The organism is Cupriavidus pampae (genome assembly GCF_914271485.1).
Lineage (GTDB): Bacteria > Pseudomonadota > Gammaproteobacteria > Burkholderiales > Burkholderiaceae > Cupriavidus > Cupriavidus pampae.
Window position 1 is genome coordinate 57,672 of sequence record NZ_CAJZAG010000010.1, and the last position, 113,390, is coordinate 171,061.

General features: G+C 64.9%; 109 protein-coding genes (2 of these 109 cut by a window edge). 37 read left to right on the plus strand and 72 right to left on the minus strand.

Annotation, left to right across the window (positions count from 1 at the left end; all coding sequences use genetic code 11):
- The 5 genes from LDO41_RS24260 to LDO41_RS24280 all read left to right on the plus strand — a co-directional run.
- Positions 1–975 carry the 3' portion of a thiolase gene (locus tag LDO41_RS24260; protein WP_223992951.1) on the plus strand. It extends 195 nt beyond the left edge of the window, so 975 of the gene's 1,170 nt are visible here — the last part of the coding sequence; its start codon lies beyond the left edge, outside the window; the stop codon is at positions 973–975.
- A gap of 21 nt (positions 976–996) precedes the next feature.
- Complete coding sequence (locus LDO41_RS24265) at positions 997–1,668, plus strand: 3-oxoacid CoA-transferase subunit A (protein ID WP_223992953.1); 672 nt, start codon at positions 997–999, stop codon at positions 1,666–1,668.
- Positions 1,665–2,333 carry a 3-oxoacid CoA-transferase subunit B gene (locus tag LDO41_RS24270; RefSeq protein WP_223992955.1) on the plus strand — a complete coding sequence of 223 codons (669 nt, stop codon included), beginning with the start codon at positions 1,665–1,667 and terminating at the stop codon, positions 2,331–2,333. Before LDO41_RS24265 ends, LDO41_RS24270 begins: the two co-directional genes overlap by 4 nt.
- 81 nt (positions 2,334–2,414) lie before the next feature.
- Positions 2,415–3,377, plus strand: a complete 963-nt coding sequence (locus LDO41_RS24275; RefSeq protein WP_223992957.1) for a tripartite tricarboxylate transporter substrate binding protein — start codon at positions 2,415–2,417, stop codon at positions 3,375–3,377.
- Between the two features lie 63 nt (positions 3,378–3,440).
- Entirely contained in the window at positions 3,441–4,175 is a 735-nt protein-coding gene (locus LDO41_RS24280) for a GntR family transcriptional regulator (RefSeq protein WP_223992959.1), read from the plus strand.
- A 26-nt stretch (positions 4,176–4,201) separates the two neighbouring features.
- Here LDO41_RS24280 and LDO41_RS24285 read toward each other — a convergent pair whose 3' ends face one another.
- Complete coding sequence (locus tag LDO41_RS24285; protein ID WP_223992961.1) at positions 4,202–4,528, minus strand: NIPSNAP family protein; 327 nt, start codon at positions 4,526–4,528, stop codon at positions 4,202–4,204.
- Between the two features lie 117 nt (positions 4,529–4,645).
- Between LDO41_RS24285 and LDO41_RS24290 the strand changes: the two genes are divergently transcribed.
- Positions 4,646–5,362 (plus strand): SDR family oxidoreductase, encoded by a 717-nt coding sequence (locus LDO41_RS24290; RefSeq protein WP_223992963.1) that lies wholly within the window; start codon positions 4,646–4,648, stop codon positions 5,360–5,362.
- A gap of 14 nt (positions 5,363–5,376) precedes the next feature.
- On the opposite strand, the gene LDO41_RS24295 is transcribed toward LDO41_RS24290, so the two are convergent.
- From LDO41_RS24295 to LDO41_RS24305, 3 genes are all read right to left on the minus strand, one after another.
- Positions 5,377–6,471 (minus strand): phytoene/squalene synthase family protein, encoded by a 1,095-nt coding sequence (locus tag LDO41_RS24295; protein WP_223992964.1) that lies wholly within the window; start codon positions 6,469–6,471, stop codon positions 5,377–5,379.
- Positions 6,472–6,578: 107 nt separating this feature from the next.
- Positions 6,579–7,241: a DsbA family oxidoreductase gene (locus LDO41_RS24300; RefSeq protein WP_223992966.1), complete on the minus strand. Its 663-nt coding sequence runs from the start codon at positions 7,239–7,241 to the stop codon at positions 6,579–6,581.
- A 71-nt stretch (positions 7,242–7,312) separates the two neighbouring features.
- Complete coding sequence (locus LDO41_RS24305) at positions 7,313–8,362, minus strand: aldo/keto reductase (protein WP_223992968.1); 1,050 nt, start codon at positions 8,360–8,362, stop codon at positions 7,313–7,315.
- Between the two features lie 286 nt (positions 8,363–8,648).
- Between LDO41_RS24305 and LDO41_RS24310 the strand changes: the two genes are divergently transcribed.
- Positions 8,649–9,587, plus strand: a complete 939-nt coding sequence (locus tag LDO41_RS24310) for an AraC family transcriptional regulator (protein WP_223992970.1) — start codon at positions 8,649–8,651, stop codon at positions 9,585–9,587.
- Positions 9,588–9,626: 39 nt separating this feature from the next.
- On the opposite strand, the gene mdcH is transcribed toward LDO41_RS24310, so the two are convergent.
- From mdcH to LDO41_RS24435, 25 genes are all read right to left on the minus strand, one after another.
- Entirely contained in the window at positions 9,627–10,550 is a 924-nt protein-coding gene (gene mdcH, locus LDO41_RS24315; RefSeq protein WP_223992972.1) for a malonate decarboxylase subunit epsilon, read from the minus strand.
- Positions 10,547–11,245, minus strand: a complete 699-nt coding sequence (locus LDO41_RS24320) for a malonate decarboxylase holo-ACP synthase (protein ID WP_223992973.1) — start codon at positions 11,243–11,245, stop codon at positions 10,547–10,549. The genes mdcH and LDO41_RS24320 overlap by 4 nt, the downstream gene beginning before the upstream one ends.
- A gap of 4 nt (positions 11,246–11,249) precedes the next feature.
- Positions 11,250–12,071 carry a biotin-independent malonate decarboxylase subunit gamma gene (mdcE, locus tag LDO41_RS24325; protein ID WP_223992975.1) on the minus strand — a complete coding sequence of 274 codons (822 nt, stop codon included), beginning with the start codon at positions 12,069–12,071 and terminating at the stop codon, positions 11,250–11,252.
- Complete coding sequence (locus LDO41_RS24330; protein WP_223992977.1) at positions 12,068–12,928, minus strand: biotin-independent malonate decarboxylase subunit beta; 861 nt, start codon at positions 12,926–12,928, stop codon at positions 12,068–12,070. Before LDO41_RS24330 ends, mdcE begins: the two co-directional genes overlap by 4 nt.
- Positions 12,925–13,251, minus strand: a complete 327-nt coding sequence (locus tag LDO41_RS24335) for a malonate decarboxylase subunit delta (RefSeq protein WP_223993416.1) — start codon at positions 13,249–13,251, stop codon at positions 12,925–12,927. Before LDO41_RS24335 ends, LDO41_RS24330 begins: the two co-directional genes overlap by 4 nt.
- A gap of 2 nt (positions 13,252–13,253) precedes the next feature.
- Positions 13,254–14,162: a triphosphoribosyl-dephospho-CoA synthase gene (locus LDO41_RS24340; RefSeq protein ID WP_223992979.1), complete on the minus strand. Its 909-nt coding sequence runs from the start codon at positions 14,160–14,162 to the stop codon at positions 13,254–13,256.
- An 11-nt stretch (positions 14,163–14,173) separates the two neighbouring features.
- Positions 14,174–15,844 (minus strand): malonate decarboxylase subunit alpha, encoded by a 1,671-nt coding sequence (gene mdcA / locus LDO41_RS24345; protein ID WP_223992981.1) that lies wholly within the window; start codon positions 15,842–15,844, stop codon positions 14,174–14,176.
- A gap of 118 nt (positions 15,845–15,962) precedes the next feature.
- Complete coding sequence (locus LDO41_RS24350) at positions 15,963–16,877, minus strand: LysR family transcriptional regulator (RefSeq protein WP_223992983.1); 915 nt, start codon at positions 16,875–16,877, stop codon at positions 15,963–15,965.
- A 119-nt stretch (positions 16,878–16,996) separates the two neighbouring features.
- The gene (locus LDO41_RS24355; RefSeq protein ID WP_223992984.1) at positions 16,997–19,210 is read right to left on the minus strand and encodes a gamma-glutamyltransferase family protein; all 2,214 of its coding nucleotides are present in this window, start codon (positions 19,208–19,210) and stop codon (positions 16,997–16,999) included.
- 159 nt (positions 19,211–19,369) lie between these two features.
- Positions 19,370–20,128, minus strand: coding sequence for a DUF4410 domain-containing protein (locus LDO41_RS24360; RefSeq protein ID WP_223992986.1), 759 nt, complete (start codon positions 20,126–20,128; stop codon positions 19,370–19,372).
- Between the two features lie 146 nt (positions 20,129–20,274).
- Positions 20,275–21,588, minus strand: a complete 1,314-nt coding sequence (locus LDO41_RS24365) for an ATP-binding protein (protein ID WP_223992988.1) — start codon at positions 21,586–21,588, stop codon at positions 20,275–20,277.
- On the minus strand, positions 21,588–22,301 hold the full coding sequence (locus LDO41_RS24370) for a response regulator (RefSeq protein WP_223992990.1): 714 nt from the start codon (positions 22,299–22,301) through the stop codon (positions 21,588–21,590). The genes LDO41_RS24365 and LDO41_RS24370 overlap by 1 nt, the downstream gene beginning before the upstream one ends.
- Before the next feature lie 35 nt (positions 22,302–22,336).
- Positions 22,337–22,660, minus strand: a complete 324-nt coding sequence (locus tag LDO41_RS24375) for an EF-hand domain-containing protein (RefSeq protein ID WP_223992992.1) — start codon at positions 22,658–22,660, stop codon at positions 22,337–22,339.
- A gap of 71 nt (positions 22,661–22,731) precedes the next feature.
- Positions 22,732–23,658 (minus strand): hypothetical protein, encoded by a 927-nt coding sequence (locus tag LDO41_RS24380; RefSeq protein ID WP_223992994.1) that lies wholly within the window; start codon positions 23,656–23,658, stop codon positions 22,732–22,734.
- Between the two features lie 151 nt (positions 23,659–23,809).
- Positions 23,810–24,907 carry an oxamate carbamoyltransferase subunit AllG family protein gene (locus LDO41_RS24385; RefSeq protein WP_223992995.1) on the minus strand — a complete coding sequence of 366 codons (1,098 nt, stop codon included), beginning with the start codon at positions 24,905–24,907 and terminating at the stop codon, positions 23,810–23,812.
- A 12-nt stretch (positions 24,908–24,919) separates the two neighbouring features.
- Complete coding sequence (locus tag LDO41_RS24390; protein WP_223992996.1) at positions 24,920–26,185, minus strand: amidohydrolase/deacetylase family metallohydrolase; 1,266 nt, start codon at positions 26,183–26,185, stop codon at positions 24,920–24,922.
- Positions 26,186–26,264: 79 nt separating this feature from the next.
- The gene (locus LDO41_RS24395) at positions 26,265–26,969 is read right to left on the minus strand and encodes an ABC transporter ATP-binding protein (protein ID WP_223992998.1); all 705 of its coding nucleotides are present in this window, start codon (positions 26,967–26,969) and stop codon (positions 26,265–26,267) included.
- The gene (locus LDO41_RS24400; protein WP_223993004.1) at positions 26,956–27,738 is read right to left on the minus strand and encodes an ABC transporter ATP-binding protein; all 783 of its coding nucleotides are present in this window, start codon (positions 27,736–27,738) and stop codon (positions 26,956–26,958) included. The genes LDO41_RS24395 and LDO41_RS24400 overlap by 14 nt, the downstream gene beginning before the upstream one ends.
- Positions 27,735–28,790, minus strand: coding sequence for a branched-chain amino acid ABC transporter permease (locus LDO41_RS24405; RefSeq protein WP_223993005.1), 1,056 nt, complete (start codon positions 28,788–28,790; stop codon positions 27,735–27,737). Before LDO41_RS24405 ends, LDO41_RS24400 begins: the two co-directional genes overlap by 4 nt.
- A complete protein-coding gene (locus LDO41_RS24410) occupies positions 28,787–29,659 on the minus strand; it encodes a branched-chain amino acid ABC transporter permease (RefSeq protein WP_223993006.1) in 873 nt (290 codons plus the stop codon). The genes LDO41_RS24405 and LDO41_RS24410 overlap by 4 nt, the downstream gene beginning before the upstream one ends.
- Before the next feature lie 27 nt (positions 29,660–29,686).
- Entirely contained in the window at positions 29,687–30,850 is a 1,164-nt protein-coding gene (locus LDO41_RS24415) for an ABC transporter substrate-binding protein (RefSeq protein WP_223993007.1), read from the minus strand.
- A 58-nt stretch (positions 30,851–30,908) separates the two neighbouring features.
- Complete coding sequence (locus tag LDO41_RS24420; RefSeq protein WP_223993009.1) at positions 30,909–31,523, minus strand: SRPBCC family protein; 615 nt, start codon at positions 31,521–31,523, stop codon at positions 30,909–30,911.
- A complete protein-coding gene (locus LDO41_RS24425; RefSeq protein ID WP_223993011.1) occupies positions 31,513–32,034 on the minus strand; it encodes a (2Fe-2S)-binding protein in 522 nt (173 codons plus the stop codon). The genes LDO41_RS24420 and LDO41_RS24425 overlap by 11 nt, the downstream gene beginning before the upstream one ends.
- Entirely contained in the window at positions 32,031–32,858 is an 828-nt protein-coding gene (locus tag LDO41_RS24430) for an FAD binding domain-containing protein (RefSeq protein WP_223993013.1), read from the minus strand. Before LDO41_RS24430 ends, LDO41_RS24425 begins: the two co-directional genes overlap by 4 nt.
- A complete protein-coding gene (locus LDO41_RS24435; protein ID WP_223993015.1) occupies positions 32,855–35,254 on the minus strand; it encodes a xanthine dehydrogenase family protein molybdopterin-binding subunit in 2,400 nt (799 codons plus the stop codon). The genes LDO41_RS24430 and LDO41_RS24435 overlap by 4 nt, the downstream gene beginning before the upstream one ends.
- 361 nt (positions 35,255–35,615) lie before the next feature.
- Between LDO41_RS24435 and LDO41_RS24440 the strand changes: the two genes are divergently transcribed.
- The gene (locus tag LDO41_RS24440) at positions 35,616–36,125 is read left to right on the plus strand and encodes a MarR family winged helix-turn-helix transcriptional regulator (RefSeq protein WP_223993016.1); all 510 of its coding nucleotides are present in this window, start codon (positions 35,616–35,618) and stop codon (positions 36,123–36,125) included.
- A gap of 32 nt (positions 36,126–36,157) precedes the next feature.
- Here the strand turns inward: LDO41_RS24440 and LDO41_RS24445 are convergent, their stop codons facing one another.
- Positions 36,158–37,252: an FUSC family protein gene (locus LDO41_RS24445; protein WP_223993025.1), complete on the minus strand. Its 1,095-nt coding sequence runs from the start codon at positions 37,250–37,252 to the stop codon at positions 36,158–36,160.
- Positions 37,253–37,406: 154 nt separating this feature from the next.
- On the opposite strand from LDO41_RS24445, the gene pcaD reads away from it, so the two are divergent.
- The 11 genes from pcaD to LDO41_RS24500 all read left to right on the plus strand — a co-directional run bounded on the left by pcaD (position 37,407) and on the right by LDO41_RS24500 (position 48,696).
- Positions 37,407–38,183: a 3-oxoadipate enol-lactonase gene (gene pcaD / locus LDO41_RS24450; protein WP_223993027.1), complete on the plus strand. Its 777-nt coding sequence runs from the start codon at positions 37,407–37,409 to the stop codon at positions 38,181–38,183.
- 377 nt (positions 38,184–38,560) lie between these two features.
- Positions 38,561–39,760: an urea ABC transporter substrate-binding protein gene (urtA, locus tag LDO41_RS24455; protein WP_223993029.1), complete on the plus strand. Its 1,200-nt coding sequence runs from the start codon at positions 38,561–38,563 to the stop codon at positions 39,758–39,760.
- A gap of 26 nt (positions 39,761–39,786) precedes the next feature.
- Positions 39,787–40,689, plus strand: coding sequence for an urea ABC transporter permease subunit UrtB (gene urtB / locus LDO41_RS24460; protein WP_223993030.1), 903 nt, complete (start codon positions 39,787–39,789; stop codon positions 40,687–40,689).
- A 4-nt stretch (positions 40,690–40,693) separates the two neighbouring features.
- Positions 40,694–41,755 carry an urea ABC transporter permease subunit UrtC gene (gene urtC, locus LDO41_RS24465; RefSeq protein WP_223993031.1) on the plus strand — a complete coding sequence of 354 codons (1,062 nt, stop codon included), beginning with the start codon at positions 40,694–40,696 and terminating at the stop codon, positions 41,753–41,755.
- Complete coding sequence (gene urtD / locus LDO41_RS24470; RefSeq protein ID WP_223993032.1) at positions 41,752–42,582, plus strand: urea ABC transporter ATP-binding protein UrtD; 831 nt, start codon at positions 41,752–41,754, stop codon at positions 42,580–42,582. The genes urtC and urtD overlap by 4 nt, the downstream gene beginning before the upstream one ends.
- A gap of 9 nt (positions 42,583–42,591) precedes the next feature.
- The gene (gene urtE, locus LDO41_RS24475) at positions 42,592–43,281 is read left to right on the plus strand and encodes an urea ABC transporter ATP-binding subunit UrtE (RefSeq protein WP_223993033.1); all 690 of its coding nucleotides are present in this window, start codon (positions 42,592–42,594) and stop codon (positions 43,279–43,281) included.
- Positions 43,282–43,302: 21 nt separating this feature from the next.
- The gene (locus LDO41_RS24480) at positions 43,303–44,340 is read left to right on the plus strand and encodes an aliphatic amidase (protein WP_223993034.1); all 1,038 of its coding nucleotides are present in this window, start codon (positions 43,303–43,305) and stop codon (positions 44,338–44,340) included.
- Between the two features lie 64 nt (positions 44,341–44,404).
- Positions 44,405–45,211 (plus strand): CbbQ/NirQ/NorQ/GpvN family protein, encoded by an 807-nt coding sequence (locus LDO41_RS24485; RefSeq protein WP_223993035.1) that lies wholly within the window; start codon positions 44,405–44,407, stop codon positions 45,209–45,211.
- Entirely contained in the window at positions 45,208–46,839 is a 1,632-nt protein-coding gene (locus tag LDO41_RS24490) for a nitric oxide reductase activation protein NorD (protein ID WP_223993036.1), read from the plus strand. Before LDO41_RS24485 ends, LDO41_RS24490 begins: the two co-directional genes overlap by 4 nt.
- A gap of 74 nt (positions 46,840–46,913) precedes the next feature.
- Positions 46,914–48,065 carry a transporter substrate-binding domain-containing protein gene (locus tag LDO41_RS24495; RefSeq protein ID WP_223993037.1) on the plus strand — a complete coding sequence of 384 codons (1,152 nt, stop codon included), beginning with the start codon at positions 46,914–46,916 and terminating at the stop codon, positions 48,063–48,065.
- A 1-nt stretch (position 48,066) separates the two neighbouring features.
- Positions 48,067–48,696 carry an ANTAR domain-containing response regulator gene (locus LDO41_RS24500; RefSeq protein ID WP_223993040.1) on the plus strand — a complete coding sequence of 210 codons (630 nt, stop codon included), beginning with the start codon at positions 48,067–48,069 and terminating at the stop codon, positions 48,694–48,696.
- Between the two features lie 14 nt (positions 48,697–48,710).
- On the opposite strand, the gene LDO41_RS24505 is transcribed toward LDO41_RS24500, so the two are convergent.
- The 11 genes from LDO41_RS24505 to LDO41_RS24555 all read right to left on the minus strand — a co-directional run bounded on the left by LDO41_RS24505 (position 48,711) and on the right by LDO41_RS24555 (position 57,261).
- Positions 48,711–49,274 (minus strand): hypothetical protein, encoded by a 564-nt coding sequence (locus LDO41_RS24505; RefSeq protein WP_223993042.1) that lies wholly within the window; start codon positions 49,272–49,274, stop codon positions 48,711–48,713.
- 115 nt (positions 49,275–49,389) lie between these two features.
- The gene (locus LDO41_RS24510; RefSeq protein WP_223993044.1) at positions 49,390–49,932 is read right to left on the minus strand and encodes a cupin domain-containing protein; all 543 of its coding nucleotides are present in this window, start codon (positions 49,930–49,932) and stop codon (positions 49,390–49,392) included.
- Positions 49,933–50,035: 103 nt separating this feature from the next.
- Entirely contained in the window at positions 50,036–50,926 is an 891-nt protein-coding gene (locus tag LDO41_RS24515; RefSeq protein WP_223993045.1) for a LysR family transcriptional regulator, read from the minus strand.
- A gap of 11 nt (positions 50,927–50,937) precedes the next feature.
- Positions 50,938–51,708 carry a type I methionyl aminopeptidase gene (gene map, locus LDO41_RS24520; protein ID WP_223993046.1) on the minus strand — a complete coding sequence of 257 codons (771 nt, stop codon included), beginning with the start codon at positions 51,706–51,708 and terminating at the stop codon, positions 50,938–50,940.
- Positions 51,705–51,917 (minus strand): ParD-like family protein, encoded by a 213-nt coding sequence (locus tag LDO41_RS24525; RefSeq protein ID WP_223993418.1) that lies wholly within the window; start codon positions 51,915–51,917, stop codon positions 51,705–51,707. Before LDO41_RS24525 ends, map begins: the two co-directional genes overlap by 4 nt.
- Positions 51,918–51,980: 63 nt before the next feature.
- Positions 51,981–52,766 (minus strand): enoyl-CoA hydratase, encoded by a 786-nt coding sequence (locus tag LDO41_RS24530; protein ID WP_223993047.1) that lies wholly within the window; start codon positions 52,764–52,766, stop codon positions 51,981–51,983.
- An 8-nt stretch (positions 52,767–52,774) separates the two neighbouring features.
- Positions 52,775–53,914, minus strand: coding sequence for a CaiB/BaiF CoA transferase family protein (locus tag LDO41_RS24535; RefSeq protein WP_223993048.1), 1,140 nt, complete (start codon positions 53,912–53,914; stop codon positions 52,775–52,777).
- Entirely contained in the window at positions 53,911–54,867 is a 957-nt protein-coding gene (locus tag LDO41_RS24540; RefSeq protein WP_223993049.1) for a Bug family tripartite tricarboxylate transporter substrate binding protein, read from the minus strand. Before LDO41_RS24540 ends, LDO41_RS24535 begins: the two co-directional genes overlap by 4 nt.
- Before the next feature lie 359 nt (positions 54,868–55,226).
- Entirely contained in the window at positions 55,227–55,925 is a 699-nt protein-coding gene (locus tag LDO41_RS24545) for a hydrolase (protein ID WP_223993050.1), read from the minus strand.
- Positions 55,926–56,121: 196 nt separating this feature from the next.
- A complete protein-coding gene (locus LDO41_RS24550; RefSeq protein ID WP_223993054.1) occupies positions 56,122–56,784 on the minus strand; it encodes an SDR family NAD(P)-dependent oxidoreductase in 663 nt (220 codons plus the stop codon).
- A 15-nt stretch (positions 56,785–56,799) separates the two neighbouring features.
- Positions 56,800–57,261 (minus strand): VOC family protein, encoded by a 462-nt coding sequence (locus LDO41_RS24555; RefSeq protein WP_223993056.1) that lies wholly within the window; start codon positions 57,259–57,261, stop codon positions 56,800–56,802.
- 159 nt (positions 57,262–57,420) lie between these two features.
- Here LDO41_RS24555 and LDO41_RS24560 point away from each other — a divergent pair, with 159 nt between their 5' ends.
- The gene (locus LDO41_RS24560; RefSeq protein WP_223993058.1) at positions 57,421–58,359 is read left to right on the plus strand and encodes a LysR family transcriptional regulator; all 939 of its coding nucleotides are present in this window, start codon (positions 57,421–57,423) and stop codon (positions 58,357–58,359) included.
- 2 nt (positions 58,360–58,361) lie between these two features.
- Here the strand turns inward: LDO41_RS24560 and LDO41_RS24565 are convergent, their stop codons facing one another.
- From LDO41_RS24565 to LDO41_RS24600, 8 genes are all read right to left on the minus strand, one after another.
- Positions 58,362–59,282 (minus strand): tripartite tricarboxylate transporter substrate binding protein, encoded by a 921-nt coding sequence (locus tag LDO41_RS24565; RefSeq protein WP_223993420.1) that lies wholly within the window; start codon positions 59,280–59,282, stop codon positions 58,362–58,364.
- 218 nt (positions 59,283–59,500) lie between these two features.
- Positions 59,501–60,568, minus strand: coding sequence for a 2-aminoethylphosphonate aminotransferase (locus LDO41_RS24570; protein WP_223993059.1), 1,068 nt, complete (start codon positions 60,566–60,568; stop codon positions 59,501–59,503).
- Positions 60,568–61,761, minus strand: a complete 1,194-nt coding sequence (gene aepY / locus LDO41_RS24575) for a phosphonopyruvate decarboxylase (RefSeq protein ID WP_223993060.1) — start codon at positions 61,759–61,761, stop codon at positions 60,568–60,570. Before aepY ends, LDO41_RS24570 begins: the two co-directional genes overlap by 1 nt.
- A complete protein-coding gene (gene aepX / locus LDO41_RS24580; RefSeq protein ID WP_223993061.1) occupies positions 61,758–63,458 on the minus strand; it encodes a phosphoenolpyruvate mutase in 1,701 nt (566 codons plus the stop codon). Before aepX ends, aepY begins: the two co-directional genes overlap by 4 nt.
- On the minus strand, positions 63,455–64,219 hold the full coding sequence (locus LDO41_RS24585) for a phosphocholine cytidylyltransferase family protein (RefSeq protein WP_223993062.1): 765 nt from the start codon (positions 64,217–64,219) through the stop codon (positions 63,455–63,457). The genes aepX and LDO41_RS24585 overlap by 4 nt, the downstream gene beginning before the upstream one ends.
- A gap of 84 nt (positions 64,220–64,303) precedes the next feature.
- Positions 64,304–65,293, minus strand: a complete 990-nt coding sequence (locus tag LDO41_RS24590) for a flippase-like domain-containing protein (protein WP_223993063.1) — start codon at positions 65,291–65,293, stop codon at positions 64,304–64,306.
- Complete coding sequence (locus tag LDO41_RS24595; protein ID WP_223993064.1) at positions 65,290–66,114, minus strand: HalD/BesD family halogenase; 825 nt, start codon at positions 66,112–66,114, stop codon at positions 65,290–65,292. Before LDO41_RS24595 ends, LDO41_RS24590 begins: the two co-directional genes overlap by 4 nt.
- A 7-nt stretch (positions 66,115–66,121) precedes the next feature.
- Positions 66,122–66,805 carry a CDP-alcohol phosphatidyltransferase family protein gene (locus tag LDO41_RS24600; protein WP_223993065.1) on the minus strand — a complete coding sequence of 228 codons (684 nt, stop codon included), beginning with the start codon at positions 66,803–66,805 and terminating at the stop codon, positions 66,122–66,124.
- A 259-nt stretch (positions 66,806–67,064) separates the two neighbouring features.
- Between LDO41_RS24600 and LDO41_RS24605 the strand changes: the two genes are divergently transcribed.
- Complete coding sequence (locus LDO41_RS24605; protein ID WP_223993067.1) at positions 67,065–67,631, plus strand: TetR/AcrR family transcriptional regulator; 567 nt, start codon at positions 67,065–67,067, stop codon at positions 67,629–67,631.
- Between the two features lie 46 nt (positions 67,632–67,677).
- Positions 67,678–68,646 carry a quinone oxidoreductase family protein gene (locus LDO41_RS24610; RefSeq protein ID WP_223993069.1) on the plus strand — a complete coding sequence of 323 codons (969 nt, stop codon included), beginning with the start codon at positions 67,678–67,680 and terminating at the stop codon, positions 68,644–68,646.
- On the opposite strand, the gene cynS is transcribed toward LDO41_RS24610, so the two are convergent.
- Both cynS and LDO41_RS24620 read right to left on the minus strand, forming a co-directional pair.
- Positions 68,647–69,117 (minus strand): cyanase, encoded by a 471-nt coding sequence (cynS, locus tag LDO41_RS24615; RefSeq protein WP_223993071.1) that lies wholly within the window; start codon positions 69,115–69,117, stop codon positions 68,647–68,649.
- Positions 69,118–69,156: 39 nt separating this feature from the next.
- Entirely contained in the window at positions 69,157–69,816 is a 660-nt protein-coding gene (locus LDO41_RS24620) for a carbonic anhydrase (RefSeq protein ID WP_223993072.1), read from the minus strand.
- A gap of 149 nt (positions 69,817–69,965) precedes the next feature.
- On the opposite strand from LDO41_RS24620, the gene cynR reads away from it, so the two are divergent.
- A complete protein-coding gene (gene cynR, locus LDO41_RS24625; protein WP_223993073.1) occupies positions 69,966–70,910 on the plus strand; it encodes a transcriptional regulator CynR in 945 nt (314 codons plus the stop codon).
- Here cynR and LDO41_RS24630 read toward each other — a convergent pair.
- Positions 70,813–71,400, minus strand: coding sequence for a hypothetical protein (locus LDO41_RS24630; RefSeq protein WP_223993074.1), 588 nt, complete (start codon positions 71,398–71,400; stop codon positions 70,813–70,815). The genes cynR and LDO41_RS24630 overlap by 98 nt on opposite strands.
- Before the next feature lie 216 nt (positions 71,401–71,616).
- Here LDO41_RS24630 and LDO41_RS24635 point away from each other — a divergent pair, with 216 nt between their 5' ends.
- Positions 71,617–71,763: a DUF3563 family protein gene (locus tag LDO41_RS24635; protein ID WP_223993075.1), complete on the plus strand. Its 147-nt coding sequence runs from the start codon at positions 71,617–71,619 to the stop codon at positions 71,761–71,763.
- 25 nt (positions 71,764–71,788) lie between these two features.
- Here LDO41_RS24635 and LDO41_RS24640 read toward each other — a convergent pair whose 3' ends face one another.
- On the minus strand, positions 71,789–73,108 hold the full coding sequence (locus tag LDO41_RS24640; RefSeq protein ID WP_223993076.1) for an MFS transporter: 1,320 nt from the start codon (positions 73,106–73,108) through the stop codon (positions 71,789–71,791).
- Between the two features lie 138 nt (positions 73,109–73,246).
- On the opposite strand from LDO41_RS24640, the gene cyoA reads away from it, so the two are divergent.
- From cyoA to cyoD, 4 genes are read left to right on the plus strand one after another with little or no spacing between them, the layout of a single operon-like run.
- Positions 73,247–74,317, plus strand: coding sequence for a ubiquinol oxidase subunit II (gene cyoA, locus LDO41_RS24645; protein WP_223993077.1), 1,071 nt, complete (start codon positions 73,247–73,249; stop codon positions 74,315–74,317).
- Between the two features lie 49 nt (positions 74,318–74,366).
- Positions 74,367–76,370 carry a cytochrome o ubiquinol oxidase subunit I gene (gene cyoB, locus LDO41_RS24650; protein WP_223993079.1) on the plus strand — a complete coding sequence of 668 codons (2,004 nt, stop codon included), beginning with the start codon at positions 74,367–74,369 and terminating at the stop codon, positions 76,368–76,370.
- Positions 76,363–77,019, plus strand: a complete 657-nt coding sequence (cyoC, locus tag LDO41_RS24655; protein ID WP_223993081.1) for a cytochrome o ubiquinol oxidase subunit III — start codon at positions 76,363–76,365, stop codon at positions 77,017–77,019. Before cyoB ends, cyoC begins: the two co-directional genes overlap by 8 nt.
- Positions 77,016–77,444, plus strand: a complete 429-nt coding sequence (gene cyoD, locus LDO41_RS24660) for a cytochrome o ubiquinol oxidase subunit IV (RefSeq protein WP_223993082.1) — start codon at positions 77,016–77,018, stop codon at positions 77,442–77,444. Before cyoC ends, cyoD begins: the two co-directional genes overlap by 4 nt.
- Positions 77,445–77,571: 127 nt before the next feature.
- On the opposite strand, the gene LDO41_RS24665 is transcribed toward cyoD, so the two are convergent.
- The 6 genes from LDO41_RS24665 to LDO41_RS24690 form a co-directional block, all read right to left on the minus strand.
- Positions 77,572–79,113: a methyl-accepting chemotaxis protein gene (locus LDO41_RS24665; protein WP_223993083.1), complete on the minus strand. Its 1,542-nt coding sequence runs from the start codon at positions 79,111–79,113 to the stop codon at positions 77,572–77,574.
- Positions 79,114–79,176: 63 nt separating this feature from the next.
- Positions 79,177–79,749, minus strand: coding sequence for a histidine phosphatase family protein (locus tag LDO41_RS24670; RefSeq protein ID WP_223993084.1), 573 nt, complete (start codon positions 79,747–79,749; stop codon positions 79,177–79,179).
- A gap of 53 nt (positions 79,750–79,802) precedes the next feature.
- A complete protein-coding gene (locus LDO41_RS24675; RefSeq protein WP_377743192.1) occupies positions 79,803–81,074 on the minus strand; it encodes an MFS transporter in 1,272 nt (423 codons plus the stop codon).
- 539 nt (positions 81,075–81,613) lie between these two features.
- Positions 81,614–82,018: an FKBP-type peptidyl-prolyl cis-trans isomerase gene (locus LDO41_RS24680; RefSeq protein WP_223993086.1), complete on the minus strand. Its 405-nt coding sequence runs from the start codon at positions 82,016–82,018 to the stop codon at positions 81,614–81,616.
- A gap of 105 nt (positions 82,019–82,123) precedes the next feature.
- Positions 82,124–83,110 (minus strand): Bug family tripartite tricarboxylate transporter substrate binding protein, encoded by a 987-nt coding sequence (locus LDO41_RS24685; protein WP_377743017.1) that lies wholly within the window; start codon positions 83,108–83,110, stop codon positions 82,124–82,126.
- A gap of 43 nt (positions 83,111–83,153) precedes the next feature.
- Positions 83,154–84,512, minus strand: coding sequence for a class-II fumarase/aspartase family protein (locus LDO41_RS24690; RefSeq protein WP_223993088.1), 1,359 nt, complete (start codon positions 84,510–84,512; stop codon positions 83,154–83,156).
- A 222-nt stretch (positions 84,513–84,734) separates the two neighbouring features.
- On the opposite strand from LDO41_RS24690, the gene LDO41_RS24695 reads away from it, so the two are divergent.
- Together LDO41_RS24695 and LDO41_RS24700 are read left to right on the plus strand one after the other, a co-directional pair.
- Entirely contained in the window at positions 84,735–85,466 is a 732-nt protein-coding gene (locus LDO41_RS24695; protein WP_223993090.1) for a GntR family transcriptional regulator, read from the plus strand.
- A gap of 98 nt (positions 85,467–85,564) precedes the next feature.
- Entirely contained in the window at positions 85,565–87,061 is a 1,497-nt protein-coding gene (locus LDO41_RS24700; protein WP_223993092.1) for a fumarate hydratase, read from the plus strand.
- Positions 87,062–87,082: 21 nt separating this feature from the next.
- Here the strand turns inward: LDO41_RS24700 and LDO41_RS24705 are convergent, their stop codons facing one another.
- A complete protein-coding gene (locus tag LDO41_RS24705) occupies positions 87,083–88,015 on the minus strand; it encodes a dihydrodipicolinate synthase family protein (RefSeq protein ID WP_223993093.1) in 933 nt (310 codons plus the stop codon).
- A gap of 65 nt (positions 88,016–88,080) precedes the next feature.
- Between LDO41_RS24705 and LDO41_RS24710 the strand changes: the two genes are divergently transcribed.
- A complete protein-coding gene (locus tag LDO41_RS24710; protein WP_223993094.1) occupies positions 88,081–89,040 on the plus strand; it encodes a LysR family transcriptional regulator in 960 nt (319 codons plus the stop codon).
- Here LDO41_RS24710 and LDO41_RS24715 read toward each other — a convergent pair.
- Together LDO41_RS24715 and LDO41_RS24720 are read right to left on the minus strand one after the other, a co-directional pair.
- Complete coding sequence (locus tag LDO41_RS24715; protein WP_223993095.1) at positions 88,980–90,764, minus strand: IlvD/Edd family dehydratase; 1,785 nt, start codon at positions 90,762–90,764, stop codon at positions 88,980–88,982. The genes LDO41_RS24710 and LDO41_RS24715 overlap by 61 nt on opposite strands.
- A gap of 49 nt (positions 90,765–90,813) precedes the next feature.
- Positions 90,814–91,809: a Bug family tripartite tricarboxylate transporter substrate binding protein gene (locus LDO41_RS24720; protein WP_223993096.1), complete on the minus strand. Its 996-nt coding sequence runs from the start codon at positions 91,807–91,809 to the stop codon at positions 90,814–90,816.
- A 225-nt stretch (positions 91,810–92,034) separates the two neighbouring features.
- Between LDO41_RS24720 and LDO41_RS24725 the strand changes: the two genes are divergently transcribed.
- Together LDO41_RS24725 and LDO41_RS24730 are read left to right on the plus strand one after the other, a co-directional pair.
- Positions 92,035–92,490: a hypothetical protein gene (locus LDO41_RS24725; protein WP_223993097.1), complete on the plus strand. Its 456-nt coding sequence runs from the start codon at positions 92,035–92,037 to the stop codon at positions 92,488–92,490.
- A 38-nt stretch (positions 92,491–92,528) separates the two neighbouring features.
- Complete coding sequence (locus LDO41_RS24730) at positions 92,529–93,224, plus strand: dienelactone hydrolase family protein (protein ID WP_223993098.1); 696 nt, start codon at positions 92,529–92,531, stop codon at positions 93,222–93,224.
- An 18-nt stretch (positions 93,225–93,242) separates the two neighbouring features.
- Here the strand turns inward: LDO41_RS24730 and LDO41_RS24735 are convergent, their stop codons facing one another.
- The 4 genes from LDO41_RS24735 to LDO41_RS24750 all read right to left on the minus strand — a co-directional run bounded on the left by LDO41_RS24735 (position 93,243) and on the right by LDO41_RS24750 (position 97,704).
- The gene (locus LDO41_RS24735) at positions 93,243–94,766 is read right to left on the minus strand and encodes a tripartite tricarboxylate transporter permease (RefSeq protein ID WP_223993099.1); all 1,524 of its coding nucleotides are present in this window, start codon (positions 94,764–94,766) and stop codon (positions 93,243–93,245) included.
- Between the two features lie 10 nt (positions 94,767–94,776).
- Positions 94,777–95,283, minus strand: a complete 507-nt coding sequence (locus tag LDO41_RS24740; protein WP_223993101.1) for a tripartite tricarboxylate transporter TctB family protein — start codon at positions 95,281–95,283, stop codon at positions 94,777–94,779.
- Between the two features lie 70 nt (positions 95,284–95,353).
- Entirely contained in the window at positions 95,354–96,379 is a 1,026-nt protein-coding gene (locus LDO41_RS24745; RefSeq protein ID WP_223993103.1) for a Bug family tripartite tricarboxylate transporter substrate binding protein, read from the minus strand.
- Between the two features lie 119 nt (positions 96,380–96,498).
- Positions 96,499–97,704 carry a pyridoxal-phosphate-dependent aminotransferase family protein gene (locus LDO41_RS24750; protein WP_223993105.1) on the minus strand — a complete coding sequence of 402 codons (1,206 nt, stop codon included), beginning with the start codon at positions 97,702–97,704 and terminating at the stop codon, positions 96,499–96,501.
- 249 nt (positions 97,705–97,953) lie between these two features.
- Between LDO41_RS24750 and LDO41_RS24755 the strand changes: the two genes are divergently transcribed.
- Both LDO41_RS24755 and LDO41_RS24760 read left to right on the plus strand, forming a co-directional pair.
- Positions 97,954–98,646 (plus strand): GntR family transcriptional regulator, encoded by a 693-nt coding sequence (locus LDO41_RS24755; protein ID WP_223993107.1) that lies wholly within the window; start codon positions 97,954–97,956, stop codon positions 98,644–98,646.
- 55 nt (positions 98,647–98,701) lie between these two features.
- Complete coding sequence (locus tag LDO41_RS24760; RefSeq protein WP_223993109.1) at positions 98,702–101,737, plus strand: FAD-binding and (Fe-S)-binding domain-containing protein; 3,036 nt, start codon at positions 98,702–98,704, stop codon at positions 101,735–101,737.
- A gap of 9 nt (positions 101,738–101,746) precedes the next feature.
- Here the strand turns inward: LDO41_RS24760 and LDO41_RS24765 are convergent, their stop codons facing one another.
- Together LDO41_RS24765 and LDO41_RS24770 are read right to left on the minus strand one after the other, a co-directional pair.
- A complete protein-coding gene (locus LDO41_RS24765; protein ID WP_223993115.1) occupies positions 101,747–104,230 on the minus strand; it encodes a penicillin acylase family protein in 2,484 nt (827 codons plus the stop codon).
- A 113-nt stretch (positions 104,231–104,343) separates the two neighbouring features.
- Positions 104,344–105,840, minus strand: coding sequence for a sulfite reductase subunit alpha (locus tag LDO41_RS24770; protein WP_223993117.1), 1,497 nt, complete (start codon positions 105,838–105,840; stop codon positions 104,344–104,346).
- A gap of 216 nt (positions 105,841–106,056) precedes the next feature.
- Here LDO41_RS24770 and LDO41_RS24775 point away from each other — a divergent pair, with 216 nt between their 5' ends.
- On the plus strand, positions 106,057–107,247 hold the full coding sequence (locus LDO41_RS24775; RefSeq protein ID WP_223993119.1) for a mechanosensitive ion channel family protein: 1,191 nt from the start codon (positions 106,057–106,059) through the stop codon (positions 107,245–107,247).
- Positions 107,248–107,267: 20 nt separating this feature from the next.
- On the opposite strand, the gene LDO41_RS24780 is transcribed toward LDO41_RS24775, so the two are convergent.
- The 4 genes from LDO41_RS24780 to LDO41_RS24795 form a co-directional block, all read right to left on the minus strand.
- A complete protein-coding gene (locus tag LDO41_RS24780) occupies positions 107,268–107,999 on the minus strand; it encodes a DUF4198 domain-containing protein (RefSeq protein WP_223993121.1) in 732 nt (243 codons plus the stop codon).
- 26 nt (positions 108,000–108,025) lie between these two features.
- Positions 108,026–110,464, minus strand: a complete 2,439-nt coding sequence (locus LDO41_RS24785) for a TonB-dependent receptor (RefSeq protein WP_223993123.1) — start codon at positions 110,462–110,464, stop codon at positions 108,026–108,028.
- Positions 110,465–110,580: 116 nt separating this feature from the next.
- A complete protein-coding gene (locus LDO41_RS24790) occupies positions 110,581–111,621 on the minus strand; it encodes a FecR domain-containing protein (protein WP_223993125.1) in 1,041 nt (346 codons plus the stop codon).
- A complete protein-coding gene (locus LDO41_RS24795) occupies positions 111,618–112,154 on the minus strand; it encodes a sigma-70 family RNA polymerase sigma factor (protein ID WP_223993128.1) in 537 nt (178 codons plus the stop codon). The genes LDO41_RS24790 and LDO41_RS24795 overlap by 4 nt, the downstream gene beginning before the upstream one ends.
- Positions 112,155–112,365: 211 nt before the next feature.
- Here LDO41_RS24795 and hisD point away from each other — a divergent pair, with 211 nt between their 5' ends.
- A protein-coding gene (gene hisD / locus LDO41_RS24800; RefSeq protein WP_223993137.1) for a histidinol dehydrogenase crosses the window boundary here: on the plus strand, positions 112,366–113,390 show its 5' portion. Its footprint extends 298 nt past the window's final position; the window shows 1,025 of its 1,323 coding nt (coding positions 1–1,025); it begins with the start codon at positions 112,366–112,368; its stop codon lies off the right edge, out of view.

Consider the following 113,390-nt stretch of genomic DNA (forward strand, 5'->3'; position numbering starts at 1 on the left):
CCGGTCGCCGAGTATCTCGGCATCCGTCCGACCTTCCTCGACAGCACGATGCTCGGCGGCTCCAGCTTCGTCGCGCAGTTACTGCCGGCGATGCATGCACTGGCCTCGGGCGAATGCAATGCCGTGCTGGTCTGCTACGGCAGCACGCAACGCACGGGTGCCGTCGATCGCGCGGCCGTGACCAAGATGCGTCAGGTCCTCGACCCCCAGCCCTATGAGACCCCCTACCAGCCCATGCAGCCGATCAGCGCCTACGCGCTGGCCACCGCGCGGCATATGGCGCAATACGGCACCACACGCGAACAATTGGCCGAAGTCGCCGTAGCCGCGCGTGGCTGGGCGCAATTGAATCCGGAGGCGTTCTCGCGCGATCCGCTGACCATCGACGACGTGCTGTCCTCGCGCATGATCTGCGACCCGCTGACCATCCGCGACTGCTGCCTGCTGACCGACGGCGCCGGCGCCTTCGTGCTGGTGCGTGCCGATCGCGCACGCGACACACCACATAAGCCCGCCTATGTGCTTGGCAACGCGAGCGCGATCTGGCATCGCCAGATCTCGTCGATGCCAGACCTGACGGTCACCGCGGCACAGGAGTCCGGCGCACGTGCCTATCGCATGGCTGGTGTCAGCAAGGACGATATCGACCTGCTGTGCCTGTACGACGCGTTCACGATCAACACGATCCTCTTCCTCGAGGATCTTGGCTTCTGCCCGAAGGGCGAAGGCGGGAATTTCGTCAGCGGCGGCAATATCGCGCCGGGCGGCTCGCTACCGGTCAACACCAACGGCGGCGGCCTCTCGTTCGGGCATCCGGGCATGTACGGCGTATTCCTCGTCATCGAGGCGGTGCGGCAGTTGCGCGGCGAAGCCGGTGCGCGCCAGCAACACGCCGAGATCGCGCTGGTGCACGGCAACGGCGCCACGCTGTCCAGCCAGTCCACTGCAATTCTCGGCACCGCGGCCGCGCTGTAACACATCGCCACAGGGAACGACATGATCAACAAGATTGCACCCACGCTGCGCGACGCGGTGGCCGGCATTCACGACGGCGCCACGGTCATGGTGACCGGCTTCGGCGATGCCGGCCTGCCGGTCGAACTACTGCACGCGCTGATCGAGCAGGGCGCGAAGGACCTCACGGTCATCAGCAACAACGCCGGCACCGGCACCACGGGCCTGGCCGCGCTGCTCGCCGCCGGTCGCGTACGCAAGATGATCTGCACCTATCCGAAGTCCTCGGGCGGCGACGTGTTCCGCGCGCTGTACAAGGAGAAGAAGATCGCGCTGGAGCTCGTGCCGCAGGGCACGCTGATCGAGCGCATGCGCGCCGCCGGCGCGGGCCTCGGCCCGTTCTATACGCCGACCGGCTTCGGCACGCCGATCGCCGACGGCAAGCCGCAAACCGTCTACAACGGCCGCGGCTACGTCCTCGAGGAACCGCTGCACGCGGACTTCGCGCTCGTAAAGGGGCACCACGCCGATCGCTGGGGCAACCTGACCTATCGACTGGCCGCGCGTGGTTTCGGGCCGGTGATGTGCACCGCGGCCAAATGCGCGATCGTGCAGGTCGATGAGGTCGTGCCGCTCGGCACGCTACCGCCCGAGCAGATCGTGACGCCGGGCATTTTTGTGAGCCGGGTCGTGCGAAAGGACAGCCAGCAATGAACACTATCCAGAAGCTGAGCCGCGACGCGGTCGCGCAACGCGTGGCCGACGACATCGCGCCGGGCAGCTACGTGAACATCGGCCTCGGCCTGCCAACGCTGGTGGCCAAATACCTCGATCCGAAGAAGGAGATCATCCTCCATAGCGAGAACGGCATCCTCGGTATCGGCGACCTGTCGCCCGGCGATGAAGGCGATGAGGACCTGATCAACGCCAGCAAAGCGCGCGTGCAGCTGATTCTCGGCTCGTCGATCTGCGACCAGTCGTTGTCGTTCGCGATGATGCGTGGCGGGCATCTCGACGCCACCATCCTCGGCGCGTTCCAGGTGTCCTGCGACGGCGATATCGCCAGCTGGGCCACTGACGATACCGAGGGCGTGCCAGGCATAGGCGGCGCCATGGACCTCGTGGCCGGCGCGCGCAAGGTCATCGTCGTGATGGAACACACCACGCGCGAAGGCAAGCCGCGGCTGCTGGAGCGTTGCACGTTCCCGCTCACGGGCAAGGGATCGGTCGATATCGTCTACACCGACCTCGCGATCATCGCGGTGGAGCCTGGCCAGGGCTTCGTCGTGAAGGCCATGGTGGAAGGCATGACGCAGCAGGCTTTGCAGGCCGTGACCGAAGCGCGGCTGACCTTCGCGGAGCCGATGATCAGACTCTGAGCCCACGGGCAAATCGGAGCAACCGACATCGGAGCAACCGACATTAAAAAATCAGATGGCCAGACAGATGGAGCGAGACAAATGAACCAGAAGATCAAACAGTTTATCGGCGGCGTGCTGTTCTCTGCCGCCACGGCCGCCAGCGCGGCCACATTCCCCGATCGGCCGATCGAGCTCGTGATTCCCTATCCGCCGGGCGGTACCGCGGATGTGGTCGCGCGCCCGTTATCGGCGGGTCTGCAGAAGGCGCTCGGCGTGCCGGTGGTCGTGCAGTACAAGGCCGGCGCCAGCGGTTCGATTGCCACGCAGTACGTGGCGCGTGCCAATCCCGATGGTTACACGCTGGTGATGGTGCTGGCCGCGCACGCGATCAACCCAAGCCTGTATCCGAATCTGCCGTACGACTCGGTCAAGGATTTCGCGCCGGTGTCGATGGTGGCCAAGCTGCCCCTCGTGCTCTACACGAATCCGAAGTTCGGGCCGAAGACCGTGCAGGAGTTCCTCAGCTACGCAAAGGCCCATCCGGGTCAGGTCTCCGTGGGCTCTGCCGGCAACGGCAACACTAGCCACCTTGCACTCGAACTGTTCTCGACCATGGCCGGCGTAAAGCTGCTGCACGTCCCGTACAAGGGCGGCGGTCCCTCGATCGCGGCCGCGATGGGTGGCGAGGTGAACGCGGTATTCGCGGGCCCCGACAGTCTCAACCAGGCCCAGGCCGGTCGGCTGCGCGTGATCGGCGTGACCAGCACGCAGAGACTGTCGCTGACACCCGATACGCCGACGATTCAGGAGGCGGGCCTGAAGGGCTACGAGGTGGAAGGCTGGTACGGCTTGCTCGCCCCGGCTGGCACACCCACGCCGGTGATCAACACGCTCAACAAGGCCGTCGCACAGGTGCTGGCCGACCCGCAGTTCCGCAAGACGGTTGGCGATCTGGGCTATGTGCCAACCGGCTCCACGCCGGGGGCATTCATGGACTACGTCAAACAGGAAATGACGCGCTGGTCAAAGGTTGTCAAGGACGCGAATATCAAGCTTGAATGACGCGGTCCCGGTTATATAATCCGCAGGCCCCCACCCTGGCCTGCGAATGGCCGTGACGACGTCATGACCCCGCGTTACCAAGAGCTGACGGGGCAGTTGCTGGAAGAGATCGCTTCCGGAACCTACCCTGTCGGCACCAGCCTCCCCGGCGAACTCGATCTTGCAAAGAGATACGGAGTCAGCCGCGGCACGATCCGCTCCGCACTGGATCAGATTCAGACCCTTGGATTGATCTCGCGCCGCAAGCGCGTGGGTACGCGCGTGGAATCGCTGACGCCACGGCCGCCTGAGTACATGCCCAGCATCTCGACCATCGACGAGCTGATGCAGTACAGCGCGAACACCGAGCGCGCGATTCACAGCGTGCGGCATCTGGTCGCCGATATCGCGTTGGCACAGTACCTCGGATGCGAGCCCGGTACGCGCTGGATGGAAATTCAGGCGGGGCGCTTTCATGCCACGAATCCCGAACGCGCGGTAACGTGGTACCACGTGTACGTGCGCAGTGCCGATGGCGAGAAGATTCGCCGCAAGCTTCGGCAAACCCAGCAACTGATCTGTGACCTGATCTGCGAGGTCAACAACGGCTATGTGGGGGAAATTCGCCAGACCGTGCGCGCGGTTGGCATTCCTGAGTCGCTCGCGCATCGGCTCGCGGCCGAACCGAATGCGCATGCCCTGCAGTTCGTGCGGCAGTACTTCGATCAAAACGGTGCGCTGATCGAAGTGTCGGTGAGCCTGCAACCTGCCGACCGGTTTGCGTACACCACGGTGCTGCACCGCCGGCCGCAGGGTTAGGCGCTACCGCATACTCCCCGGCCCGCTCAGCGCAACACCGAGAATGCAGTCGGCGTGAGGAAGTGGTTCTCGATGCGTTCAACGATCGGCCGTTCGGCTTCGCTGGCCGCGCGTGCGGCAATCCAATCCTTGTCGCCCTGGAACGCGTTCCACTTCTGCTCACGCTCGGCAAGGCTTTCCCACTTGATCATGTAGGTCAGCGCATGATTGCTCGGGCCCGCCAGCGTGGTCCAGAAGCCGATCTGGTGGATGCCGTACTTCTCGAAAAAGCCGAGCGTGATGTTGTTGAATCGGTCGAGCAGTGCCGGCAGGCGCGTCGGGGCACAGTGGTAGATACGCATCTCCACGATCATTCTTTGTTCTCCGTTCGATTTGGTCTGGTTCAGGATCTGGCGTCGGCCGGAAAGCGGGATCGGCGCCAAGCTGGCATTATCGCGGTTACTGCAGAGACATCGACGGGAGATTACCGCATGAGCGATACCGCAGTGCTGATCACCGGTGCCTCCAAGGGCATCGGACTCGCCGTGGCACGCCAGCTGGCCGCGCAGGGACACGAGGTCGTCGGGCTGGCCCGCAATGTGGCTGGCGTGGCGTTTCCGGGCCGGCTATTCGCCTGTGACCTCGCGGACATCGAAGAGACCCAGCAGGTATTGGCGTGCCTGTCCGAGACATATGACGTGGACCGCATCGTCAATAATGTCGGCGTGGCCAGCCCGCAGCCTCTCGGCGCGATCGACCTTGCCACGCTGCAGCAGGTACTTGACCTCAACGTACGCGCGGCCATCCAGGTCACGCAGTTCTTTGTGGAAAGCCTCAGACAGCGGCGCGCGGGCCGTATCGTCAATATCGTCAGCCGGGCCATTCATGGCGGCTACGACCGCACGGCGTATTCGGCGGCCAAGAGCGCACTGGTCGGGTGCACGCGCACCTGGGCGCTCGAGCTGGCGGAGTACGGCATCACTTCCAACGCGGTCGCACCGGGCCCGATCGAAACCGAGCTGTTCCGCAAATCGCGACCGGTGGGCAGCGAGGGTGAACGCAAGGTGCTGTCATCGATCCCGATGGGCCGTCTGGGCACGCCCGACGAGGTCGCCGCGGCGGTGTGTTTCCTGCTTTCGGACGCGGCCGGCTTTATTACGGGCCAGGTGTTGGGCGTCGATGGTGGTGGAAGCATTGGCGGCCGCTGAGCGGCCCTGACCACTCAGTGACGGAGGCTGGCCTCGATCTGCGCGATCAGCCGCTCCGCCCAGTTGCGAATACGGCCGTCCCAGCTGACCGTGGTCAACGAGTACACAAGCATCCGGTAGACGTCGTTGCGCTGGACCTTCGAGGCCTGTCGCGGCTCGAGCCACGCGGGATTGCGCGCGAGCAGCACCAGCGTTTCCAATCCAATGAAGATCGGCCACAGGCAGGCTAGCCGCAGGCGCACCGCGCCACGCGGGATGGCGAGCGTATAGGCCAGTGCCTCGCGGTAGTGATCGAGCGTCTTGCGCAGCAGTGCGTCCAGCAACGGGCGCGCGCGCCGCGAGGCGTCGGGGCCGAGCAGATCCTGTGGCGTCAGCCCGAGCGGGGTCAACAGTTCGAGCGGCAGATAGCAGCGCCCGATCCGCAGGTCTTTGCCGCAGTCGCGCAGCACGTTGGTCATCTGCAGCGCCTTGCCGAAGCGCACGCCGCGCGCGAGCATCACCTCGGGCGCCTCGCGCAGCGTGCCCGGCTGATGCGCGTAGGTCATCGTGGTCCAGAATTCCCCGACGCAGCCGGCGACCAGGTAGGTATAGCGATCGAGCGCCTCGGCCTCGCGCAACGCGACGATCTCGCCCGCGTTCTCGTCCGGAAACGTGCGCAGGTCGAATTCCATGCCGCTGGTCAATGTGGCCAGGATCTCGCGCACCGCCTGACGATCGGGGCTGCTGAGCTGCTGCAGCACGTCGAGCGCCGGGCCCAGCGATTCGAGCAGGGTCCGCTCATCCGACTGGATCTCCCCGCTGCCAACTTCCGCCTGCAGCTGCCGCAGCAGCTGGTCGCGGCTCGCACCCTGCCCCGCGACCGGTTCGAGCGGCGCGTCGGCGGGAGTCTCACCGAGGATCTCGTCGCGAAACGCCATCAACAGCGCCAGTCGTCGTGTGGGCGAAACCAGCGTGGTATCGGCAATGGTGTCAGCCGCGCGCGCAAGCAGATAGGCGAGTCCGACCGGATCGCGCATGCCGGCAGGCAGCACACGCATGGTCAGGTAGAAGGAGCGCGAGACGCCCTTCAGCAGGGGACCGAGCAGAAAGGCCCGGGTAGTGTCGGACATGGAGACTGCGTGGGTGGGGAATGTGGTCCGGGATTGTATACGGCAACCGCATCCCCACCTGAAATCGCCCACGCAGGAATATAGCGAAGCGCGACGGGATCGTGCGTTCAGTCCGGCGTACCGGACTTCGCGACAATTTCGCGGATGGCGCGCTCGAAGGCTTCGGGCGGCTGACCCCCGGTGATCAGGTACTTGTCGTTGAAGATGATCGACGGCACCGACTGGATGCCCATGCGCTGGTATGTCGACTCTTCGTCGCGCACCTCATCGGCATAGGTGCCCTCGTCGAGCACCTTGCGCGCCTGCGCGCGATCGAGGCCCGCCGCGTCCACCGCATCCAGCAGCACGGCGTGGTTCGACATGTCCTTGTTGTCGCCGAAGTAGGCGCTCAGCAACGCCATCTTGAGCGCCAGCTGCGCGCCTTCCGGCCCTTCCTCACGCGCCCATTGCAGCAGGCGGTGCGCATCGAACGTGTTGTAGATATGCGTGCGCGCGCCAAACCGGAAGCCAACGCTCGCACCCCGTTCGCGAATCTCCGCCTGCGCGCTGAGCACCTGCGCTTCGGTGCGACCGTATTTGCGGCCGATATGCTCGACGATCGGCTCACCTTCCGGCGGCATCTGCGGATTGAGCTCGAACGGATGGAGCACGATTTCCGCGGATACCTCGTCGCCGATCTGCTCGAGCGCCCGCTGCAACGAGGCCAGGCCGACGGCGCACCATGGGCACGCCACATCGGAGACAACGTCGATCTTCAGGGATTGGGACATGATGTGTAACCTGTAAAACTACAAGTTGCCCATCTTAGCGACTTTCCAATAACCCTGCCGAGCCACGGTCTTCAGCGTGCGTGGGCCGCGGCAAGCTGCTGCAGACGGCGCTCGCCCTGACGTTCGAGCATCCAGCCCGGATATTCGGACGGCATCGTGCTGACCTTGTCCAGCGCCTCCAGCTCCGCTGGGGTCAGGCGCACGCGCGTGGCCGCGATATTGTCTTCGAGCTGGTCGGTACGGCGCGCGCCGATGATCACCGACGTGACTACCGTCTGATGCAGCAGCCAGGCCAGAGCGATCTGCGCCACCGACACCCGGCGCGTGTCCGCGATCGCGCGCATCGTGTCGATCGCGTTGTAGGCGCGTTCGACATTGACCGGAGGAAAGTCGAACGTGGTACGGCGGCTGCCGGCCTGCGCATCGCGGTCGCGCCCGTACTTGCCGCTGAGCAGTCCACCCGCCAGCGGGCTCCACACCATCAGGCCCATGCCTTCGCTCTGGAGCATCGGCGCGATCTCACGCTCGAGGTCGCGGCCGGCGATCGTGTAGTACGCCTGCAGCGAGGCGAAGCGCGGCAGATCGCGGCGTTCCGAGATGCCAAGCGCCTTCATGATCTGCCATGCGGCCCAGTTGGAAACGCCGACATACCGTACATGCCCCTGTCGCACCAGCAGATCCAGCGCCTGGAGCGTCTCCTCGATGGGTGTGGCCGGATCGAACCCGTGCAACTGGTAAAGGTCGATATGGTCGAGCTGCATGCGCGCAAGGCTGGCCTTGGCCGCATCGAGCAGGTGATGGCGCGACAGGCCGCGCGAGTTGATGCCGCGCGTGCCGGACTCGCCGAAGCCCTTGGTCGCGATGATCACGTTCTCGCGCGGAATGTTGAGGTTGCGCAGGGATTGGCCAAGGATGACCTCCGAGCCGCCGTCCGAATAGACGTTGGCGGTGTCGATGAAATTGATGCCGGCCTCGATCGCGCTCGCCACGATCTGGTCCGCCTCCGCCTGCTGCACGGTGCCGATCTGGCTCCACAGCGCGCCATCGCCACCGAATGTCATGGTGCCGAGGCAGAGTTCCGAGACGAACAGGCCTGTATTGCCGAGAGTGTTGTAACGCATGGATTCGACTCCTTTCCTGCAAGGTTGCGCAGCCTGACAGTTCCCCGCACTCGCAGGGCACCCGTCGGCCGGTGGCGAATTATGCGAACAGTGCCCCCTTGCTGAGGTGCCGGATCCTATTGTCTTTTTGCACGATTCTCCAGACCTGCATTTGGAGGATTCGGCAGTAATGGATTCCGGTATAAGCTGCATGCAGTTGCTGTTGCCGGCTGTTTTCCTGACTTTTCCGCGCCCCTGCCCCCTACTGTCCATGCCTTCGACCGCCCAGCTTTCGCCGCCCTCGCTTATGACGACCTTGCCCGTCTCGGTGCCTGCCGCGCCGTCCCGGGAGGATCCGGCACGTGCCGAGCTGGTGACGCTGCTGACGCGGCTGACGGGCGAACTCGAGGGTTCGACCGACACGGCGGTGCCGGGGCTGTCGATTCACCGCATCTGCCATCCGGGCACGCCCAAGCACGTGCTGCAGCAGTCCGCGTTCGCGGTCATTGCGCAGGGATCCAAACGGCTGCTGATTGGCGACGAGGTGTACGAGTACGATCCGATGCATTACCTCGTGTCATCGGTCGATCTGCCGGTGCTGTCGAAGGTCTCGGTCTTCAGCCCGACGCAGCCGTATCTCGGCATGCGGCTGGCGATCGATCCGGAGGAAATTGGCGCGCTGATCGGCGACGAACATCTGCCGCCACCGGCGCCGGCCGACGCCTCGCGCGGCATGTATGTGCAGCGGCTCGATGCCACCTTGCTCGATGTGGTGTTGCGGCTGCTGAGGCTGCTGGAAACGCCGCGCGATATCCCGATTCTCGCGCCGCTCGTGCGCCGCGAACTGCTGTATCGGTTGCTGATGAACGGCCAGGGCACGCTGTTGCGACAGAGCGCACTCAAGGACAGCCAGCTGCATCGTGTGGCGCGCGCGATCCGACTATTGCGCGAACGCTATGCGCAGCCGCTGCGCGTGGAGTCGCTCGCGCGCGATCTGCATATGAGCGCGTCGTCGCTGCATTTCCACTTCAAGGAGGTCACCGCGATGTCGCCGCTGCAGTATCAGAAGCAGTTGCGCCTGCAGGAGGCGCGGCGGTTGATGATCGCTGGCGACGTTACGGTGGCCATGGCCGCGCATGCGGTCGGTTACGAGAGTACGTCGCAGTTCAGCCGCGAATACAGCCGGCTGTTCGGCGCGCCGCCATTGCGCGACAAGAAACGCTGGATCGAGGAAGGGATGGTGTAAAGGCTACTGGTCGCGCTATGTGTAGCGCTATGTGTCGCGCTACTGGTCGCGATATCGCGCGGCCAGCACGAGCACGCTGTCCATGCGCGTATCGGCACAGGCCACCGCCACTTCGAACTCGCCTGTGGCGAGCCGCGTCAGCACGTTGCCGGGCGGCATTTCGACCGCGAGCCGCATGCCGGATTCACGCGCGAGCTGCATCGTGTCGTGCCAGCGCACTGGCATGGCCATGTTCGCGGCCAGATCTTCCGCGATACGCGCTGGATCGCGCAACTGCCGTGCGGCGCTCGCGCTGAAGTAGCGTAGCGCGGGCCGACGCAGGGTCACCTCGGCAAACGCCCGCGCGAGCGTCGCTGCCTGCGGCGCGAGCAGCGCGCAATGCGAAGGCACGGCGATCGCCACCGGCTTGGCCGCGTGTGCGCCGGCCTCTAACGCCAGTGCTGCGACCCGCGCCATCGCCGCCGCCTCACCGGCGATCACCAACTGCGCCGGCGCATTGAGGTTTGCCAGAAACACGGGCGTTTGCGCGCCATGCACTGCCGCGATGATGCGCTCTAGCGCTGACTGCTCGAGCCCAAGGATCGCGGTCATGCCATAGCCGTGCGGATACGCGTCCTCCATGAGCTTGCCGCGCAATGCAACCAGCCGCACCGCATCGGCGTAGTCGAGCACGCCAGCGATCACAGCCGCCGGGTACGCGCCGACCGACAGCCCGGCCACGGCATCCACCTGTGCGCCCGCGTCCGTCAGGACGCGCGCCGTCGCCACCCCCGCGGCGAGTAGACACAGTTGCACCGATACCGTCGAAGCGAGTTCTTCAGCGGTATCCAGCGCCAGGATGTCGTGGCCGAGCACCTCGCTCGCCTCGTCAAGCGTACGCGCGACGCGCGGATGATCGGGTAGTACGTGGAGCATGCCCGCGCGTTGCGCGCCCTGCCCCGGAAATGTCAGCAACGTGCTCATGGTGCGCTCGTCGCGTTGGTCGCGTTGGTCGCGTTGGTCGGAACCACGGGTCGCCACGGGTCTTCGCACAGTACCGGACCGCGATCGGTCTTGAGCAACACCCGGCCGCCTGTACGCAGGCGTTCCGCGAGCGCAAACCCACCATATGGCGTGGCAATCTGGATATCGAGCCGGACGCCGTGCGCACTCAGCGCCAGATCCGCGAGCCACTGCGCGTCGTCATGCGAGAGCGGCATGGGCGCGGTGATCAGCAGGTCGATATCGCTGCCCGCATGCAGCACGTCAATGCCAGAAGCAAGACTGAAACCCGCCGCCCCTGTCAGCCCCCAATGCCAGTGCCCCGCCGCAGCATGTGCATCAAGGCTGCGCGAGATCTGCGCCAGTGCATGCAGCGCCGGGATCTCGTCGCGGCGCGGATGGTCGCGCCAGCGCGCCTGCCGCGCGACCTCGCCCGGCGTGACCACGCGCGCGCACTGCTCGGCAGGCAACCACGCGCCATACCGCTGCGCGCGCGTGACGCCGCGCAGTCCAACCGGAATGCGACCCGCGTCGTCATGATCGCGCCGCACGACCACCGGCGCGCGCGCCAGCCACGCGGCATCGGCCCACTCCGGCCAGGACTCTGCCGCGGCTTCCGCCACGAACGCCTGCGGATCGCGTAGCCAGATCAGGTCATGCGGCCGCGGCATACGCATCGGACTATCCGCGCCACTGCGCGGCCAGGCATTCGCGCACGCGCGACGAGGCCTGACGATTCTTGCCACCGAGCCGGCTGCGCAGGTCGCGCTGCGGATCGGCCGCGATATCGGCCAGGGCCGCGTCGATGGTGCCGCGCACCGTCGCCAGATCGTCGGCCGTGGGCGCCGTAGCCTGTGCCACCGCAATCGTCTTCCATAGCAGCCCCAGCGATGCGTAGTTGTCGATGTCGTAGGCCATTGGCGGCACCGTGGCAGCCAGCGTCTCGAGCGCCTCCACGGACCGCATCGTGATGCGCGCGGCCGCTTCCTTGCCCATCGCGTGCACCTGCACGCCGCTATCCGCAAGCGCAAGCAGACGATTGGCCTGATAGCCGTGCGCGAGGAACGCGCCCGACATTGCCTTGCCCACCAGCAGCGCCACCACCGGATGGCCGTTCAGGCGCGCGGTGGCATAGGCATCCGCCGCGCTCGCCAGCGACTGATGAATGCCGAATGCTTCCTCGCGCCGGCCATACGCCTGGCTGGGCGTATCGACGATCGCGATGATCGGTCGCTTGACCGGTACATCGCGATCGGCCGCGATCACTTCCTGCACCGCACGCGCCAGCGACCAGCCTTCGAGCAGGCCGACTTCACCGTGCCGCGCGCGCGGGAATGGACTTTCGGCATCTGGCACGACCGCAATGAAACGCGCCGGCGCACCGGCAATCTGTGCATCGACCACCTGCACCGAGCGCGGATAGCCCGACAAGCGCGGCGCACCGACCGTCAGTGCCGCCAGCCACGCCTCTCCGCGCTGGCTACCTGCTGCATCGTTGCTCATGATTTGCCTCCTTGCGTGCCCTGCGCGTAAAGCTTGCGCACGGTCTTCGGTTCCGGTTGCGACGACGGCTCGTAATCGGCCAGCCGACGCAGGTAATCGTCCTGCCTGCGGCTGCGCGCATCTTCGCTCGGCGCCTCGGCCACCAACGCCGCTATCGCCGCGCGGATCGCCGCCGAGTCATCGTCGACATGCACGTCGGCCAGCCCCGTGGCCAGCCGTTGCTCGCCACCGGTAAAGCTCCAGATAAACGGCCGGTCGCGCGAATCGTATTCGGCAATCCCTGCTTCCTGCTCGATCACGGCCGGACCATTCAAACCCAGCCGCCCCTCGCGCGTCATCACGAGCTTGCTGCACAGCCCCGCGGCAATCGACATGCCGCCGAAGCAACCGACCGTGCCCGCGATCACACCGATCACTGGCTGATAACGCCGCAGATCGACGATCGCGGCATGGATCTCCGCAATGGCGGCGAGGCCAAGGTTCGCTTCCTGCAACCGCACCCCGCCGGTCTCGAACAGAATCACCGCGCGCGTACCAATGCCCTGCCGGTTGTCCTCGGCCGCAAGTTCGAGCGCGCCGGCAAGCTTGGCACCGCCGACCTCGCCGAGACTGCCGCCCTGAAACGCGCCTTCGATCGCGAGCACAACAGTCGGATGACCGCCGATCGTGCCCTTGACGACGATCACACCATCGTCGCCCTGCGGCACCACGCCCTGCCGTTCCAGCCATGGCGACACCAGCCCGTCGAACGGCCCCGCGAGTTCGCGGAACGAGCCCGGATCGAGCAGTGCCTGGGCGCGCGCGCGCGCGCCGAGTTCGACAAAGCTCTCGCGCGATAGCAATGTGCCTTGCGTCATGATGCCTCCTTGCCAGTACCGCCCGACGTGGCATCGAGCTGCTCGAACGCTTCGGCCAGTCGCATACCCACCACGCCCGGCGTAGCGCCGAAGTCGTGGATGCGGATTCGCATCGCCACGCGTGGCTCGGCGCGGAACACGCGCGATAGCTGCGCATCCCACACCTTGCCGTAGCCATCGACGGACGTCGTGACGTCGATCGCGGTCTTGCCGGCTTCGCCCGGTTCGATCAGCACCTCGAGATCGCCGGAGCCCACTACACCCACGAGCACGCGCTGTGTCGTCGGCTCGCCGGCGGGATATTCGAACTGGAGTCGTTCCATCATCAATCTCCGTGTATGTCTGTGCACCGCGGCAGGCGGTCCAGGAATAGGGTAGCGGCCAGCAGATCGGCAGCGCCGCCGGGCGATGCCCGGCGCGCGAGCATGCCGGCCTCCAGCGCACGCAACTGACGGCGGCCGCACAGCGTGCCCACGCCGCCGGCTTCGAGCACGGCGGTCGCACCGGCCTGCATATACGCAAGTCCTTCGCGACCCGCGCGGGCCAGCACGCAGGTATCGTCGAGCGTGGCCATGATCGCGAGCAATGCGTTGACGCGCGCGCTCGGTTCCGCATCGCCACACGCGCGGCTGGCGTGCAACGTCGGCAGACCATGGCGCATCACGTGCGGGAACCCCGCCTCCGCCTGACCGCGCGCCCCGCTCACGCCATACACGCGGCAGGCGAGCTCACCCTTGTTGCCGGTGTGCGCGGGGCGTTGACGATCGGCATGGCTGGCGATGGCTGCGGCAATATCGGCCACGGCGCGCGCATCGACGCTGCCGTCTTCCATGCGCGGTCCTCGCTGCGACGCCAGCGCCGCAGCCCCCACCAGCAGCCCGAGGCACCAGATGGCGCCACGATGTGTATTGATGCCACCGGTGGCCGCCATCATCGTGGCCTCGGCCTCGCGGCCCAGCGCGCCGAGCTGCTCGCGCAGGCACCGATCGGGCACGCCCGCTTCCAGCGCGGCCGTGGCCATCGCCGCAAACCCTGGGCGCAAGCTATAGGCGGAGGTGCGCATCAACGCGAGCGTAAGGTCCGCGTGCGCACCGTTGCCCCGTGCATCGACGAGTCCGGGCTTGGGCGCAAGCTCGGCTTCATCGAGCAACGCGCCGACCGCCAGGCCGGCCAGCAGCGTGGCCCGCAGCGGCGACGCCAGCGCGTCGGCATCGAGCCGGGTATGACTCAGCATGGCCCGTGTCATTACCAGCTCCTGAAGCGTGCGGGCGGTTCGTACAGGCCACCCGACCATTCAACGAGGTCAGCCATGCTCTTCGCCGCCAACAGCGAGCGCGTGGCCTCGCCGCGATGCACGCCGAGATCTTCGGGCAGCGCGATCAGCCCGTCGCTACGCATCTTGCGCGTGGTCGCCGGATCGTGCCGCAGACCAATCGGCGTGACGCCCGCTACCGCGGCAATCATCGCGCGACGCTCCTCGAGCGAACGCGCCTTGTACAGGTACGCGATGCCTTCCTCGGTCAGTACGTGCGTGACGTCGTCACCGTAGATCATCACGGGCGCGAGCGGCATGCCGCTATCCTTGGCCACCTGCACCGCATCCATGGATTCGACGAAGGTCGGCTTGCCGCCGGCCTGGAATGTTTCCACCATCTGCACCACGAGCTTGCGGCCACGCGCGAGCGGGTCATCGGTCTGGATCAGGTCCAGCCATGCGGGCGTGGCATGACGGCGGCCGCCGGGGTTATGGCCCATGTTCGGCGCGCCGCCAAAGCCCGAGAGCCGGCCCCGCGTCACCGTCGATGAATGTCCGTCGCCATCGATCTGCAGCGTGGAACCGATAAACAGATCCACCGCATATTGCCCCGCCAGCTGGCAGAACGCGCGATTGGAACGCATCGAACCATCGGCACCGGTGAAGAACACATCGGGCCGCGCGGCCACGTAGTTCTCCATGCCGAGTTCGCTGCCGAAACTGTGCACGCTCTCGACCCAGCCGCTCTCGATGGCGGGGATCAGCGTCGGATGCGGATTGAGCGTCCAGTACTTGCAGATCTTGCCCTTGAGACCGAGCTTCTCGCCGTAGGTCGGCAGGATCAGCTCGATCGCCGCGGTGTTGAAGCCGATACCGTGGTTCAACGACTGCACGTTGTGCCGTTCGTAGATGCCGCGAATGGCCATCATCGCCATCAGCACGTGCACCGGCTTGATCAGGCGCGGATCGCGCGTGAACAGCGGCTCGCAGAAGAACGGCTTGTCGGCCTGCACCACATAGTCGATCCAGGAACCGGGGATATCGACGCGCGGCATGTCGCCCGGATCGTCCACGATCTCGTTGACCTGCGCGATCACGATGCCGTCGCGGAACGCGGCGGCTTCCACCAGCGCCGGCGTGTCCTCGGTACTGGCCCCCGTGTACAGGTTCCCTTCCCGGTCGGCCTTGTAGCCCGCGATCAGCACGACCTGCGGGGTCAGATCGACATAGAGACGCGCGTACAACTCGATATAGGTGTGAATCGCGCCCACTTCGAGCTGCCCGTCGGCGAGAAACTGGGAAATCCGCAGGCTCTGGGCCCCGGCGTACGCGAAATCCAGCTTGCGCGCGATGCCGCGTTCGAACAGATCCAGGTGCTCGACCCGGCTCACGCTCGGAATGATCATATGCAGGTCGTGGATCTTGCCGGGATCCACTTCCGCCAGCGAGCGCGACAGGAAGTCGGCCTGTTTCTGGTTGTTGCCCTCGAGCACCACGCGGTCGCCTGAGGCCGTCACGGCCTCCAGAAACGGCACGGTGTCGTCGGTCGGGACGAGCTTGCCATCGGCAAAGCGGGCACCGAGGGCCTGCCGGCGGCGTTTCTCCGCGCGGCGGGTGTCCCACTGCCGGCCTGATTGCTGGTCTGAATTGAGCGTTGGCATCGCGTCTCCGTCACTGCATGTGCTGTCGATGCATTCAAGATACGCAACCGCCGCCGAGCGAACAATGACGCACTGCGTCGAATCGTTACGCTCGGTGAAACCCCGCGCGACGGAACCGCTAGCGGGCGATCCGGGTCATGCGGCAGACCGCCGCCAGCGCCAGCAGGTTCGGATCGCGCTCGCGCCGGCGCAGGAAACTGAGCCCGATAGTCTGCTTCATGTCGAACTCGGCGGTCAGCGGGATGAGCGCGATATTGCCCGCGGCCATGTCGCGCACGCGGCCCGGCAGCAGCGTGTAGCCAATGCCGCCACCGACGAGGTTCATCAGCGAGAAGATGTCGCCCACCTTCATGACGATGTTCGGCGTGAAATCCGCAATGCGGAACGCTTCCATAAAGCCGCTCGACGTCACAAAGCCTTCGCCAAGCGAGACGAATGGCTCGTCGCGGCACAGCCGAAGGTCTATCGCCTCCATCCGCGCAAAACGCGAATCGGCTGGTGCGGCAAAAAAGATGTCGTCTTCGAACAACGGAATCGATTCGATTTCGGGGTCGGGCTCGGGCATGCCGGTCAGCGCCGCGTCGATCGCGCCCTGCTTGAGCTTGTACAGCAGGTCCGCATTGGAGCCGAGCACGAGCTCGGCCTGCAGGTCCGGACGGCGGGTCTTGATGCCGATGACCACCTGCGGCACCGTGCGAATCGTCAACGAATACAACGAACCGATCTTGAGCTGGTCGGCCGAGTAGCCTGCGGCCTCACGCGTCTCGCGGATGCCTTCGGCCATGGACTTGAGCACGTCGCGCGCCACATCGGCCAGCACGTGAGCCGCCTCGGTGGGCAGCAGGTTGCGGCCTTCGTGCCGAAACAGCGCGCAGCGCATGCCCTCCTCGAGCGAATGCAGTGCACGGTGCACGCTCACGGTGCTCACTTCCAGCGCCTCGGCGGCCTTGGCGAGGTTGCCGGTCTCCATGAACGCGAGCAGCGCCTCGAGCTTGCGGAACGTGATTTCTTCACTGATGCGGCTGGATGGCATGGGCGGCGGAAGGGTGAATGTTCGCCCAATGATAACGGACCCGTAACCGCATTGACCGCAATCCTGACGATAGTGCTGCGCCCCTCCCCTGCGGAGAGAGGGGCGCACGGCGCGACCGGTCAATAACCGTTGGCGGCCCCGTTGCGACGATTGTCGGCGGCACCGCTGTACACCGGGAACCCATCGGCGTCATAACTGACCGAGATGCCGCTCAGCCCACTGGTCAGCCCCGTCACCTGTGCGGTGCTGGTGGTGTTGCCATACGTCGAGATCAGGTTGGCCACTTCGCTCGTGATCGGCTTGCCACCCTCCAGCTGCGCGATGCCGTTCTGGCCCGTGAAGTTGTCCGCATTGATCGCGGCCTGCAGGTCCATGCCGTAGATCTCGTGGCCAAGGAAGGTCTTGACGATGTAGTCGGGGATCGGACCGCCACCCGCCGAACCCCAGACCAGACGGACGCGACCCTGGGCATCGAATGCGATCGACGGCGAGATCGAGCTGCGCGGACGCTTGTTTGGCGCGTAACCGTTCACATCGAGACCTGGCGTGCTGGCCGAGAAGTTCGACATCGCGTTGTTGATCATGATGCCGGCCGCCTCGATATGAGCACCCCAGTGCGTGTTGATCGTCGTGGTCATCGACAACGCGTTGCCGAAACCGTCCACGATCGCCACGTTGCTGGTGGTGTTCCAGTCCTCGGCGTGCGCGGGCGCCTCGTTTTTCGCCAGCATCGTGGTCCGCACCGCCTTGGGCAGCTTGATGGCCTTGCCACTAAGCGAGGCCATCGTGTCGTAACCGGTCGGATCGGTCGCGGCGAACGCGGCAACACCGTCGGCGGTGCCGCCGGTCGGCACGGTGCCGAGCGCCGTGGCGGTAATCAGCGCGGCGCGCGAATCGAGGTAGGCCGACGACAGCAGCGTGTTCACTCGCGCGTTGACATTGGAGAATGCCGGATCGCCCACGATATTGCGACGGTCGGCATTCGCCAGCCGGCTGCCTTCGGTCGCCAGATGCAGATAGGCGGTGCTGTTGAACGTCGTGGTGGCCACGTTCTTGCGCTCGAGCAAGCCGAGGTTATATAGCTGAACTACCCCACCGAACGACGGCGACGGTTGCGTGTAGATGGTGAAGCCGAAGCGCGTACCGACCAGCGGCTTGCGTTCCACCGCGCGATACGCGGAGAAGTCGGTCGCTGTCATCAGGCTCGGGATCTTGGCGACGGTACCCGCCACCGATGGCGACCCGGCGCTTCCGGCGGCTGGCAGCAGCGAATAGCACGGCAGCTGGCCGGTGGTCAGCTTGCTGATGATCGCCGGCGCGATGGTGCCGGCCGGATCGTAGAACGCGGCAGCACCGCCATCACGCACCGTGGTCATCGACGCCGCAAGCTCGGGGTTCTTGATGATCGTGCCGATCGGCAACGGCTTCTGCCTGGCCGCATCGCTCGGGTCACAGTAGCGCGCATTGATATCAGGGTACTTGCAGCGCGCGGCGCCCTTGGCCGTGCCTGCCGAGTTCACCCACGCCGACACCGCCGAACCGGCCGTAACCGGATTGCCGTCGTCGTCAAATTCGCCGGAGTCCGAGTACAGCGTCTCGTACATATATGGCGTCATGGGGAAACCATCCGTGGCGAGCTTGATTGCGTCGTCCCACAGCTGGTTCCACGCGGTCTTGCCGTAGAGGTTGTGCACCATGTCGAGCACCGACAGCGTGCCTGGCACGCCCACTGCACGTGCCGAGATATTGGTGTTGCCCTGCTGCGAGGAGATGCTCGCGTTGGCGACCAGACCGGTCTTGCACAGGTTGTAAGGTGCGGTGGTCGAGATGTCCTGCGCCGTGGCGCGATAGATATCGGCCACGCCGCCGGTGGCAGCCGGCGACGACGAAAAGCCATCGAACGTGCGCACCTGCTTGCTTGCCGCATCGTAGTACGTGATTACCGTGCCGCCACCCATGCCCGAGGCAAACGGCTCGGCCACGCCCAGCACGGCCTGCACCGCGATGGCCGCGTCGATCGCGGTGCCGCCGTTGGCGAGCACCTTGCAACCGGAAGCGGAGGCGTTCACATCGGCGGACGTCACCATCATGTTGGTCCCCGCGATGCCAACTGTCTGACCGTACGGGGCACCTGCCTGCTGCGTGCACAGCGAGGGATCGAACTTGACGCTGCGCACCGGTGTGATGGGCGTGGTGGGGTCGGCGGGGTTGGTGGGGTTAGTGGTGGTACCGCCGGTGCTGCTGGTCTGCGGTGCATCGGCGTCGCCGCCGCAGCCCGCGACGGCCATCGCCAATACGGTCCCTATCACCAGACCTTTCTTCGTGGATGTCATTGCTTGTTCCCGTTGTGTATGTGAAAGAATTTTTTATTTCTTTTCTACGGGAAGAGTAAGCAACGTCTGTGCCGTTTGAAAATGCCCCTTGCTTACAGAGTATTTCAAGGGGCTTGCGGACGTATCGTATCCATGAGGGGGCTAACCGAGGACCATTTATCACATCGTGACGTTGTGGCTCCAGCCATTGGCGGTGTTATCGGTGACGACCTGCTTGGCGATCGCATCGGCCAGGCGCTTGGCATCGGCCGAGATGGTGTCGTGCTTGCCTTCGGAGACACCATGTACCGCCCCGCCTGCCGCGGCCGACATCGCTACATGGCCGGCGACCGCACCGACGCCCGCGGTTTCCGCGACACCGGGCATATGGCCGCTGTCGGCATTCGAGTTGAAATGTTCGAGCGAGACCGGTGCGCCGTCGGCCGGCTTGTACAGGACCTGCACCGAGGCACCGACGTCGCTCTTGCCGGCGCCCAGGCCGATCAGCAGACGGCGGCGTGCCTTGCCTTCGTCGATCTTGTCGAAGTCGCCCGTCACGATCAGCGCGTTGACACCGGCCGGTACCGGACCGTCGAGGCGCTCGGCGTTCAGGCCCTTCGCACGGAGGTCGCTGACGATCTCGTTGGCCACCGCTTCACGCGCTTCCATCACAGCCTGATATTGTTGGTCGCCCGACGATGCGCCGGTGGCCATGCTGGTCACCTTTTTCATCATGCCGCTGTCCAGGCGCACCATGTCGGTGGTGGCGACGAACGGCGTGACGTAGATGATGTCGGCGTGCACCGGGGCGGCGAACGGGGTGCGATTCATATCGGCCGTCTGCGCGCTGGCGCAACCGGTCATCAACATCGTGGCTGCGGCGGCAGCGGTCAGTACGACGATCTTGGCTTGCTTGAAGAGGCGGGTGGTGGTTTGCATGATGTGCTCCTGGTATTAGTCCGTGTCTGGGTTTTTTCGCTTGCCGGCGTCTCGGTGGTCGTGACGTCGTTTGCTTGAGACCCAGTATGGAAAACACCGGCGCAACACGCCAGGCATCAGTTATGTCGACAAATGTCACGCAGATTTCAGGGACACGGCAGGGCCACCACGGCTTCCATGCCGCCACCTTCGCGCGCGCGAAACTGCAGCGTGCCGCCGTGCAGGCGCGCGATGCGATCGACGATCGCCAGGCCCAGTCCGGTACCCTTGGTGTGCGTGCGCGCGTTGTCGCCGCGGCTGAACGGCTCCTTCAGCCGCTCGAGCGCCTCCGGTGAAATGCCATTGCCGCGATCGCCGACCGCGACATACGCGATACCGTCCGCACGCCACGTGCGTACCGCAAATCCGGTCTTGCCGTAGACGATGGCGTTCTGCATCAGGTTCATCAGCAGCCGCATCATGCTGATCGGACGGAATCGCACCGGTGGCAAATCTCCGAGCGTGAGCGCGAAATCGTGGCCCAGCCCCGCAAAGTCCGAGGCAAGCTGGTCGATCAGCGCGTTGAGATCGCCCGGCTCCGGCGCCTCGCGTTCGCCACTCCCCGCGTAGTCCATAAACTGCTGCAGGATCGTGTCGATCTGCTCGAGATAGCCCTCCGCCGATGCGACGAAGGCATCGCTCCCGTCACCGCGTGGCAACGACATCGCCATGGCGAGGCGCAGCTTGGTGAGGGGTGTGCGAATGTCGTGCGAGATGCCCGCGAGCATCAGCGCGCGCGTCGCTTCGGCCTGTTGCAGCGACTGCAGCATCTGGTTGAATGCGTGGCTCACCTGCGCGATTTCGGTGGGACCATCGGTCGGCTGCGGCGGTGGCGTCTGCCCGGCACTGACCTCGCGCGCGGCGCTGGCGAGTGTCTGCAGCGGGCGGCTTAGGTAGCGTTGCAGCAGCAAACCCGTCAATGCGGCCAGCAGTGCGAGACCGAGCGAAAGAAATAGCGTGGTGGTGATGCCACTAGCCTGCGCATCGGCCGTCATCGGTAACGCGATCCAGCGCGGCTCGCCAGCCACATGGACGCGGATCCAGAGGCGTTCGATCTCGCCGCTCTGCCACCGCACGGGCATGTCGGGCGGCAGTTGCGCGCGCAGCGACGTGACAAAGGTCTCGCGCTGCCAGATGCCGAAAAAGTGGGACAGGCCGTGGTCTTGGTGCGGAGACTCTTCCGGCGTCTGCGTTCGCGCGCCAAGTTTCGCCGCCACCTCCAGCCCCGCATCCTGGGGCATCGATACCAGCACGGTGTCGAGCGTCCTGACGTAGTCGGCAAAGATCGTGGCCGCGCGCTCGATGCGCGGCCGCTGCACGAAATGCAGCAGCACCGTGAGCGAGCACGCCTGCGTGAAAGCCACCAGCGCGACCAGCAGCGCGATATTGCGCGCGAGCAGCGAACGCGGCAGCAACCGCATCACGCCTCCACGCCGGCCACCAGCATGTATCCGACGCCCCACACCGTCTTGACGAAGCGGGGCTTGGACGGATCCTCCTCGAGGATCTGTCGCAGACGCAGGATCTGTACGTCGATGCTGCGGTCGAGCGCGTTATGGTCACGTCCGCGTGCGCGCGCCAGCAAGTTGTCGCGGCTGACCGCCCGATTCGGCGAGGAGCCGAGCGCGTGCAGCAACAGCATCTGCGCGGAATGCATTTCCACCGGCTCCCCCGCGCGGCGCAACGTCTGCTTGCCGACGTCGAACTCGAAGTCGCCGAAGCGCAGGGTCTGGGAAGTCACAGTGGGATCGCCTGCCGCCATTTTCTGCCGCCGCAGCAGCGCGCGGATGCGCGCCACCAGCTCATCGGGCAGGAAGGGCTTGGCCAGGTAGTCGTCGGCGCCGGTCTCGAGGCCCAGCACCCGATCGACGGGATCGCCCTTGGCGGTCAGCATCAGGATCGGCATCGTCTGCCCTTCCGCGCGCAGGCGTCGGCACACCGAGAGGCCATCCTCGGGCTCCATCATCAGATCGAGCACGAGCAGGTCGTACGGTTCGCGCTGCAGATAGCGGTCCAGCTGCTTGCCATCCGCCACGGTGCGCACGTGAAAGCCGTGTCCGGTAAGGAACCGCTGCAGCATGTTGCGCAGCTCGGCCTCATCGTCGAGCACCATGATCCTGTTCGTCTGCTCCATGCGCACCTCCGTTGGGCGAAACCGGTGGGCAAAACTCAACGACTCTTCATCTGCGTCGCCATAAACGCTTCGATCTGCGGCAGCGTGATAAAGCCGGCGCGCTGCGTATCGATCTCGTCGAAGTGCCGCGCGACCATCGGCATCCCGGCCGCGGCCTGCTCTCGCGTGAGCTTGCCGTCGCGCGTCGTGTTCGCACTGGCGAAGCGCGACTGGAGCTGCTGCTCGGCTCGCTCCATACGCGCGTTCGGCGCAATGGGTGCATTCGGCGCAATGGGCGCGGCGGCCGGCTGCGGGCTGGCCTGTGCGTAGGCACCTGCCGAAACGATACACAAAAAAAGTGCTGCAATCATCCGGTTCATGATGGACTCCGTTGGGTAGCCGACTCTCCTCGGCCAGGGTTGAAAGTAGGGTAGTCAAGACTGACGCGGGTTCACGCGTAGTGCGCGGGAATCCAGACGCGTCCGACCCAGTGGCCGGGCACGAAGACGGCCACGCGTGCCGGCGGTGCCACATAGACCACGTGCGGGGGCGGGGGCGGTGCCACGTACACCACGCGCGGGGCAGGCGCGACGTAGACCGGGGGCCGCGGCGGTGCCGGGGCGTACACGGTGACCGGCGGCGCCACGTAAGGTGTCACCGGCGGCGGCGGAGGCGGCACGATGACTGCCGGCGCGGGGGCGACGGCAACCGTTGCGCCGACCGTCGTGACGCCACCGGTGGCAACGACGGCGGTAGTGGTACTGCCGGTTGTCACGACACCACCGTGCACGACGGTCGTGCCGCCGCCAGTGGTGACCACACCACCCGAGACCTGCGTTGCGCTCCCACCGTGGACGACGGTGCCGCCATTGCTACCGTTGACCGTGCCACCGCGGTAGCACGTATTGCCGGAGCAGCTGGTCGCTGCCGAATGGTTATAGGTATTGCCGTTGCCGGTGGTGACGGTGCCGTTCGAGCTGTACTGCCCCGGCGCATCGCGCGTCACGCTGCCCGAGGTGGTGGCCGAGTGGCCGTCGGAGCCGGTCAGGTCACCCGTATGTGAACACGTACCGCCGGCACAGCTGGTGCTGCCATCGTGCTGGACCTGGCGGCCATTGGGGCCGGTGGCAGTGCCACTGTTCGAGAACTGGCCGGGCGAGGTCCGCGTGACAGATCCCGTGTTGGTCCCGATGCCACCGTAGGGGCCGATCGCGCCGCCGGCGTGGTTGCAGGTGCCGCCGCCGCACGAGGCGGTGTGCGCGCCGTTGTAGGTGCCATGCGGCGTGTAGGCAGTGCCATGGCCGCTCCAGCTGGCGAAGGCGGGCGTGCTGGCGATGATAAGCGTCGCGGCGGCGGAGATGAGCGTAAGGGATTTCATGTGAGCTCCTTTCGGTTCGGATCTGCGGCCTCGCCAGAGAGCGGTGCCGGTAACGGGACGAACTATAGAAGTCGGTCCACGCGATCCAAACCCGAAAGACATGTCACGGTGTTACACGTCGCCAGTCACGACATGGGGCGAAACAATTCCCTTATGCGAACAGCGCGAGCGGCGCTTCGTAGAAGCCGCGTCCGATCAGACCCGCCTCGCCGGCGAGATCGAGGATCGCAAGATTGACGATGGGCATGCACGCTGCCTCGCGTGCGCAAACCGGGTCAACGATGCCCGAGACGGCATCGGTCACGCGCGCGCGGCGCGTATCCAGATCGGCGGGCAACCATCGCTGCCAATCCGCGCGCAACGCGGGCGCGAACATCAGAGCCTGGCCGCCGAGTCCTCCGAAATCGATCACCGCGCTATCGCCGATCGCGCCAAGCGCGACGGTCGCGTCATGGCTGGGCAGGCGGATGCCAACCGGTGGCGCGGCCGAGACGGTATGCCACGTGTCCGCACCATGCAGGCGCACACCGAACTCCACGCCATTGCCGCCCGCCGCCGCGACGCCGGATGCCTGACGACGCAGATGCCAGCATGCGGTAGCCATCAGGATCGGCAGGACAAAGCCCGCGTTCGCGCGCACCATGTCGAGGGCGTTTGCGGACAAGCCCGCGAGCGCCGCAACAAGCGCGGCGTTCGCCGCGACAGTGCGGCCGTGGCAATCATCGCCATTGGCGAGCGCGTCCGCGATCAGCGGCATCATTGCCACCGGCTGCGTGTGCAGTCGGCCATCGATCAGTTCCACGCCACACGCTGCCACCGTAGCCATGCGCGTGCGCGCGGCAGCGTCGCGGGTGCCAAAACGCAGCGCGGGTGGCGGCCCCTCGATCAGGGGTGCATAGGCGTACGACTTGCCGTCGCCGACCATGGCCAGCGGCATTGAGGCCGACACCACCTGCGCGAGCGGCGTGGCCACTCCGTAGTCCTGTGCCGGGGCGAGTGTCACGTCGCCGGTCGCCAGCAGGCGCGCGGCGGCGGCGGCGTCGGAGGCCAGTCCCTCATACAGCAGGGCCTGGATCGCCGCGTTGCGGACGGCCACCGGCACCGCGTCCGGGCTCGCGAACGGCGGCCCCGCATGCAGCAGCACACTGGCGGAAAGGTCGGGTAGCACCGCATCGCGGCGCCGCACACCTAGCCACATCGCACCGTCGTAGGGGCGTGCAAGCGCGGCCGGATCGTCAGTCGTCGTCATCGTGCAGGCTCCTCAGGCGGCCTGCGCCAGCGGCAGGATCGGCGACTGCGCATCGAAACGTTGTCCCGCGCGCAGGCAGAAGCTCGGTGAGAGCCAGCGGTCGGTAACGACCTCGGTGCCCTCGTTGTCGCGCATCACCCAGCGTCCGCGCGCGTCCTCAAGCACGCTGACATCCGCGACGCCGCCAACCTTGAGCACGCCAAGCTCGCCTTCCATGCCGATCATCTGGGCCGCGTTGCGCGTGACCATCGCCACCACGTGCTCGAGCGGCAAGCCCAGCGCGAGCATGCTAGTCATCGCCGACACCAGGCCGAAGCGTGACTTGCCCTTGAACATGTGGTCTTCTTCGTCGGGATGAAAGTCCGGCGTGCCCGGCGGCGGCGGCACCGAAGTGTTGTAGCCATGCATGTCGGCGCCGAGCGTATCTGGCATGACGCCCGCGTCGAGCACGATGCGCGCGGTCTGGAAACTGAAGTGCGAGCCGTGGCCGACGTCGATCTTGAGACCGCGCGCAATGGCTTCCGGCACCAGCGGATGCAACTTGCCGTCGAGCTCGACGAAACCACCCGGATGCCGGCTGAACGGGTGGGCGAGGATATCGCCGGGCTTCAGCATCTCCACCACCTGATTGAAGATCGAGTCAGGATTCACTGCGAGGGCGCCGTCCTCGGGCTTGGGCCACAGCTGTCCAAAGTGGATATAGACGGGCAGTTGCGCTTCGCGCCCGATGCGCGTGGCAATGCGCATCACGTCTACGCCCCAGCGCGCAAAGCCGCCGATCTCCGCATGGGCCTTGAGGCCCCGCACGAGGTCGAGATTGCTGCGCGCCGACTTGACCGTGGCGTCCACGTCGAGGCATTCGGGCCGATAGAGCTCCGGGTAGTAATGCCCCTCTAGCCCACCCACCAGATAGGCCGACAGGAACGCCAGCACGCGCGTATGCGAGGGCTGGGCCACGTACTGGCGAAAACCCGGCAACGTGATGCAGCTCGGTCCGCCCTGATCGACGAGCGTGGTCACGCCCGAATGCACGCCGCACATGTCGGCGTTCAGCCCGAAGCGGCCAGTCACACCTTCATAGACGTGCGCATGCGTGTCGATCAGGCCGGGCAGCACCAGCTTGCCGCGGCAGTCGATGATCTCCGCGGTGCCAGCCGTCGCGGACAGATCGTCACCAATGGCGGCGATGGTGCCCCCATCGATCAGCACATCGAACACACCATCGCGTTGGCTGGAGGGATCGATCACCCGTCCGCCCTTCAGAAGCTTCCTTGTCATGTGGGTATCCGTTATTTCGTGATTTATGTGGCATACCTCATATATGGCGCGAGATAGCCCCTTGAGTGTCGTGCGGACGCTATCCGCCCAGATAGGCGCGGCGAATGTTCGGATCCGCGAGCATCTTCTCGGCCGGGCCTTCGTTGACCACGCGCCCGTTCTCGAGCAGGTATGCGCGATCGCACATCTCGAGCGCCGCATACGCGTTTTGTTCCACCATCAGCACCGTGGTGCCTTCACGTCGTACCTCGAGGATCAGGTCGAAGATCATCTCGACGAAATTCGGTGCCAGGCCCAGCGACGGCTCGTCGAACATCACGAGGCGCGGCCGCGCCATCAGCGCGCGCGCAATCGCAAGCATCTGCTGCTCGCCGCCCGACAGCGTGCCCGCCGCCTGCTTCAGGCGCTCGCGCAGACGCGGAAAGCGGTCCAGCATGCGTTCACGATCCTGCCGTACGCGATTGCGGTCGAGCCGCCGATAGGCGCCCATCTCGAGGTTCTCGGACACCGTCAGCTGCGGAAATACGCGCCGGCCTTCCGGGCAATGCGCCACGCCGCGCTCGATCACCGCCGCCGCCGATGCCCCCGAAATCTGATGACCGTCGAATGTGATGCGGCCATGCGCAAGCGGTTCGAGACCGCTGATCGCGCGGAGCGTGGTCGACTTGCCCGCACCGTTGGCGCCGATCAGCGTCACCAGCTCGCCTTCGCGCACCTCGATCGACACGCGCTCGACGCCGACGGCCGGGCCGTACCGTACTGAAATCTGTTCAACCTTGAGCACGTTTGAGCCCCGATCCGAGATAGGCCCGGATGACTTCCGGGTCCTGCTGAATGTCCGCCGGCTTGCCGGTTGCAATGCGCTTGCCGTGATTGAGCACTACGATATGGTCGGAGATCGACATCACCATATGCATGTCGTGCTCGACCAGCAGCACCGTGACGCCGCTGTCGCGAATGCGGCGCACCATCGTCTTGAACGCGTCGGTCTCGGACGGATTGAGACCCGCCGCGGGTTCGTCGAGCAGCAGGATGCGCGGCCGCGCCGCCAGCGCGATCGCCACGCCGAGCAGGCGTTGCTCGCCATAGGCGAGGCTCGATGCACGTTCCTCCGCGCGAGACTCGAGCCCGACAAAGTCCAGCAGTTCTTCAGCACGGGCCCGCAGCGCGCGCTCTTCCTCGCGCATGCGGCGGCCGCGCGTGAGCGCCTGCCAAAGCCCTGCACGACCCTGCAGATGCAGCGCGGTCAGTACGTTGTCGAACACCGTGCAACCCGGGAACACGTTGGTGCGCTGGAAACTACGGACCAGCCCGAGTTCGGCGATCTTCTCGGGCGACAAGCCCACCACATTGCGACCGAACACACGGATCTCCCCCGCCGTGGGACGCATGTAGCCCGAGATCGCGTTGAACGTGGTAGTCTTGCCCGCGCCGTTGGGGCCGATCAGGCTGACGATCTGTCCTTCCTGCACCGCGAAGCTCACGGTGTCCATCGCCTTGAGCCCGGCGATGTCCATGGTCACGCCGCCCAGTGTCAATACTGGCTCGCTCATGCTTCGTCTCCCTTTGCCGGCAGCGGGATGCCTATCGGCGCGGCGACGGCAGCTTTGCGCCGACGCAGCGTACCGAGTGCGGCGAAGGCGGGCACGATGCCACGCGGCAGCACGATCAGGATCACGATCATCAGCGTGCCGTACAGCATCCATTGCATCTCCGGTGCCATCACACCGCGCAATGCCTCGGGCATCAACCCGAAGATCAACCCGCCGACCACCGGGCCGGCCAGCGTGCCCTTGCCACCTGCGATCACCATGATCACCATCGTGATCGTGAACATAAACATGAAGACATCCGGGTCGATAATCTGCACGGTATGCGCATAGAGGCCGCCAGCCGCTCCGGCGATGCCCGCGGAGACCAGCGTGGCGATGCGCAGATAGCGCGAAGCCTCGATGCCGATCGAGCGCGCCAGCGTCTCGTTCTCGCGCAGCGCCACCATCGCGCGGCCCACGCGGCTGCGCACGATCGCCGCCACCGTGAACCAGGCGATCGTGCCAGCCGCCAGCACCAGCCAATAGCGCGCGGCCTTCGAGGTCAGATCGAGCACGCCGTGCCCCGGCACCCACATGGTCAGTGCCGGAATATTGTTGAGCGCCATCGGACCTTCGGTCAGATCGACCCAGTTCAGCGCGACCATGCGCATCACCTGGGCAAAGCTGATGGTGACGATCACGAAGTACGCGCCACGTACGCGGAACGCAAGCTTGCCCACCAGCCAGCCGGACAGGCTTGCCATGGCGATGCCCGCGAGAAAGGCCACCCACACCGGCTTGGGCGCGACCACAAATGGCGCATCGAAGCCAAGGAACGTCACGTCGAAGCCGAGCGACAGCAGCGCACTGGTGTAGGCGCCGATGCCGAAGAACGCCACATGGCCGAGGCTCAACTGCCCCGTGTAACCCAGCAGCAGGTTGAGGCTGATGGCCGCGACGATAAAGATGCCGCACGAGGCCATCACCGACAGCACGTACGGATCGGGCCAGACGACCGGCAACAATGCGAAGGCCGCGACGCAGGCCAGCGGCGTGAATCTTGCGATGGTCATCCCACTCGCTCCTTGGTGGAAAACAGACCCTGCGGCCGCACGATCATCACGATCAGAATCACGAGGAAGCCGATCGCATCGCGGTACGCGGTAGAGACGTAGCCCGCGCCAAATTCCTCGACCAGGCCCAGCGTAAAGCCGCCGAGCGCAGCGCCCGGCAGATTGCCGAGACCGCCCAGGATCACGATCGCGAACGCCTTGAGGCTGGCAAGGTCGCCCATGGTCGGATTGACCACGAACACCGGCGCCAGCAACGCGCCCGCTACCGCGGCCAGCGACGAGCCGAGCGCGAATGTCAGCGTGTACATGTACGGCACCTTGACGCCGACGATCTCGGCCGCGTCGCGGTCCTGGAACGTGGCGCGCATGGCCAGCCCCAGTCGCGTGCGTTCGATCAGCAGATAGAACAGGCCAAGCAGCACCACTGCCGTGCACAGTACGAACAGGCGGATCGGCGACACCGACACCAGCCCGAACACAAGCGGTTCCTGCGAGAACGGCGACGGCACCGCCTTGGCGACCCCGCCCCAGAGCAGCAGCTCCCCGTTCTGCATCACGATCATCACGCCGATCATGATCAGCATGACCTCGTCCATGGCCGCGAGGTTGCGCCGCCGCAGGAGCACGTACTCGATCAGCGCGCCGACGGCAAAGCCGCCGACGGCCGCGAGGATCAGCGAGCCGAAGAAATTGAGGCCGAGCACCGACACCACCGCGTAGGCGATATAGGCACCCAGCGCATAGAGCTCGCCGTGCGCGAAGTTGACGACCCGCATGATGCCGAAGATCAGCGTCAGGCCGATCCCCAGCAAGGCGTAAGTCGCCCCGAGCACGAGTCCGTTCAGCGCATGCTGCAGGAACGATTCCACTGTGATTCCCCTGTCCGTAGCGCGTGCTTATTTGACTGCGACCGCGCCGTCCTTGAGCTCGACCACGTAGATGTTCGGCTCGGCCTGACCGCTTTCCTTGCCGGCCGGACCTTCCTTGATAAACGCGATATCGCCGTTGACGCCCTTGAGCTTGACCTTCCACAGCGCATCGCGAATGGCGGCGGGCTCGGCCTTGCCGGCCACGCGGATCGCTTCGGCGATGGTCAGGATCGCGTCATAGCCACGGAAGCCTTCGGTCTGGCCGGCGAAGTCGAGCTTGCGCGCATTCCAGCCCGCGACGAAGTCCTTGGCCACCTCGGGGTACTGCGCGCGTTCCACTGCCCACGGTGCGAAGAACAGCAGATGCTGGCTCGCGTAGCCCTTCGGCCCCGGGGTCTTCAGCAGCGGCTCGGGAAACGAGCCGCCGGTGGTGATCACGCGTTGCGGCAGGCGCTGCTCGGCGGCCTGGCGGATCGCCAGCGTCAGTTGCTCGATACCCGAGGTGACGATCAGCGTGTCGGCGCCGGTGCTCTTGAGCGATGCCAGTTGCGCCGACAGGTCGGTGGCGTCCGGCGCCATGGTTTCGGTGCGGCCCACGGTGATGCCCTTGCCCTCGAGTGCCTTGCGGAATTCGGCGGCGGCACCAAGACCCCAGTCGTTGTTCACCGACAGGAAGTCCACCTTCTTGATGGCCGGGCTGAACGACGCCAGATGCTTGGCGAACGCGGCCGCTTCCATCGCCGACGTCGGGCTGGTACGGAAGATCCACGGATTGCCCGCCGTCGTGATCTTGGTCGACGACGCGGTCTCCACGACCATCGGCACGCCGTACTCGACCAGCTTCGGCATGACGGCGAGCGTGAACGTCGAGCTCCATGCGCCCATCAGCACCGGTACCTTGTCCTTGAGGATCAGCTTCTCGGCCGAGTTAACCGCCTCGCGTGGATTGGACTTGTTGTCCTCGATCACCAGTTCGAGCTTGCGGCCCAGCACGCCGCCGCGGCTATTGATGACGTCCGCCGCGATGCGCGCGCCGTTGGTCACATACGTGCCCGACGCGGCCACCGCGCCGGTCAGCGGCTCGGTCACGCCGATCTTGATGGTCTCCTGTGCCTGGGCGAAGGGTGCGCTGCAGGCGAGCACCGAACTGACGGCGATGAGGGCGACGCGGGTCTTGCTGCGGATCCACATGGGGATCTCCTTGTTCGAGATGAGACAGGACGATGGGAACTGCGAAAAACTAGGCAACTCAGGCGTTCTTGCGGGCGCGCCACCACTGGCGCAGCCAGGCCTTGAACACACTCCACAGATCGATGGAGGCGGCTGGCGCGGCCTCGGCCGGCCGCGGTGAACTGACGAGGGTGGGCTGGACCGCTGGGCCGGCGTCAACCGCTACGCCGTCGGCGACAGGCTCGGCGGGCAGTGCCGCCTGCAGATTCGCGGCGAACTCGCGCGTCAGTTGCTCGGCCAGTGCGCGCACAATGCCTTCGCGGCTGAACTGCGCGAGCGCTCCGGTTACCGCGTAATCGACCGCCACCACGACCTCGGTACCGCTCTCCACGGGCTGCAACGCAAACCGTGCGACACCCTTGACGCGGCTCTGCGTCTTGGCATCGACGGCGGTGCCGCTGAATGTGCCGGTGCGCGCCACATCGTCCTGTGCGAGTTCGCCCTGCCCCTTGAAACGCGCGGCGATCGGGCCCAGCTTTACCTGGAACAACAGCGGTACCTTGTTGCCCTCCACCACGGCGTCGTCGGGAATCGATGCGCCGGGCAGGCAGTTGATCAGCAGCCTCACATCCTGAAACGCCTGCCACACGGTCGCTGGCGCCGTGCTCAGCGCGAAACGTTGTTCAATTTCCATGACATGCTCCTTCGCGGCGTTCGCGCAGCACGCGCTGGATTGCGCGCACGATGCCGATATAGCCGGTGCAGCGGCAGAGATTGCCAGCCAGTTCTTCCTGAATGCGAGCCTCATCGGCGTCGGGCAGACGCAGCACGATGTCGCGCGCGGTCATCAACATGCCGGGCGTGCAATAGCCGCATTGCAGCGCGTGCTCGGCCGTGAATGCGGCGCGCAGCTGCGCCATCACCGCGTCCTCGTCGAACGCCTCTAGCGTGCGCACAGCCTTGCCGACGAAACGCACGGCGGATTGCAGGCACGAGCGCTGCGGCATGCCATCGACTTCAACCGTGCACGCGCCGCACACGCCGTGTTCGCACCCGATATGCGTGGCGGTCAGGCCGCAGTGATCGCGCAAGGCATCGGCCAGGTGCGTGCGATCCTCCAGCTGCAGCGCGTACTTGCGGCCATTCACATCGAGATCGATGCGCTGGGCATGGACCTCCGGGAATATCAGTTCAGGCGCGCTCATCGCGGCGTCTCCTTATCGTCCATATCGTTGACGACCAGTCGCAGCATCTCGGCGAGCTGGGCAGTGCGGGCGGGATCGACATCGATGCCGGCCTCGGCCAGCCATGCCGCGCGTTGGGGCGCGGTAGCGAGCGATGCGATCAAGCCCGGGCCTTCGAACACGCGCGGCGCGCCGTCGAGCGCGCCTACGACCAGTCGCTCGACGCCGAGCGCCGGGTCGCGCAGGGCGCAGACCAGCGCGTGCGCGAACTCGCCGGTCTTGCGACAGAATTTGCGATACGACCAGCGCGCCTGCGCCGACAGTCGCGGCACGCTGATAGCGGTCAGCAGTTCGCCTTCGCCGAGTTGCGTCTCGAACGCGGCCAGCATGAAATCCGCGGCGCGCACGGTGCGCACGCCGTCGGGGCCTTCGAGGCGCAGCGTCGCGCCCAGTAGAGGCATCGTGCTGACCCAGTCCGCAGCCGGATCGGCATGGCACAGGCTGCCGCCGAGCGTGCCGCGATTACGCACCGCGCGGTAGGCGATGCCGCGCGCGACCGCCGGCATCAGGCCGCGGCTCGGATCGGGCAGCCTGCCGTCCTCGAACGCGGCATGCGTGCACATCGCGCCGAACGTAATGGCGTCAGCACCCTCCTGCACCGCGCGCAGGGCATCGATGCCATCGAGGTCGGCCAGCAGCTCCGGTTGTGCAAGACGCAGGTTCAGCATCGCGCCGAGCGACTGTCCACCGGCGATGGCCTTGCCACCCCAGCCGGCGTCGCGCAGCGTGCGGGTGGTAGCGTCGATCGAGACGCCCGGTTCGATGCGGTAGGCAACGGCCTTCATTGCGCGTCCTCCTTGTTGCCCGCCGCGGCCAGCGCCGCCAGTACGCGCTCCGGGCTGGCCGGGCATTGCGTCAGCTCCGCACCTAGCGCATGCAGCGCGTCGTTGACCGCGTTGATGATGGCCGCCGGTGGCGCGATCGCACCGCCCTCCCCCAGCCCTTTCTGGCCATACTTGCTGTGCGGGCTCGGCGTTTCCATATGCAGCAGCGTCAACGGCGGCATTTCGCCGGCACCGGGCAGCAGGTAGTCGGCCATGGTGGAGGCCAGCGGCTGGCCTTCCGTGTCAAAGGGCATCTCTTCGTACAACGCGGTGCCGATGCCTTGCGCCAGGCCACCAATGATCTGACCATCGACGATCAGCGGATTCAGCAGCACGCCGCCGTCCTCGCAGATCGCATAGTCGAGCAACGTGACCTTGCCGGTGGCGGTGTCCACTTCCACCGCACAAGCGTGGCAGGCATAGCTGAAGGTGCCCGTGTCGGGCTGCGTCTTGTAGCCGGTGACCACCTCGAGGCCACCCGGATCGATACCCGCTGGCACCTTCTGCGGCGCGCGGTACCACGTGTGCGCGATCTCCGCGAGGGACATGCTCTCGAGCTGGCCGGGCGCCTTCACTACGCCGTCGATTAGTTGCATCGATGCGGCCGGCTTGCCAAGCACGCCCGCCGCGATGCTGATCAGCCGTTGCGCCAGTACGTCGCAAGCCGCGCCGACGGCGCCGCCGGCCATCACCGCACAACGCGAGCCCCAGGTGCCAGTCGAGTAAGGAGAGACCGCAGTGTCGCCATGCACCACGCGTACGCGGTCGATATCGATGCCGAGTACCGTGTGTGCGACCTGCGCCATCGACGTTTCCATGCCCTGTCCGTGCGAATGCACGCCAAGGCGTAGTTCGAGCACGCCATCGGGCGTGATGCGCGCCGAGCATTGCTCATGACCGGGCACCATCGGAATGCCCCAGCCGTGATAGACCGAAGTGCCGTGAGCACCCTGCTCGCAATACACGGAGAGGCCGAGACCGATTCGCTTGTTGCCGGCCGTTGCATTGACCTCGTGCTGCCGCGCACGCCAGCGCTTCCAGTCAAGCGCGGCCACCGCGCGCGTCATGCTCTCGGCGTAGTCGCCCGAGTCGAACAGCTTGCCAGTGATATTGACGAACGGCATCGCGCTAGCCGGCACGAGGCTGCGCGCGCGCAGGTCGTACGGCTCAATGCCGAGATCGCGCGCGGCCGCATCCATCATCAGTTCGATCGCGAAGCACACGCCAGTGCGTGCTACACCGCGATACGGCAGGATGCCGGGCTTGTTGGTGGCTATCGCGCGCGAGCGGCAGACGTAGCGATCCATCGTGTACGGGCCCGGCAGGATCGACGCCACCTGCGAGGCCTCCAGGCACGCGCTGAACGGATAGAGCGAGTAAGCACCCGAGTCCACCATCGCGTCGCACTCGATGCTCACGAGGCGGCCGTCCGGCTCGACCTCGATAGCGATGTCATACGCGTGCTCGCGGCAGTTCGCATTGGCGCTGAGCTGCTCGCGGCGATCCTCGAGCCAGCGCACGGGGCGGCCGAGATGGCGCGCCAGCCAGGCGCAGCAAATCTCCTCGGGCAGCAGCAGGCCCTTGTAACCGAAGCCGCCACCGACGTCGGGCGAGATCACGCGGACCTGGCCTTCGTCGAGGCCGAGGCATTCGGCCAGGCCGGTGCGGTTGATATGCGGCACCTGCGCCGCGGTGTACATCACGAGCTGATCGAGCCGATGATCCCACCAGCACAGCACGGCACGACCTTCCATCGGCATCATGCACTGGCGCGCGGTGCGCAGCATGCGGTGATAGCGACGGGTTTCGCTACTGTTGCCATCAGCCTTGTCACCGCCTTTCTCGATACGTGTTTCCACGAATACGTTGTCGCTCCACGCGTCATGCACGCGGGCCGCGGACGTGTTGGCGGTGTCCATGTCGGCCAGCACTGGCAGCTCGTCGTAATCGACCTCTACCTGAGCGGCAATATCCTCGGCGCGTGCGCGCGTCGGCGCCACGCACGCCGCCACCAGCTCGCCCACATGGCGCACCTTGTCGCTCGCAAGCGGATGCTGCACGGACCGTTTGAAGCCCGGCAGCCCGGCGGCGGCAAGGATCGGCGCCACATCGGGCAGGTCCGCCATCGTGAATACCAGCGACTCGAGGCCGGCCGGCTTGTGGATCGTGCCAAGCCGTGCGTGAGCGACCGGACTGCGCACAAAGGCGACGTCCAGCATGTCCGGCATGCGGATATCGCCCACGAACTGACCGCGGCCAAGCAGTAGCCGCTGGTCTTCCTTGCGCGGTACGCGATCACCGATGCCCTGGGCACGTACGGCAGGCGCGAGGTCTTCCCTGGAGGTTGGAGCGTTCATACGGCGGGGGCGTCTTCTTGTGTGTCCCGGCATTCACCGGCTGTGCACTGCATAAAGCAACGCGTGTGCCACCGCGCATGGGCCGACCAGCCCTGCTTACGCCAAGCCTTTGATCCGATTGGGAAAAACTTCTTTGAAAAATATGTGCCATACCCCATATCTACGTGCGCGCCGCGGGCGATGACGCGACGCACGCACCAGCATGCGTCGTATCCCCACCCATAAATGGGGCATACCCCATTTCTTGAATGCACGAAATGTGGGAACCGTTTGTAGCACTCTGCAATACTTCGACATAATCGACACGGGGATACGTGGCATACTTCCTAAATCGCCCACGGGCTATTCAGTACCACTTCTCATGATTCGCGAAGACAGCCTTCCCCTGCTCGAGGCGGAGCTTGCGGAGGTCCAGCAACACTCGGTGCTCTACTCCCGCCCGGGCTTTCTGATCCGCCGCCTGCATCAGATCCACGGCGGTCTGTTTCTTGAAGAGACCAGCGAGTTCAATATCACGCCAGTGCAGTACAGCCTGATGTCGGCGCTGCTCGAACAGGGCGAACTCGATCAGAATTCGCTGGCCATGGCGATTGGCCTCGAACGCACAACGGTTGCCGAAGTGCTGCCGCGGCTCGAAGCGCGCGGGTTGATCGAGCGTAGACAGTCGCCGCTCGATGGCCGCGTCAAGCTGGTGCGGCTCGCGCGCAAGGGGCGTACGCTGGTGCAGCGCATGCAGGACGCAGTGGAACGCGCGCATGCACGCACGATCGAACATCTGACGCCTGCCGAGCGCGATCTGTTCATGCTCATGATGATTCGCATCGTCGAGGCCAGCGACGTACCTGGCGTGGCGCCGCTACGCAATCGCTAAGGTCGTCCCCTCAGTCCTGTCGGTCCTGCCGGTTAAGGTCGCGTCACGTCCGCTTTGGCTTCGCGCAACGGAAACATCAGCAACGCCGCCGCGATGCCCAGCGCGCCGCCGAGCAGCGTCTCCCACGCCCGCGCTACCAGCACCGCCAGCGAATGCTCGCCGGCGACGGCCAGCGTAACCACGAGCGTGAACGCAAACGCGCCGCAAGCCACGTCATAGCGCTCGGGCAGCGCCATCGCGTACACGATCATCGCCACCGATGCGGCGCACCAGATCAATAGCGGAGCGTGTGCCGCGAGCGGCAGGCAGATCAGCCCGAGCGGCACGCCGACGAGCGTACCGATAATGCGCCGCCGCCCCCGCTCGATGGTGGCCGCGGCAGTACCGGTCACCACGTAGACACACGCGGTGACGCCCCATGCCGATTCGATCAACCCGAGCGCACTGGTCAACGCCACCACGATCAGCGCGGCAGTCGCCGCCTGCAGCCCCATGACGAGCTCCGGCGAGCCAAAGCGCGGGCGTACGACTGGCGCGAGCGGTGGGGCGGGAATCGGTTGCTCGGCGGGGCCGGTCAGCAGCCGTGGCACTACCGCGGACACGATCGCGATCAGCATCGCCACACCGATGGCTATCAGGTCGTTCGGCCCGAGGTCGGTGGTATAGCCGAGCAGTTGTCCGATATAGAGCTGCGATCCCACACCCGCCCCCAGCACGCCATAGCGCCGCAGAAAGCCAACGACGAATGCACCGCTGATAAGAATCCACTCGCCACCGGCGCGCAGATGCACATCCAGCCACGGCGCCACCAGCGCATAGACTGCGGCACCTACCGCCGCGGCGACGCACAGCACCACCAGATCCCGGCTCGACGTCCAACGTGTAGTCCGCGCTTCCGAGACACTGGCCCACAGCGCGAAGCCCGCCGCCAGCGTCACCAGCGGCGCCGCATCGGGCAGCCCCAGCGAGACATCTCGCAACGCCCCGAGCGCGGCCGCAATGCCATAAGCCGTCACCAGCCGCAGCCCCTTGATGCGACGATGCGTGCCCGGATCGATACGATCCAGCCATTGCTCGACCCGCTCGGCGATAGCAAGAAAGGCCTGACGCAAGATGTCCCCCAGCAAGAAGGCATGACTGCGCTCTATTTAACGCCGGCCGGGCAAGCCATGCAACGGGCACACCATATACGTTGACGCGCTCTGCCCCGCCCGCACTCCCTTCCGCCCCACGCGCTATCATTCCGGCTTGCGTTCCACACTCGCTTTCAAGGAGACTCTCTTGCCATACCTCGATCACGCCGGCGCCCGGCTGTTCTATACCGTCGATGGTCCCGATCAGGCACCCGCCATCGTGTTCTCGAACTCGCTCGGCACCGATCACACCATGTGGCAGCCGCAGGCGGATGCGCTGGCCGGGGACTTCCGCGTGGTTCGCTATGACACGCGCGGTCATGGACGTTCGACGTACGACGGCAAGCCGTTCGGTGTCGACACGCTCGGTCGCGATGTGGTCGCGATTCTCGACGCGCTCGGCATCGAACAGGCGACGTTCTGCGGGCTGTCGATGGGCGGCTCCACAGGACAGTGGCTCGGCATTCATGCGCCGCAGCGTTTCTCGCGCATCGTGTTGGCCAACACCGCGGCAAAGATCGGCGGCGCCGATGGCTGGAACGCGCGCATTGGCACCGTGCAGCAAGAGGGCATGGCACCGCTGGTTGATGCCTCGGTGCAGCGATGGTTCACGCCCGCGTTCGTTGCGCGCGAGGCGGCCGCGATCGCCCCGCTGCGCGCGGTGCTCGCCGCACTCGATCCGCAGGGCTATGCCGCCAACTGTGCCGCGGTACGCGACGCGGACTTCCGTGACACCGCGTCGACGATTGGCGTGCCGGTGCTAGTCATTGCAGGGAGCGACGATCCGTCGACCACCGCCGCCGAAGGTCGCGCGCTAGCCGATGCGATCCCGGGCGCGCGCTATCTCGAACTGCCTGCCGCACATATCTCGAGCTTCGAGTTGCCCCAACGCTTCACGCAGGCACTGCGCGAATTTATCGGCTGACGTGGCACTGCTTCCGCGCATGCCGCACCGCAATAACGAGCGGCGTGCGCCAATAATATGCAGCAACGCCCCGCGTTGGGGAAGGCACAAGGAATGCACGTGGGTTAGTAAAAATCCCTACACCCGGCGCAGATCCTTATGCTATAAATCCCTGCAAGACGAGATGTCGTCTCACAACATGTCGCGCTAGCTGCCAATACTGCCAGCGGAGCGCAAGGCAACAGAGCCCGAACCGGTGAACACCGGTTCGGGCTTTTTTCGTTTGTACGTTTCAGAAGTCAACCAGTCGAATGGATGCCCCGGCAACCAGGGCGGAGCTTTGTCCAAAACAATCGACGCCCATAAAAACGCCGCACCACATGGCCTAGGAGAAACCCATGAGCACGTTCAATCGCCGCCGCTTCGTCAAGACTGCTGGTTCCATGCTCGCGCTCGGCGCGACTTCGGGCACGCTGCTACATCCGCTTGCCGCGCGAGCCCAGGCGCAGGAGCCCGTCAAGCTTGGCCTGCTGCATTCGCTGTCCGGCACCATCGCGATCGCGGAGGCTTCGCTCGTCGATGCCGAGAAGATGGCCGTGGACGAGATCAATGCCTCGGGCGGCGTGATGGGCCGCAAGATCGAGGTCGTGGTGGAGGACGGTGCGAGCGAGAACCCGATCTTCGCCGAGAAGGCACGCAAGCTGCTCGAGCGCGACAAGTGCGCGGCGATCATCGGTTGCTATACATCCGCCTCGCGCAAGGCCGTGCTGCCCGCGCTCGCGCGCGCCAATGGACTGCTGTTCTATCCGACTTACTACGAAGGCCAGGAGCAGGACAAGCACGTTATCTACCCGTCGCAGGAGGCTACGCAGTCCGTCATCGCGGCCATTGACTGGATGGCGCGCGAAAAGGGCAAGACCATCTTCCTGGTCGGCTCCGACTATATCTATCCACGCACCTGCAACAAGATCGCCAAGGCCACGATCACCAAGCTCGGCGGCAAGCTCGCGGGCGAGGAATACGCACCGCTCGGCCACACCGAGTTCTCGTCGATCATCAACAAGATCAAGGCCGCCAAGCCCGATTGCATCTACAGCACCGTGGTCGGTGGCTCCAACGTGGCGTTCTACAAGCAGCTACGTGCGGCCGGGCTCGACGGCAGCAAGATCACCCTGCTCTCCACCGTGGTGTCGGAGAACGAGATCGAGGGCATCGGCAAGGACAACGCGGTCGGCTACTACGCCTGCATGGGCTACTTCCAGAGCCTCAAGAATCCGGTCAACGAGCGCTTCGTCAAAGCCTTCAAGACACGCTACGGGCAGGAGCGCGTGATCGGTGACCCGATGGAGGTGGCCTACAACAGCGTCTACCTGTGGAAGCTCGCGGTGGAGAAGGCCAAAACCTTCGATCCCGAGAAGGTGGCCGCCGCCGCCGGCGGCGTCACGCTCGATGCGCCTGAGGGAACCGTGCGCGTGCATGCCACCAACCATCACGTCTGGAAAAAGGTACGCGTGGGCCGTGCGCGCCCCGATGGCCAGTTCGACATCGTGTGGGAGTCGGCCGATCTGATCGAACCGAACCCATTCCCCAAGGTGTAAGGCCACGCGCGTAACGGAGCTCCGAGATGGATATCGACATCGTCGCGATGCAGGTCTTCAATGGCATCAGTCTGTTCACCATCCTGTTCCTGATGGCGATCGGACTGGCCATCGTGTTTGGACTGATGGGCGTCATCAACATGGCGCACGGGGAGTTGATGGCCCTTGGCGCGTACATGACGTACCTGACCGCGCGCGCGTTCGAGCATTGGGCGCCGCAGTGGATGGACGGCTACCTGTTCGCGGCGATTCCGGTGGCATTCGCCACCACCTTCGCGGCGGGCTACGTGCTCGAGCGTGGCTTTATCCGCTTCTTCTACGATCGTCCGCTCGACACGTTGCTGGCCACCTGGGGCCTGAGCCTGATCCTGCAGCAGACCTATCGCTCGGTGTTTGGCCCGCAGGAAGTCAGCGTGCCTCTCGCCTCCTGGCTATCGGGTGCATGGGAGCCCGTCAGCGGCATCCAGCTACCGCTCACGCGCATCTTCGTGATCGGCCTGACCGCGGTGGTGGCGCTCGCCGTGTATCTGCTGCTCTACCGTACGCGCTGGGGCCTGCGCGTGCGCGCCGTCACCCAGAACCGCGCGATGAGCGATGCGGTCGGCATCAACACCGATCGCGTCGACGCGGCCACCTTTGCGCTTGGCTCAGGCCTCGCGGGTATCGCCGGATGCGTATTCACGATGATCGGCTCGACCAACCCCGGCACAGGCCAGCTGTATATCGTCGATTCGTTCATCGTGGTCGTATTCGGCGGCGTGCAGAGCCTGATCGGCACCGCCCTTTCGGGCTTCACCATCGCGCAGTCGCAGACCACGCTCGAGTACCTGATGAGCGGCTCGATGGCCAAGGTGGCGATCCTGCTGCTGGTTATCACGACGCTGTACTTCCGGCCCAATGGGCTATTCGCGCGCAAGGCCCGGAGGTGATGCCATGAAGCTCGTATATCGAAGAAGCGATCTGCTGGCGCTGGCATCCGTCGCCGTGCTGCTGCTCGCGATCCTGCCGCTGACGCTCGATGCGTTCCGTCTGAATCTGGTCGGCAAGTACCTGGCGTTCTCGTTCGTCGCCATCGGCATCGTCATCACGTGGGGCTACGGGGGCATCCTGAGTCTGGGACAGGGCATCTTCTTCGGCCTCGGCGGCTACATGATGGCGATGTTCCTGAAGCTGGAAGCCTCGGCTCCGGAGCTGCCCGACTTCATGGTCTGGAGCAGCGTGGAGAAGCTGCCATTCTGGTGGGAGCCGTTCCACAGCTTTACCGCGACGTTGGTGCTGATCCTCGTGCTGCCCGCGCTGCTTGCCTACGGGCTCTCCTATGCGGTGTTCAAGCGGCGCGTGAGCGGTGTGTACTTCGCCATCGTCACGCTTTGCCTCGCCACGACGCTGACGGTGCTGATCATCGGCCAGCAGGGCGACACCGGTGGCGCCAACGGCATTACGGACTTCCGCACGTTGCTCGGCATGGACGTGGTCGGCGACGCGGCGCGGCAGGTCATCTACTACGTGCAGGCCGCCACCATTCTCGTGCTGATGGCGTTAGCCGTGGCATTGCTGCGCACTCGCTTCGGCAAGGTGCTGATCGCGATCCGCGACAGCGAGGACCGTGTGCGCTTCAGCGGCTACAACACCGCGCACTTCAAGGCGTTCGTGTTCATGCTCGCGGCCATCCTGAGCGCCATTGGCGGTGCGTTCTACACGTTGCAGGTGGGCCTGGTATCGCCGGGTGTGGTCGGCGTGGTCACCTCGGTGGAAATGGTGATTTTCGCGGCAGTGGGAGGGCGGCTGTCGGTGCCCGGCGCGGTGGTGGGCGCGCTGCTGGTGGGCTTCCTCAAGTCGTGGTTATCGGAAACCTTCCCGCAGATCTGGCTGTATTTCCTCGGTGCGATTTTCATCGTGGTGGTGGTAGCCATGCCCAACGGACTGGCTGGCCTGTTCAGCACCTTCAGCAGCACCTTCGGCATGCGCGACGCACGTGCGAAGGAGAGCAAATGAACGCGGAACTCGATATGGACGACATGATGCCCGCTTCCGCGATGGCCAATACGCAGAATGCGCAGAATACGCAGGCGGCCCCGGCGACTCCGACCGCTGGCTGCCTGGAGATCGACGCGCTCACGGTCTCGTTCGACGGCTTTCGCGCCGTCGATGGCCTGAGCCTGCGCGTCGACCCGTGCGAGCTGCGCGTGATCATTGGCCCCAACGGCGCGGGCAAGACCACGCTGCTCGACATGATCTGCGGCAAGACGCGTCCGTCCTCGGGACGCGTGCTGTTTGAAGGCAGGGACCTCGCGCAGATGCCCGAGCACGAAATCGTGCGCGCCGGGGTGGGTCGCAAGTTCCAGACGCCTTCGGTCTACGAGGACCTGACCGTGTTCGAGAACTTCGAGATCTCGCTACCCAACGCGCACGGCGTGCTGCGCTCGGTGTTCTTTCATCGTCGCGCCGATGTCATCGCCCGCATCGAGGCGATCGCCGACATGGTGTTTCTGCGCGACCGCCTCGCTGGCAAGGCTGGACGTCTGAGCCACGGCCAGAAACAGTGGCTCGAGATCGGCATGTTGCTGCTGCAGGAGCCACGGCTGCTGCTGCTCGATGAGCCCGTGGCCGGCATGAGCCCGCGCGAGCGCGAGCTTACCGCGGCGCTGCTCGCGCGCATCGCGCAGGGCAAATCGGTCATCGTGATCGAGCACGACATGGACTTCGTGCGGCAGATCGCCAGCAAGGTGACCGTCCTGCATCAAGGCCGCGTGCTCAGCGAAGGTACGGTCGCCGAAGTGCAGGCGGACCCGCGCGTGGTCGACGTCTACCTCGGCCACTAGGAGAACGCGATGCTGGAAGTGCAGGGACTCAATGTGGCGTATCGCGAATCGCATGTGATCAAGGACGTGTCGTTCTCGGTCAGGGAGCGCGAATCGGTGGCGATCATGGGCCGCAATGGCATGGGCAAGACCACGCTGCTGAAATCGCTGATCGGCATGCTGCCCGCGCGCAGCGGCAGCATTCGTCTGCGCGGCACGGAGCTCGCCGGATTGCGTGGCCACGCGCGTGTGAAGCACGGCCTCGCTTTCGTGCCGCAGGGCCGCATGATCTTTGCGGGGCTTACGGTGGAGCAGAACATCCTGACCGGCACCGAGTACTCGCGCTATCGCGCGGTGCCTGACTACATCTACCAATGCTTTCCGGTGCTGCACGAGATGCGCAACCGACGCGGCGGCAACCTCAGCGGCGGCCAGCAGCAGATGCTGGCGATTGCACGCGCGCTGGTGTCCGATCCGCAGGTGCTGATTCTCGACGAGCCAACCGAGGGCATCCAGCCTTCGATCATCAAGGACATCGCGCGCACGCTCAACGCGCTGCGCCAGGAACGCGGTTTTGCCATCGTGGTGTCCGAGCAGATGCTCAGCTTCGCGCTCGATCTGGCCGACCGTTTTCTGGTCATCGACGGCGGGCGCATCGTGCACGAAGAAGCGCGCGACACGCTCGACCAGCAGAAAGTGCGGTCATTCCTGACCGTCTGACGTTTATCAAGGAGAAATGAAATGCGACACGGTGATATCGGCAGCTCGAAGGATACGGTCGGTGTGGCGGTAGTGAACTACAAGATGCCGCGGCTGCATACCAAGGCGGAGGTGCTCGACAACGCGCGCAAGATCGGCGAGATGCTGGTCGGGATGAAGCAGGGCCTGCCAGGGATGGATCTGGTCGTGTTTCCCGAGTACTCGACCCACGGCATCATGTACGACGCGAAGGAAATGTACGAGACGGCTTCACAGATCCCGGGTGAAGAAACCGAGATCTTCGCGGCGGCCTGTCGCAAAGCCAACGTGTGGGGCGTGTTCTCGCTGACCGGCGAACGTCACGAGGAGCACCCGAACAAGGCGCCGTACAACACGCTGATCCTCATGAACAACCAGGGCGAGATCGTGCAGAAGTACCGCAAGATCATGCCGTGGGCCCCGATCGAGGGCTGGTATCCGGGCGACTGCACGTATGTGTCGGAGGGACCCAAGGGGCTCAAGGTCAGCCTGATCATTTGCGACGACGGCAACTATCCCGAGATCTGGCGTGACTGCGCGATGCGTGGCGCGGAACTGATCGTCCGCTGCCAGGGCTATATGTATCCCGCGCGCGACCAGCAGATGATGGTGGCCAGGACCATGGCGTGGATGAACAACAGCTATGTGGCGGTCGCCAACGCCACCGGTTTCGACGGCGTGTATTCGTACTTTGGCGGTTCGTCGCTGATCGGTTTCGATGGCCGCACGCTCGGCGAGTGCGGCACCGAGGAGATGGGCATTCAGTACGGCGAGTTCTCGCTGAGCCTGATCCGCGACGCGCGCAAGAACCAGCAGTCGAACAATCACCTGTTCAAGCTGCTGCATCGCGGCTATACCGGCAAGCTCAACTCCGGCGAGGGCGCGCAAGGCGTCGCGGCCTGCCCGTTCGAGTTCTACGGCAAATGGGTCAACGATCCGGAAGGTACGCGCAAGGCGGTCGAGTCCATTACGCGTTCGACGATTGGCACGGCTGAATGTCCTATTGAAGGCATCCCGCACGAGCAGGCGGAGCACCGCTGATGTGACCGCGCCCACCGCCGCGCGCGGTGGGCTTCATTATTGCGATATTCGACCCGATTCCTCAATGTCCAGTCCCATCGCCGCCTATCGCATCGAGGCCGAACCGTTCTACCAATCCGTTGGCCAGGAAGTCGCGTGGTTCGAGCACGCGTACGCGCACCGGCTGCCCACCGTGCTCAAGGGGCCGACCGGTTGCGGCAAGACGCGGTTCATCGAGTACATGGCGTGGAAGCTGCGCAAGCCATTGATCACCGTCGCATGCAACGAGGACATGACCGCGTCCGACCTCGTCGGCCGCTACCTGCTGGACGCGCATGGCACCGCGTGGCATGACGGCCCGCTTACCACGGCCGTGCGTGAAGGTGCAATCTGCTACCTCGACGAGATTGTCGAGGCTCGGCAGGACACCACCGTGATCATTCACCCGCTTACCGACGCGCGGCGCATGCTGCCGCTCGACAAGAAGGGCGAGCTGATCCACGCCCATGCGGACTTCCAGCTCGTGGTGTCGTATAACCCCGGCTATCAGAGCCGCGCCAAGGACATGAAGCCGTCCACGCGCCAGCGCTTCGTGGCGATGCAGTTCGACTACCCGGATGCGGAGGCGGAGGCGCGCATCGTCGCGACTGAGGCGGATGTTTCACCGGAGCTCGCCACCCGCCTCGTCGATATCGCCACGCGCACGCGCGCGCTGCGCCATCGCGGTCTGGAGGAAGGCGCATCCACGCGCATGCTGATTCACGCCGGCACCTTGATCCGCTCGGGCGTGGCGCCGCGCGACAGCTGCGACATGACCATGACGCACGCGCTGACCGATGACCCCGACATGGCGCTCGCGCTGCGCGGGCTGATCGAGGCCACGTTCGCATGATCGATGCGGAAGTCTCGCCGTCGCTTGAACCACTGTTGACCGGATTGGCCGGATGCGGCATGTCGGTCGGCACCGCGCCGCGTATCCGACGGCCGGTGCTGACGTCCACGCATCTGCTGATGCCGCAGCTGCCTGACGCCTATGCAGTACAACGTGCGGCGGTGGCGCATGCGGCCGCGCATCTGCGCTTCTCGCCGCGTGCATTGCCGTCGCGCGGCCTCAAGCCGCTGAGCCTTGCGGTGATCTCCGCCGTCGAGGATGCGCGTGTGGACAGCCTGATGCTGCGCGACTGTCCAGGCATACGCGCATGGCTGCTGCCGCTGTTGCAGGAAGCCGTCGATCCGCACGGTCTGAGCTTTCGCGCGATGATGGGCCGGCTTGGCGCCGCGCTGCTCGATGACGACTGGCCCGACGACAATTACTGGATCGACAAGGCGCGCCATGGTTTTGCGGCGCTGCGTACTTGCTTGTACGATTACCGGGCGTTTCGTGAGCTGGCCTCGATTCTGGCCAACGATCTCGGCCAGATGCGCGTGCGCTTCGACGCCAACGACTACGTGGTGCCCGCCAGCTATCGCGACGACAACAGCTTTCTGTGGGATCACGGCGACCGCACGCCACCGCCCAACGCCGAACCGCTCGCGATGGCCGCGACTTCGGGCTATCAGCAAGCCGAGCCCGGTGACGATGCGGGAGAGGTCCCGCGTGCGGAACTCACGGACGAGCTGTCGCGCACGTACTATCCGGAATGGGACTACCGTCTCGACCTCGCCCGGCAGGATTGGTGCACCGTGATCGAGCGCGCGCCCGGCGCGCAGTCGTTGCCACGCGGCGCCGCCGAGCCATCGGATCTCGCGCGGCTCGGCGCACGCCTGGCACTGCCTCACCGCCAGCGGCTCAGCCGCGATCGCAAGCTCAAACGGCAACTCGAGGGGGAGTCGCTCGACCTCGATGCAGCCGTCACGGTCATGGTGGATCGCCGCCTCGGCCTGGCGCCGGAGCCCCGACTGTTCCTGCGTCCCGCGCGCGGCACGCCGCATTTCAGCATCCTGCTGCTCGTGGACGCTTCCGCCTCCACCAACGACGCGGTAGCCGGCACGCATGGTCACACCACCGTGCTCGACATCGAGAAGGCTGCCACGACGATGCTCGCCCACGCGGCCGCCGAATGCGGGCACCGCGTGGCGATCCACGCGTTCTCGTCCGATACGCGCGAAGCCGTCAACTATTTCAGGCTGCTCGACTTCGGTCAACCGCTCGACGCCGGTGCGCGGGCCACACTTGGCGCGCTGGCGGGCCGGTTCTCCACCCGCATCGGCGCCGCGTTGCGCCATGCCACCTCATGCGCCATGCGTGAGCCCAACCCGCACCGCGCCATCGTGGTCATCACCGACGGCGAGCCCTCCGATGTCGATGTATTCGACCGCGACTATCTGGTCGAGGATGCGCGCGCCGCCGCGCAGGCGGCCCGTCGCGCCGGCGTGGCGGTGTGCGGCGTGACGATCGATGCCGGTGCGGCGCCGTACATTCGCACCATGCTCGGGCATGGCAACTTCTGCGTCGCGGATACGGCGCGGGCCTTGCCTGCGCAACTGTCGGCAATATATGCTCGACTCGTGTCCAACTAGCCAGTTCGAGGAAGCGATGTTGCCCGCGGCCATCATGATGATCGAGCAATGCATGATCAAGAGGAGCCCTGGCCATGGCCAATAAGGATCCCGTGCGCGTCGGCGTGCTGTTCTCCGAGACCGGCGCCACCTCGACCATCGGTCACTCGCAGCTGCAGGGTTCGCTGCTGGCGATCGAGGAAATCAATGCGGCCGGCGGCCTCGACGGCCGCGAACTGGTACCGGTGGTCTACGACGCGCAATCGTCGCCCGCGGTCTATGCGCGCACGGCCGAGCGCCTGATCGTGCAGGATCGCGTCAATACGATCTTCGGCTGCTACATGTCGAGCAGCCGGAAGGCCGTGCTGCCCGTGGTCGAGCGCTGGAACAAGCTGCTGTTCTATCCGACGCTGTACGAGGGCTTCGAGTTCTCGAACAACATCATCTACACCGGCGCGGCACCGAATCAGAACAGCGTGCAACTGGCCGAGTTCATGACCGCGAATTTCGGCGCGCGCGTGTATCTGGTCGGCTCGGACTACATCTATCCGTACGAATCGAATCGCATCATGGGCGAGCTGGTGCTGCAGCGCCAGCACAGCGAGAAGGTCGGCGAGCGCTACGTGCCGCTCGATGCGAACGAGCGCGACTTTGCGCCGATCATCGCGGACATCGTGGCCAAGCAGCCGGATTTCATTTTTTCCACGGTGGTGGGCAATTCGACCGCGGCGCTCTATCGCGCGTATGCGCAGGCGGGGCTCGATCCCCGCACCATGCCGATCTCCAGCCTGACCACTTCGGAGGCCGAGATCAGCCAGATGGGGGCCGATGTGGCCACCGGCCACGTAACCGCCGCGCCGTACTTCCAGTCGATCCAGCGCGAGGACAACCTCAAGTGCCTCGAGCGTCTGCGCCGCCGGTTCGGCGACTCAGTGCCGAATCTGTGTTGGGAAGCCGCTTACTTCCAGATGCACGTCTACGCCAACGCGTTCCGCCGCTGTGGCGACGACGAGATCCTGCGGATCATGCCCCATATTCTCGGTAGCGAGTTCGACGCGCCGCAAGGCCGTATCCGCATCGATCCGTCGAACCACCACACCTGTCTGTATCCGCGCATTGGCATTGCCAATTCGCGCGGCCAGTTCACCATCGTGCGGGAGGCCACGCGTCCGGTCCACCCCGATCCATACCTCGTCACGCATTCGCTCGGGGACTGGACCACCACGCTGACGACGCTGGAGCTCTGACGTGAGCGTAGAAGGCCCGCGCCGCACGATCCGGGCGACCCCCCAGATTCTCAAGGACCTGCGCTCGCTGCGCGTACTCGTCTTTCATCCCGACGATGCCGACGGCAAGCAATTGACCGATCAGCTGCAGCGCATCGGCTGCCAGGTGCAGGCGTTCTGGCCCCCGCTGCCGACGTTGCCGGAGGGGGTCGATGCGGTATTCCTCGCGGTGCGGCCCGATTGCATCGAGCTCGGCTTCGACTGGTTCAAGGCGGAGACCGCGCCGACGCTGATCGCGGTGGTCACCTACGAGAACCCGACCATCGTCGAAGCCGTACTCCATATCGGCGCGCAGGCCGTGCTGGGCTCGCCGGTGCGGTCATTTGGCCTGCTGTCGGCGCTGGTGGTAGCGCGGCAGGTGCACGGCCAGGCGGGCACCGCCTGCCGCAAGATTCGCAAGCTCGAGGCCAAGCTGGTGGGCGTGCGGCAGATCGAGGAGGCCAAGAGCATCCTGATGCGAACGCGGCAGATCAGCGACGGCGCCGCCTACGACCTGATCCGCGACCAGGCCATGACCAAGCGCGTAACCACCGAGGTCATCGCCGCCGCGATCATCAATGCCAACGAGATCCTGTCGATCGGCAAAAGCTGATCATGCCCTCGGTTTCAAAGCGGTGCGGGCACTTTTGCGGCCGGCGCCGCCGGTGCCGGAGCGGGCCCTGTCGGCTGCGCTCCGCCATACGCAAAATACTTCGCCTTCGCACCCTTGGCCCAGTAAGCCGTCGTGAACTGCTTACCATCGCGCCCGTACAACAACTCGATGCTGCCGTTGGCCGCCGCCCACTCGGCGTAGCCATTCTCCGCGCCGGGGTCCGTCTTGCGCTTCGACTCATAGCGTGCGTCGAGCTTCTTGGTCACGTCATCGAGCGCGGGCCGGTCGAACGTTAGCGTAATCAGTGCCACCGCATCCGACGCATCGCAGTTCACGATCACGCGCGTGAGCCCCGGCAGGTTGAAGCGCTCGAGGTGCTTGACCTCGATGGCATCGCCACCCGCCCACGCCGCCTTGCCCGCGTTGACATGGTTCTGCGCATGCGTCAGACGCGCGCATTTGCTTACGCCGAGCTCGAGGCCCAACGGCGCGGCCGCCGGCGGCACGGGTTGTGCCAGCGCGGCGGGCGCCACAGCGGTGGCAATCAGGAAAGCGGTGAAACGAAGAGCCTTGTGCATCGGATGCGATCTGAAAAGAGTCTGCGCAATATTACGGCCTTTTCTGTCCGAAACTGAACCCGACCCTTGCCGATGCAACAAGCAATTGTTGCGATATGTTGCCGCGCCTTGGCTGTCAGGCCGCGTGTGCGCTCGCTTCGGCGTTGGCGGATTCGCCATCGCCCGGTCCGGCATAGAGCGGCTCGGCGGGATCGGTCGAGACCAGAAACTCCACACCCCAGGCCCGTCCGAACGCCATCAGATCGCGCCGCGAGACATTGTGCTGGCGCTGCATCGTGGCCAACGCGGCGAAGAACAACCGCGAATGCAGCGACGGCAGCACGGTCACAATCTGCCTGGCGATGCCCGGCCCGACATTCCGGAACGTATGCGCCGCGCCACCCGGCACCGTCACCACATCGCCCGCGGAGGCGATGATCTCCTTGCCATCGACCTCGAACCGATACTTGCCCTGAACAATCCGGAAGATCTCGGTCTGACGATGACGATGCGGCGGGGGGCCGAAGCCCGGCGCGTGGGTGGTATCGAGCATCTCGAGCACCCCGCCGGTGGTGGCGCCATCCACGCGGACCTTGAGTTCGAGGCCCATTTCGGGAATCTTCAGCGTCCGTCCGGCGGCGGTGTCGTCGGCGCGCGAAACTTCAAGTCGAAAGCCCATGATTGTTACCTCCTTGAGTGCGGGAACCTCCGCACCTTCAGAGTACCGGCCGAGAATGAGACGAAAATGAGCCGGCGCGCGATATTGGCGCGATGTTGGCACGCTATCCCGGCGCGCTCTGCTTGACGCGCTCGATCAGACCCTCCGCGGCATTGGATAACCGCGCATTCCAGCGCCGGATCAACGAAATCGGATGCCGATATCCACCCGCCGGTAACCGCCGCGCCACCAGCCCGAGGTCCTTGACGAAGTCGAGCACATAACCCGGCAACACGGCGATGCCCATGCCTGATTTCACCATCGCCAGCACCGACAGCACCGTGCCGACCTCGATGGCGGAGCGATAGCTCAAACCCCGCTGCCCGTACACGCGGTCAACCGTGCGACGTGTGCTGAACGACGCGTGCATCGAGATATGTGGATACCGTGCGAGCACCTCCCACGTCAACGCGCGCTTGCGCGCGAGCGCATGGTCCGGCGTGCAGATTGCGTGGAGCGTTTCGTCGTAGAGATGCTCGATGGCGAGCTTCGGATGATCGGCCTCGATCGACACCAACCCAAAGTCGGCTTTGCCATTGACGACGTAGTCGATCGTCTCGTCCGTCGATAACTCGTGCAGGCCGATCTCGATGCCCGGATGCGCGGCATGAAACGCCGCCACCGGCTGCCGCAGCAGACCATAGGTCATCATCGGCGACGCGGCCACGCGCACCTCGCCGCTTTCCAGATCGAGCAGCGTCTGCAGGCTGCGCTCGGCCGCGTCCATGGTGCCAAGCACCTCGCACACATAAACGTAGAGCTGATCGGCCAGCTGGGTCGGCAACACCTTGCGCGTGGTGCGCTCGAACAACCGTTGCCCGACCTTGGCCTCCATCTCCTGACAAATCTTGCTGACCGCGGACTGCGTCATATGGACGGTCTGCGACGCCGCGCTGAAGCTGCGCAGCTCGTAGACCACGCGAAACACGCGGAATTCGCGAAGCGTGAGGTTCATGGCGGGATGAACTACTGATGCGGGATGCGTTCGTCCGAACGCAGAGTCAGAACGCGAACGCCATTTCCCGTGACAGCCACCGTGTGCTCGAACTGGGCGGACAGTCGCCCATCGCGGGTCACCACGGTCCAGCCGTCGTCCTCGGTAAACACCGCATGCCGCCCCTGGTTGATCATCGGTTCGATGGTGAAGACCATCCCTTCGCGCAGCGTCAGGCCGGTATGCGGCTTTCCCCAATGCAGGACCTCTGGCGGCTCATGCATCTCGCGCCCGATGCCGTGTCCGCAATACTCCTTCACAACCGAGTAGCCGCTTCTGCGCGCATGCGTCTCGATCGCATGGCCTACATCCCCAAGTCGCGCGCCCGGACGGACCGCCTGTATTCCCTTCCACATCGCTTCGTACGTTGCCTGCACGAGTCGCTTCGCGGCTGGAGAGACCTCGCCGACAAGGTACGTCTTGCTGGAGTCCGCGATAAAGCCGTTCTTCTCCAACGTGATATCGAAGTTCACGATGTCGCCGTCCCGCAAGATTTCCGCCGTTGATGGAACGCCGTGGCACACCACGTTGTTGCAGGACGCATTCAGGGCGTAAGCGTATCCGTACTGCCCTTTGCTGGCCGGACGAGCGTCGAGATCATTCACGATGAAGCTATCCACGAGGTCGTTGACCTGCATGGTGGACATGCCAGCGAGGTCGAAGCGATCCAGATACGCGAACACGTCCGCCAGCAGCTTCCCCGACTCGGCCATCAGGGCGATTTCCTCGGGTCGCTTCGTCACGCCGAAGCCACCTTCAGATGTTCCGGTGCTACCCCTGCCGCGCGCAATTCACGCGCAACGATCTCATTGAAGCTTTGCGTGGGATTTGTCTCGCACAGCATGCCGATCTTCAACCAGAAGGCGGCTTGCGCGTTGATGGACCGGCACGACACGCCGCTCGCTTTCCGCAGCTGGTCGTGCAACTCGTCGTCGATGTTCACGATGCCCATGATTTCTTCCATATATGAAACATATACGAATCATATAATGAAGCCCCGCCACGGCGCAAGCGGCTACGCCAGCTTCTTGCTTGCCGCCTTCCGCTCGAAGAACCGCGTCATATACGCATCGGGCTCCGGCCCCGCATACGATTCGCCGAACATCGCGATGCTCGTCTTGAGCCCCCGCTCGATCGATGGGTCTTCCCACGCGCGCAACAGGGCCTTCTGCGTGCGCATCGCGACCGGGCCGCCTTCGAGCAATTCGCCGACGGTGTGCGCGATGGCATCGTCGAGCTTGCGGTTCTCCACCACCTCGTTGAGGAAGCCCCATGCCTGAGCGCGCGTCGCGTCGATCGACGCGCCGGTCAGCAGCAGCCAGCGCGTATTGCCCTCGCCGATCAGCCGCGACAGCAGGTTGGCGTGAATCACTGACGGAATCCCGATGCGCACTTCCGGCATCGCGAAATGCGCATCGGTGTCGGCGATGCGAATGTCCGCCGCCGCGGCTAACTCCAGCCCGCCGCCCATGCACCAGCCCGACAGCCGTGCGATCGTCGGGACGGGGAAGTCACGCACGGCTTCGCACAGGTCATGGAGCCGCGTGATGAATGCCACGGCCGTGTCGGGCTGTAGCTTCGCCAGCTCCTTGATATTGGCGCCACCGATGAATGCCTTGTCGCCGGTGCCACGCAGCACCAGCACGCGGATGTCGGCGTTGCGCGCGAGCGCGCGTAGGGTGCGCGTGAACTCGACGATGGTGTCCGAGTCGAGGATGTTCAGCGAGGTGCCATTGGCAATCTGTAGCGTGGCCACGCCACGATCGTCGATATCGAGGGTCAGGTGTCGGAGGTCTTGCATATCGAAGCTCATTCGGTAGGGGTACGCGGCGGCAGTGCCGGCGCCGGTTGCGCAACTGATGTAGCGGCCGGCGAGCGGAAGCGCGCGGCCACGTGACGCTGGTGTGGATCACGTTCGTCGAAGAAATCCACCGCGCGCAGTTGTGGATCGTCGAGTAGGTCCTCGACGCGGTTGACGCGCGCGCACGGGATATCGGCCGACTCGAGCAACGCCAGCCATGCTTCGCTGGTGCGCGTGACCAGCACCTCGGCAAGGTATCCGTAGATCGTGTCGTAGTTGTCCGCGCGTGCGGCAGCGGTCTGGAAGCGCGCGTCGGCCTCGAACGTCGGCAACTCGCCGATCGCCTCGAAGAACGCGCGCCAGTGCTTGTCGTTGTAGACCACGGCGGCGATATAGCCGTCCTGGGTGCGATACGGGCGGCGATACGGCGTCAGCAGCCGGCTATAGCCCATCGGCCCCGCTGGCGGCTCGAACGAAGCGCCACCGAGGTGATCGCCCAGCACGAACGCCGCGATCGTCTCGAACATCGACACGCGCACGAAGTCGCCTTCGCCGGTTTGCTGACGGCGATACAGCGCGGCAAGAATCGCGTGTGCCGCGGTCAGCCCAGTCACGCGGTCCGCGATCAGCGTGGGCACGTACTGCGGCGCGCCGCCGGTCTGGCGCGCGAACAGATCGGCCAGCCCGGTCTGGGCCTGAATCACGTCATCGTAGGCCGCGCGGCCGTGCAGCGGGCCGCCTTCGGCGTAGCCAGTCAGCTCGGCATAGACGATCGAGGGATGCAGCACGCGCACCGATGCCTCATCGAGCCCGAGCCGACGCATGGCCTGTGGCCGCACGTTGTGCACGAGCACATCAAACCCGGGCAGCATCGCGCGCAACGTCTCCTGATCGTCGGGGCGCTTGAGATCCAGCACCAGCGACTGCTTCCCTTGATTCGCGTGCAGGAACATCGCGCCCATGCCCGGCTCGCGCTTGGCACCCGCGTGACGCATGACGTCGCCTTCGGGCGGCTCCACCTTGACCACTTCCGCGCCGTAGTCGGCAAGGATCTGCGTGCAGACCGGGCCCATGATCACCGACGTCAGGTCCAGCACGCGCACGCCAGCCAACGGTCCGGCGCGCTGCTTGTCACTGCCTTGTGTCATTGCTGCTCCACACCAGCCTTGGTCGCGCGCGATACCCAGATGTCGCGCTGCGCCACGGCAAATGCCGCATGCTCCTTCGGCGAGTTGGGGCTGGCCACCATGCCCAGCGTCGCGAGCTTCTCGGCCACCTGCGGCCGCGCCAGCGCAGCATTGACGGCCTTGTTCCAGCGCTCGACGATCGCCGGCGGCGTGCCGGCCGGCGCGGCCAGGCCCACCCACACCACGAGGTCGAAGTCCTTGTAGCCGGCCTCCGCCATGGTCGGCACGTTGGGCAGTTCGGGCAGACGCTTCGGCGTGGTGATCGCCAGGCCGCTGAGCTTGCCCGCGCGCAGGAAGCTCATAACCACCGAGGTATCGGCCAGCATGTAGTCGATCTGGCTACCCAACAGATCCGTCACCGCAGGCGGCTGGCTCTTGTAGGGGATGGCATCGGACGGCGCATGCGCGATTGTCGAAAACGTCGCGGCCGCGATCTGCGCGGAGCCGCTGCCATAGCCGTAGCGCAGCTGGTTCTTCTGCGCGTACGCCGACAGATCCTTCGCGGACTTGTAAGGGGCATCAGGACGCGTCACCAACACCATCGGAATCGTCGCGATGCGCGACACATGCACAAAGTCTTTCACCGGGTCGTAGCCCGGCTGCTTGTACAGCGCACCAATACCCGAATGCGTGGCGCTGCTGGTCAGCAGCAGCGTGTAACCATCTGCAGCGGACTTCGCGACGTAGCTCGAACCAATGATGCCATTCGCACCGGGCCGGTTGTCGACCACGATGGTCCCCAGCGATTCGCGCACTTCCTCCGCAATGATCCGCGCCGCGGTGTCAGACGCGCTACCCGCGCTGAATGGCACCACCAGCTTGATCGGCTTGTTCGGATACGCATCACCCTGCGACCACGCAGGCTGAACAAACACCGCCGACAAAACCGCGGCAGCGAGAAAGGCTTTCTTCATGGCATGTCTCCGTATAGATCTTCTTGCTCTGATGGAGTCATGCTAAGCGCACGGCAATGATGCTTACAAGCGAATGGTTCTCATAGATTTATCGTGGAATGGAATGAATCTGCCGGCCGTCGGTGAGCGCTTGTTGAACGTACTACGAGCGACCAACGCGCAAACTGCCAGTGTTCCGGCCAGTACGCCGAGGGACGACGAGGTGTGGCCGTGAGATGAGAATCCCGTCGCGAAGGCGACGGCGGCCGTTTCCAGCTTGCGACCTAGGTTGTTGTTGCGTGTCATAGCGTTTGCCGCCCTTCGCGTGCGCTCATCAAAGGGTGGCGCGACTTTCCATGCCGCGCCACCGATCGTGGATATCAGTACTCGGTCACCGGAGCGTGGATGGGTGCAATCGATTGGTGCGGGGTCTGGGTACGCTGGGCGGCCTTGTGGACCATCGTGTAGGCGTAATCGATGCCCATGCCATAGGCGCCCGAGTGTTCCTTGGCCAGACCCGTCACGGCGTCGTACGTTTCCTTGTTCTTCCAGTCGCGTTGCCACTCGAGCAGGACCTGCTGCCAGGTGACCGGCACCACGCCGGCCTGGATCATGCGCTGCATGGCGTAGTCGTGCGCTTCCTTGGTGGTGCCTCCCGAGGCGTCGGCCACCATGTAGATCTCGTAGTCGCCTTCCAGCATGGCGCTCAGGGCGAACGTCGTGTTGCAGACTTCGGTCCACAGACCCGCCACGACGATTTTCTTGCGGCCGTTCGCGGCCAGCGCGTCGCGCACCTTCTGGTCATCCCACGAGTTCATCGAGGTGCGTTCAAGCGTCTGCTTGCCTGGGAACACGTCTAGCAGTTCGGGGTAGGTGTAGCCGGAGAACGAATCGCTTTCCACGGTGGTGATGGTGGTCGGCACGTCGAAGATCTTCGCTGCCTTGGCCAGGCCCACGGCGTTGTTCTTCATGGTCTGGCGGTCCATCGACTGCACACCGAAGGCCATCTGGGGTTGATGGTCGATGAAGATCAGTTGGCTGTTGCGCGGGGTCAGGACTTGCAGCTTGGCGTTCGACATGGTTCTCTCCGGAATAAAAAAGTACTTCAATAAGTTTGGGGTTATGTTGGACGGCGCTGGCTTCGCTTTGTTTGCCTGACTGCGTTGCCGCGCTGTCCATGTGCTGAACTATAGCGATCGCCGACCCGGAGAAGGTCGGCTATCGCTGTCATAGTTATTCAAAATAATTGAATATTCGTCACATCGTTTCAAGCGATCAGCCGTACACGATCTCCGGCGTCCATGCGTCTTGCGGTTCCGCGTGCAGCTGCCAGAATGCATCGGCTACCGCCCGCGTATGGACGGAGTCCGGGCTGACCAGCGTGCTGACGGTCACCGCGGCAAGGTGGATCCCGCGCGCCTGCATCGGTTCGAACAAGGCCAGCGCAGCGGCACGCAAGCCCGCTTTGCCAGTGCTGAGCGTCAGGAACTGCGGCGAAGGCTGAATGCCCAGCCCCCCGCCCGTGACCAGAATGCTTCCACCACCGTTATGCTCGATGGCCTCCCCCGCGGCGCCAATCGCAGCGAGCGCGCTCGTGATATTCACGTGAACGTCCGAGACCAGCGAGGCGACCGTCTCGTCCTCGAGCGTGCGCGTTTGCAGCTCACCATCGGCGCTGTAATGCAGCACGCCTGCGTTGTAGTGCAGCACCGTCAGCCTTTCGCGATAACGCTGGACCAGCGCCGCAACCGAGAATGGATCGGCCGCATCCACGGTCTCGAACGCGATATCGCCGATGCCGGCTGCCTCCGCATGCGCACGCAGCCGCGCCGGGTTACGCGAAGCCACCACGATGCGGTAGCCCTCGCGCGCGAAGCGCTCGGCCGTGGCCAGACCGATGCCCGGTCCGGAGCCGATTTGCAGAAAGGTCTTGGTCATGTCGATCTCCCGGAATCAAGCCACAACATCAGCGAGTTCGATCAGGTTGCCGAACGGGTCGGCAATAAACGCGAGCCTGCGGCCGATCACGGGCAGCTCGAACGGTTCGGTCACGATCTGCACACCACGACGACGCAGCTCGGCGACCGTGGCATCCATCTCGTCGACGTTGATGCAGAAGTGGTGGTAGCCAGCCAGACGCAGACTGTCGCCGAGATCGCTATACGTGGGCTTCGGGATCGGCAGCGGTTCCCCATCGCCAAGAATCTCGATGAAGAACTCATTGTCATTGGCGGGTGCCAGATAGGCCAGCCGCTGATCGGCATAGGTCCAGCGATGGGCCACGCGAAAGTCGAGCATTTCGGTGTACCACTGCACCGCGATATCGAAGCTCGGCACGCGCACGGCGACATGGTGGCCCTTCATTGAAGCGAGTGGGCTGCTGGTGTTCTCAGCGGGAAGGTTGACGACGGACATGGTGTGACTCCTCGGCGTTGATCGTTTTGCAGTCGCGTCAGTGCGACTGCGGTGGTCGAAGAGTAGGTCCGCGGGCGCCGCTTGAGAATCGACGCACGGTTGTTGGAATATGAGCTACAGGTTCATAATCGACGCGTCTTGTTCCCGCCGATCCATGCCATGCCAACCGCAAGAAAGCTGTCTGCTCCCGCGCCATCCACCGTCAGCCTTCCTGGCCTGATCGCATTCGACAGCGTGGCGCGCCACCTGAATTTCACGCGTGCGGCCGCCGAGATGGAGATCACACCAACGGCGATCTCGCGCACCATCAAACAGTTGGAAGCGTCGATGCGGGTCCGGCTGTTCAACCGGACCACGCGAAGCGTGTCGCTGACCGAGGCTGGTACGCAACTGTTGGAGACACTGGCGCCGGCGCTCGATCAGATCCGCCGTTCGGTACAGGAGGTCGGGGACGCGTCGAGCGCCCCGCGTGGGCAGCTACGCATCAATACGTCATACGTGGCCCACTCCGCGCTGCTCCAGCCGCATCTGCGCGAGTTCATGGCGCTGTACCCCGACCTGACCGTCGAGATCAGCGTCGAACACGGCCTCAGCGATATCGTCGCGGGAAGCTTCGATGCGGGTCTGCGATTGGGCCGCGCATTGCAGAAGGACATGATCGCGGTACCCATCGGCCCGCCACAGCGACTATTGGTGGTCGGCGCTCCGGCCTACGTCAAGGCGCACGGAAAACCGAAGCGTCCCGACCAGTTGCTGCAGCATGACTGTATCCGCCAGCGCATTGGCAATCGCGGCCAATTCCTGCCGTGGGAGTTTCGCGCGGGTAGCGAACCGTTGACGATCAACATACAGGGCCGGCTCATTTTCAGTGAGATGCGCACCGTGCTGGATGCCGCATGCGACGGTAGCGGTCTGGCCTTCGTCTTCGAACAGTTCGCGCGCAAGGCGCTGGAGGAGGGCCACGTGGTGCCGCTCCTCGAAACCTTCACGCGCCCGCGCGAGCCGTTCTACCTGTACTACCCAAATCGCGCGCAGATGCCGGGAAAACTGCGCGCGTTCCTGCAGTTCTTTCAGGACAAGGGGCGTGTGGTCCCGTGACATCAATCCACCGTCGCACCCGACGCCTTGACCACCTTGCCCCACTTGTCAATCTCGCGCGCGATGAACTTGCCCGTGTCTTGCGGCGAGGTCCACGTGGCGGCGAAACCCTGCGTGGCAAAACGCGCGCGTACGTCTTCCTGCGTGAGCACGGCCTTGAGCGCTTCGCTGAGCTTGGTGACCACTGCTGGCGGCGTGTTGGCCGGCACGAGCAGGCCGTTCCAGGCGGTGGCTTCGTAGCCGGTCACGCCGGCCTCCGCCATGGTCGGAACGTCGGGAGCGGCAGGCGAGCGCGTGCTGCCAGTCACGGCCAGCGCCTTGAGCTTGCCATCGCGCACGAACGGCATCGACGACAACATCGTGTCGAACATCACGGTGGCCTGTCCGGCCATCACATCGGTCAGCGCGGGCGCGCTGCCCTTGTACGGCACGTGCGTCATCTTCACGCCAGCCATGGTGTCGAACAACTCGGCGGCGAGGTGTGTCGATTGGCCGTTGCCTGAACTCGCGAACGTGATCGTGCCGGGCTTGGCCTTCGCCAGAGCGATCAGCTCCGCCACGTTCTTCGCGGGCGTCGACGGCGCGGTTACCAGCACGAGCGGTCCGCTCGTCAGCATCGATACCGGCGTGAAGTCCTTGCTGGTGCTGTATCCGGGCTTGGAGAACAGCGTCATGTTGATCGCATGCGCGGTGGTGGCCACGAGCAACGTGTAGCCGTCGGGCGCGGCCTTGGCCACGGTGTCGGCACCGATATTGCCACCGGCACCGGGACGGTTATCGACGACGATGGTTTGCCCGAGGCGTTCGGAGAGCTTCTGCCCGACCACGCGCGCGACGATGTCCGTGGGACCACCGGGCGGATAGGGCACGATCATGCGGATCGGCTTGGTTGGCCACTCCTGAGCCACCGCCGATGACACCATCGACAGGGACCAGAGTGGCACCAAGGCTGCGGCCACGAGGGGCCGCAGGAAATACATGCGTTGGGGGGTCATGCGCTCTCCTGACTCGCTGCGGTTTTGCGGGATGAAACAACATCGGAAGCGTAATGAGAGGGCTTATAAGCGCCCTCGCGCATCGATGTCACTTTGCACCGCATCAAAGTTTCGTCGCTCGAAACTTTGGCGAGTCGGAGTGGCCTTTACTGGCGAATGAGTTCGCGAAAACCCTGAAGCAGGCGGTTCATGTCATCCGCCGTCAGTGCGCCCATCGTGGAAATACGGAACAGTTCCGACGACAGTCCGCCCTGCCCCGCGTAGATCACGAAGCCGCGCGTCTTGAGGCCGTCATGCAACTGCTCATACGTCACGCCCGCAGGCAGACGATACGCGCGCAGCACCACTGACGATTGCGTCGGCGCCCACAGCGGCTCGATGCCGAGTTCGGCCAGCCCGACGCGCACCTGCTCCGCCAGCGCCGCATAGCGCTGATGACGCGCCTGCCAGCCGCCTTCGTCCTCGAACTCTCGCAGGGCTTCCACCAACGCGTAGAACGCATGCACCGAGGGCGTGAACGGCGTGTTGCGCTGATCCTGCAACTTGGCCATGCGGCCGAGGTCGAGGTAGTACGCACGCTGCGCGGCCTTGGTCAGCGCCTCGCGTCGCACGACGACGAACGCCGCGCCCGGTACGCCGTGCAGGCACTTGTTCGCCGTGGCCGCTACTGCGTCGATGCTGCCCGAGAAATCGATCGCCTCGGCACCGAAGCTGCTCACCGCATCGACCAGCAGACGCACGTTGCGCGACTGGCACAGCGCATCGATCGCCGGCAGGTCGTTGAGACGGCCCGTGGTGGTTTCGTGATGGATCACGGTAACGTGCGTGATCGACGGATCGGCGTCGAGCGCCGCCGCGATACGCGCGAGGTCCGGCACGCTCTTCCAGTCGTGCGTCACCAGCGTATGCTCGATACGGTATTGCGTCGCGATCTGTGCGATGCGCTCGCCGTACACACCGTTCTGCACGATCAGCAGCTTGCCCTGCGCGGGCACCAGCGACGCGATCATGCTTTCCACCGCGGCGGTGCCCGAGCCGGTCATCAGCACGGCCGACCATTGCGCGGGCTCGAGCCCGTACACCTTCAGCAGGCGCGCGCGCGCTTCGTCCTGCAAATCGAAGAACTCGCCTTCGCGATGGCACAGATCGGTCTGCAACAGGCTCTTGCGCACGCGCTCGCTCAGCGTGACAGGGCCCGGGTTCAGCAACAGCATTATTTCGCTCCTTGGTCAGTGCGACCCTGGTCAGCGCCGATTTGACGCGCGAGCCGGGTCTTCACCTCCACCGGCGTCACGGTGGGACGCGGCAGCCCGTCGGGGGTGCCTGCGCGAATCGCCAGGCGCACGAAACGCGTGCCGTCGGCCGGCGGCGCAGACAAGACCTCGTCAATCAGTTCCAGACGATCGCCCTCGATCGCTGACGCATAGCCGCACGCAGCAGCCACGCCCGCGAACGACACATTGCGCGACACCGTCGCCTGACCGCCAGTGGAATCGTGCGCGCCGTTGTCGAGCAGCACATGCGTGAGGTTCGACGGACCGTACGCGCCCAAGGTCGCGAACACGCCCATGCGCATCAACGCGGCGCCATCGCCATCGACGGCCACCACCTTCAGATCCGGGCGCGCGAGCGCGAGGCCCAGCGCGAACGGCGTCAGGCAGCCCATCGAGCCGACCATGTACAACTGGTTCGGCCGATCGTCGAGCGCATAGAGTTCACGGCCACAGAAGCCCGTGGAGGCCACCACCACCGTACCTTCCAGCGGGGTATGGGCGATCACGCGCGCGAGTGCATCGCGGCGCGTCGGCAGATCCGCCTCTGGCACGTCGTGCCATGCGGACTGCGCAACGGCCTTCGCGCGCGCCGGCAATGCCGGTTGCGAGGCCAGCGCGTACGGTGCCACGCTGCCCTTCTGCATGATCAGCGCGTACGGACGGCCAGTGCTGTCCATATGCGCGATCGCGCGGTCGAGTGCGGGACCGACGGCATCGGCCTCGGTCGGAAACAGCTCCCATGGGATGTCCATGGTGTCGAGCATCGCCGGCGTAATCGGGCCCATCAGCGCGTGCTGCGGCTCGTCGGAAGCGCCGCCAGGCTGGCCGCGCCACGTGACGATCAACAGTTGCGGCAGGCGGAAGGTCCACGTCAGCGATGTGAGCGGGCTCACGGCATTGCCGAGGCCCGAGTTCTGCATCATCGTGACGCCGCGGCGACCCTCGCGGGCCCCCTGCGTAACACCCGCGATAAACGCCACCGCATCGCCCTCGTTGGCCGCCGACACGTACTGCAACGTCGGATCCTGCACCACGTAGTTGATGAACGGCGTCAGGTACGAGCACGGCACGCCCGCGTACCATTCGAAGCCGCGCTTCCGCGCGGCCTCGACGAACTCGACCGCCTCGATCATCGGGCGCCCTCGCTGCCGGAACCGGTGGCGAACGGCGTCTGCGAATGCGCGAAGTCACCCGCGAGGCGGAAGTCCTCGAAGTCGTTCACACCGCGCCAGTGGCCGTGCACGTAGGTCACCGCCACTTCCTCGCCGGCCGCGACCAGCGCGTTGAGCAGGTCGGGGATGTCGAGGGAATCGAAGTCCGGACGCGCGCCCAGCTCGCCCAGCAGCTTCTTCAGCTTGGCCACGCCTTCGCCGCGCACGTTCAGAAGGCCGATCCAGCGGCCGTGAGGCTTGCCGTCGCCACCGTTCTCGTCATCCGAGACCTTGCGCAGCGTGATCTTCTGGCCGAACAGATCGCGATCGTCGGCCGCCGAGGTCCACACGAAGTCGCGCACGCTCTGGTTCGAGGCCGCCTTATCCGACGATTGCGACGAATCGACCACCACGGTGAACGGTGCGTCGCTCTCGACGAGGTCGCGCAGGATATAGCTGCGGAACAGCAGATCGCCGTAGGCAATCACGGTGTCGCCCTCGAGCGCGTTGGCCGCGCACGCGAGCGATGCAAGTTCACCGGTCTGGGCATGACGGTCGTTGACCGTGAGCTTGATCCCCGCGGCATCGATCGCCTGGGCCTGATAGCCGCCCACCACGGTGATGTCGTTGATGCCCTGCTTCTTGAAGCCATCGACGAGATGACGCAGCAGCGGCTTGCCAGCGATCGGCAGCATGACCTTGGGCTTGTCCTCGGTCAGCGCCTCGAGGCCCTTGCCACGGCCGGCCGCGAGCACCACGGCCGCGCCCGGGCCCGAGCCGCCCGACAGGTAGATCTTTTCGGCTTCCGAGTACTCGTCCGCATCCTGCAGGCGGAAGATCTCGTTCACGGTAGCGATGCGGTCTTCCACATTGACCAGCGTCTCGTTCTCGTAGATGTCCTTCGCCACCGCCTGCATCGACGATGCGGCCACGCGGATCAGGTGATTGGCCCAGATCACGAGGCTGATGCCAGCCTTGCGATACGCTTCCGTCGGCGTGCTGTAGTACTTCGTCGGCACGATCACGATCGGGCAGCGGCCGGCCCACTCGCGCGCGAAGGTCAGGATCTCGTCCGCCTTCGACAGCTTGCTGTGGATCAGGATCGCGTCGGCGCCGGCCTGGTGATAAGCCTCGGCGCGGCGCAGCGCTTCTTCCATGCCCCAGCCCGCGATCAGTGCTTCCACGCGCGCGACGATCGAGAAGTTGTCGTCGGCCTGCGAGTCCTTGCCGGCCTTGATCTTGCCGCAGAACTCGTCCATGTCGGCCAGCGGCTGACGCTCACCACCGATGAAGCTGTTGGTCTTCGGGAACTGCTTGTCCTCGATACAGACGCCGGCGATGCCACGCTGTTCGAGCTTGCGCACCAGGCGGCGCATATTGTTGAAGTTACCGTAGCCGGTGTCGCCGTCGAGCAGGATCGGGAGATCGCTGGCGTCAGCCATGAACTCGAGGTTGTCGACCACCTGGGTCCAGCTGGCCTCGTTGTTGTCACGCACACCAAACTGCGCGGAAATGGCCAGGCCCGAGGCCCAGATACCCTTGAAGCCCGCCTCGCGCACGATGCGCGCGGACAAGCCATTGTGGGCTTCCATGATGAATTCGAGGTCGTTGCTCTGGAGCATCTGGCGCAGACGGGCCGCGCGCGAGGTCGAAAGCAGGTTCGGGTCGATGGCGTTCATTGAGCAGCTCCTACAGGTCGCGTCAGTTGGGGCAGGACTTCTTGGGCGGCGCGTGTGACATCGCCAGGGAAATCGATTTCAATCCAGGGGGCACCGGTCACGTCGGCGGTATCGAACGTGTGACCACCCTCCAGCAGCAGATCGCGCACCGCTTCTTCATGCGGCATCTTGGCGCGACCGCCGTTCACATAATCGGCCACGATCTCGGCCAGACGGCGCGCGGTCTTCTCGTCGAAACGGAAGAAGCCGACCGACTCGCCGATGGTGTCGTACTCGAGATCCGCCATCAGCTGCTTGCGCAGTTCCACGGGCACGCCGTTCTTCAGGCACAGCTTGACGGGCTCGTCGCCCGCCTCGAAGTCACGGTCGATCAGCAGACGGTTGGTGGACTCGCCCGCGACCAGCGCGTGGAGGATGCGCTCGTCGTAGAGCACATCCGCATCCATCAGCAGCACATCGCCGCCGCGCGTCATGGCGTCCGCCACGGTATGCACGGTCAGCACGCTGCCGAGGTCGAAACGTTCATTGATCACGATCTCGGGACGTTGGGCCAGCCCGAGGCGATCGACCTCGGCTTCCACCTGCTGTGGCTCGAAGCCGAGCGCGAGCACGATGTCCTGCACGCCCGCTGCATTCAGCATGCGCACATGCCGCTCGAGCAGCGTGGTTCCGTCGAAGCGCAACAGGCACTTGGGGAACTGTGCCCCCGCCTGCTGCTGCAAGCGCAGGCCAAGGCCCGCGGCAAGAATGATTGCTCGCATTGTTGTATTACTCGCCAGGCGATAGAAATAAAATCGGCCGTCGTTGCAGGGGATGCCATGCGTCCCGCCCCGACTGGCCGTCCGTCATTCGGAAGCTTCCAGCGCCGCGCGCCTGCGCTGGAACTTCCTTTCACTCAGATGCAGATATAACAGACCCGGCAGACCGAGGATCAGTTCGCGCACGCGCTTGGCCAGCGACAGCGCCAGCGCCATGTCCGGCGGCAGGCCGACCAGCGGCGCCAACAGCAGATAACCACCTTCCTGCGCGCCGAGCGAACCGGGAATCGCGAAGGCTGCGCCACGGATGGCCTGGCCCACCGACTCCAGCAATAACGCGTCGACCCAGCTCACCGGATGACCGAGGAAATGCATGATCAGCCAGACCTCGCCGGTGCCGATGATCCAGCCAATCAGGTTCAGGAAGAAGCTCGCCGCCACGCGGCCCTTCTCGCCGTAAAGCTCGCGAATCGCCTCGTCCACCGCGTCGGCGCCAACGGTCAGTCCTTTCCAGTCGCGCTTGCCCATCACCTTCTGCAGCAAGCGCAGGACGTGGCCGAACATGCCGCGCCGCTGCAGGAACATGAATCCCACGACGGACAGCGTGAGCACCACGGTCACCGCGATGATCGGTGCGCGTTCGCCCTCCAGCCCACCATTCGCGCTGAACAGCAGAATGCCACCGAGCGCGAACAGGATCTGCGACAACGCCTGCGCGGTGGTGCTGACCGTGATCGCGGCCGCGGCATCGCGAATGCGCGCGCCACGGTGCGACAGATACCGCACCATCAAAACCGGACCGCCGAGCTGGCCGGCCGGCAGCAGACTGTTGACCGACTCCCCGACCCAGCGCGTGAAAATCGCGTCGCGGACCTTGCCCTCACCATGCCGATGCATCAGCACCCAGATCGACGCCGCATCCAGCAGCAGCGGAATCAGGTGGAACGCGGCAATCAGCGCGAGGCCCCACTTTGCAACCAGCAGCGTCGACACCACCGCGTCGAAACCACGCCATGCGAGTAGCGCGACAAACAGGGCCGCGCCAATCGTAAACAAAAATACTGCGGCACGAGTCACGCGCGATTCTTCCCACCCGACAACAGGCGCCGGAACACCTGACGGAAACCGAAGTACGCCACGGCATCCTTCATATGCGAAATCAAACGAAGCCACGGACGCATGCCGGGATCAGTCACATACTCGAACGTGAGCGAGACCCGGAATTCGTTCGCGCGCGCGGGCGTCACGCGGTGACGCAGCTTGTCGCCATCGAACAGTACGAGTCCGCCCGGAGCAATCTGCACGGTGCCGGGCTCATCGGCGCGCTCGGCATCGCGCGTGTGCAGTTCATAGTCCAGTCGGCACGACGATTCATCGATCACGCCCAGCAGCACCGTATAGCGACGACCGTCGTAATAGGACGTGTCGTAGTGCCAGCCGATGTGATCGCCCTCGCGCGTGTAGTAATACAGCGCGTAGGCATGCGGATCGCTGGGCGGGCAGACCTGCAGCGCATCGCCGGTCATTTTCTCGAGCCAGCCGATCAACGCCTTCGAGCGATACAGCTCGGCGATGAACGGTGCATGCTCGTCGATCGTATGACGGCTTACGCTACCACCCTGCTTGTGACCCGGCAGGTAGTTGCGATTGATGTGCGGCTGCAGTTCTCGCGCCAGACGGATCAGCTGAGCCGTGGCCTCGGGCGCGAGGAACTTGTCGAGATACAGGAACGCGCCCTGACGCACAAAGTCCTCGCGCAGGGTCGCATTGTTCAGCGCGGCGGTCTCGCGCGCGACCTGATTGTCGGGCGAGGAAGCGTCGGGCGTGGAAGCCACGCGCGTCGCAGCGGACTGCGGCGTGACATCGGGTGCGCTGGTGCGCATGGCCTGGTCAGTCATGAGTACCTCAGGCGTCCTTGGAGTTCATCACCGGCTGGGCGCGTCGCGCCACTCGCCAGTAGTCAACGATGCACCATGCCGCAAAGATCGGCGCACCGATCGCGGCCGCCTTCAGGAAAGGTGCGATGCCGTCCAGCAGCGTGACGAGCGGCAGCAGGTACAGCACGTCCTCGGTCTCGAAACCCGCGGCCGACGCCTGCTTGGTGCCGCTCTTGCCCACCATCGACTCGATGCGCATGCGCAGGAAGAAGATCAGCGCGACGGCGAGCCCGGCAATGGTCCCAAGCGCGGTGGGGCCGAGCAGGCCCACGCTGTTGGCAGCGACGGTGTCGGCACCGGAGATGGCGACGCCCATGCAGCCGAACAGCAGGATCGTGACCAGCGCGTCGGCAGCCAGATCATAGAAATGACCAAACTTGCTGCCTTTGCCGCTGATCCGGGCCAGTTCGCCGTCGGTATGGTCGACGAAGTTCGACAGCACGATCAGGAGCGCGCCGACGTTGGTCCACAGATAGCCACCGCGCGTCAGCGCGATCGCGCCAACGACACCGATCAGCAGACGGACCGTGGTCAGATGATTGGGCGTGACGCGGGTGTGCTTAAGGGGTCTGACCAGGCGCCGCGCGAGGCGGGCATCCCAGGTCGGCGGCAGAGGCGGCTCGTCTGGAAAATTTGTCGAATTGTTGTTCATCCGGAAACTGTCCAGAAGCTAGGGAGATGCAGGGGAATTTTGCTGCTAATTTTGCCGCTTTGACTGCGCGACAGCGAAACCTCGAACAGTACGCCCGCCACCTGCGATTGACAAGTATCCCCGGGGACAGGTGTCGGGCGGGCGCGCTCTGGCGCGAAAGAATACTCCAACTCGCCGGGCGGCGTATCTGAGCACGGACGCGAACAAAGCGATACACTGCGGTTCTTGACTAGTCGTTCCATAATTCGTACAACATCACATGGCCAGACCCAAAGCATTCGACAAGGACCGCGCGGTGGACGCCGCCATTGACGTGTTCCGCCAACATGGCTTCGAGGGCACCTCCACCGAGATGCTGACCCAGGCCATGGGGATCGGCCGGCAGAGCCTGTACGACACCTATGGCGACAAATGGAAACTGTACTGCATTGCGGTCGAGCGTTACTGCGATAAGGAAGCGAGCGCTCACATTTCTACTTTGCGCGGTACAGTGCGCGCGGTGGACGGTATCGCCGCCATGATCGCGCGCGTGGTGGCTGAGGCGGACCATGCCTGCCTCGGCGTGCACTCGGTTTGCGAGTTTGGCCACGGGCGCGCCGATCTGGCGGCCATCCATACCTGGTCGTATCGCGTGATTGCCTCGGCCATTGCCGCGCGCGCCGCGGAAGCGCAGGCCGCGGGCGATGTATCGGCATCGCTGGCACCGGACGACATTGCGGCCTATGTCATGGCGAGCTTTTCCGCGATCCGCCTTGCCGCGCGCGGCGGCGCGGGCGCGGCGCAACTCGATGTGCTGGGGTCGATGACCCTGCGTGCGCTGCGCTGATTTTTTTACCCAATTCTGGAACGATCGTTCAAATAAGGAGCTTTACATGAAGGTCATCACGATGCAACGTCCCGGCGGACCGGAGGTCCTGCGACTCGAGGAACGACCGGACCCGGTGCCCGGGCATGACGAAGTGCTCGTCGACATCGCTGCGGCCGGCGTCAATTTCATGGACATCGGCGTGCGCGGCGGTGCTTTCTGGAAACAGGAGGGCGAATCGATGCCTCTGGGCGTCGAAGGTGCGGGTCGCGTGGTCTCGGTGGGTCCCGGCGTCACGGATCTGCGGCCCGGTCAGCGCGTCGCCTGGGTCTACGTGCCCGGCAGCTATGCCGACCGCATCGTCGCGCCGGCAAACGCACTGGTGCCAATTCCCGACGACATCGACGATCGCACCGCAGCCGCCGTGATGATGCAGGGCATTACCGCGAGCCATTTCGCGACGGATTTTTACCGTACTCAGCCAGGCGATATCGCTCTGGTACATGCGGCGGCTGGCGGCGTGGGGCAATTGCTCACGCAAATCATCCGCCTGCGCGGCGGCAGCGTGATCGGCCGCGTCTCGTCTGCCGATAAGGTCGCCGCCGCGAAGACGGCCGGTGCGGAACATGTGATCGTCGACACCAGCGGCGACTTCGCGGATGAGGTTGTGCGTCTGTCCGGCGGCGCCGGCGTGCACGTGGTGTACGACGGCTCCGGCCCCACCACGTTCAGAGACTCGGTGGCGTCGTTGCGCCGCTCCGGCACGCTGTGCTGGTATGGCCCCGTGCTGGGCGGCCCCGGCCCGCTCGACATCATGAGCCTGCCCCGCAGCATCAAGATCGGCTATGCGGTCTATCGCGATCATGTCCCCACGCCAGCCCTGCTGCGCGAGAAGACGAACGAACTGTTCGACTGGATCCGCGATGGCAGGCTGCGCGTGAACATCGGCGGCATCTATCCGCTGGCCGACGCGGCCAAAGCCCACGTCGCCATGGAAAGCCGCGCCACGACCGGCAAGCTGTTGCTGGTGCCCTGATCAGAACGGCTTGGTCGGCAGATACTTGCCGTCGAGGGTGATCACCGCGCGGTGACCGCCCTCGGGGTCCGCCACCTTCTTGATATCAAGCTTGAAGTTGATCGCGCTGATGATGCCGTCGCCGAACTGCTCATGCACGAGCGCCTTCAGCGTGGAGCCGTAGACCTGCACCATCTCGTAGAAGCGATAGATGGTCGGATCGGTCGGCACGCCGCCCGGAATGCTGCCGCGGACCGGAATGGTCTGTAGCAGCCGGATGGCGTCCTCGTCGAGGTCCAGGCGCGCGGCGACGACCTTGGCGACGTCGGCCGGCAGCGGATGCTGGCCCAGCAGCGCGGCGGTCACGAACGCGACACTCAGGCCGGTGCCCTCGTTGATCTGTTCGAACGTCAGGCCCTTGCGGTCCTTCGCGTCGATGATGACGTCCGTCAGGTTCTGGCGGGTGGTCTGGGTAACTTGCGATTGCGGCATGTACGGCTCCTGGCAGGTAGGAATCTGACTCGCTGGCGATCAAGCCGCCTTGCCGAGTCGGGGGGGTGTGGCGGACACCGTACGGTGGTCCGCAAGAGAAACAAACTGTTGCGTGATGCCGTCGTAGGCATCGATCGAGCCGGTCCCAATGTCGTAGACCCAGCCATGGATATTCAGGCGACCCTGTCCGAGCGCCTGCGCCACGGACGGATGCGTCTTGAGGTTGGCGATCTGCGCGATCACGTTCTCGCGCACCATGCCGTCGACGCGCGCCTTGTCGCTGTCGTGGTGATGCGAGGCGTTCACCGCCTTGGCCGCATCGGCATGTCGCAGCCAGCCCGCCACCGATGGCATATGGTCGAGGCACGTGCAGTTGGCCACGGCGGTCATGGCGCCGCAGTCCGAGTGCCCGCAGATCACGATGTCGCTCACGCCGAGCCCGACCACCGCGTACTCCACACTCGCCGAGACGCCGCCCGGCTGCACGCCGTACGACGGCACGATATTGCCGGCATTGCGGATGACGAACAGATCGCCGGGCTCGCGCTGCGTCAGCAACTCGGGCACCACACGGCTATCCGAGCACGCGATAAACAGCGTGGGCGGCTTCTGGGTGGTGGCCAGACGCTGGAACAGCTCGGTGCGCTTGGGAAACTCTTCGCGCTGGAACTTCAGGAATCCGTCGATCAGGTCTTGCATGTCTCGCTCCGTTGGGGGCATCGCTAACTCGTTGATGCAAGGATCGTCGTTGCGCGCTATTACGTCCAAGACCGGTTTATTATGTTTTGCATTGGTAAAACCAATACCAAGACCGATATCCATCCCGTCACCCGCCCCCGGACGCCCCCATGCTGCTGCGACATATCCGTTACTTTCTGGCCGTCGCCGAGACCGGCAACTTCACGCGTGCGGCGGAAATCGTGCACGTTTCCCAGCCCACGCTGTCCCAGCAGATTCGCCAGCTCGAAGATGCGCTGGGCGCGCAGTTGTTCGATCGCTCGGGCCGCACCACGCGGCTGACCGACGCCGGCGAGGCCTATCTGGTTCATGCGCGCCGCGCGATCCAGGACCTCGAGGCCGGTCGTCGCGCGATACACGACGTCGGCGAACTCACGCGTGGCAACCTCAGGCTCGCCATGACGCCGACGTTCACGCCCTACCTGTTCAGCCAGTTGATCGTCGCGTTCAACGCGCGCTATCCGAATATCTCGCTGAACGTCCGCGAGATGCCGCAGGAACGGGTGGAGCCGTTGCTCGCCGACGATGGGCTCGATCTCGGCATTGCGTTCGACGATATCCACCTGCCCGAAGTGGAAGCGCTGTCGCTATTCGAAGAGCCGCTGGCGCTGATGGTCAGCACCCTCCATCCGCATGCGCGACGGCGCACGGCGCTGGGGGCGTCAGAACTTGCGAAGGAATCGATGGCGTTGCTCACGCGCGAGTTCGCTACGCGTGGCTACATCGAGCGCTACTTCGCGCCGCTCGGCATCGTGCCGCGCATCATGATCGAAGTGAATTCCGTGTCGGGCGTGATCGAGGCGGTACGCAGTGGCCGCTTTGCCACAGTGCTGCCCTCGGCCATTGCCAGCGTGTATGAGGACCTGCGCATGCTGAAGCTCGAGGTACCGCTATCGCCACGGCGTGCCGCGGTCCTGCAGCGCAAGGGCGCCTATCAGACCGCGGCAGCTCGGGCGTTTATCGCGTTTGCGATGGAGAGTCTTGGAACGGTGTTGCCGACTGCTGGCGCGATTGCGCAACCGATTGTGCGACATGACGCGGGTAGTGCTGCGTGAAGCGCGTTGCCGCGTAGATCGCGACCACCGTCAGGATCGCCCCGGCACCTGGCCGCGTACGCATCACGAGGTCAGCGCCGATCAAGCCCAGGAAAGCGAGTGCCCATACACCCGAGATCACGTAGTTCGTGCGTACGAAGGTCGGATTGCTCCACAGCTCCGGCGCCACGCGTTCGCGGGCGTACTGCAGCGTGAATGGCATACCGATCGCCATCGAGGCCAGCACGACACCCAGCAACCCCGCGTCTACCACCATCCGCACCTGCGCAATGGACCAGGCCGGCTGCTCGCGCCAGGCGTAGAGCGCCAGCGCGCCGAACAGGATCACGGTGCCGACCTCGAGCACCTTGACCGGCTGGCCGCGCATGGCGTCGCGGACGATCAGTGCGAGTGCGGCCACCGCGCCGGCGGTCAGGCCGGCGAGAATGCCGGAAAGGTGTTCGACGATGGCAAAAGCGAGGAAGGGGGAAAAACCCAGCAGGATATTCATCTTGGACTCCGGTGAGGGCTGGCTCTATTGCCTTGCCCGGTTGCGTGAGTCCATCGTATGTAGCGACAGTGAGCCGAAAATGAGCCGCGAAAAACTTGCGCAGCAAAACAAGAGAGCGCCCGGAGGCGCCCTCATTTTCGGCTCATTCGCGGTCCTTAGCCTTTGCCACATCGACGCACGACAACCGTCGCGGTCGAGATCCCAAAGGAGACTGCCATGTTTGCGAAACTGATTGCCTGCCTCAATCGCTGGATGGAAACGAGCACGCAGCACCAGGCCGATGCCTGGCTGGCCGGGTCGGCAGACCTGCCCGAACTGGAGCGCCGGATGCGCTCCCTCGATGAGAACGGCTGGCACCATTGAGGCGCCCGCCCGGGAGTCACTTCCCTTATTGCTGATGTGTACCCAGTGCGCGGTTGATACGCAGCGCCACCAGCGTACAGACCGCGCCTGACAGCAGATACACGCTCACGGCCACCAGACCGAAGCGCGCCGACAACCCCAGCGCGACCAGCGGCGCGAACGCTGCCCCGAACAGCCAGCCGAAGTCCGTCGTCAATGCCGCCCCCGTATAGCGGTAGCGTCGTTCGAAATTGGACGTGACCACACCGGCCGCCTGGCCGTAAGACAGGCCCAGCAGCCCAAACCCGATCAGGATGAACATGTTTTGCCCGGTGGCACCGCCATCGAGCAGCCATGGCGCAAACAGACTGAAGATGCCGATCAGTATCGCCATCGCGCCGAGCATCGAGCGCCGCCCGATGCGGTCGGCGATCCATCCTGACAGCACGGTACCGACGATCGCGATGGCCGCGCCGACGATCTGAATCGCCAGTACGTCGGTTACCTCCTGCGTCTTGTGCAATTGGATCCACGACAACGGAAACACCGTCACGAGGTGGAACAGCGCATAGCTCGCGAGCGCCGCGAATGCGCCCAGAAAGATGTTGCCCGACTGCGCGCGCATGATCTCCACGGTGCCGATCGGCTCGAGTTCCACCTCGTCCAGCAGCCGCGTGTATTCATTCGTGACCACCAGGCGCAGCCGCGCAAACAGCGCCACCACGTTGATCGCAAACGCCACGTAGAACGGATAGCGCCAGCCCCAGTCGAGGAACTCGGCCTGGCTCAGGCTCGCATGCAGGAACAGGAACAGCGCACCGGCCACGATAAATCCGGTGGGCGCGCCCAACTGCCCGAGCATCGCGTACCAGCCGCGCTTCTCCGGCGGCGTGTTGAGCGCGAGCAGCGACGGCAGCCCGTCCCACGAGCCACCAAACGCCACGCCCTGCAGAAAGCGGAATATCGACAGCAGCACGATCGAGGTCGTACCGAGCGTCGCATAGGTTGGCAGGAAGGCGATACCCACGGTCGCGGTGCCGAGCAGGAACAACGATGCGGTCAGCTTGGTGCCGCGTCCCCATCGGCGCTGGATGCGCATGAACAACGATGTGCCAAACGGGCGTCCGATAAACGCAAACGAAAAGACCGTGAACGCCAGCAGCAACCCTTCGAGTTCGCCCGCGAATGGGAAGTACACCGAGGGGAAGACCAGCACCGACGCGATGCCGTACGTGAAGAAGTCGAAATACTCCGAAGCACGCCCGATCACGACGCCCGTGGCGATTTCAGCCGGTGCAATCTGCCCATGCCCCGGGGCGGGAGGTGCAGCCGGCGACTCGCGATGCTGATGGGTCAGACTCGACATCGTGGCTCCTAGTCAACAAATTTTTGTGAGATGCGGCGTACTGCAATCACAAGAATAGCGCCTAAACTGCGATAGGAAACCCGAAACGTTGCTGGACCGGGCCCAGCCTGGTGTATTTCAAACATCACTTCAGCGAATATGCGACGCTCAGACTTGGCGGTGCGATCACATTTCGGGGTGCGAGGGCTCGCCAAACTCGTCACCGTGTCCGGCCTGCTAATAGGCCTTGCAGGATGCAATGCAGTACTGCTTTCGCCGTCTGGTGACATGGCGGTGCGTCAGCGTGATCTGATCATCATCGCCACGTGCCTGATGATGTTGATCATCGTGCCGGTGATCACGATGACGCTGGTGTTCGCGTTTCGCTATCGCGAAACCAACAAAGAGGCGACCTACAACCCGGACTGGGACCATTCGACCACGCTCGAACTCGGCATCTGGGCCGCGCCGCTGCTGATCATCATCGCGCTCGGCGCAGTCACGTGGGTCAGCACCCACCAGCTGGACCCGTACCGCCCGCTGACCCATATCGATGAACGCCGCCCGGTGCCTCCGGGTACCCAGCCCCTGACCGTGGAGGTCGTGGCGCTGGACTGGAAGTGGCTGTTCCTGTACCCCGACCTGGGCATCGCCACCGTCAACGAACTCGCCGCCCCCGTCGATCAGCCGATTCGTTTCAAGATCACCGCCAGCGCGGTGATGAATTCGTTCTTCATCCCGGCGCTCGCGGGCCAGGTGTACGCGATGCCAGGCATGGAAACCAAGCTGCATGCCGTGATCAATCGCGCGGGCGTCTATGACGGCTTCTCCGCCAATTACAGCGGCGCCGGCTTCTCGCACATGCGCTTCAAGTTCCACGGAATGTCCAACGACGATTTCGCGCGCTGGGTCGCCAAGACCAAGGCGGATGGCACCCAGTTGTCGCGGGATAAGTACGTCAATCTGGCCAAACCCAGCGAAAGCGAGCCGGTACAGCACTTCGCCAGCGTGGCGCCGGGGCTGTACGACGCGATTCTGAACCGTTGCGTGGAGGGCGGAACGTGCCGCGCCGATGTCATGGCGCTCGATGCCACGCGCGGCAAGTTCGATCCGTCCGCCTACGTCTGCACCGCCAGCAACACGACGGGGCTGGACGCGGCGCTCAATCCGCCAGCAGTTGCCGGCGACGCGGTCGCCGACGCGCTCGGCAATCGCCGCTTGGTTCGCTAATCCGCTTCTTAGAAACCCCTGATGGCCGTAATGGCCTTTGGTGATCAACATGCCCGAGCGCTCCGAACTCGCCACGCAGATCTTCGGTCGGCTTTCGTGGGAAGCCATTCCGTACCACGAGCCGATCCTGCTCATCACCTTTATCGTCGTTGCGCTGGGCGGGCTCGCCCTGCTGGGTGCGCTCACGTACTTCCGCGTCTGGGGCTACCTGTGGCACGAGTGGTTCACGAGCATCGATCATAAGAAGATCGGCATCATGTACGTGATCCTGGGCGTGATCATGCTGCTGCGCGGCTTTGCCGACGCGGTCATGATGCGGATCCAGCAGGCCGTGGCGTTCGGCGACAACCTCGGCTACCTGCCGCCACACCACTATGACCAGATCTTCACCGCGCACGGCGTGATCATGATCTTCTTCGTGGCGATGCCGCTCGTCACGGGGCTGATGAACTTCGTGGTGCCGCTACAGATCGGGGCGCGGGACGTCGCGTTTCCGTTCCTCAACAACTTCAGCTTCTGGATGACCTTCGGTGGCGCCATCCTAGTGATGATGTCGCTGTTCGTCGGCGAGTTCGCCAAGACCGGCTGGCTGGCCTATCCACCGCTATCGGGCATCCTCCACAGTCCCGACGTCGGTGTGGACTACTACATATGGGCGTTACAGGTGGCGGGGGTCGGGACATTGCTATCGGGGATCAACCTACTGGTGACGATCATCAAGATGCGCGCCCCCGGCATGAGCCTGATGCGCATGCCGATCTTCACGTGGACTTCGCTGTGCACGAACGTGCTGATCATCGCGGCGTTCCCGGTACTGACCGCCGCGCTCACGCTGCTGGCGCTGGACCGTTACATCGGCACCAATTTCTTCACCGTCGATAACGGCGGCAGCGCGATGATGTACGTGAACCTGATCTGGATCTGGGGCCACCCCGAGGTCTACATCCTGGTGCTGCCCGTCTTCGGTGTGTTCTCCGAAGTGGTTGCCACGTTCTCGCGCAAGCGCCTGTTCGGCTATGCGTCGATGGTCTATGCGACCGTCGTGATCACGGTGTTGTCCTACCTCGTCTGGCTGCACCACTTCTTCACGATGGGATCCGGCGCGAGCGTCAACTCGTTCTTCGGCATCACGACGATGATCATCTCGATCCCGACCGGGGCCAAGGTGTTCAACTGGCTGTTCACGATGTACCACGGGCGCATCCGCTTCGAGGTGCCGATGCTCTGGACCGTCGGCTTCATGGTCACCTTCGTGATCGGCGGCATGACCGGCGTGCTGCTGGCGGTGCCGCCCGCGGACTTCTCGCTGCACAACAGCCTGTTCCTGATCGCCCACTTCCACAACGTGATCATCGGCGGTGTGCTGTTCGGCCTGATGGCAGGCATCACCTACTGGTTCCCCAAGGCGTTCGGCTATCGCCTTGACCCGTTCTGGGGCAAGTGCTCGTTCTGGTTCTGGCTGGTCGGTTTCTACTTCGCGTTCATGCCGCTGTACTGGCTGGGCCTGCTCGGCGTGACACGCCGCATGAATCATTTCGACGATCCATCACTGCAGATCTGGTTCCAGCTGGCCGCCTTCGGCGCATTCCTGATCGCGCTTGGCATTGGCAGCTTCCTGATCCAGTTGTACGTGAGCTTCCGCAACCGCGAGGCTCTGCGTGACACTACCGGCGATCCGTGGAATGGCCGCACGCTCGAATGGTCGACGTCATCGCCGCCGCCGCAATATAACTTCGCGTTCACGCCGATCATCCATGATGCCGACGCCTGGTGGCAGATGAAGCAGCACGGCTACAAGCGCCCGCTCGACGGCTTTATCCCGATCCATATGCCAAAGAACACGGCTGCCGGCATCGTCCTCGCCGCGCTGAGTTCGATCTGCGCGTTCGGCCTGATCTGGCACATCTGGTGGCTCGTGATCGTCTCGTTCGCCGCCACGATCTTCGGCGCGATTTACCACACCTTCAACTACAAACGCGATTACTACATCCCGGCCGACGACGTGGTCCGGACCGAAGCAACGCGCACACAACTGCTAGGCAGCCATGGTTGATACGACGATCCCCCTTGCTGGTGGCGCGGCCGCGCCCGAAGATGGCGCGCGGCAGGAGCCGCTGCAGTTCTATATCAAGGTGGAGCACCACCCGGCGCAGGGCACGCTGCTAGGGTTCTGGTTCTACCTGATGAGCGACTGCCTGATCTTCGCCTGCCTGTTTGCGGCCTATGGCGTGCTCGGGCGCGAATATGCGGGAGGTCCCACGGGCGCCGAGCTATTCGAGTTGCCGCTGGTCGCGCTCAATACGACCTTCCTGCTGATCTCGTCCATCACGTACGGCTTTGCGATGCTCGAGATGCAGAAGCGCAACCTGCGCGGCACGCTGATCTGGCTGGCGATCACGGGGCTGTTCGGCGCGGCGTTCATCTCACTGGAAATCTACGAGTTCGCGCATTTGGTCAGCGAGGGCGCCGGGCCCCAGCGCAGCGCGTTCCTGACCTCGTTCTTCGCGCTCGTCGCCACGCACGGGTTGCACGTGACGTTCGGCATCATCTGGCTGATCACGCTGATGATCCAGCTCGGCAAGCACGGGCTGATCACCGCCAACCGCCGCCGCCTGCTGTGCCTGTCGATGTTCTGGCACTTTCTGGACGTGGTGTGGATCGGCGTATTTACCTTCGTCTATTTGATGGGAGTGTTGCCATGAGCGCGCATGACGAGGCAATCGGCCACGGCCATGATGACGATCATGGCCACGACGAGCTCGCGGGTGCCGCGCACTCGACGCTAGGCGGCTACGCGACCGGGTTCATACTGTCAGTGGTGCTGACGGCGATCCCGTTCTGGCTGGTGATGAGCAAGGTGTTCGACAAGTCGTCGACGACGGCGCTGGTGCTGCTTGGCCTTGGCGCAGTGCAGATCGTCGTTCACATGATCTACTTCCTGCATATGAACGCGCGCTCGGAGAACGGCTGGACGCTGCTGGCGCTGATGTTCACGCTCGTGCTCGTGGTGATCACTCTGTCGGGTACGCTCTGGGTGATGTTCCACCTGAACACGAACATGATGCCCAACATGCAGAACATCCAGCTGCCGGAGGGTGGCACGATCGTGCCACCCAAATCCCCTTAATCGGGTTGGTCTTGGGAGACCGTTTCAATATGAAGCGAAGCGGTTCTGGCTAGGCGCGCGGCCGCAGACAGTACAAATGGTACGGCAAGGCCGCGCAACGACGCCAGAATCATATTTAAACGGTCTCTTAAGCAGCGAGGCGGAAGATCGCTACCGCTTCCTTGAGCCGCTGGGCCTGCTCTTCGAGCGAGCCCGCGGCTGCCGCGGCCTGTTCGACCAGCGCCGCGTTCTGCTGCGTCACGGTATCCATCTGTGTGACTGCCTGATTGACCTGCTCGATGCCGGCGCTCTGCTCCGCGGAGGCCGCGCTGATCTCGCCCATGATGTCCGTCACGCGCTTCACCGCGCTGACAATCTGCTCCATGGTCTGACCTGCTTCCGAGACCAGTTCCGAACCCCGCTCGACGCGTTCCGCGGAGTCACCGATCAGCGACTTGATCTCCTTGGCCGCCGTCGCGCTACGCTGCGCGAGGCTGCGCACCTCGCCGGCCACCACCGCAAAGCCACGACCCTGCTCGCCCGCACGAGCGGCTTCCACCGCGGCGTTCAACGCGAGGATGTTGGTCTGGAACGCAATGCCTTCGATCACGGCGATGATGTCCACCACCTTGCGCGAGGCACCGCTGATCTCTTCCATCGTGTTGACCACCTGGCCCACCACTTGGCCGCCCTTGATCGCGACATCGGAGGCGTTGACGGCCAGCGAACTCGCCTGACGCGCATTGTCGGCGTTCTGGCGCACGATGCCCGTCAGCTCCTCCATGCTCGACGCGGTTTCCTCGAGCGACGAGGCCTGTTCCTCGGTGCGTTGCGACAGATCGGTGTTGCCCACGGCGATCTGGCTCGTGCCGGTGGCAATCGCTTCGGTGCCGTGCCGCACTTCCTGCACGATGCCGAGAATGTTTTCGTTCATCTCGCGCAGCGCCTCGAGCAACTGGCCGGTTTCATCGGTACTGTCCACGTCGATACGACTGGTCAGGTCACCCGACGCCACGGTACGCGCAATGCCTACCGCGCGATGCAGCGGCCGCGTGATGCCAATGGTCAGCCAGAACGCGAAGCCGGCACCGATCGCCAGCATCACCACGCCCAGCGCGATCATTTGGTTGCGTGCGGCCAGGTAGGTATCGTTGATTTCCTTCGCGGTTTCGTCGATCGACGCACGCTGGATATCGAGCAGCTTCTGGATCTCGGCAAGGTAGGCGTCGCCAGCAGGGACGAACTCGGTCTCGAGCACCTTGTTCGCGTCGTCTGCCTGGCCCTCTTTTTTGAGGCGCGCGATCTTGTCACGCGAATCGTTGTACGGGTTGCGCACCTGCAGGATCTTCTGGAACGCGGCCTTCTCGGCATCCGACTGCAGCATCGGCTCGATCTTGTCGCGCATGGCGGCGATCGTGTCGGCCGACCACTTGGTCTCTTTCGCAAAGAACGCCCCGAGCGTGGGATCCGAACTCTTCGCCGTCGCGGTCGTGCGGCGCACGCTCGCATACATCAGCCGGTACCAGTCGCTGACGATACGTTCCTTGGCGAGCGGCTCCTGCATCATGGCATGCGTGTGGCTCGCCACGTCCTGCAGGCGCGACATGCCATAGACGGTCATGAGGAGGGACAGGAACAATACGACGCCAAAGCCGATGCCGAGGCGTACGCCAATACCGAGGTTTTTCATTTCGTCTGCCTGATGAGTGCCATTGGGCAAACTATCGGCAGGAGATAGGGTTTACTTGAATGTCTATTCCAGTACCCGGACCCGGCGCGGCCCGCCCTGCACGGGCAACTCGATGGCTACGCCGCCCGCGCTACGCGCGCCGTAACCGGTCAGCGCGCCTATGTTGACCTGATGCGTCACCAGCAGATACGGTCCGCCGCGCGGATCGAGGCGATCGATGAAGCGGGAGAGCGATTCGGTCTGCGCGGTACGTGTTCCGCTATCGGCTTCGAAGAATGAATTGAGCAGAGGCTCTACGTGCACCGGCCCAAAGTTCATCAGTCGGGCCGTGTCCTGACAGCGGCACCACGCGCTGCTCAGCACGCGTGTGGGATTGAACCCGGCCGCTTTCCACGCGGCACCCAGCGCGCTGGCCTGCTCCCGGCCAGAGGCATCGAGGTTGCGCTGGGTGGCGCAGTCATCGAGACGGAATGACGGCGGATCGCCGACGCCCGGTGCATTCGCGTGGCGAATCAGCACGACCACATTCGGGCGCCGAAGCTCGGCAGGCGTCATCGATGACGGTTGCGCTGCGCACAGCGACGATAGCGTCAACAGGACCAGCAGCAGGACAGGCAAGAGTCGGGAGATCGCCATCGCGGACTCCGGCAGCGGACGAATCTCTCCAACATAGCACGCGCGCGACGTGTCTATCCCTCCGCCACCTTGGCCGGTACCACCGCGTGCCCCATCGCGCTGAACACGTACGGCACGAGCGCGATGACGACGATCACCGCAGCGGTGCCGAAGATCACGCCGTAGGTCAACGCGTTCGGCCACAGGCGATCGTGACCGGCATTGGCGATGATGCCGAAGCCCCACGACGTGAGCGCCGAGCCGAGAAAGACAAAGGAGTTGAGGACGCCGAGCCCGCGTCCACGCTTGGCCGGCGGCAGCAAGCTGCGGCCCTGCGCCATAACCAGCGGATGCAGCATGCCGATGGTCGTCAGCAACGCCATGCACGCGACGCTCGTCACCACGCCATGACCGGGCCAGAGCGCGAGCGCCAGCGCGCCGCAGGTGGCGAAACAGGCCCAGCCCATGATCGTGCGCTTGAGCGTGGTGCGTCGGACCAGCACCGGCAGCAGAAACGCGGTGGCGAAGCCGGTGAGGCTCAGCAGCGTCAGCGCGATGCCGCGCGTGCCTGCGGCCAGGCCGTACACGGTGGCCAGATACGGACCGCTCCATGCGTTGCGAAACGCGGTCCCTGCCGCCATCGCCACGCACAGCGGAATCAACAGCCACAGGGATCGCATGCCGAGCAATCGCGCGCTGTCGGCCAGCATCGCGCCCATCGGCGCATGGCGCGCTTCCGCGTGGCCACTATCGCGTACATGACGCCATACGCCATAACAGGCGGCGACCATGCAAAGCGCGGAGATGCCCATCGCGTAGCGCCAGCCGAGCCATTGCGACATCCATCCCAACGGCGCCGTGGCACACAGCGCGCCAATCATGCCCATCGCATTCGAGCGGCTGACCTCGCGCATGTACCGCTTCTCGTCGAGGTGTTCCGAGGCGAAGTGCATCAGGCCCATAAACACTGGTGCACAGGCCAGTCCGAGCCCCACCTGTGCGAGCATCGCCGCGCCACCGCTCGGTGCCAGCACGAACATGATCGCGGAAACGGCACCAACGCCGAGTAGCAGCGAGGTGGGACGGCCCACGCCATAGCGGTCGAACGCCAGGCCCACCGGGATCTGCGCGGCGGCGAAGGCAAGGAAGAAACACGAGGACATCGTGCCGAAGCCCGCCGGGGACAACGCGAAATCGTGCTGCAGTTCGGGCGCAATCACCGCCAGGCAGCTGCGATAGAACTGGCTCAGCACGAACGCGAACGTCAGGAGGGTGATGCCACGGTTGGCATCGAGCGTCCCAGTGGCGGAGATGCCATGGGCGCGGGCTTGGGCGTCGTCGGCCACAGGCGCTGGGGGGCGCTGCACGGTCCGATCGCTGGCCGGATTGTTCAACTTGCACTCTCTTTTCAAAATCCTGCCGTTCTGCAGGGCAGGCGCGAATTCTGGGTTCGCGAATGGAGTTGCAATTCTACTCGTCCCGCGCCGCACCTCATTGTTCGCGGCGCCGATCAGTGCTTACGTGGAATAGGCCTTCCAGCGATCGGGACCTTCATCGTCATCAGTCGCCAGCACAATCGCCTGCCGGCATCGTGCGCATAGATAGACATGCGCGCTACCTTGCGATGTCCTCGACAACGCGGCGGATCTCGCCAGATGCACGTGGGGTGGGACATGGCCGGGACGGCCGATGAGCCGCATGCATAGCTCGCACGGGTTCATGGACATGACTGCGCTCCATGGCTGCATCTCGCGCCGCACGGAATTGCTGCGCCGCAGCACAAATCCAGTATAGGAGCAGTCTCTGACGATGCAAACATCGCGCTTCAAAAAAGAACGCCCTCGAATGAGGGCGTCGTATGCGTCACTGAAGCGTTCTACCGAGCTCAGCTACCGATGCCGAGCAGTTCCACTTCGAAGTTCAGCGTCGCGTTCGGCGGAATCGCGCCCGGCACGCCGCGCGCGCCGTACGCCGTCGAGGCCGGGCAGGTCAGCTTGGCCTTGCCACCCACCTGCATCTTCTGCACGCCTTCGGTCCAGCACGGAATCACGCGGTTGAGCGGGAACGAAATCGGCTGACCACGCTTGTACGAACTGTCGAACTCGGTGCCGTCCGTCAGCGTGCCGCGATAGTGCACCTTCACGGTGTCCGTCGCCTTCGGTGATGCGCCCGTGCCCTTGGTCAGATGCTGGATCGTCATGCCCGAAGGCAGCGTCTCAGGCGCGGACTGTTGAGCGTGCGCCGCGCCGGCGAGGGCCAGGGCCGCGATAAGGAGCGAGAGTTTCTTCATGGATGGCTTCGGTGTCGAATCGAACTTCGACGTTGAGGGGAAACCTCGAGTGTACCCCCTTCGGCACCCTGATTTCCCTCCCACCCGCTCGGCAAACCTTCGTGCTCAGTCCAGCTTGATGTTCGCGTCAGCGATCACCTTCTTCCATTTCACGACTTCGCTCGCGGTGTGCTGCGTCAGTGCGGCCGGCGCGTATTGCGCGTCGGGCAGCATCTGAATGCCCTGGTCAGCCAGCCGCTTGACGAAGGCCGGATCCTGCAGCGCCTTGCCCCACGCCGCATAGACGCGCGCGACCACTTCCTTCGGCACGCCCTTGGGCGCGTACAGGCCATACCACGTCGAGGCTTCGAAGCCCGGCACCACGGTCTCCGCCACCGTTGGCACCTGCGAGAACTGCGGCACGCGGCGCGTGGCCGTCTGCGCAATGCCGCGCACCTTGCCACCGCTGACCTGCGGGAGCGCGGTGTTGGTCTGGTCGAACATGCCATCGACCTGTCCCCCCATCACGTCGGTCAACGCCGGACCCGCGCCCTTGTAGGCCACCGGCGTGATCTTGATACCGGCCTTCTGCGCGAACATCGCCGCGACCAGATGCGAGGTGGAACCGACGCCCGCATTGCCGAAGTTCAGCTTGCCCGGGTTCGCCTTCGCGTGCGCCACGAGGTCCTGCACGGTCTTGTACGGCGAGTTGGCACCGACCAACAGCACCAGTGGCGTATCCGGGAAGCGGAACACGCCCTCGAAATCCTTGACCGGGTCGTAGGAAAGCTTGCTGTACAGCGACGGTGCCGCGGCCATATAGCCAACGTGGCCAACCAGGAACGTGTAGCCATCGGCTGGTGCGCGCGCGGCCTTGGCCGCGCCTACCGTGCCGCCCGCGCCCGGGGCGTTCTCGATGAGAATCGGCTGGCCGATCTCACGCGATACGCGGTCCGCGATATTGCGCGCAAGCGCATCGGTGGGACCACCGGCCGCGAACGGCACGACCCACGTGACGGGCTTGGTGGGATAGGTCTGGGCGTGGGCCATGCCTGCCGCGAGGCAGAGTGCGGGCAGCATCCAGCGCGTGAGTGTCGAGCCAATGAGTGTCATGTTGTCTCCTTCTATGTAGTGTCGCGAGCCTGATGGCGGGCGATCAGCGTCCGATGCGGGTGTCTTCCACCACTGCAAGCGTCATGCGTTCGGCGGCGCCGAGGTAGTTGGCGGGATCGGTCAGTTCGCGAATGCGCGGCTCGCCAAGGCGGGCCACGATGTCGGCGTTCTCGCAGAGCACCGCGTACAGCGTGCGCTTGTGCTCGATGGCATCGCGGCAGGCGTCATAGACGACGTCGTGCGCCTGCTGGCGGCCGATCTCGGGCGCGAGTCCCATCATCACGGCCTCGGCCACGATAAGCCCGCCGGTCAGGTCGAGGTTCGCGCGCATGCGGCCGGTATCGACCGACAGGCCCTTGAGCATGAACGCGGCCTGGCCGAGCGCGCTCGAAGCCAGCAGGAAAGCTTCCGGCACGGCGCTCCATTCGAGGTGCCACGGGCCGGTGGCGCGTTCGAAGTCCTGGATCATCGCGTCGAGCATCAGCGCAGCGCGTTCGCGCAGCAGCTTGGCCGCCGCAAGCATCAGTTCGCTCGAGATCGGATTGCGCTTCTGCGGCATCGTGGAACTGGCGCCACGGCCTTCGACAAACGGTTCGGCCACTTCGCCGAACTCGGACGAGGCCATCGTCATCACGTCGAACGCGATCTTGCCCAACGAACCACCGATCGCCGCGAGCAACGACACCAGTTCGACCAGCCCGTCGCGCGCCACATGCCACGTAATCTTGGGGTCGCGCAGGCCAAGTTCCTCGGCGAGATTGGCGCGCACGGTCAAGCCGATATCGGTGCGGCCCAGCGACGCGAGCGTGCCCGCCGCGCCACCGAACTCCACCAGCAGCGCGCGCCGCTTCGCTTCGGCCAGGCGCTCGGCATGCCGATTCAGCGCCGACAGCCACACCGCCGCACGAAAGCCGAAGGTCACGGGCAGCGCGTGTTGCAGGTGTGTGCGACCAGCAGTGACCGTCTGCGCGTGTTCCGCCGCCAGCTTGGCCAGCGCGCCGCGCACTTCGTCGAGCTGAGCCTCGATGATGTCCACGGCCTGCTTGCACTGAAGCATGGTCGCGGTGTCCATGATGTCTTGCGTGGTCGCGCCCCAGTGCACGTAGCGGCCGGCCTCGCCGCACATCGCGGACAGTTGGCGCACCAGCGGCAGGATCGGGTAGCCGACGATCTCGGTTTCCACGCGCATGGCGTCGAGGTCGATGTCCTCGAGGCGCGCGCGCTCGGTGATGTGTCGCGCGGCATCGGCGGGAATCAGCCCGGCACGCGCCTGCGCGCGGGCGAGGCCCGTCTCGGCATCGATGCAACGCGCGACGTAGGCGCGATCATCGAATACGGCGCGCATCTGGGGCGTGCCAAACATGTCGCGGAACAGAACGGAGTCGAATACGGTAGTGGCCATGACTATCCAAATATGTCTAGCTAAAAAATATGTTTGAACATATTCTAGGGATAGCGAGGCGCGCGGGTCAAGGTCAAATCCAGGGGGGTATACCCGCAACGGATGCCGAGCCGCTCGCGCTTTTGCCGCCGCTGTTGACACAATCCAATCGCGCGCTTGGCTTGCAGGTCGGGTATCGTTAGCATCTGCATCCTCATTCACCCACCCAACTTCCCGCGATTTATGGAGCCACGCCACGCCGAGCTGACCAAGGCGCTCATTCAGGACATCACCAGCGGCGTCTATCCGGTCGGCTCCAGCCTGCCCGGCGAGCTCGAGCTTGCCGACAAATACGGCGTCAGCCGCGGTACCGTGCGCGTCGCGCTCACCCGCATCCAGGACCTCGGCATGGTGTCGCGCAAGAAGCGCGCGGGCACGCGCGTGGAAGCCTCCGCGCCGCAGTCGGGCGAGTACATGCCACGCCTCTCGTCGATCGACGAGCTCGTGCAGTACGGCGCGGCCACCGTGCGCAAGATTCATGGTGCGCGCGAGGTCGTGATGGATATCGAGCTGGCCGCGCATCTGGGCTGCCAGCCCGGCTCGCGCTGGCTGCACATCCCCACCTCGCGTACCAATCCGGCGGCACCCGATCATCCGGTCGCGTGGTCCGATGTGTACGTGACCGCCGCCGACGGCGCCAAGATCAAGAGCAAACTCAAGACATCGGAAGGCTTGATCTGCGAACTGGTGGGCCAGACCTCCGGACGCCTGGTGAAGGAAATTCACCAGACCGTGCGTGCCATCGGCATTCCGGCGCCGCTCGCGCAAACCCTCGGTACCGCGCCCGGCGCGTATGCGCTCGAGTTCGTGCGGCGCTATTACGACCAGTCGGACCGATTGTTCGAAGTGGTGGTCAGCGTGCATCCGGCTGATCGCTTCTCGTATTCGACGGTGCTGCAGCGTCAGGCCCTCTGAGGTCATCGCGACGGAGAGCAGGCAACAACGGCTTTCGCGCCGCGCCGCTTTGTGCGAATATGTTTAAACATATTCCGCGAGCAAAGCCGGAGCCCCACATGACCGTCGTCTTCCAGGAAGACATCGCCGACAGCGTCGCCGATGCCCTCCAGTTCGTCAGCTATTACCATCCCGCCGATTTCGTCGAAGCGCTGCGGCGTGCCTGGGACGCCGAGCCGCCCGGCGCCGCGCGCAGTGCGCTGACGCAGTTGCTGGTCAACAGCCGCATGGCCGCGCGCGGGCATCGGCCACTGTGCCAGGACACCGGCGTCGCACAGGTCTTTCTACGTGTCGGCATGGGCGTGCGCCTGGCCACGCGCGACGGCAGCGCGCTGCGCAGCCTGCAGGAGGTCGTCAACGATGGCGTGCGGCGCGCCTACACGCTGCCCGCAAATCCGCTACGCGCGACCATGGTCAACTCGCCACTGGGCGCGCGCCGCAATACCGGCGACAACACCCCCGGTTTCGTCGATGTCGAGCTCGTGCCCGGCGATACCGTCGAGATGATCGTGGCGGCCAAGGGCGGGGGCGGCGACGTCAAGGCGAAGTTCACCACGCTCAATCCGAGCGATTCGCTCGTCGACTGGATCCTCGACGCGATTCCGCAAATGGGCGCGGGCTGGTGTCCGCCCGGCGTGCTCGGCGTGGGTATCGGCGGCACGCCCGAACAAGCGATGCTGGCTGCCAAACGTTCCCTGTTCGCACCGATCGATATCCAGACTTTGCGCGCGCGCGGGGCGGCCGACGAGGTGGAGCAACTGCGGCTGGAGCTGTACGACCGCATCAACGCGCTCGGCATCGGCGCGCAGGGGCTCGGCGGGTTGACGACCGTGCTCGACGTCAAGGTGCGGGCGCTATCGAGCCACGCCGCGGCGCTGCCGGTCGCTCTGATTCCCAACTGCGCAGCCACCCGCTTCGTTCGATTCACGCTCGACGGCACCGGACCCGCGACCTTCGTGCCGCCGGACGCTTCGGTCTGGCGCGATATTCCCGACGCGATGCCCGCGGAAGCCGACGCGCTCACGGTGGACCTCGATACGCTGACCGCGGACAGCGTGGCGCAATGGAAGGTGGGACAGACGCTACGTTTGCGCGGCCGCCTGCTGACCGCGCGCGATGCCGCCCACAAGCGGCTGATGGCGATGCTCGATGCGGGCGAACCGCTACCGGTGTCACTGCGCGATCGGGCGATCTATTACGTGGGACCCGTCGATCCGGTTGGCGATGAAGCGGTGGGTCCGGCGGGGCCGACCACCTCCACGCGCATGGACAAGTTCCTGCCGCGCCTGCTGGCCGAGACCGGCCTGCGCGTGATGGTCGGCAAGGCCGAACGTGGCCCCACCGCGATCGCGGCGATTCGCGACAACGGTGCGGCGTACCTCACCGCGGTCGGTGGCGCCGCCTATCTGATCTCGCGCGCGATCCGCAAATCGCGCGTGGTGGCATTCCCCGACCTCGGCATGGAAGCCATGTACGAATTCGAGGTCGAGGACATGCCTGTCACCGTTGCGGTGGATGCGCGCGGACGCTCCATCCACACGGTGTTCCAACGTTAAGGACGTGGCGGTCGCACTCGCTCAATCAACCAGCGCGCGCGGATCGTGCCGCGCAAGACGACGCAACAGATGATCGACCTCGGCGCGAGCCGTCGCGGACATCGTCGCGGCCGGCTTGCGTTGCGCGGCCGACGTCAGCAATCCACGCCGCATCATCACGTACTTGCGCACAGCCAGGCCTGCGCCCGGCTGTTGTTCGTAGCGCAGCAACGGCAGGTGCGCGTCGAACAGATCGTGCGCGGCCTCGCGCTCGCCCGCGGCGTTGAGCCGCACCACATCGCACAGCATGTCGGGGAAGCAATAGCCCGTGTTCGCGCCATCGGCACCGCGCTCCACCTCGTAGTCGAGGAACAGGCCGTTGTTGCCGCACAGAATCGAGATATGCCGCATCGAGCCGTCCTTCTCGAAACCACGCAACGTGGAGATTTTTTCGAGACCGGGCCAGTCCTCATGCTTGAGCATCGCGCATGACGGCAGCTCGGTGACGATGCGGCGGATCACGCCCGGCGTCATTTGCACCGAGAACGTCAGCGGATAGTCCTGGAGCACAAACGGCACGTCGTCACCGATCGCTTCCACAGCCTGCCGGTAGTAGCCAACGATCTGGTCGTCGGTACGCAGCGTGTTGGGCGGGGCGATCATCACGCCGGCGGCGCCGCGCTCCATGACCTCGCGCGTCAGCGCGCGCATCGCCGCGAAGCCGGGCGCGGACACGCCCACCACCACGGGCAATTGGCCGGCACGACGGATCATGCGCGCGGCCACATCCACCGATTCGCCATGCTCGAGCTTGGGCGCTTCCCCGAGCTGACCCAATACCGTGATGCCGGTGGCACCGCATTCGAGATAGAAGTCCGTCAGCCGGTCGATGGACGCGGTGTCGATGGTGCCGTCATCGAGAAACGGGGTCGGTGCAATCGGGAAAACGCCCTTGGCGTCGGGGGTCAGCAGCATGATGTCTCCTGGATTGGGGGAATGCTTTCGGATGCAACCGCCATGAAACTTGTTAGCATGGCGGCATGGATGTCCGATTCCTGCAAAGCTTCGTTACCGTCGTCGACGTGGGCTCCCTCGCGGAGGCCGCGCGCCGGCTCGACCTGACGCCCGCCGCCATCGCCGCGCGTCTGCACGCGCTCGAGGAAGAGCTCGGCGTCCCGCTGGTGCGACGCGCCGGACGATCGGTGGTGCCCACCGAAGCGGGCATCCGCATTCTCGATCGCGCGCGTCAGGTCATTCGCGATATTCGCGACATGGGGTCGGTCGCCATCGGCGACGCCTCGCTCGGCGAATTCCGCCTCGGCTCGTTCGTCACCGCCATGGGTAGCATCGTACCGCCACTGCTCGGTCAGCTCTACCGTCGTCATCCGAACGTCAGTCTGTTCGTCAAACCCGGCCGATCGATTGAACTGTGCGAGAGCCTCACGCGCGGCGAGCTCGATGCGGCCATCGTCGTCGAACCGCAGTTCGCGGTGGCCAAGGGTTACCAGTGGGCCGAGTTCATGGCCGAGCCGCTGGTGGTGGTGGCGCCCGCGTCGATGGCCGGTCGCGATCCGCACGCGTTGCTCGCGAACGAGCCGTTCATTCGCTACGATCGTTCCGTGCTCGGCGGCCAGCTCGCGGATCGTTATCTGCGCGATCACGGTATCCGCCCTCATCAGCGGCTCGAAGTGGATGGGTTGATGGTGATCGCGGCGCTGGTCGCGGAAGGTCTCGGCGTGGCGCTCGTGCCCGACTGGCGGCCGATGTGGCAGAGCGGGCTCGCGATCGCGCGTTGCCCACTGCCCGATCGCGCGCCGGTCCGACGCGTGGGCCTGATCTGGTCGACACAGGGACCACGCGCGTCGCTGTCCGAGGCGTTGCTGGCCGAAGCGCGCGCACTGTTCACGCATCCGCTTGCATCGGACAGCACCGCGCTCGATCACTCGGGGGTCTTGCCGCGTGCCTCCGGCAGGCGCAGGAAGTCGAAGTCCACGCCCTGATCCGCCTGCGTGACCGTCTGCAGGAATAGCTTCAGGTAACCGCGCGATGCGGTCGGCTCGACCACCGGCGACTCCGCGCGACGACGCGCGAGTTCGTCGTCCGATACCAGCAGACTCAGTTCACGCCCGCTGACGCTCAGGCGGATACGGTCACCCGTGCGCACAAGCGCGAGCGGCCCGCCCACCGCCGCCTCCGGCGTGACGTGCAGCACCACGGTACCAAACGCGGTACCGCTCATGCGACCGTCGGAGATCCGCACCATATCTTTGACGCCCGCGCGCGCGAGCTTGCGCGGAATCGGGATATAGCCGGCCTCGGGCATGCCGGGCGCGCCCTTCGGTCCGATATTGCGCAGCACGAGGATATCGTCGGCGTTCACGTCGAGGTCGTCGAGGTCGATGCGCTCGACCAGATCCTGCGAGTTCTCGAACACCACCACGCGCCCCTCATGCTCCATGAGCCTGGCATCGGCCGCTGACTGCTTGATGATCGCGCCGCCCGGTGCAAGGTTGCCGTTGAGCACCGCGATGCCGCCCTGCGGGTAGATCGGATTCTTGATCGAACGCACGACATCCTGCGGGAACGGCTCGCCCGCCGCGTCAATTTCCTCGCCAAGCGTGCGCCCCGTGACCGTCAGTGCATCGAGGCGTAGCAGGGGGCGCAGCTCGCGCAGCAGCGTGGCCATACCGCCGGCCTTGTGGAAGTCCTCCATGTAATGCTGGCCCGTGGGCTTGAGGTCGAGCAGCACCGGGGTCTCGCGACCCATGCGGTCCAGCGCCTGCATGTCGATATCGAGGCCCATACGGCCCGCGATCGCCGCAAGGTGGACTATGCCGTTGGTCGAGCCGCCGATCGACAGCAACACGCGAATCGCGTTCTCGAACGCCGCGGGCATCAGGATGCGATCGATGGTCAGACGCTCCTTCGCCATTTCCACCGCGCGCGCGCCGGTCAGCTCCGCCATGCGGATGCGATCGGCAGTCACCGCGGGCGGCGTGGCCGAGCCGGGCAGGCTCATGCCGAGCGCTTCGGCAATGCACGCCATGGTGCTGGCCGTACCCATCACCGAGCAGGTACCGACGCTGGCCACCAGCTGGTTGTTGACCTGGCCGGTCTCTTCCTCTCCGATCTCGCCCGCGCGGAACTTGCCCCAGTAGCGGCGGCAGTCGGTACACGCGCCCACGCGTTCGCTGCGATGCGAACCCGTGAGCATCGCGCCGGTCACCAGCTGGATCGCCGGTACGCCGGCCGATGCCGCGCCCATCAGTTGCGCGGGCACGGTCTTGTCGCAGCCACCGATCAGCACCACCGCGTCCATCGGCTGCGCGCGGATCATCTCCTCGGTGTCCATCGACATCAGGTTGCGCAGGTACATGCTGGTCGGCGCGGCAAAGCTCTCGTGTACCGAGATCGTCGGGAACGACATCGGCAGCCCGCCCGCGAGCATGATGCCGCGCTTCACCGCCTCGAGCAGCTGCGGCATGTTGCCGTGGCACGGGTTGTAGGCACTGCCCGTGTCGGCGATGCCGATCACGGGCCGGTCCAGCGCGCTGTCCGTATAGCCGGAGCCCTTGATAAAGGCCTTGCGCAGGAACAGCGAAAAGCCCAGATCGCCGTAATTGGTCAGCCCCTTGCGCAGGCCGCTGCCACTGCCGGCGGGCTGGCTTTGCTGGGCGTCGTTGGGGGCGTCGGCACCCTTGGGGTCGTTCGGTTTCCGGGTCATGGTTATGTCAGGCTTTCTTCAACGAAACAAAAAATAAACGGCAGGCGGATCAGCTGTCGGACTTGATCTGCGCTTCCGTGATCACCTTCTCCCAGCGGTTCACCTCGGTGCGCAGCCGCTCGGCGGACTTGTCGGGCGAGGTCGGCGCGGCGGCGTACACGCCCTGCTTCAGGAACTGTTCCTTGACCTCGGGATTTTCCAGCATCTTCGCGATGGCCGCGTTCAGACGCTCGATGATCGCCGGCGGCGTGCCGGTAGGCGCGAGCACCCCGAACGTCGAGGCCACTTCGAGCTGGGGCATGCCGGCCTCGGTGGCCGACGGTACGTCCGGCAGCATCGAGATGCGCTTCGGCGCCGCCACCGCGAGCGCGCGCAACTGGCCCGCCTTGATGAACGGCTGCGCGGCGGGTACGGTCTCCACCATCATATTGACCTGTCCGGCCACGAGGTCAGTCATCGCCGGGCCGCTGCCCTTGTACGGTACGTGGACCATGTCGATGCCGGCTTCCTTCTTGAACAGCTCGGCGGCCATGCGTTGCGGCGCGCCGGCACCCGACGATGCGTAGTTGAGCTTGCCGGGATTGGCCTTGCCATACTGGATCAGCTCCGGCAGCGTATGGACCGGCAGCTTCGGATTGACTACCACCACGAGCGGCACCGAGCCGACCACCATCACGGGCGCGAAGTCCTTGATCAGGTCGTAGCGCAGCTTGCCCTTCTCGAGCGTGGCCATGGTCGAGTGCGAAGTGAGCGCACCCATCAGCAGCGTGTACCCGTCCGGCGCGGACTTCGCCACCACCTCGGCGCCGATATTGCCGCCCGCGCCACCGCGGTTGTCCACCACCACCTGCTGACCCAGCGCGTCGCCGAGCTTCTGCGCAATGATGCGGCCGATGACGTCGGTGGCACCGCCCGGCGGGTAAGGCACGACCAGCCGGATGGGCTTGTCGGGATAGGCGGCGTAGGCGGGAATGGCGCACGGCAGTGTCAGCAACAGGCAAAGCGTGGCGCCCAGCGCGCGGCGCCGGCTTTTGTGGGTGGTCATCGTTGTCTCCTGATAGGTCTTTTTATGGGGGAGCACGTCTTGGCGATGCACCGCGCTGCCCGGGGACAGTCTCGCGCTGTCGGGAAGAAGAAAAAAGCGATTATGAGACTGATGAACCAAAAAATTTCTATGGTTTAGGCATAGTGGTTCAGCGATGAGAAAAGTCTCATTACTCTATTTAGGCGGGATTTTGCTTGCGCTAGATCAAACAGCACGCGGATAGCCATGACGCGCTGCGGCGATGGTGGAAGAATGCGGCGCATTGCAATCGTGAAGGAGAGTGAGGTGGTGGATATTCAGCACTGGAGCATGCTCGGAGGCGTCGCTGTGGCCACGGTCTCAGGCGTTTTTTACATTCTGAACTTCGTCCTGACACGGATGGACAAGAAAGTAGACTTGGTCATTGCCGTGATGAATCATGGGTTCGACCATGTCAATAAGCGCTTCGATCTGGTCGACCAGCGCTTCGAGGATGTAGACAAGCGCTTTGAACAAGTAGACAAACGCTTTGAGCAAGTAGACAAGCATCTGGAACGCCTGGAGACGCGCATCGACCGCCTGGATGTTCGCATGGAGCGCGTGGAACTTCAGGTAAGGGGCATCGATACTCGCCTGCAGCGGGTGGAACTGCGTATCGGAGAGCAGCCTTCTGTCATAGCTCCGCCGCGCCACGGCTGCTAAGCTCAAGCTTTCCCTTGACGCTCACCAGGAGACCCACCATGTCCCAGCGCATTTCCATCGACACCGCCGACGGCAGCTTTGCCGCGTACCTTGCCACGCCGGACCCGGCCAACGCGCGGGGTTCCGCCATTGTGGTGATTCAGGAGATCTTCGGTATCAACGCCGACATGCGCGAGACCTGCGATAACTTTGCGCGCGACGGCTTCGTGGCGATTTGCCCGGATCTTTACTGGCGGCTCGAGCCCAACGTCGAACTGACCGACAAGACCAAGGAAGAATGGGACAAGGCGTTCGCGCTACTGAACGCGTTCAACGTGGACAAGGGTGTCGAAGACATCGCCACCACCATCGCCCACACGCGCAAGCTGCCCGGCGTGACCGGCGGCGTCGGCACCGTGGGCTTTTGCCTCGGCGGCCTGCTGGCCTACCTGACCGCCACGCGCACGGATACCGACAGCGCGGTGTCGTACTACGGTGTCAATCTCGACAAGTTCCTCGGCGAAGCCGGCAAGATCAAGAGCCCGCTGCTGATGCATATCGCCGAGGAAGACGAATTCGTGCCCGCCGAAGCACGCGCGAAGATCATCGAGGCGCTCAAGGACAACAAGCACGTCGAGATCCACACATATCCCGGCTGCCAGCACGCCTTCGCGCGCAACAACGGCATCCATTACGTCGATGCCGCCGCCAAGGCCGCCAACGCCCGCACGCTGAAAGCGTTCGAGGCGATGTAAGCAGCCCCGCGGCCGCCTTCAATCCGTCGCGCCCTGCGTCTGCAGCGCGCGGCGGCGCTTGCGGGCATCGATCATGCCGCCAAACACCGGCCACACCAGCACCAGAATCGCCAGGCCCATGATCGTGCCGACCAGGCCGTTGGACCAGAACACGTTCATCTCGCCCTGCGACATCAGCATGGTCTGACGGAACGAATCTTCGGCACGATCGCCAAGCACCAGCGCGAGCACGAGTGGCGCCAGCGGATAGTCGAGCTTCTTGAGCACATAGCCGACCACGCCGAAGATCAGCATGAGCCAGACGTCGAACATCGCGTTATGCACGGTGTACGCACCGATCGCGCAGACCACGAGGATCAGCGGCGCGATGATCGCGAACGGAATGCGCAGGATCGCCGCGAACAACGGCACCGTAGAGAGCACCACGATCAGGCCGGCCAGATTGCCAAGGTACATACTCGCGATCAGGCCCCACACGAACGTCTTCTGTTCCGTGAACAGCAGCGGTCCCGGCTGCAGGCCCCAGATCATCAGGCCACCAAGCAGCACCGCAGCGGTGGCCGAACCCGGAATGCCGAGCGCCAGCATCGGCAGCAGCGCACTGGTACCGGCCGCGTGCGCGGCGCACTCGGGCGCGATCACACCTTCGACATTGCCGCGGCCGAAGGTCTCGCGATTACGCGCGAACTTCTTGGCCACGCCATAACCCATAAACGACGCGGCGGTCGCGCCACCCGGCGTCACACCGAGCCAGCAGCCGATGATCGACGAACGGATCAGCGTCATCCAGTAGCGTGGCAGCTCGGCCCAGGTCTTCAGCACGACCTTGAGGTCGATGTCGGCGCGCTTGCCACGAAACGCAATGCCCTCCTCCATCGTCATCAGGATTTCGCTGATGCCGAACAGACCGATCACGACAACAAGGAAGTCGAATCCACGCAGCAGCTCGGTGGAACCGTACGTCATGCGCAGCGTGCCCGAGACCGTGTCCATGCCCACCGCTGCCAGCGCAAAGCCGATGCACATCGCAATCACGATCTTCGACTTCGCTTCCTTGCCCATGCCGATAAAGCTGCAGAACGTGAGGAAGTAGACCGCGAAGAATTCCGGTGGCCCAAAGCGCAGCGCAAACTTCGCCACCAGCGGCGCGAGGAACGTGATCAGCAGCACGCCGGCCAGCGCGCCGAGGAACGAGCCGGTGAACGCCGAGGTCAGCGCGCGGCCGGCCTCGCCCTGCTGCGCCATCGGATACCCGTCGAAGGTGGTCGCCACGGACCACGCCTCACCGGGAATATTGAACAGGATCGACGTGATCGCCCCGCCGAACAATGCGCCCCAGTAAATACAGGAGAGCATGATGATCGCCGAGGTAGGCTCCATCGAAAACGTCAGCGGCAGCAGGATCGCCACGCCGTTGGGACCACCCAGGCCCGGCAGCACACCCACCACGATGCCAAGCAGGATGCCCGCGAGCATCAGCGCCACGTTGTGCCACGACATCGCTACCGCGAAGCCGCCCATCAATGCATTGAGTTCTTCCATCGCCGCCTCCTCAGAATCCGAGAGCCGCTTCGAGCGGACCCTTCGGTAGCGGCACGCGGAACTGCATCTCGAAGATCCAGAACAGCGCCACATTGATCAACACACCGGTAGCAATCGAACGCCACCACGAGAACTTGCCGATCGCGATCATGAAGCCGGTGATAAACACCGCGGATGCCACGTAGATGCCAAGAAAGGCAATGAGCGATATATAGACGGTGAGCGGCACGAGAATCACGCCCACCTGCCTGAGCTGCGTCCAGGTGACGAACGTCTCGCTAGCTTCCATACGCCACGCGTGCCACAACACGAACAGGCACGCGATGAAAATAATCGCGCCGATGCGCAACGGAAAATAGCCCGCTTCGGGGCCGTCCGGCGCCCAGCCCGCGCCAATGCTGTAGTTGCTGACCATCACCACCACGGCGCCGGCAGCGATCAGCAGTGCCACGACGATTTCCGCCGTGCGTACCGTGATCGCCGCCGGTGCCGCGACGTCCTGTGGGTGCTCGCCCATGATCGGGTCTCCTGGAATGCCATCGGGAATCCCCTCTCCATGCCGTGGAGAGGGGCACAGCCAGCGCGCGTCAGCGCGCGGCGGTCACAAAGCCTGCGGCCTTGATGATGTCCTTGTGGCGATTCTCGTCGGCGGTCAGGAAGTCCGTGAGCTTCTGGCCGACCAGGAAGTCGTTCTTGAGCGCGTTCTTCTCGAGGTATTCCTTCCACTCGGGCGTGGCCACGACCTTCTGCATCAGATCGACGTAGAACTTCTGCTGATCCGGCGTGACGCCACCGGGCAGCATGAACACGCGCAGCATCTGATATTCGACGTCGAGACCCGCTTCCTTGCAGGTGGGGATGTCACCCCAGCTTTGCGTAGCGGTGACCTTGGCCGAGTACTGCATGCGTGAGGGCGCGAACACGCACAGCGCGCGATGCTCGCCCGCGCGCCATTGGCCAATCGATTCGGAAGGATTGTTGACGTTGGAGTCGATGTGCTTGCCCGACAGCTGCGTGGCCGCTTCGCCGCCGCCCTTGTATGGGATGTAGATAAAGCGCACACCGGCCTTGCGTTCCGTCTGCGCGGTGATGATCTGGTCCTCGCGCTTGGAACTGGTGCCGCCCATCTTGAGCTTGCCCGGCTGTTTCTTGGCCTCGGCCAGATAGTCGGCCACCGTCTTGTACGGATCCTGCGCATTGGTCCACAGCACGAACTCGTCCTGTGCCACCATCGCCACCGGCGTCAGGTCACGCCAGTTGAACGGCAGCTGACTGACCATCGGCACCGTGTACAACGCTGACGAGGTGACCAGCAGCTTGTGCGGATCGCCCTTCGACGCCTTGGTGTCCATCAGTCCTTCCGCACCACTCGCGCCCGCCTTGTTGATGACGATCATGGGCTGATTCATCAGCTTGTTCTTGGCGATGATGCCCTGGATCGAGCGCGCCATCTGATCGGACGCTCCTCCCGCGCTGAATGGCACCACCAGCTCCACCGGCTTGGTGGGTTCCCACGCGAACGCCGGCGCTACCAATCCGCCGAGCAACGATGCACACGCGAGCGCGCGTGCGGGGGCCTGCAACTTCCTCTGCAAACTTCCTCGTAACAGCATGGCTTGTCTCCTTTTGATGGATGCCGTGCGGTCTGCTGCCGCATCGGCTCTTGTTGCCACAACTTGCTGCGCGCCCGGCGGCGCCTTACGTACCGAAGCCGGAATCAGGCCGCCGGGAATCAGGCTGCCCTCAAGGCCGGTTGCGCCGCGGCGGCGCGCAGGCTTTCCATCGCCGCGAGCACCCCACCGGTCTGGTGCGGCACCTTCGCGAGCGCGAGGCCCATCTCCACGCCGGCGAGCGTACCCATCAGCGTCAGATCGTTGAAGTCGCCAAGATGCCCGATGCGGAAGATCTTGCCGGATACCTTCGACAGCCCCTGGCCCAGCGACATGTTGAAGTTCTCGAGCACGATCTTGCGGAACGCGTCGGCGCTATGGCCTTCCGGCATGACCACGGCGGTCAGCGCGGGGCTGTATTCGGCGGGGTTCTGGCACAGGATCTCGAGACCCCAGCCATGCACCGCGGCTCGTGTGGCCTCGGCATGGCGCTTGTGGCGCGCGAACACGTTCGGCAGGCCTTCCTCGAACAGCATGTCGCACGCTTCGGACAGGCCGTAGAGCAGGTTGGTCGCGGGCGTGTAGGGCCAGAAGCCATTCTTGTTGGCTTCGATGATCTCGTCCCAGCCCCAGAACGCCTTGGGCAGCTTCGACTTGGCCGACGCCGCGATCGCCTTGGCGCTCACCGCGTTGAACGAGATGCCCGGCGGCAGCATCAGACCCTTCTGCGAGCCCGACACGGTGACATCGACCCCCCACTCGTCGTGGCGATAGTCGACCGAGCCCAGCGACGAGATCGTATCGACCAGCAGCAGGGCCGGATGGTTGGCCGCATCGATGGCGCGCCGCACGGCCGCGATGTCCGACGTCACGCCCGTGGACGTTTCGTTGTGGACCACGCAAACCGCCTTGATCGTGTGATTGCGGTCCTCGGCCAGACGCGCGCCGATGGCGGCCGCGTCCACACCGTGACGCCAGTCGCCGCCGAGGAATTCGGAAACCAGGCCGAGCTTGTCCGCCATGCGCTTCCACAGCGAGGCGAAGTGGCCAGTCTCGAACATCAGGACGTTGTCACCGGGCGACAGCGTGTTCACCAATGCCGCTTCCCACGCGCCGGTGCCCGACGCGGGATAGATCACCACAGGCTGTGCGGTCTGGAAGACCTTGCGGATATCGGCGAGCACCTTCTTGCCCAGTTGCTGGAACTCGGGGCCGCGGTGGTCGATGGTCGGGTAGTCCATCGCACGCAGTACGCGATCCGGCACATTGGTCGGCCCGGGAATCTGCAGGAAGTGGCGGCCGCTCGGATGGGAATTCAGTCGGATCATATCGCCTCGTCGTCTCAATTTGAATTTTGTATTCAAAAAACAGGGATGCACTGCGGGACTGGCTTACGGGATAATGTTGGGCGGCTTTCGCGCCGTCTATCCTGAAGAAAGTCCTTATAAATCAACGTATATCTGGATTATCCGTCGCCTTTTTCGTCAACTTTGACGTGTCCGGCGGCACTCGCATGCAGTTCGTGCTTGCCCCAGAGTAGGTTTTGAATACAATACTGTCAAGCCGCGAAATTACCAATGAGCCTCAATCCAACTCCTTCCTCTCAGGCCGTAGACCGCCAGATCCTGCATGTGGCAGTGGCCCAGCGCCTGCGCGCCATGATCCTGGAAGGCGAACTCGCGCCCGGCACGCGGCTCAACGAGCGGGTGCTCTGCGATCAATTGCAGGTGTCACGCACGCCGTTGCGCGAGGCGTTCAAGGTGCTGGCCGGCGACGGCCTCGTGACGCTGCTGCCGAATCGCGGCGCCGAGGTAGTCCAGCTGTCGCAGGAAACCATCGACTATCTGTTCGAGATGATGGGCGCGCTGGAGGGACTCTCCGGCGAGCTCGCCTGTGAACGCATTACCGACGCCGAACTCAACGAGATTCGCGCGTTGCACTTCGAGATGCTCGCCTGCCACGCGCGGCGCGATCTCCCCAATTACTACTCGCTGAACCGCCGCATTCACGACGCGATCAATGCGGCGGCACGCAATCCGATCCTCGAGGAGACCTATCGACGAATCAACCTGCGCATCCAGGCGCTGCGCTTTCGCTCGAACTTCGATCAGGAAAAATGGGATATGGCCGTGCTCGAGCACGGTGCGATGCTCGATTGCCTGGCGAAGCGCGACGGCGCGGGCCTGCGTGACATCCTGCGCGCGCACCTGAAGCACAAGCGCGACGCGCTGATTGCCGAACTAGAACGCGTACAGGGCGCCGCCGCCTGATCCTGCAGCACAGGGGCGGGCCCGAGTACGTGCAGCACCCGGAGACCCCACGCTCATGGCATTGCCGACCACCCCCACGCCACCCGGCGTGCAACCGCTTCACTTCATGCCACGCGGCGGCGCGGCGCCCACGCAGCAATCGCCGCTCTATCGACGGCTCGCGGCGGAATTGCGCGGCGACGTGCTGTTCGATGCCGCCAGCCGCGGTCGCTATTCGACCGACGCGTCGATCTATCAGGTCATGCCGATCGGCGTGGTGGTACCGCGCGACGAGGCCGATGCGCGGCTCGCGCTCGATATCGCGCGCGATCTCCACGCGCCGCTACTGCCGCGTGGCGGTGGCACCAGTCAATGCGGCCAGACCGTCGGCGAGGCGCTGGTCATCGACAACAGCAAATGGCTGAACCAGGTGATTGATTTCGATCCGATCGCGCGCACGGTCACCGTGCAGCCCGGCATCGTGCTCGATCATCTGAATGCATGGCTCAAGCCGCACGGGCTGTGGTTCCCGGTGGATGTCTCCACGGCCGCGCAATGCACGATCGGCGGCATGACCGGCAATAACTCGTGCGGGTCTCGCTCGATCCAGTACGGCAATATGGTGCACAACGTGCTCGGCATCGAGGCGATCCTCGCCAACGGTGACGAAGTGCGCTTCGACGGCGGCTGGCCTGACGATGGCGCGCCGCATCGCGCGATTGCCGATGGCGTGCGGCGCATTGCGCAGCGCGAGCGCGACGCCATTGCGGAGATGTACCCGCACGTGCTGCGACGGGTCGGCGGCTACAACCTCGATATCTTCGCGCCGCAGAGCGAGCGCCCTTATACCGAGGATGGCAGCGTCAACCTCGCGCATCTGCTGGTGGGCTCCGAGGGCACGCTGGCGTACTTCAAGCGCATCACGCTGCAGCTTGCGCCGCTGCCCACGCACAAGACGCTCGGCGTGGTGAATTTCCCGACGTTCTATCAGTCGATGGACCTGACGCGGCATATCGTCGGGCTGCGACCTGCAGCGGTCGAACTCGTCGATCGGACGATGATCGATTTGTCGCGCCGCAATCCGGCGTTCCGTCCGGTGATCGAACGCGCGCTGGTCGGTGAGCCCGAGGCGATCCTGCTCGTCGAATTTGCGAGCGAAGACCGCGCAGCCACCGAGCGCGGTCTTGCGCAACTGGTCGAGCTGATGGCCGACCTCGGTTTGCCGGGGTCCGTCGTCGAGATGCCCGAAGCCGGTCCGCAGAAGGCACTGTGGGAGGTACGCAAGGCCGGCCTCAATATCATGATGAGCATGAAAGGAGACGGCAAACCCGTGTCCTTTATCGAGGATTGCGCGGTGCCACTCGAGCATCTGGCCGAGTACACCTCGCGCCTGACCGAGGTGTTTCACAAGCACGGTACGCGTGGCACCTGGTATGCGCATGCGAGCGTCGGCACGCTGCACGTGCGGCCGATTCTCGATATGCGGCGCGATGGTGCGGCCAAGATGCGCGCGATCGCCGAGGAAGCGGCCGCGATGGTGCGCGAATACAAGGGCGCGTACTCGGGCGAGCACGGCGACGGCATCTGCCGCGGCGAGTGGGTGGCGTGGCAGTTCGGGCCGTCGCTGAACCGCGCGTTCGAGGAAGTGAAGGCGTTGTTCGATCCCGACAATCGTTGCAACCCCGGCAAGATCGTGCGCACGCCGCGCATGGACGATGCCACGCTGTTTCGCTTCCCGCCGAGCTATACGGTCAAGCCGCTGGTGCCCGCGCTCGACTGGTCCGCGTGGAACGTCACGCGCGATCCCGTCACCGAACTGGAGAGCGCGCCGGGTACCGGGCTCGATCCCGCGCGTGGTCTCGCGGCGGCGGTCGAGATGTGCAACAACAACGGTCATTGCCGCAAGTTCGATGCGGGCACGATGTGTCCGAGCTATCGCGTCACGCGTGACGAACAGCATCTGACGCGCGGGCGAGCCAACACGCTACGCCTTGCGCTGTCGGGCCAGCTTGGTCCCGATGGCATTCTCGATCCGGCGGTAAAGGACACGCTCGATTTATGTGTGTCGTGCAAGGGCTGCAAGCGCGATTGTCCGACCGGCGTCGACATGGCGAAGGTCAAGATCGAGGTGCGCGCCGCGCACGCGCGTGCGGGAAATCTGCGCGTGCGCGATCGTCTGGTGGCGTGGCTGCCGCGCTATGCCGGCATGGCGAGTCGCATGCCGTGGCTGTTCAACCTGCGCGACAGCATTCCGGGGCTGCCGCAATTGAGCGAACGGCTGCTTGGCATTTCCGCGCGACGGTCGTTGCCGCGCTGGCAGGCTGCGTTCGTCGATGAGCGCTATGTGCCGAAGCCGGGCGCGAGTACCGACGCAAGCAAGGAAGTCGTGCTGTTTGTCGATACGTTCAACAACCACATGGAGCCCGAGAACGCGCGCGCGGCACAGCGCGTGCTCGAACGTGCGGGTTATACGGTGCACCTGTCTGCCGTGCCGGGCGAGCGGCCGCTGTGCTGCGGTCGCACGTTCCTTGCGGCCGGGCTTGTCGATGAGGCCAAGGCCGAGGCCCGGCGCGCGCTCGATGCGCTGCTGCCGTTCGTATCGCGTGGGGTGGCGGTGGTCGGACTGGAACCGTCGTGCCTGCTGAGCATGCGCGACGAGTTTCTGCAGTACGGTTATGGCGACGCCGCGCGGACGCTTGCTGCCAACGCATTCCTGTTCGAGGAGTTTCTTGTGCGCGAGCATGCGGCTGGTCGGTTCGCGCCGACGCTCAACACCATCGGCAAGTCACGCGCGATGCTGCACGGTCACTGTCATCAGAAGGCCTTCGACGCGGTGCGGCCCATCGAGCAGGTACTCGGATGGATTCCGGGGCTGAAGGCCGAGCTGATCGAGTCGTCGTGCTGCGGCATGGCGGGGAGCTTCGGTTACGAAGCGGAACATCACGATGCGTCGATGCGCATGGCCGAGTTGTCGTTGCTCCCTGCCGTGCGCAAGGCCGGCGACGATGCGCTGATCGTCGCCGACGGTACCAGCTGTCGCCATCAGATCCACGATGGCGCGCAGCGGGAGGCGCTGCACGTGGCACGTGTGCTGGAGATGGCGATGCGTTGAAGGCGACGTTCAGCGTGGAACCAGTTCCACGCGATCGACGCTTTCCTTCTCCACGGCCTTACGCGAGTACACCAGCGGGAAGTACTGCCCCTTGGCCCACACCGGCGCGAGATCGCGGTAGTGTGGGTTGGCGGGATTGCCCGACTGGCCGGGCGTGTTGACCACGCGCGACGCGTCCCAGTTGCCGACGTCGAGCACCATGCGGTATGACGCGCCGGCGGTCAGCTGGAAGTCGCTGTTGCGGTAGGTGGTGGCCATCGGCGTAAAGGCCGAACCACCGATCGGTCCCGCGTTCACGTCGTATTGCTGGCGTGCGGACGCGTCAAGGATCGGGCTCAGCGGATGGTTGAACGCCGCCGTATGGAGCTTGCCCCATTGCCATGCGCGCATATCGGGGCCGAGCTTCTGCTCCACCTCGACGATCGCCCCTCTCAGCGATGCGAGGATGACCTCGCTGCGCTTGGCCGTGTCCATCCACGGTTCGGGCTGCTCGAGTACCGCGATCACGCGTGCCGCGTCGCCCGCACCGACGAGCTTGGCGCCCTCCGGCGACAGCGCCGCGCGTACCACGGCAGGACGCAGGTGCTTGCTGAACCAGACCTCGAACAACGCGGCGGGTGCGCTATCCGCGCGTTCATTGCCGTCCCAGCCCCGCAGCAGTTCCAGTCCACTCCGCAGCTTCGGGTCTGTACTATCGATGCCCTTGAGCAATGCCACCACACGTTGCGCGGGCAGCGAGACCGTATCGGTCTGCCAGGCCATCGAGTCCGCCAGCGAGCTGCGCGGATTGGCGCCGACCACGGCCTTGAGCCGCCGCGCGCGCGAACTGTCGCTCCATTCGTAGCCGACGCCCTTCTGCGCGGCCGGATGATCGGCGGGAATGTTGTTCTCGTTGGCGGTGACCACATAGCCAGCGGCCGGGTTGTAGGTCCACGGCAGCTCATCCATATTGCGATAGCCGGCCCACTCGTAGCGGCCGTCGCCGGGCACCGGCGTGAGCCCATCCCAATTGGGACGAATCACGGTGAGGCCGCCGGGCAGCCAGCCGATATTGCCGCCGCGATCGGCGAACACCTGGTTCTCGCCCGGCGCGCCCCACCGGTTCAGCGCCGCGCGGAACTGATCCCAGTTCTGGGCGCGCATGTAATCCATCGATCCGAAGTACGGCGCCATGCCGACGTCGAGCCAGGCCGCGCGCAAGGCGTAGGCGCGCTGTCGGCTCGCGTCCGCGTAGAGCAGCGGCCCATGCCGTGTGTAGTCGATGGTGACGGTGCGCGGCGTCGCCTCGCCCTTGACCGCGATCTGCTCGGTCACGGTCTTCATGGGCTCCCAGCGGCCCTGATACCGGTATTCGTTGGGCTGGGCCGGGTTGGTCTCGTAGACGTAGAGATCCTCCTGATCCATGTAGAAGCGCGTGAGTCCGAATGCGATGGTGCCGTTGTGGCCGATCGAGATGCCGGGCAGGAATGGTTCGCCGGCACCGATGACCGACAGGCCCGGCGCATTCAGATGGCTGATGTAGCGCAGGCTCGGCGCACCGTGCGCGCGATGCGGATCGTTGGCGAGAATCGGCCGGCCGGTGGTAGTGCGCGCGCCGGCGATCACCCAGTTGTTCGAGCCGAGGCTACGCGCGAGATCGCTGGCGGGATCCTGCAGCACGTACAGTTCGTCCAGTGGCACGTCGGTCTTGCTCGCGGCCTTGGCGGCGGGCGTCCACCAGTCCTTCGGAAAGCGCGGCGCGGCGGTGGCGAGGTCGTAGGCACGCTTGAGCTCGGCGGCGGGAATCCCACACGGATCGAGGCCTTCCGGTAGTTTCGGTTCGATCGGCGGATCGAGCTCGCGCCGCAGCCAGTCCGCGCGCACCGCGTCCGGCTTGACCTGGCAGTAGATCTGCGCGCGATCGACTTCGCCGGTGAAGTTCAGCGTCAGGCCGTGATGACGGATGCGCACGATATCCTCGGCGCGCCAGTACGATGGCTTGTAGCTGAGCAGTTTGAACTCGGGTGGCAGCAGTTCAGGATGCGCCTCGGTCTGCGACACGAACGCATTGACGCCCGCTACAAACGCTTCGGCCACGCGCTTGGCATCGGAACCGTACGCAAGCCATTCACGATACATATCGCCACGGAACAGCACCGCGCGCGCCATACGGTCGCCATCGACATACTGCGGCCCGAAGTCCTTCGCCATCTCGCCGAGCCCGCGCTTGCGCCACAGATCGATCTGGAACAGCCGGTCGCGCGCGGCCATAAAGCCCTGTGCGTAGAACGCGTCGTAGAGCGTGCCCGCATAGATATGCGGCACGCCCCAGCGATCGACGAGGATGCTGGCGGGCTTCTCGAGGCCCGGTGCGACATAACGTTCTGGGGGCGCGGCTGACGCGAGTTGCGCGGTGCCGGCCAGCGCGAGGCTGGCGAGGGCAAGCGTGAGGCGGGAACGCTGGGTGCTACCGGAACTGCGGATGGAACGGCGGCTGCGATGCTGGCGATGCATGGGTCTCCTCGTTCGTTGTTGGCTCAACGATCGAGGATAGACAACGGTGCGTGCGATGACGAGCCCGCATCGTCAAACGCGCGTTTGCTGCGCGCGCGGCTTCAACGCAGTTTTCAATACACGTCGCGGCGATAACGCCCGTCTTCAGTCATCTGCTGCAATGCAGCGTCGCCGACGATCGACACCAGCGCGTCATGCACGCCGCCGGCCATGCCCTGCAGGCTGCCGCAAACATGGATCGACGCGCCGTCTGCGATCCAGTCACGCAGCGCCACCGCCTGCTCGGCCACGGCGTCCTGAACGTAGCGCAGCGGTCCGCCATCGCGCGAGTAGACGAGGTCGACGCGCTGCAGCACGCCACTCGCCTGCCATTGCACGAGCTCGTCGCCATAGAACGCATCGTGCGCGGCCGAACGTTCGCCGAACAGCAGCCAGTTGCGATACTGGCCCGCGGACGCGCGTGCCTTCAGTAACGCGCGCAAGCCCGCGAGGCCGGTGCCGTTGCCGATCAGGATCAGAGGCCGGTCATCGGCCGGCGCATGGAAGGCGCGGTTGACGCGCACGCGCATGGCGATCGCCGCGCCCACCGCCGCATGTTCGGTCAGCCAGCCCGAGGCCAGCCCCACGCGCCCATCGGCGTGGCGCTGCTGGCGCACCAGCAATTCGAGGCGTCCATCGGCGGGCAGCGAAGCAATCGAATACTCGCGATGCGGCAGCGCCGGCAGCGCGTCGACGATGCGCTGCGGCGACAAGCCCGCCAGCGTGTCGAGATGTGCATCAGGCAAAGGCAGTCGTGTGGCCAACGCGTCGGCGAGCGTGGTCGGCCGGCTGTCGCAACGGACGGGCGCGGCGCCATCGAGCGACAACCGCGCCAGCAACGCGGTGACGACGTCGGGCGGATGGCACGGACCGACTTCGGCGATATCGCCGGCCGACCATTCCAGTGCGTTCTGGTCTTCCGGCACGAGTGCAAGATGAAAGGCCGGCTCGCCAGCGCTGCCCGGATTGAGCAGGCGACGTTCCACGAGTTGCCAGCGACCATAGCGCGGCCGCGCCCAATCGGCGATGTCGGCACCGCCCGACAGTGCCGACAGATGGCTCTGCCAGTGCCGCAATGCGCCGGGATCGCCGTTGTCGACCTCGACCATATCGAACAGCGGCTGCGCATGATGACGCTGCAGCCAGGCCGACAACGTATGACCGAACGCGCAGAAGCGCGCATAGCTGCTGTCGCCGAGCGCGAGGATGCCGTAGCGCAACTGACGCAGGCTGTCCGGCGCACCCCCCGCGAGCATACGCCGCGTAAATCCAGAAGCGCTGTCCGGCGCATCGCCCTCGCCCGTGGTGCTGACGAGAAACAGCGCCTGTCCGCATGCGGCGAGCTGCGCGCCGTCGAGATCGGCGAACGATGAAACGCGCACGGGCACGCCAGCGCCTTGCAACGCGCGTGCGGTCTGCATCGCGAGTTGCTCGGCGAAGCCGGTCTGGCTGGCGAAGGCGATCAGCGTGGGGCGCTCGGTAGCTGCGTCGGCATCTTTGCCCCCGGCCCGCGCGGCACGGCGGCTGCCGAGGAGGCCGACAACAAACGCGATCGGCGACGGAAATCCCATGACGTCATCCCGGCTACGGCCGGAGAAAGGTGTTTCAGGCCGTGGATGATAATGGCCTTCACTCAGGAGGACAACGCGACCAGGCGTCGCGGACATGACGATCGATGACCGCCGTCATGTGTTTGCCCCCCTTTCGCGCGCGCGAGTGGCCACTACAATGCTTGGTGACGAAGCGCGCCGCGCGTCGTTTCCCCGCGAGGAGCTATGTTCGCAGACATGTTTCGCATCGTGGAAGGGCCGGACGGGTGGCCGCAGATCTACGTCCAGACCGACAGCCTGCCGGTGGCAGTGGCACTGGTCGTGGGTCTGCTGGTGACGATCGCGCTGGCGAGCATCCTGTGCTACGCCATCACACGCGTCCTGCTGCTGTGGGCGGTGCGGCGCCTGGCACGCGGCGAGCACCGCAAGTGGCTGCGCGCAGCTCAGCGGCGCAAGGTCTTCGATCGGCTCGCGCCGATCGTGCCGGCATGGATCGTCTACGTGTCGGCACCGCTGCTGACCGGCGTCTCGTTTCCGATCGTCTCGATGCTCGGTCGACCGGTGGCGGTGATCGCCGCCTGCTTCATGGTGTATGCCGCGCTACGTGCGGGCTTCGCGTTCCTGGCCAGCATCGAGGACCGCTACAGCCATTTCCCGCATGCGAGCGAGCGGCCGATCAAGAGTTTTCTGCAAGTGGCCACGATCGTGCTGTACCTGATGGCGCTGATCGCCATTGTCTCGCTGCTGCTCGATCGCTCTCCGACTTACTTCCTGACTGGCGTCAGCGCGATGACGGCGCTGCTGATCGTGGTGTTCCGCGACTCGCTGCTTGGCTTCGTCGCGAGCATCCAGCTGGCCGCCTACGACATGCTGCGCATCGGCGACTGGATCGAGGTACCCGGCTACGTCGCCGATGGCGTGGTCACCGATATCTCGCTCAACACGATCAAGGTGCAGAACTTCGACAACACGATCATTACGCTGCCGAGCTATGTGCTGCTGAGCAACGGCGTCAAGAATTGGCGCGGCATGATGGACACCGGCGCGCGCCGCGTGCGGCACGCCATCCCGTTCGATGCGGACAGCGTGCGTCTGTGCGACACGGCATTGCTCGACGCGTTGCGCGCGAGCCCGGCAGTGCGGTTACCACGCGCACTCGATAACGCCGCCGAGCGCGACGCGCTAACCAACCTCGGCATGCTGCGCGTCTACATGCTGGCCTACTTCCGCCAGCACCCGGCGATCCGCGCCGATATGCCGCTGGTGGTACGCCACGTGCAATCGACCAGCCAGGGCCTGCCGCTCGAGGTCTTCCTGTTCGTCAACGTGACGGACTGGGAAACCTACGAGCATCTACAGTCCGACCTGTTCGACCACGTCTATGGCGTACTTCCCATCTTCGGCCTGCGCGTCTGGCAAAAGCGCTAACGCGCTGGCGCTTTTACCGCTTACTTGGCTGGCGAGGGGTTCGCTGCGGGCGGTGCGGGGATCGGGTCCACGCCATCGGCCTTGATGTACGTCACCGACGTCACGTAGCTCACCGCCGTGTACCGCTCCGCGCCCTTGGCACCGTTGCGCTCGCCGGGGGTCTGGTCGTTGTGGTGTACCTCGGCCACGTAGGTGCCCTTCCACGGCAGGTCGAACTTCACCACGCCGTGCTCATCGGTATTGGCTTCCTTCGCCCAGCCCGATTGCGTGACGAGCGCGACCTTGGTCTTCGGCAGCGGCTTGCCCTGGAAGAACAGCTTGAATGCGCCGGCCTCTCCCGTGGGGACGAGATCGAGCGGCAGCTTCGGTTGCTGCGGCGCGAAGTCGGTGACCAAACGCGCAGCCGGGTAATACCAGCTGGAGACTTCCTTGTCGCCGCGCTTGAACGTGGAGATCGGATAGCTCGCCTCCTGCGCGATCACGGACTCGCCCGCGGCCGCGCTGAACGGCAGCGTGAAGCCGTTGGCGGTCTTCACACCAGCGGCGGTCTTGTCGCCCCTGGCGGAGATCAGCGTGGCGCTCGGCGCGACGAACTTGTCGAGCAGGCCCGGCGACGCCTCGCGAAGGTTGTCTCCAAACTCGCCGAAGCGGATTACCGCGCGCTGGTCCGCGGGCTCGATCCAGATCTGGTGCGCCTGCGCGGCGGAGGACAGGGCCATCAGGGCAAACGCGATGGCGGTGGTCTTGGTCATCAGAATTTCCTCAAGTCGGAGTCACGTCAGAAGTCGATCTGCGCGGACAGCAGTAGGGTGCGGGGCGCCGCGACGGTAGCGTAGGTTCCACTCACGAGCCAGTAGTCGGAGTTGAACAGGTTCTCGACATTGGCGCGGAACACGACGGACTTGCCCATGACCTTGGTGCGGTAACGCGCGCCCACATCATAGCGGGTCCACGACGGCATGCGCAGCGTATTGGCCGCGTTGAAGTACACCGCCGAGGTATTGATGACGCGGCCCGACAGGCTCAGCCCCGGTACCCACGGCATGTCCCAATCGACGCCGAAGTTGAACGTGTGATCGGGCACGCCATTCGCATCCTTGCCATCGTTCACGCCACCGGCCGTGCGTTGCAGCTTGGCATCGTAGAACGTTGCGCTGGCCATCAGGCGCAGGCCGCGCACGACCTCGCCGTATGCCGACAGCTCGACGCCGCGGTTGCGCTGTTCGCCATCGAAGCTATACAGGTTGGTGGTGGGATCCGTCACCGCGCTCGGGCGCTTGATCTGGAACGCGGCCACGCTCGTGGTAATGCGGCCCCAGTCGACCTTCACGCCGGTTTCCATCTGGCGCGACTTGTACGGCGGAAATACTTCCCCGGCGTTGGCCGCCGTGGTCGGTGCCACACCGCCACGCGTCAGGCCCGACGTGTAGTTACCGTACAGCGAGACGTAGTTCAGCGGCTTGATCACAAAGCCGGCCAGCGGCGAGATCGCGCTCGCGTCGTAGCTCGACGTCTGTGCGCCCGTCGTGGTCGAATAATTCTCGAGCGACACCTTCTGGTGACGCAGGCCACCGGTCAGCAGGATGCGATCGTTGAGGAAAGACAGCGTGTCGGTCACGGCCACGCTGGTGAGCGCGGTATCCGAGGCCTTCTGCGCGTCCGTGCGCGCGCCGATCACGGCCGGCAGCGGCGTCGGGTTGTAGATGTTGGAGGCGACCGACGTCTGGTTCGCGATATACGCGTTGCCGAGTTCCTGATCGAGGCGCGTGAAGCCCACGTTCAGCGTATGGCCCACACCGAAGGTGTCGAACGTAGCGCGCGCCCCCACTTCCGCGGTGCTCGTCTTGCTGTACGAATCGTAGTAAGAGTTGGTGACGCGGAAGTTGCCGAGCGCATCCACCGGACCCGACGGGAAGGTCTGGTACGCGGTACCCCCACGGTACCCGCCGGCCGCATAGACCATCAGGTTCGGCGCCACGTCGTACTCGATGCGCGACATCACCGCCGAGTCGTGCAGCCACAGCTGCGTGCCCGGGAAGAAATTGCGGTGACCCGACGGTGCATCGGGAATCGACGTCACGCCTGCGGCAAAGCCGATCTGCGGACGGAAGTTCTCCACGCCTTCATGCTGCGAGTACGCATCGAGCGACCAGCGCAGCTTGCGACCACGGTAGTCGAGGCCGAGCGCGCCAAGGCCCAGCTCCTGCCGGCCGTCGTCGAGATTGCTCTTGCCGTTCTTGTACACGCCGTTGACGCGCACACCCCATTCCTTCTCTTCGCCGAAACGGCGGCCGACATCGGCCTGGACGCCGAGGATCGACTTGCTCTCGTAGGTGGTGGTCAGGCGCGTCAGCGGTTCGTCGCCGGCGCGCTTGGTGGTGATATTGATCGCGCCACCGACGCTGCCGTTCGGCCCAATGCCGTTCAGCAGCGTGCCCGGTCCCTTGAGCACTTCCACCCGCTCCATGATCGCGGCGGGCATGCGGCTCGACGAGACCAGACCGTACAGGCCATTGACGCCTACGTCACCGCTCGGCACCGTGAAGCCGCGGATCTGGAAGTCTTCGCCGAAGCCGCCCGTGGACGTTAGTGTGCGCACCGAGGCTTCGTTGATCACGACGTCGGCCAGCGTACGCGCCTGCGAGTTCTCGATGGTCTCGGACGTGTAGTTCATCGTGCTGAACGGCGTGTCCATGACATCGAGTGAACCCAGGATGCCGAGGCTGCCGCCGCGCGCGACCTGGCCACCGGCGTACGCGGGCTGTAGCTGGTTGTCCAGCGAGGCCGTCACCGTGACGGCCGGCAACGTGGCGCCGCCGGCGGTGCTGCTCGTGTTACCCGTCGGGCTGACTACCTGATAGCTGCCATTGGACTGCTCGACCACGGTCAGGCCCGACCCCGCGAGCAGGGCATCGAGGCCGCCGCGGGCGGAGTAGCTACCGTTGAGGCCGCTGCTTTGCTTGCCGGTGGCGATCTCGGGCTTGAACGACAGCATGATGCCGGCATCGCGGCCAAAGCGGCTGAGGTTATCTTCGAGCGTGCCGGCGGGAATCGCATAGGTCCGCGCGCTCGCGGCCTGTGCATACGCGGCAAACGGCACCGTGGCGGCCGGCACGGCCACCGCACCACCGAACACGATACGGCCCACCACGGACGTCAGCAGTTTACGGCGAATGACACGATGAGACTGACGCTCGCGCGTCCGGACGTGGCCCATGGATGAAACCTTTCGATGGAAGAGAGTTGAAGTACCTGTCTTCCCTGACCCGCGAGTTTCGAAAAGAGATCAGATTTCTCTGATTTTTTTCAAAAGAAGAAAAATATCGGCCGCCGCTAGCGGGCGCCAGGCGGAACGAGGCGGATCTCGTCGTGACCCCAGAGGCGGCTGACCACCTGCTGGCGCACGTTGAGTGTGGTGGCGAGCGTGTCGAGTACCTTGCCGACATCGTCGAGCGGGTACGAGCCCGATACCAGCACGTCGCGCAGCGTGGGATCGCAGGAGAGCGTGGCGCGGCTGTAACGGCCGAGCTCCGCGATGAAATCGTCGAGCCGCATGCTGCGCGCGACGATAAAGCCTTCGGTCCATGCGATGCCGGCCTTGCTGGCCGCAGTTGGCATAGAGATCGTCTGCGCGGTGTAGCTCGCGCTATAACCCGTCTGCAGCACGAGCTTGCGCGCGGGATTGTCACGCGGGCGGATCTCGACGGCACCGGCGTAGACGGCCACGTCGGTGTCGTGCGGGCGCGCGCGCATCACGTACTGCGTGCCGAGTGCGCGCGCGGTACCGAACGCGGTCTCGACCAGGAACGGACGCGGCACAGCTTCTCGATCGGGCGCGGTCGTGATCAGTATCTCGCCGGCAATCAGCCGCACGCGCCGCTCGGTAGCAGTGAACAGAATATCCACGGCGCTGGCGGTATTGAGCATCAGCGTGGTGCCGTCCGACAGCACGATGCGGCGGCGCTCGCCTACGCCGGTGCGGTAGTCGGCCGCCCATTGACGCCACGATGTTTGCTCGCGCGCGGTCCATGTGACGCCGCCCACGATCGCAAGTATCGCCAGGGTCTTGATCGCATGACGGCGCGGGCGCGACTCCGGCGGCATCAACGCGGCGCGGGCGATCTCCGCGGTGGCCGGCGTTGCTAACGGTTGCAGCCGGCCCTGCACAGACTCGATGCGGCGCCATGCGCGTTCGTGATCGGGATGCGCGGCACGCCAGTATCGCCAGGCGTCCACCACCTCGGGCTGCGCTGCAGGGTCCTGCAGTTCCACGAGCCACTCCAGCGCCTGCTCGGCGACCTGGGGCGGCACGGTGTTGGCATCGGACGTGGCGCGATACCACGAGGAGGTGGAGGAATGCGAGGGCGCTTTCATCCGACGAAAGACAGGTCGGCGAAATAGCAACGCTGCAATGCCTTGACGAGGTAACGCTTAACCGTCGGCACCGAGATCGCCAGTTCCTGCGCGATCTGCGCATGGGTATGGCCATCGAGCTGCGACAACAGGAAGGCCTGGCGCACGATCGGCGGCAGCCCATCGAGCAATCGGTCCAGTTCCACCAGCGTTTCGAGCATCATCGCGCGCGCTTCCGGCGACAGGCCCACGTCGCGCGGCGCGTGAGCGAGCGCGTCGAGATACGCCTGCTCGAGCTTCTCGCGGCGCCAGTGATTCGACATCAGATTCTTCGCCACCGTCGTCAGATACGCGCGGGGCTCGTCGAGCTGGGCGGGAATGCGCTCGCTGTTCAGCAGCCGCAGGAACGTGTCCTGTGCGAGGTCCGCCGCATGCTCGGCGCTGCCGAGACGGCGATGCAGCCAGCTTTTGAGCCACGAATGGTGGTCGACATAAAGGGTGGCAACGGAAGGCGCGGCGACGGCGGAGGGGAGAACGGAACCCGAGGTGCTCATGGGCCGTAATGATAATCATTGTTACTGTCAAACATCCAGCATGTCGGCCAATCCTTACAACCGGTGTCGAGGGAATACAACGAAGCAGGCGCCTGCGTGCGTCCTGCGTGACTTTGGGGACACTCTCAGGGTAATTACTGACTTTGCATACGAATGCAACGACTCTATTCTGCATACGTATGCACAAACATCCCCCGAGGAGACCTACCCCATGATTCGTTATCTCAAGCGCGGACGTGACGTCCAGGCACGTGCCAACGACGACACCGCTGTGCGCAACACCGTCGAAGGCATCATTCGCGACATCGAAACCCGCGGCGATGCGGCGGTCAGCGAGTACAGCAAGAAGTTCGACAACTGGGATCCGCAGGACTTCCGCCTGTCGCAGTCCGCGATTGAAAAGGCAGTCAAGAGCCTGTCGGCGCGCGAACTGGAAGACATCCGCTTTGCCCAGACGCAGGTGCGCAACTTTGCGCAGATCCAGCGCGACTCGATGCTCGACGTTGAGGTCGAGACCCGCCCGGGCGTGTTCCTCGGCCACCGCCACGTACCGATCAACGCGGTCGGCTGCTATATCCCGGGCGGCAAGTATCCGCTGCTGGCCTCGGCGCACATGAGCGTGCTGACCGCCAAGGTGGCGGGCGTCAAGCGCGTGGTGGCGACGGCGCCCCCGTTCCATGGCGAGCCGCACCCGGCCATCGTCGCCGCCATGCACATGGCTGGCGCGGACGAAATCCTCGTATTGGGCGGCGTGCAGGCCGTGGTGGCCATGGCCGTCGGCACCAGCAGCATTGCACCCGTGGACATGCTGGTCGGCCCGGGCAACATGTTCGTGGCGGAAGCCAAGCGCCAGTTGTTCGGCCGCGTCGGTATCGATCTGTTCGCCGGTCCGACCGAGACGCTGGTCATCGCCGACGATTCGGTGGACGGTGAGATGTGCGCGGTGGACCTGCTGGGTCAGGCCGAGCATGGCCCGACCTCGCCGGCGGTGCTGTTGACCGATAGCGAAGCCCTCGCGCATGCCACCATCGCCGAGATCGAGCGCCAGCTCAAGATCCTGCCGACCGCCGAGATCGCGGCCAAGTCCTGGGCCGAGTTCGGCGAGGTGATTGTCTGCGACACGCGCGAAGAGATGCTGCAGAAGGCCGACGAGCTCGCCTCCGAGCACGTGCAGGTGATGACGCGCGATCCGGACTGGTTCCTGAACAACATGACCAACTACGGCGCGCTGTTCCT

Bases quoted from the DNA above. Each gene is read 5' to 3' on its own strand.
- LDO41_RS24265 (WP_223992953.1), top strand. From the start codon at position 997: ATGATCAACAAGATTGCACCCACGCTGCGCGACGCGGTGGCCGGCATT.
- LDO41_RS24270 (WP_223992955.1), top strand. From the start codon at position 1,665: ATGAACACTATCCAGAAGCTGAGCCGCGACGCGGTCGCGCAACGCGTG.
- LDO41_RS24275 (WP_223992957.1), top strand. From the start codon at position 2,415: ATGAACCAGAAGATCAAACAGTTTATCGGCGGCGTGCTGTTCTCTGCC.
- LDO41_RS24280 (WP_223992959.1), top strand. From the start codon at position 3,441: ATGACCCCGCGTTACCAAGAGCTGACGGGGCAGTTGCTGGAAGAGATC.
- LDO41_RS24285 (WP_223992961.1), bottom strand. From the start codon at position 4,528: ATGATCGTGGAGATGCGTATCTACCACTGTGCCCCGACGCGCCTGCCG.
- LDO41_RS24290 (WP_223992963.1), top strand. From the start codon at position 4,646: ATGAGCGATACCGCAGTGCTGATCACCGGTGCCTCCAAGGGCATCGGA.
- LDO41_RS24295 (WP_223992964.1), bottom strand. From the start codon at position 6,471: ATGTCCGACACTACCCGGGCCTTTCTGCTCGGTCCCCTGCTGAAGGGC.
- LDO41_RS24300 (WP_223992966.1), bottom strand. From the start codon at position 7,241: ATGTCCCAATCCCTGAAGATCGACGTTGTCTCCGATGTGGCGTGCCCA.
- LDO41_RS24305 (WP_223992968.1), bottom strand. From the start codon at position 8,362: ATGCGTTACAACACTCTCGGCAATACAGGCCTGTTCGTCTCGGAACTC.
- LDO41_RS24310 (WP_223992970.1), top strand. From the start codon at position 8,649: ATGACGACCTTGCCCGTCTCGGTGCCTGCCGCGCCGTCCCGGGAGGAT.
- mdcH (WP_223992972.1), bottom strand. From the start codon at position 10,550: ATGAGCACGTTGCTGACATTTCCGGGGCAGGGCGCGCAACGCGCGGGC.
- LDO41_RS24320 (WP_223992973.1), bottom strand. From the start codon at position 11,245: ATGCGTATGCCGCGGCCGCATGACCTGATCTGGCTACGCGATCCGCAG.
- mdcE (WP_223992975.1), bottom strand. From the start codon at position 12,071: ATGAGCAACGATGCAGCAGGTAGCCAGCGCGGAGAGGCGTGGCTGGCG.
- LDO41_RS24330 (WP_223992977.1), bottom strand. From the start codon at position 12,928: ATGACGCAAGGCACATTGCTATCGCGCGAGAGCTTTGTCGAACTCGGC.
- LDO41_RS24335 (WP_223993416.1), bottom strand. From the start codon at position 13,251: ATGGAACGACTCCAGTTCGAATATCCCGCCGGCGAGCCGACGACACAG.
- LDO41_RS24340 (WP_223992979.1), bottom strand. From the start codon at position 14,162: ATGCTGAGTCATACCCGGCTCGATGCCGACGCGCTGGCGTCGCCGCTG.
- mdcA (WP_223992981.1), bottom strand. From the start codon at position 15,844: ATGCCAACGCTCAATTCAGACCAGCAATCAGGCCGGCAGTGGGACACC.
- LDO41_RS24350 (WP_223992983.1), bottom strand. From the start codon at position 16,877: ATGCCATCCAGCCGCATCAGTGAAGAAATCACGTTCCGCAAGCTCGAG.
- LDO41_RS24355 (WP_223992984.1), bottom strand. From the start codon at position 19,210: ATGACATCCACGAAGAAAGGTCTGGTGATAGGGACCGTATTGGCGATG.
- LDO41_RS24360 (WP_223992986.1), bottom strand. From the start codon at position 20,128: ATGCAAACCACCACCCGCCTCTTCAAGCAAGCCAAGATCGTCGTACTG.
- LDO41_RS24365 (WP_223992988.1), bottom strand. From the start codon at position 21,588: ATGCGGTTGCTGCCGCGTTCGCTGCTCGCGCGCAATATCGCGCTGCTG.
- LDO41_RS24370 (WP_223992990.1), bottom strand. From the start codon at position 22,301: ATGGAGCAGACGAACAGGATCATGGTGCTCGACGATGAGGCCGAGCTG.
- LDO41_RS24375 (WP_223992992.1), bottom strand. From the start codon at position 22,660: ATGAACCGGATGATTGCAGCACTTTTTTTGTGTATCGTTTCGGCAGGT.
- LDO41_RS24380 (WP_223992994.1), bottom strand. From the start codon at position 23,658: ATGAAATCCCTTACGCTCATCTCCGCCGCCGCGACGCTTATCATCGCC.
- LDO41_RS24385 (WP_223992995.1), bottom strand. From the start codon at position 24,907: ATGACGACGACTGACGATCCGGCCGCGCTTGCACGCCCCTACGACGGT.
- LDO41_RS24390 (WP_223992996.1), bottom strand. From the start codon at position 26,185: ATGACAAGGAAGCTTCTGAAGGGCGGACGGGTGATCGATCCCTCCAGC.
- LDO41_RS24400 (WP_223993004.1), bottom strand. From the start codon at position 27,738: ATGAGCGAGCCAGTATTGACACTGGGCGGCGTGACCATGGACATCGCC.
- LDO41_RS24405 (WP_223993005.1), bottom strand. From the start codon at position 28,790: ATGACCATCGCAAGATTCACGCCGCTGGCCTGCGTCGCGGCCTTCGCA.
- LDO41_RS24415 (WP_223993007.1), bottom strand. From the start codon at position 30,850: ATGTGGATCCGCAGCAAGACCCGCGTCGCCCTCATCGCCGTCAGTTCG.
- LDO41_RS24420 (WP_223993009.1), bottom strand. From the start codon at position 31,523: ATGGAAATTGAACAACGTTTCGCGCTGAGCACGGCGCCAGCGACCGTG.
- LDO41_RS24425 (WP_223993011.1), bottom strand. From the start codon at position 32,034: ATGAGCGCGCCTGAACTGATATTCCCGGAGGTCCATGCCCAGCGCATC.
- LDO41_RS24430 (WP_223993013.1), bottom strand. From the start codon at position 32,858: ATGAAGGCCGTTGCCTACCGCATCGAACCGGGCGTCTCGATCGACGCT.
- LDO41_RS24435 (WP_223993015.1), bottom strand. From the start codon at position 35,254: ATGAACGCTCCAACCTCCAGGGAAGACCTCGCGCCTGCCGTACGTGCC.
- LDO41_RS24440 (WP_223993016.1), top strand. From the start codon at position 35,616: ATGATTCGCGAAGACAGCCTTCCCCTGCTCGAGGCGGAGCTTGCGGAG.
- urtA (WP_223993029.1), top strand. From the start codon at position 38,561: ATGAGCACGTTCAATCGCCGCCGCTTCGTCAAGACTGCTGGTTCCATG.
- urtB (WP_223993030.1), top strand. From the start codon at position 39,787: ATGGATATCGACATCGTCGCGATGCAGGTCTTCAATGGCATCAGTCTG.
- urtC (WP_223993031.1), top strand. From the start codon at position 40,694: ATGAAGCTCGTATATCGAAGAAGCGATCTGCTGGCGCTGGCATCCGTC.
- urtD (WP_223993032.1), top strand. From the start codon at position 41,752: ATGAACGCGGAACTCGATATGGACGACATGATGCCCGCTTCCGCGATG.
- urtE (WP_223993033.1), top strand. From the start codon at position 42,592: ATGCTGGAAGTGCAGGGACTCAATGTGGCGTATCGCGAATCGCATGTG.
- LDO41_RS24480 (WP_223993034.1), top strand. From the start codon at position 43,303: ATGCGACACGGTGATATCGGCAGCTCGAAGGATACGGTCGGTGTGGCG.
- LDO41_RS24485 (WP_223993035.1), top strand. From the start codon at position 44,405: ATGTCCAGTCCCATCGCCGCCTATCGCATCGAGGCCGAACCGTTCTAC.
- LDO41_RS24490 (WP_223993036.1), top strand. From the start codon at position 45,208: ATGATCGATGCGGAAGTCTCGCCGTCGCTTGAACCACTGTTGACCGGA.
- LDO41_RS24495 (WP_223993037.1), top strand. From the start codon at position 46,914: ATGGCCAATAAGGATCCCGTGCGCGTCGGCGTGCTGTTCTCCGAGACC.
- LDO41_RS24505 (WP_223993042.1), bottom strand. From the start codon at position 49,274: ATGCACAAGGCTCTTCGTTTCACCGCTTTCCTGATTGCCACCGCTGTG.
- LDO41_RS24510 (WP_223993044.1), bottom strand. From the start codon at position 49,932: ATGGGCTTTCGACTTGAAGTTTCGCGCGCCGACGACACCGCCGCCGGA.
- LDO41_RS24515 (WP_223993045.1), bottom strand. From the start codon at position 50,926: ATGAACCTCACGCTTCGCGAATTCCGCGTGTTTCGCGTGGTCTACGAG.
- LDO41_RS24525 (WP_223993418.1), bottom strand. From the start codon at position 51,917: ATGGGCATCGTGAACATCGACGACGAGTTGCACGACCAGCTGCGGAAA.
- LDO41_RS24530 (WP_223993047.1), bottom strand. From the start codon at position 52,766: ATGCAAGACCTCCGACACCTGACCCTCGATATCGACGATCGTGGCGTG.
- LDO41_RS24535 (WP_223993048.1), bottom strand. From the start codon at position 53,914: ATGACACAAGGCAGTGACAAGCAGCGCGCCGGACCGTTGGCTGGCGTG.
- LDO41_RS24540 (WP_223993049.1), bottom strand. From the start codon at position 54,867: ATGAAGAAAGCCTTTCTCGCTGCCGCGGTTTTGTCGGCGGTGTTTGTT.
- LDO41_RS24545 (WP_223993050.1), bottom strand. From the start codon at position 55,925: ATGTCGAACGCCAAGCTGCAAGTCCTGACCCCGCGCAACAGCCAACTG.
- LDO41_RS24550 (WP_223993054.1), bottom strand. From the start codon at position 56,784: ATGACCAAGACCTTTCTGCAAATCGGCTCCGGACCGGGCATCGGTCTG.
- LDO41_RS24555 (WP_223993056.1), bottom strand. From the start codon at position 57,261: ATGTCCGTCGTCAACCTTCCCGCTGAGAACACCAGCAGCCCACTCGCT.
- LDO41_RS24560 (WP_223993058.1), top strand. From the start codon at position 57,421: ATGCCAACCGCAAGAAAGCTGTCTGCTCCCGCGCCATCCACCGTCAGC.
- LDO41_RS24565 (WP_223993420.1), bottom strand. From the start codon at position 59,282: ATGGTGTCATCGGCGGTGGCTCAGGAGTGGCCAACCAAGCCGATCCGC.
- LDO41_RS24570 (WP_223993059.1), bottom strand. From the start codon at position 60,568: ATGCTGTTGCTGAACCCGGGCCCTGTCACGCTGAGCGAGCGCGTGCGC.
- aepY (WP_223993060.1), bottom strand. From the start codon at position 61,761: ATGATCGAGGCGGTCGAGTTCGTCGAGGCCGCGCGGAAGCGCGGCTTC.
- aepX (WP_223993061.1), bottom strand. From the start codon at position 63,458: ATGAACGCCATCGACCCGAACCTGCTTTCGACCTCGCGCGCGGCCCGT.
- LDO41_RS24585 (WP_223993062.1), bottom strand. From the start codon at position 64,219: ATGCGAGCAATCATTCTTGCCGCGGGCCTTGGCCTGCGCTTGCAGCAG.
- LDO41_RS24595 (WP_223993064.1), bottom strand. From the start codon at position 66,114: ATGACTGACCAGGCCATGCGCACCAGCGCACCCGATGTCACGCCGCAG.
- LDO41_RS24600 (WP_223993065.1), bottom strand. From the start codon at position 66,805: ATGAACAACAATTCGACAAATTTTCCAGACGAGCCGCCTCTGCCGCCG.
- LDO41_RS24605 (WP_223993067.1), top strand. From the start codon at position 67,065: ATGGCCAGACCCAAAGCATTCGACAAGGACCGCGCGGTGGACGCCGCC.
- LDO41_RS24610 (WP_223993069.1), top strand. From the start codon at position 67,678: ATGAAGGTCATCACGATGCAACGTCCCGGCGGACCGGAGGTCCTGCGA.
- cynS (WP_223993071.1), bottom strand. From the start codon at position 69,117: ATGCCGCAATCGCAAGTTACCCAGACCACCCGCCAGAACCTGACGGAC.
- LDO41_RS24620 (WP_223993072.1), bottom strand. From the start codon at position 69,816: ATGCAAGACCTGATCGACGGATTCCTGAAGTTCCAGCGCGAAGAGTTT.
- cynR (WP_223993073.1), top strand. From the start codon at position 69,966: ATGCTGCTGCGACATATCCGTTACTTTCTGGCCGTCGCCGAGACCGGC.
- LDO41_RS24630 (WP_223993074.1), bottom strand. From the start codon at position 71,400: ATGAATATCCTGCTGGGTTTTTCCCCCTTCCTCGCTTTTGCCATCGTC.
- LDO41_RS24635 (WP_223993075.1), top strand. From the start codon at position 71,617: ATGTTTGCGAAACTGATTGCCTGCCTCAATCGCTGGATGGAAACGAGC.
- LDO41_RS24640 (WP_223993076.1), bottom strand. From the start codon at position 73,108: ATGTCGAGTCTGACCCATCAGCATCGCGAGTCGCCGGCTGCACCTCCC.
- cyoA (WP_223993077.1), top strand. From the start codon at position 73,247: ATGCGACGCTCAGACTTGGCGGTGCGATCACATTTCGGGGTGCGAGGG.
- cyoB (WP_223993079.1), top strand. From the start codon at position 74,367: ATGCCCGAGCGCTCCGAACTCGCCACGCAGATCTTCGGTCGGCTTTCG.
- cyoC (WP_223993081.1), top strand. From the start codon at position 76,363: ATGGTTGATACGACGATCCCCCTTGCTGGTGGCGCGGCCGCGCCCGAA.
- cyoD (WP_223993082.1), top strand. From the start codon at position 77,016: ATGAGCGCGCATGACGAGGCAATCGGCCACGGCCATGATGACGATCAT.
- LDO41_RS24665 (WP_223993083.1), bottom strand. From the start codon at position 79,113: ATGAAAAACCTCGGTATTGGCGTACGCCTCGGCATCGGCTTTGGCGTC.
- LDO41_RS24670 (WP_223993084.1), bottom strand. From the start codon at position 79,749: ATGGCGATCTCCCGACTCTTGCCTGTCCTGCTGCTGGTCCTGTTGACG.
- LDO41_RS24680 (WP_223993086.1), bottom strand. From the start codon at position 82,018: ATGAAGAAACTCTCGCTCCTTATCGCGGCCCTGGCCCTCGCCGGCGCG.
- LDO41_RS24685 (WP_377743017.1), bottom strand. From the start codon at position 83,110: ATGACACTCATTGGCTCGACACTCACGCGCTGGATGCTGCCCGCACTC.
- LDO41_RS24690 (WP_223993088.1), bottom strand. From the start codon at position 84,512: ATGGCCACTACCGTATTCGACTCCGTTCTGTTCCGCGACATGTTTGGC.
- LDO41_RS24695 (WP_223993090.1), top strand. From the start codon at position 84,735: ATGGAGCCACGCCACGCCGAGCTGACCAAGGCGCTCATTCAGGACATC.
- LDO41_RS24700 (WP_223993092.1), top strand. From the start codon at position 85,565: ATGACCGTCGTCTTCCAGGAAGACATCGCCGACAGCGTCGCCGATGCC.
- LDO41_RS24705 (WP_223993093.1), bottom strand. From the start codon at position 88,015: ATGCTGCTGACCCCCGACGCCAAGGGCGTTTTCCCGATTGCACCGACC.
- LDO41_RS24710 (WP_223993094.1), top strand. From the start codon at position 88,081: ATGGATGTCCGATTCCTGCAAAGCTTCGTTACCGTCGTCGACGTGGGC.
- LDO41_RS24715 (WP_223993095.1), bottom strand. From the start codon at position 90,764: ATGACCCGGAAACCGAACGACCCCAAGGGTGCCGACGCCCCCAACGAC.
- LDO41_RS24720 (WP_223993096.1), bottom strand. From the start codon at position 91,809: ATGACCACCCACAAAAGCCGGCGCCGCGCGCTGGGCGCCACGCTTTGC.
- LDO41_RS24725 (WP_223993097.1), top strand. From the start codon at position 92,035: ATGACGCGCTGCGGCGATGGTGGAAGAATGCGGCGCATTGCAATCGTG.
- LDO41_RS24730 (WP_223993098.1), top strand. From the start codon at position 92,529: ATGTCCCAGCGCATTTCCATCGACACCGCCGACGGCAGCTTTGCCGCG.
- LDO41_RS24735 (WP_223993099.1), bottom strand. From the start codon at position 94,766: ATGGAAGAACTCAATGCATTGATGGGCGGCTTCGCGGTAGCGATGTCG.
- LDO41_RS24740 (WP_223993101.1), bottom strand. From the start codon at position 95,283: ATGGGCGAGCACCCACAGGACGTCGCGGCACCGGCGGCGATCACGGTA.
- LDO41_RS24745 (WP_223993103.1), bottom strand. From the start codon at position 96,379: ATGCTGTTACGAGGAAGTTTGCAGAGGAAGTTGCAGGCCCCCGCACGC.
- LDO41_RS24750 (WP_223993105.1), bottom strand. From the start codon at position 97,704: ATGATCCGACTGAATTCCCATCCGAGCGGCCGCCACTTCCTGCAGATT.
- LDO41_RS24755 (WP_223993107.1), top strand. From the start codon at position 97,954: ATGAGCCTCAATCCAACTCCTTCCTCTCAGGCCGTAGACCGCCAGATC.
- LDO41_RS24760 (WP_223993109.1), top strand. From the start codon at position 98,702: ATGGCATTGCCGACCACCCCCACGCCACCCGGCGTGCAACCGCTTCAC.
- LDO41_RS24765 (WP_223993115.1), bottom strand. From the start codon at position 104,230: ATGCATCGCCAGCATCGCAGCCGCCGTTCCATCCGCAGTTCCGGTAGC.
- LDO41_RS24770 (WP_223993117.1), bottom strand. From the start codon at position 105,840: ATGGGATTTCCGTCGCCGATCGCGTTTGTTGTCGGCCTCCTCGGCAGC.
- LDO41_RS24775 (WP_223993119.1), top strand. From the start codon at position 106,057: ATGTTTCGCATCGTGGAAGGGCCGGACGGGTGGCCGCAGATCTACGTC.
- LDO41_RS24780 (WP_223993121.1), bottom strand. From the start codon at position 107,999: ATGACCAAGACCACCGCCATCGCGTTTGCCCTGATGGCCCTGTCCTCC.
- LDO41_RS24785 (WP_223993123.1), bottom strand. From the start codon at position 110,464: ATGGGCCACGTCCGGACGCGCGAGCGTCAGTCTCATCGTGTCATTCGC.
- LDO41_RS24790 (WP_223993125.1), bottom strand. From the start codon at position 111,621: ATGAAAGCGCCCTCGCATTCCTCCACCTCCTCGTGGTATCGCGCCACG.
- LDO41_RS24795 (WP_223993128.1), bottom strand. From the start codon at position 112,154: ATGAGCACCTCGGGTTCCGTTCTCCCCTCCGCCGTCGCCGCGCCTTCC.